Source organism: Alistipes sp. dk3624 (assembly GCF_009557455.1).
Classification (GTDB): Bacteria; Bacteroidota; Bacteroidia; order Bacteroidales; family Rikenellaceae; genus Alistipes_A; species Alistipes_A hominis.
Window position 1 is genome coordinate 1557134 of record NZ_CP045651.1, and the last position, 115343, is coordinate 1672476.

General features: G+C 49.7%; 119 protein-coding genes and 4 tRNA genes (2 of these 123 running past the window's edge). 40 read left to right on the plus strand and 83 right to left on the minus strand.

Annotation, left to right across the window (positions count from 1 at the left end; genetic code table 11):
* Positions 1 to 922 carry the 3' portion of an acyl-CoA dehydrogenase family protein gene (locus GFH31_RS06560; protein ID WP_153497648.1) on the plus strand. It extends 794 nt beyond the left edge of the window, so 922 of the gene's 1716 nt are visible here — the last part of the coding sequence; the start codon falls outside the window, past its left edge; its stop codon occupies positions 920 to 922.
* A gap of 82 nt (positions 923 to 1004) precedes the next feature.
* Here the strand turns inward: GFH31_RS06560 and GFH31_RS06565 are convergent, their stop codons facing one another.
* From GFH31_RS06565 to GFH31_RS06595, 7 genes are all read right to left on the minus strand, one after another.
* The gene (locus GFH31_RS06565) at positions 1005 to 1913 is read right to left on the minus strand and encodes a hypothetical protein (RefSeq protein ID WP_153497649.1); all 909 of its coding nucleotides are present in this window, start codon (positions 1911 to 1913) and stop codon (positions 1005 to 1007) included.
* Positions 1914 to 2911: 998 nt separating this feature from the next.
* A tRNA-Gln gene (locus GFH31_RS06570) sits at positions 2912 to 2982 on the minus strand.
* Positions 2983 to 3031: 49 nt separating this feature from the next.
* Complete coding sequence (locus GFH31_RS06575) at positions 3032 to 4261, minus strand: 3-deoxy-D-manno-octulosonic acid transferase (RefSeq protein WP_101573497.1); 1230 nt, start codon at positions 4259 to 4261, stop codon at positions 3032 to 3034.
* Between the two features lie 6 nt (positions 4262 to 4267).
* The gene (locus GFH31_RS06580) at positions 4268 to 4930 is read right to left on the minus strand and encodes a Crp/Fnr family transcriptional regulator (protein WP_101573499.1); all 663 of its coding nucleotides are present in this window, start codon (positions 4928 to 4930) and stop codon (positions 4268 to 4270) included.
* An 88-nt stretch (positions 4931 to 5018) separates the two neighbouring features.
* A complete protein-coding gene (locus tag GFH31_RS06585) occupies positions 5019 to 5381 on the minus strand; it encodes a YraN family protein (RefSeq protein WP_055203118.1) in 363 nt (120 codons plus the stop codon).
* A gap of 9 nt (positions 5382 to 5390) precedes the next feature.
* Positions 5391 to 6092 (minus strand): dipeptidase PepE, encoded by a 702-nt coding sequence (pepE, locus tag GFH31_RS06590; protein ID WP_101573501.1) that lies wholly within the window; start codon positions 6090 to 6092, stop codon positions 5391 to 5393.
* A 26-nt stretch (positions 6093 to 6118) separates the two neighbouring features.
* Entirely contained in the window at positions 6119 to 6688 is a 570-nt protein-coding gene (locus GFH31_RS06595) for a phosphoribosylglycinamide formyltransferase (protein WP_101573503.1), read from the minus strand.
* 159 nt (positions 6689 to 6847) lie between these two features.
* Here GFH31_RS06595 and GFH31_RS06600 point away from each other — a divergent pair, with 159 nt between their 5' ends.
* From GFH31_RS06600 to GFH31_RS06625, 6 genes are all read left to right on the plus strand, one after another.
* Positions 6848 to 7081, plus strand: a complete 234-nt coding sequence (locus GFH31_RS06600) for an acyl carrier protein (RefSeq protein WP_055203124.1) — start codon at positions 6848 to 6850, stop codon at positions 7079 to 7081.
* A 49-nt stretch (positions 7082 to 7130) separates the two neighbouring features.
* The gene (gene fabF, locus GFH31_RS06605) at positions 7131 to 8378 is read left to right on the plus strand and encodes a beta-ketoacyl-ACP synthase II (protein ID WP_055203586.1); all 1248 of its coding nucleotides are present in this window, start codon (positions 7131 to 7133) and stop codon (positions 8376 to 8378) included.
* Positions 8378 to 9154 (plus strand): ribonuclease III, encoded by a 777-nt coding sequence (rnc, locus tag GFH31_RS06610; RefSeq protein WP_055203126.1) that lies wholly within the window; start codon positions 8378 to 8380, stop codon positions 9152 to 9154. The genes fabF and rnc overlap by 1 nt, the downstream gene beginning before the upstream one ends.
* 13 nt (positions 9155 to 9167) lie before the next feature.
* A complete protein-coding gene (radC, locus tag GFH31_RS06615; RefSeq protein ID WP_310648306.1) occupies positions 9168 to 9866 on the plus strand; it encodes a RadC family protein in 699 nt (232 codons plus the stop codon).
* Positions 9867 to 9958: 92 nt separating this feature from the next.
* On the plus strand, positions 9959 to 10672 hold the full coding sequence (tsaB, locus tag GFH31_RS06620) for a tRNA (adenosine(37)-N6)-threonylcarbamoyltransferase complex dimerization subunit type 1 TsaB (RefSeq protein ID WP_118457903.1): 714 nt from the start codon (positions 9959 to 9961) through the stop codon (positions 10670 to 10672).
* A 27-nt stretch (positions 10673 to 10699) separates the two neighbouring features.
* A tRNA-Gln gene (locus tag GFH31_RS06625) sits at positions 10700 to 10770 on the plus strand.
* A gap of 149 nt (positions 10771 to 10919) precedes the next feature.
* Here GFH31_RS06625 and GFH31_RS06630 read toward each other — a convergent pair.
* Complete coding sequence (locus GFH31_RS06630) at positions 10920 to 13118, minus strand: glycosyl hydrolase (RefSeq protein ID WP_055203129.1); 2199 nt, start codon at positions 13116 to 13118, stop codon at positions 10920 to 10922.
* A gap of 482 nt (positions 13119 to 13600) precedes the next feature.
* Between GFH31_RS06630 and GFH31_RS06635 the strand changes: the two genes are divergently transcribed.
* From GFH31_RS06635 to GFH31_RS06655, 5 genes are all read left to right on the plus strand, one after another.
* Positions 13601 to 15334 carry a hypothetical protein gene (locus GFH31_RS06635; protein WP_153497650.1) on the plus strand — a complete coding sequence of 578 codons (1734 nt, stop codon included), beginning with the start codon at positions 13601 to 13603 and terminating at the stop codon, positions 15332 to 15334.
* A 52-nt stretch (positions 15335 to 15386) separates the two neighbouring features.
* Complete coding sequence (locus GFH31_RS06640) at positions 15387 to 16970, plus strand: hypothetical protein (protein WP_145996572.1); 1584 nt, start codon at positions 15387 to 15389, stop codon at positions 16968 to 16970.
* Between the two features lie 115 nt (positions 16971 to 17085).
* Positions 17086 to 18975 (plus strand): BACON domain-containing protein, encoded by a 1890-nt coding sequence (locus GFH31_RS06645; protein WP_153497651.1) that lies wholly within the window; start codon positions 17086 to 17088, stop codon positions 18973 to 18975.
* Positions 18976 to 19183: 208 nt separating this feature from the next.
* Positions 19184 to 21199 carry a BACON domain-containing protein gene (locus tag GFH31_RS06650; protein ID WP_153497652.1) on the plus strand — a complete coding sequence of 672 codons (2016 nt, stop codon included), beginning with the start codon at positions 19184 to 19186 and terminating at the stop codon, positions 21197 to 21199.
* A 125-nt stretch (positions 21200 to 21324) separates the two neighbouring features.
* Positions 21325 to 21396, plus strand: a tRNA-Glu gene (locus GFH31_RS06655).
* A 78-nt stretch (positions 21397 to 21474) separates the two neighbouring features.
* Here GFH31_RS06655 and GFH31_RS06660 read toward each other — a convergent pair.
* From GFH31_RS06660 to GFH31_RS06680, 5 genes are read right to left on the minus strand one after another with little or no spacing between them, the layout of a single operon-like run.
* A complete protein-coding gene (locus tag GFH31_RS06660) occupies positions 21475 to 21969 on the minus strand; it encodes a hypothetical protein (RefSeq protein WP_153497653.1) in 495 nt (164 codons plus the stop codon).
* A complete protein-coding gene (locus GFH31_RS06665) occupies positions 21966 to 22490 on the minus strand; it encodes a glycoside hydrolase family 108 protein (protein ID WP_153497654.1) in 525 nt (174 codons plus the stop codon). The genes GFH31_RS06660 and GFH31_RS06665 overlap by 4 nt, the downstream gene beginning before the upstream one ends.
* A gap of 17 nt (positions 22491 to 22507) precedes the next feature.
* Positions 22508 to 22975, minus strand: a complete 468-nt coding sequence (locus tag GFH31_RS06670) for a phage holin family protein (protein WP_153497655.1) — start codon at positions 22973 to 22975, stop codon at positions 22508 to 22510.
* A gap of 11 nt (positions 22976 to 22986) precedes the next feature.
* Complete coding sequence (locus tag GFH31_RS06675) at positions 22987 to 23247, minus strand: hypothetical protein (protein WP_153497656.1); 261 nt, start codon at positions 23245 to 23247, stop codon at positions 22987 to 22989.
* Positions 23248 to 23251: 4 nt separating this feature from the next.
* Entirely contained in the window at positions 23252 to 29890 is a 6639-nt protein-coding gene (locus tag GFH31_RS06680) for a hypothetical protein (RefSeq protein WP_153497657.1), read from the minus strand.
* Positions 29891 to 30128: 238 nt separating this feature from the next.
* On the opposite strand from GFH31_RS06680, the gene GFH31_RS06685 reads away from it, so the two are divergent.
* Positions 30129 to 30350, plus strand: coding sequence for a DUF4160 domain-containing protein (locus GFH31_RS06685; protein WP_228385824.1), 222 nt, complete (start codon positions 30129 to 30131; stop codon positions 30348 to 30350).
* 2 nt (positions 30351 to 30352) lie between these two features.
* Positions 30353 to 30754 carry a DUF2442 domain-containing protein gene (locus tag GFH31_RS06690; RefSeq protein ID WP_153497658.1) on the plus strand — a complete coding sequence of 134 codons (402 nt, stop codon included), beginning with the start codon at positions 30353 to 30355 and terminating at the stop codon, positions 30752 to 30754.
* Between the two features lie 128 nt (positions 30755 to 30882).
* Here the strand turns inward: GFH31_RS06690 and GFH31_RS06695 are convergent, their stop codons facing one another.
* From GFH31_RS06695 to GFH31_RS06740, 10 genes are all read right to left on the minus strand, one after another.
* The gene (locus GFH31_RS06695) at positions 30883 to 31299 is read right to left on the minus strand and encodes a hypothetical protein (RefSeq protein WP_153497659.1); all 417 of its coding nucleotides are present in this window, start codon (positions 31297 to 31299) and stop codon (positions 30883 to 30885) included.
* 1 nt (position 31300) lies between these two features.
* Entirely contained in the window at positions 31301 to 35830 is a 4530-nt protein-coding gene (locus tag GFH31_RS06700; protein WP_153497660.1) for a tape measure protein, read from the minus strand.
* Between the two features lie 235 nt (positions 35831 to 36065).
* Complete coding sequence (locus GFH31_RS06705) at positions 36066 to 36575, minus strand: hypothetical protein (RefSeq protein ID WP_153497661.1); 510 nt, start codon at positions 36573 to 36575, stop codon at positions 36066 to 36068.
* A gap of 73 nt (positions 36576 to 36648) precedes the next feature.
* Positions 36649 to 37170: a hypothetical protein gene (locus GFH31_RS06710; protein ID WP_153497662.1), complete on the minus strand. Its 522-nt coding sequence runs from the start codon at positions 37168 to 37170 to the stop codon at positions 36649 to 36651.
* Between the two features lie 4 nt (positions 37171 to 37174).
* Positions 37175 to 37579, minus strand: a complete 405-nt coding sequence (locus GFH31_RS06715) for a hypothetical protein (RefSeq protein ID WP_153497663.1) — start codon at positions 37577 to 37579, stop codon at positions 37175 to 37177.
* Positions 37579 to 38031 carry a hypothetical protein gene (locus tag GFH31_RS06720; protein WP_153497664.1) on the minus strand — a complete coding sequence of 151 codons (453 nt, stop codon included), beginning with the start codon at positions 38029 to 38031 and terminating at the stop codon, positions 37579 to 37581. The genes GFH31_RS06715 and GFH31_RS06720 overlap by 1 nt, the downstream gene beginning before the upstream one ends.
* Before the next feature lie 361 nt (positions 38032 to 38392).
* Positions 38393 to 38713, minus strand: a complete 321-nt coding sequence (locus GFH31_RS06725) for a DUF6706 family protein (RefSeq protein WP_153497665.1) — start codon at positions 38711 to 38713, stop codon at positions 38393 to 38395.
* A gap of 11 nt (positions 38714 to 38724) precedes the next feature.
* Positions 38725 to 39804: a hypothetical protein gene (locus GFH31_RS06730; RefSeq protein WP_153497666.1), complete on the minus strand. Its 1080-nt coding sequence runs from the start codon at positions 39802 to 39804 to the stop codon at positions 38725 to 38727.
* A 12-nt stretch (positions 39805 to 39816) separates the two neighbouring features.
* On the minus strand, positions 39817 to 40395 hold the full coding sequence (locus GFH31_RS06735; RefSeq protein WP_153497667.1) for a head fiber protein: 579 nt from the start codon (positions 40393 to 40395) through the stop codon (positions 39817 to 39819).
* Positions 40396 to 40398: 3 nt separating this feature from the next.
* A complete protein-coding gene (locus tag GFH31_RS06740) occupies positions 40399 to 41022 on the minus strand; it encodes a hypothetical protein (protein WP_153497668.1) in 624 nt (207 codons plus the stop codon).
* A 330-nt stretch (positions 41023 to 41352) separates the two neighbouring features.
* Here GFH31_RS06740 and GFH31_RS06745 point away from each other — a divergent pair, with 330 nt between their 5' ends.
* The 5 genes from GFH31_RS06745 (at position 41353) to GFH31_RS06765 (ending at position 45120) form a co-directional block, all read left to right on the plus strand.
* Positions 41353 to 42102, plus strand: coding sequence for an Ig domain-containing protein (locus GFH31_RS06745; RefSeq protein WP_153497669.1), 750 nt, complete (start codon positions 41353 to 41355; stop codon positions 42100 to 42102).
* A gap of 3 nt (positions 42103 to 42105) precedes the next feature.
* Positions 42106 to 42642 carry a hypothetical protein gene (locus GFH31_RS06750; protein WP_153497670.1) on the plus strand — a complete coding sequence of 179 codons (537 nt, stop codon included), beginning with the start codon at positions 42106 to 42108 and terminating at the stop codon, positions 42640 to 42642.
* A gap of 8 nt (positions 42643 to 42650) precedes the next feature.
* Positions 42651 to 43013: a hypothetical protein gene (locus GFH31_RS06755; protein WP_153497671.1), complete on the plus strand. Its 363-nt coding sequence runs from the start codon at positions 42651 to 42653 to the stop codon at positions 43011 to 43013.
* A gap of 1007 nt (positions 43014 to 44020) precedes the next feature.
* Positions 44021 to 44341, plus strand: a complete 321-nt coding sequence (locus GFH31_RS06760; RefSeq protein WP_153497672.1) for an SH3 beta-barrel fold-containing protein — start codon at positions 44021 to 44023, stop codon at positions 44339 to 44341.
* A 2-nt stretch (positions 44342 to 44343) separates the two neighbouring features.
* Positions 44344 to 45120 carry a phage antirepressor KilAC domain-containing protein gene (locus GFH31_RS06765; protein WP_172970717.1) on the plus strand — a complete coding sequence of 259 codons (777 nt, stop codon included), beginning with the start codon at positions 44344 to 44346 and terminating at the stop codon, positions 45118 to 45120.
* 157 nt (positions 45121 to 45277) lie between these two features.
* On the opposite strand, the gene GFH31_RS06770 is transcribed toward GFH31_RS06765, so the two are convergent.
* The 14 genes from GFH31_RS06770 to GFH31_RS06830 all read right to left on the minus strand — a co-directional run bounded on the left by GFH31_RS06770 (position 45278) and on the right by GFH31_RS06830 (position 55217).
* Entirely contained in the window at positions 45278 to 46366 is a 1089-nt protein-coding gene (locus tag GFH31_RS06770) for a hypothetical protein (protein ID WP_153497674.1), read from the minus strand.
* 10 nt (positions 46367 to 46376) lie between these two features.
* Complete coding sequence (locus GFH31_RS06775; RefSeq protein WP_153497675.1) at positions 46377 to 47849, minus strand: phage portal protein; 1473 nt, start codon at positions 47847 to 47849, stop codon at positions 46377 to 46379.
* Positions 47850 to 47898: 49 nt separating this feature from the next.
* Positions 47899 to 49317: a phage terminase large subunit gene (gene terL, locus GFH31_RS06780; RefSeq protein WP_153497676.1), complete on the minus strand. Its 1419-nt coding sequence runs from the start codon at positions 49315 to 49317 to the stop codon at positions 47899 to 47901.
* Positions 49310 to 49885 carry a terminase small subunit gene (locus GFH31_RS06785; protein ID WP_118655653.1) on the minus strand — a complete coding sequence of 192 codons (576 nt, stop codon included), beginning with the start codon at positions 49883 to 49885 and terminating at the stop codon, positions 49310 to 49312. Before GFH31_RS06785 ends, terL begins: the two co-directional genes overlap by 8 nt.
* A complete protein-coding gene (locus GFH31_RS06790; RefSeq protein ID WP_118655655.1) occupies positions 49886 to 50314 on the minus strand; it encodes a hypothetical protein in 429 nt (142 codons plus the stop codon).
* Positions 50315 to 50541: 227 nt separating this feature from the next.
* The gene (locus GFH31_RS06795; RefSeq protein ID WP_153497677.1) at positions 50542 to 50688 is read right to left on the minus strand and encodes a hypothetical protein; all 147 of its coding nucleotides are present in this window, start codon (positions 50686 to 50688) and stop codon (positions 50542 to 50544) included.
* A gap of 1 nt (position 50689) precedes the next feature.
* Positions 50690 to 51094, minus strand: coding sequence for a hypothetical protein (locus tag GFH31_RS06800; RefSeq protein WP_153497678.1), 405 nt, complete (start codon positions 51092 to 51094; stop codon positions 50690 to 50692).
* Positions 51095 to 51263: 169 nt separating this feature from the next.
* Entirely contained in the window at positions 51264 to 51500 is a 237-nt protein-coding gene (locus GFH31_RS06805) for a hypothetical protein (protein WP_153497679.1), read from the minus strand.
* A gap of 63 nt (positions 51501 to 51563) precedes the next feature.
* Complete coding sequence (locus GFH31_RS06810) at positions 51564 to 51968, minus strand: hypothetical protein (protein ID WP_153497680.1); 405 nt, start codon at positions 51966 to 51968, stop codon at positions 51564 to 51566.
* Between the two features lie 269 nt (positions 51969 to 52237).
* Positions 52238 to 52738, minus strand: a complete 501-nt coding sequence (locus GFH31_RS06815) for a hypothetical protein (RefSeq protein ID WP_147387360.1) — start codon at positions 52736 to 52738, stop codon at positions 52238 to 52240.
* A 68-nt stretch (positions 52739 to 52806) separates the two neighbouring features.
* Entirely contained in the window at positions 52807 to 53277 is a 471-nt protein-coding gene (locus tag GFH31_RS06820; protein WP_153497682.1) for a hypothetical protein, read from the minus strand.
* A gap of 17 nt (positions 53278 to 53294) precedes the next feature.
* Positions 53295 to 54173, minus strand: a complete 879-nt coding sequence (locus tag GFH31_RS06825) for a hypothetical protein (RefSeq protein WP_182424199.1) — start codon at positions 54171 to 54173, stop codon at positions 53295 to 53297.
* Between the two features lie 149 nt (positions 54174 to 54322).
* Positions 54323 to 54457 carry a hypothetical protein gene (locus GFH31_RS12920; protein WP_259336707.1) on the minus strand — a complete coding sequence of 45 codons (135 nt, stop codon included), beginning with the start codon at positions 54455 to 54457 and terminating at the stop codon, positions 54323 to 54325.
* On the minus strand, positions 54444 to 55217 hold the full coding sequence (locus GFH31_RS06830; protein WP_153497683.1) for a BRO family protein: 774 nt from the start codon (positions 55215 to 55217) through the stop codon (positions 54444 to 54446). Before GFH31_RS06830 ends, GFH31_RS12920 begins: the two co-directional genes overlap by 14 nt.
* A 588-nt stretch (positions 55218 to 55805) precedes the next feature.
* On the opposite strand from GFH31_RS06830, the gene GFH31_RS06835 reads away from it, so the two are divergent.
* Together GFH31_RS06835 and GFH31_RS06840 are read left to right on the plus strand one after the other, a co-directional pair.
* Positions 55806 to 56102, plus strand: coding sequence for a hypothetical protein (locus tag GFH31_RS06835; protein ID WP_118655677.1), 297 nt, complete (start codon positions 55806 to 55808; stop codon positions 56100 to 56102).
* Complete coding sequence (locus GFH31_RS06840; RefSeq protein ID WP_118655679.1) at positions 56084 to 56359, plus strand: Txe/YoeB family addiction module toxin; 276 nt, start codon at positions 56084 to 56086, stop codon at positions 56357 to 56359. Before GFH31_RS06835 ends, GFH31_RS06840 begins: the two co-directional genes overlap by 19 nt.
* Here the strand turns inward: GFH31_RS06840 and GFH31_RS06845 are convergent, their stop codons facing one another.
* The 29 genes from GFH31_RS06845 to GFH31_RS07000 all read right to left on the minus strand — a co-directional run bounded on the left by GFH31_RS06845 (position 56360) and on the right by GFH31_RS07000 (position 73993).
* Complete coding sequence (locus GFH31_RS06845) at positions 56360 to 56629, minus strand: hypothetical protein (protein ID WP_118655681.1); 270 nt, start codon at positions 56627 to 56629, stop codon at positions 56360 to 56362. It lies immediately after the preceding gene.
* Between the two features lie 666 nt (positions 56630 to 57295).
* Positions 57296 to 57778: a hypothetical protein gene (locus GFH31_RS06855; protein ID WP_153497685.1), complete on the minus strand. Its 483-nt coding sequence runs from the start codon at positions 57776 to 57778 to the stop codon at positions 57296 to 57298.
* A 1-nt stretch (position 57779) separates the two neighbouring features.
* Positions 57780 to 58022 (minus strand): hypothetical protein, encoded by a 243-nt coding sequence (locus GFH31_RS06860; protein ID WP_153497686.1) that lies wholly within the window; start codon positions 58020 to 58022, stop codon positions 57780 to 57782.
* Between the two features lie 20 nt (positions 58023 to 58042).
* A complete protein-coding gene (locus GFH31_RS06865) occupies positions 58043 to 58345 on the minus strand; it encodes a hypothetical protein (RefSeq protein ID WP_153497687.1) in 303 nt (100 codons plus the stop codon).
* 16 nt (positions 58346 to 58361) lie between these two features.
* The gene (locus tag GFH31_RS06870; protein WP_153497688.1) at positions 58362 to 58733 is read right to left on the minus strand and encodes a hypothetical protein; all 372 of its coding nucleotides are present in this window, start codon (positions 58731 to 58733) and stop codon (positions 58362 to 58364) included.
* Positions 58734 to 59115: 382 nt separating this feature from the next.
* On the minus strand, positions 59116 to 59628 hold the full coding sequence (locus GFH31_RS06875; protein ID WP_153497689.1) for an MmcB family DNA repair protein: 513 nt from the start codon (positions 59626 to 59628) through the stop codon (positions 59116 to 59118).
* 201 nt (positions 59629 to 59829) lie between these two features.
* Complete coding sequence (locus GFH31_RS06880) at positions 59830 to 60543, minus strand: DUF551 domain-containing protein (RefSeq protein WP_153497690.1); 714 nt, start codon at positions 60541 to 60543, stop codon at positions 59830 to 59832.
* Entirely contained in the window at positions 60543 to 61139 is a 597-nt protein-coding gene (locus GFH31_RS06885) for a hypothetical protein (protein ID WP_153497691.1), read from the minus strand. The genes GFH31_RS06880 and GFH31_RS06885 overlap by 1 nt, the downstream gene beginning before the upstream one ends.
* Before the next feature lie 4 nt (positions 61140 to 61143).
* The gene (locus tag GFH31_RS06890; RefSeq protein ID WP_153497692.1) at positions 61144 to 61638 is read right to left on the minus strand and encodes a hypothetical protein; all 495 of its coding nucleotides are present in this window, start codon (positions 61636 to 61638) and stop codon (positions 61144 to 61146) included.
* Positions 61639 to 61665: 27 nt separating this feature from the next.
* Entirely contained in the window at positions 61666 to 62694 is a 1029-nt protein-coding gene (gene dcm / locus GFH31_RS06895) for a DNA (cytosine-5-)-methyltransferase (RefSeq protein WP_153497693.1), read from the minus strand.
* 277 nt (positions 62695 to 62971) lie between these two features.
* Positions 62972 to 63319 (minus strand): hypothetical protein, encoded by a 348-nt coding sequence (locus GFH31_RS06900; protein ID WP_228385728.1) that lies wholly within the window; start codon positions 63317 to 63319, stop codon positions 62972 to 62974.
* A gap of 84 nt (positions 63320 to 63403) precedes the next feature.
* A complete protein-coding gene (locus tag GFH31_RS06905) occupies positions 63404 to 65164 on the minus strand; it encodes a toprim domain-containing protein (RefSeq protein ID WP_153497694.1) in 1761 nt (586 codons plus the stop codon).
* Between the two features lie 2 nt (positions 65165 to 65166).
* Positions 65167 to 65850, minus strand: coding sequence for a hypothetical protein (locus GFH31_RS06910; protein ID WP_153497695.1), 684 nt, complete (start codon positions 65848 to 65850; stop codon positions 65167 to 65169).
* Positions 65851 to 65855: 5 nt separating this feature from the next.
* Complete coding sequence (locus GFH31_RS06915) at positions 65856 to 66032, minus strand: hypothetical protein (RefSeq protein ID WP_153497696.1); 177 nt, start codon at positions 66030 to 66032, stop codon at positions 65856 to 65858.
* A gap of 219 nt (positions 66033 to 66251) precedes the next feature.
* Complete coding sequence (locus GFH31_RS06925) at positions 66252 to 66689, minus strand: hypothetical protein (RefSeq protein ID WP_118657228.1); 438 nt, start codon at positions 66687 to 66689, stop codon at positions 66252 to 66254.
* Between the two features lie 3 nt (positions 66690 to 66692).
* Entirely contained in the window at positions 66693 to 66989 is a 297-nt protein-coding gene (locus GFH31_RS06930) for a hypothetical protein (RefSeq protein WP_118657227.1), read from the minus strand.
* 4 nt (positions 66990 to 66993) lie between these two features.
* Positions 66994 to 67452, minus strand: coding sequence for a hypothetical protein (locus GFH31_RS06935; protein ID WP_118657226.1), 459 nt, complete (start codon positions 67450 to 67452; stop codon positions 66994 to 66996).
* A gap of 2 nt (positions 67453 to 67454) precedes the next feature.
* The gene (locus tag GFH31_RS06940; protein WP_153497697.1) at positions 67455 to 68093 is read right to left on the minus strand and encodes an ERF family protein; all 639 of its coding nucleotides are present in this window, start codon (positions 68091 to 68093) and stop codon (positions 67455 to 67457) included.
* Between the two features lie 25 nt (positions 68094 to 68118).
* Entirely contained in the window at positions 68119 to 68481 is a 363-nt protein-coding gene (locus GFH31_RS06945; RefSeq protein ID WP_118657224.1) for a hypothetical protein, read from the minus strand.
* Positions 68482 to 68484: 3 nt separating this feature from the next.
* The gene (locus GFH31_RS12880; RefSeq protein WP_228385729.1) at positions 68485 to 69978 is read right to left on the minus strand and encodes a DUF6745 domain-containing protein; all 1494 of its coding nucleotides are present in this window, start codon (positions 69976 to 69978) and stop codon (positions 68485 to 68487) included.
* A gap of 122 nt (positions 69979 to 70100) precedes the next feature.
* Positions 70101 to 70367 (minus strand): hypothetical protein, encoded by a 267-nt coding sequence (locus tag GFH31_RS06960; protein ID WP_118657222.1) that lies wholly within the window; start codon positions 70365 to 70367, stop codon positions 70101 to 70103.
* Between the two features lie 2 nt (positions 70368 to 70369).
* Complete coding sequence (locus tag GFH31_RS06965; protein ID WP_118657221.1) at positions 70370 to 70645, minus strand: hypothetical protein; 276 nt, start codon at positions 70643 to 70645, stop codon at positions 70370 to 70372.
* A complete protein-coding gene (locus tag GFH31_RS06970; protein ID WP_118657220.1) occupies positions 70642 to 70956 on the minus strand; it encodes a hypothetical protein in 315 nt (104 codons plus the stop codon). Before GFH31_RS06970 ends, GFH31_RS06965 begins: the two co-directional genes overlap by 4 nt.
* Before the next feature lie 431 nt (positions 70957 to 71387).
* Positions 71388 to 72155: a phage antirepressor gene (locus tag GFH31_RS06975; protein WP_118657219.1), complete on the minus strand. Its 768-nt coding sequence runs from the start codon at positions 72153 to 72155 to the stop codon at positions 71388 to 71390.
* A 55-nt stretch (positions 72156 to 72210) separates the two neighbouring features.
* Positions 72211 to 72332 (minus strand) — tRNA-OTHER (locus GFH31_RS06980).
* A gap of 7 nt (positions 72333 to 72339) precedes the next feature.
* Entirely contained in the window at positions 72340 to 72879 is a 540-nt protein-coding gene (locus GFH31_RS06985) for a hypothetical protein (protein WP_118657218.1), read from the minus strand.
* A 31-nt stretch (positions 72880 to 72910) separates the two neighbouring features.
* Complete coding sequence (locus GFH31_RS06990) at positions 72911 to 73120, minus strand: hypothetical protein (RefSeq protein ID WP_153497700.1); 210 nt, start codon at positions 73118 to 73120, stop codon at positions 72911 to 72913.
* 241 nt (positions 73121 to 73361) lie between these two features.
* Positions 73362 to 73742, minus strand: a complete 381-nt coding sequence (locus GFH31_RS06995; RefSeq protein WP_153497701.1) for a response regulator transcription factor — start codon at positions 73740 to 73742, stop codon at positions 73362 to 73364.
* A gap of 11 nt (positions 73743 to 73753) precedes the next feature.
* Positions 73754 to 73993, minus strand: a complete 240-nt coding sequence (locus GFH31_RS07000; protein WP_153497702.1) for a hypothetical protein — start codon at positions 73991 to 73993, stop codon at positions 73754 to 73756.
* Between the two features lie 144 nt (positions 73994 to 74137).
* Here GFH31_RS07000 and GFH31_RS07005 point away from each other — a divergent pair, with 144 nt between their 5' ends.
* From GFH31_RS07005 to GFH31_RS07040, 8 genes are all read left to right on the plus strand, one after another.
* Positions 74138 to 74761 (plus strand): helix-turn-helix domain-containing protein, encoded by a 624-nt coding sequence (locus GFH31_RS07005; RefSeq protein ID WP_172970718.1) that lies wholly within the window; start codon positions 74138 to 74140, stop codon positions 74759 to 74761.
* 566 nt (positions 74762 to 75327) lie between these two features.
* A complete protein-coding gene (locus GFH31_RS07010) occupies positions 75328 to 75573 on the plus strand; it encodes a DUF5678 domain-containing protein (protein ID WP_118655645.1) in 246 nt (81 codons plus the stop codon).
* 1 nt (position 75574) lies between these two features.
* Positions 75575 to 76078 (plus strand): aspartyl protease family protein, encoded by a 504-nt coding sequence (locus tag GFH31_RS07015; RefSeq protein ID WP_172970719.1) that lies wholly within the window; start codon positions 75575 to 75577, stop codon positions 76076 to 76078.
* Between the two features lie 24 nt (positions 76079 to 76102).
* Positions 76103 to 77434 (plus strand): site-specific integrase, encoded by a 1332-nt coding sequence (locus GFH31_RS07020; protein WP_153497704.1) that lies wholly within the window; start codon positions 76103 to 76105, stop codon positions 77432 to 77434.
* A gap of 408 nt (positions 77435 to 77842) precedes the next feature.
* Positions 77843 to 78151 (plus strand): hypothetical protein, encoded by a 309-nt coding sequence (locus tag GFH31_RS07025; RefSeq protein ID WP_147387358.1) that lies wholly within the window; start codon positions 77843 to 77845, stop codon positions 78149 to 78151.
* 69 nt (positions 78152 to 78220) lie between these two features.
* On the plus strand, positions 78221 to 79393 hold the full coding sequence (locus GFH31_RS07030; protein WP_055203139.1) for a 6-bladed beta-propeller: 1173 nt from the start codon (positions 78221 to 78223) through the stop codon (positions 79391 to 79393).
* A gap of 47 nt (positions 79394 to 79440) precedes the next feature.
* A complete protein-coding gene (locus GFH31_RS07035; RefSeq protein WP_147386983.1) occupies positions 79441 to 79755 on the plus strand; it encodes an NVEALA domain-containing protein in 315 nt (104 codons plus the stop codon).
* Between the two features lie 29 nt (positions 79756 to 79784).
* The gene (locus GFH31_RS07040) at positions 79785 to 80456 is read left to right on the plus strand and encodes a hypothetical protein (RefSeq protein WP_153497705.1); all 672 of its coding nucleotides are present in this window, start codon (positions 79785 to 79787) and stop codon (positions 80454 to 80456) included.
* A gap of 46 nt (positions 80457 to 80502) precedes the next feature.
* Here GFH31_RS07040 and GFH31_RS07045 read toward each other — a convergent pair whose 3' ends face one another.
* Together GFH31_RS07045 and GFH31_RS07050 are read right to left on the minus strand one after the other, a co-directional pair.
* Positions 80503 to 81081: an RNA polymerase sigma factor gene (locus GFH31_RS07045; RefSeq protein WP_055203143.1), complete on the minus strand. Its 579-nt coding sequence runs from the start codon at positions 81079 to 81081 to the stop codon at positions 80503 to 80505.
* The gene (locus GFH31_RS07050; RefSeq protein ID WP_153518046.1) at positions 81072 to 82250 is read right to left on the minus strand and encodes a glycosyltransferase; all 1179 of its coding nucleotides are present in this window, start codon (positions 82248 to 82250) and stop codon (positions 81072 to 81074) included. Before GFH31_RS07050 ends, GFH31_RS07045 begins: the two co-directional genes overlap by 10 nt.
* Before the next feature lie 180 nt (positions 82251 to 82430).
* On the opposite strand from GFH31_RS07050, the gene tgt reads away from it, so the two are divergent.
* Entirely contained in the window at positions 82431 to 83561 is a 1131-nt protein-coding gene (tgt, locus tag GFH31_RS07055; RefSeq protein ID WP_101573540.1) for a tRNA guanosine(34) transglycosylase Tgt, read from the plus strand.
* 90 nt (positions 83562 to 83651) lie between these two features.
* Complete coding sequence (locus GFH31_RS07060) at positions 83652 to 84746, plus strand: LptF/LptG family permease (RefSeq protein WP_055203148.1); 1095 nt, start codon at positions 83652 to 83654, stop codon at positions 84744 to 84746.
* 89 nt (positions 84747 to 84835) lie between these two features.
* Here GFH31_RS07060 and aroB read toward each other — a convergent pair whose 3' ends face one another.
* A complete protein-coding gene (gene aroB / locus GFH31_RS07065; RefSeq protein WP_055203149.1) occupies positions 84836 to 85879 on the minus strand; it encodes a 3-dehydroquinate synthase in 1044 nt (347 codons plus the stop codon).
* Between the two features lie 115 nt (positions 85880 to 85994).
* On the opposite strand from aroB, the gene typA reads away from it, so the two are divergent.
* Positions 85995 to 87794, plus strand: coding sequence for a translational GTPase TypA (gene typA / locus GFH31_RS07070; protein WP_101573542.1), 1800 nt, complete (start codon positions 85995 to 85997; stop codon positions 87792 to 87794).
* Positions 87795 to 87860: 66 nt separating this feature from the next.
* On the opposite strand, the gene GFH31_RS07075 is transcribed toward typA, so the two are convergent.
* Complete coding sequence (locus tag GFH31_RS07075) at positions 87861 to 88769, minus strand: EamA family transporter (RefSeq protein WP_101573543.1); 909 nt, start codon at positions 88767 to 88769, stop codon at positions 87861 to 87863.
* A 169-nt stretch (positions 88770 to 88938) separates the two neighbouring features.
* Between GFH31_RS07075 and GFH31_RS07080 the strand changes: the two genes are divergently transcribed.
* Positions 88939 to 90090: an aldose epimerase family protein gene (locus tag GFH31_RS07080; RefSeq protein ID WP_153497706.1), complete on the plus strand. Its 1152-nt coding sequence runs from the start codon at positions 88939 to 88941 to the stop codon at positions 90088 to 90090.
* A 151-nt stretch (positions 90091 to 90241) separates the two neighbouring features.
* On the opposite strand, the gene GFH31_RS07085 is transcribed toward GFH31_RS07080, so the two are convergent.
* The 4 genes from GFH31_RS07085 to GFH31_RS07100 form a co-directional block, all read right to left on the minus strand.
* Positions 90242 to 90511, minus strand: coding sequence for a type B 50S ribosomal protein L31 (locus GFH31_RS07085; protein WP_055203156.1), 270 nt, complete (start codon positions 90509 to 90511; stop codon positions 90242 to 90244).
* A gap of 178 nt (positions 90512 to 90689) precedes the next feature.
* Complete coding sequence (locus tag GFH31_RS07090; RefSeq protein WP_228385730.1) at positions 90690 to 91565, minus strand: hypothetical protein; 876 nt, start codon at positions 91563 to 91565, stop codon at positions 90690 to 90692.
* A 58-nt stretch (positions 91566 to 91623) separates the two neighbouring features.
* Positions 91624 to 92070 carry a hypothetical protein gene (locus tag GFH31_RS07095; RefSeq protein WP_055203593.1) on the minus strand — a complete coding sequence of 149 codons (447 nt, stop codon included), beginning with the start codon at positions 92068 to 92070 and terminating at the stop codon, positions 91624 to 91626.
* 189 nt (positions 92071 to 92259) lie between these two features.
* Entirely contained in the window at positions 92260 to 92856 is a 597-nt protein-coding gene (locus GFH31_RS07100; protein WP_101573548.1) for a DNA-3-methyladenine glycosylase I, read from the minus strand.
* A 703-nt stretch (positions 92857 to 93559) separates the two neighbouring features.
* On the opposite strand from GFH31_RS07100, the gene GFH31_RS07105 reads away from it, so the two are divergent.
* Both GFH31_RS07105 and GFH31_RS07110 read left to right on the plus strand, forming a co-directional pair.
* A complete protein-coding gene (locus tag GFH31_RS07105; RefSeq protein WP_153497707.1) occupies positions 93560 to 94792 on the plus strand; it encodes a YeiH family protein in 1233 nt (410 codons plus the stop codon).
* Between the two features lie 239 nt (positions 94793 to 95031).
* Positions 95032 to 97467, plus strand: a complete 2436-nt coding sequence (locus tag GFH31_RS07110; RefSeq protein ID WP_153497708.1) for a sugar-binding domain-containing protein — start codon at positions 95032 to 95034, stop codon at positions 97465 to 97467.
* A 401-nt stretch (positions 97468 to 97868) separates the two neighbouring features.
* Here GFH31_RS07110 and GFH31_RS07115 read toward each other — a convergent pair whose 3' ends face one another.
* The 9 genes from GFH31_RS07115 to GFH31_RS07155 all read right to left on the minus strand — a co-directional run bounded on the left by GFH31_RS07115 (position 97869) and on the right by GFH31_RS07155 (position 109502).
* Positions 97869 to 99455, minus strand: a complete 1587-nt coding sequence (locus tag GFH31_RS07115) for a tetratricopeptide repeat protein (protein ID WP_228385731.1) — start codon at positions 99453 to 99455, stop codon at positions 97869 to 97871.
* A gap of 264 nt (positions 99456 to 99719) precedes the next feature.
* Positions 99720 to 101849, minus strand: a complete 2130-nt coding sequence (gene pnp, locus GFH31_RS07120; RefSeq protein WP_101573554.1) for a polyribonucleotide nucleotidyltransferase — start codon at positions 101847 to 101849, stop codon at positions 99720 to 99722.
* A 132-nt stretch (positions 101850 to 101981) separates the two neighbouring features.
* Complete coding sequence (gene rpsO / locus GFH31_RS07125; RefSeq protein WP_055203075.1) at positions 101982 to 102254, minus strand: 30S ribosomal protein S15; 273 nt, start codon at positions 102252 to 102254, stop codon at positions 101982 to 101984.
* A 174-nt stretch (positions 102255 to 102428) separates the two neighbouring features.
* Entirely contained in the window at positions 102429 to 103868 is a 1440-nt protein-coding gene (locus tag GFH31_RS07130) for an NfeD family protein (RefSeq protein WP_228385732.1), read from the minus strand.
* Positions 103869 to 103899: 31 nt separating this feature from the next.
* Positions 103900 to 104850, minus strand: coding sequence for a CorA family divalent cation transporter (locus GFH31_RS07135; RefSeq protein ID WP_055203071.1), 951 nt, complete (start codon positions 104848 to 104850; stop codon positions 103900 to 103902).
* Positions 104851 to 104920: 70 nt separating this feature from the next.
* Positions 104921 to 105691, minus strand: coding sequence for a menaquinone biosynthetic enzyme MqnA/MqnD family protein (locus tag GFH31_RS07140; protein ID WP_118457920.1), 771 nt, complete (start codon positions 105689 to 105691; stop codon positions 104921 to 104923).
* A 207-nt stretch (positions 105692 to 105898) separates the two neighbouring features.
* Positions 105899 to 106900, minus strand: a complete 1002-nt coding sequence (locus GFH31_RS07145; RefSeq protein WP_055203068.1) for a class II fructose-bisphosphate aldolase — start codon at positions 106898 to 106900, stop codon at positions 105899 to 105901.
* A 218-nt stretch (positions 106901 to 107118) separates the two neighbouring features.
* A complete protein-coding gene (locus GFH31_RS07150) occupies positions 107119 to 108462 on the minus strand; it encodes a glucose-6-phosphate isomerase (RefSeq protein WP_101573560.1) in 1344 nt (447 codons plus the stop codon).
* 32 nt (positions 108463 to 108494) lie between these two features.
* Positions 108495 to 109502, minus strand: coding sequence for an NAD(P)H-dependent glycerol-3-phosphate dehydrogenase (locus GFH31_RS07155; RefSeq protein WP_055203583.1), 1008 nt, complete (start codon positions 109500 to 109502; stop codon positions 108495 to 108497).
* Between the two features lie 277 nt (positions 109503 to 109779).
* Between GFH31_RS07155 and purH the strand changes: the two genes are divergently transcribed.
* The 5 genes in view from purH to mrdA are tightly spaced (at most 34 nt apart) and all read left to right on the plus strand, a layout consistent with a single transcriptional unit that may run on beyond the window.
* Positions 109780 to 111300: a bifunctional phosphoribosylaminoimidazolecarboxamide formyltransferase/IMP cyclohydrolase gene (purH, locus tag GFH31_RS07160; RefSeq protein ID WP_055203582.1), complete on the plus strand. Its 1521-nt coding sequence runs from the start codon at positions 109780 to 109782 to the stop codon at positions 111298 to 111300.
* Positions 111301 to 111331: 31 nt separating this feature from the next.
* Positions 111332 to 112351 (plus strand): rod shape-determining protein, encoded by a 1020-nt coding sequence (locus GFH31_RS07165; protein ID WP_055203064.1) that lies wholly within the window; start codon positions 111332 to 111334, stop codon positions 112349 to 112351.
* 27 nt (positions 112352 to 112378) lie between these two features.
* Positions 112379 to 113242: a rod shape-determining protein MreC gene (gene mreC, locus GFH31_RS07170; protein ID WP_101573561.1), complete on the plus strand. Its 864-nt coding sequence runs from the start codon at positions 112379 to 112381 to the stop codon at positions 113240 to 113242.
* 34 nt (positions 113243 to 113276) lie between these two features.
* Positions 113277 to 113792 carry a hypothetical protein gene (locus GFH31_RS07175; protein ID WP_055203060.1) on the plus strand — a complete coding sequence of 172 codons (516 nt, stop codon included), beginning with the start codon at positions 113277 to 113279 and terminating at the stop codon, positions 113790 to 113792.
* 4 nt (positions 113793 to 113796) lie between these two features.
* Positions 113797 to 115343, plus strand: partial view of a penicillin-binding protein 2 gene (gene mrdA / locus GFH31_RS07180; protein ID WP_055203058.1) — the 5' portion only. Its footprint extends 277 nt past the window's final position; 1547 of the gene's 1824 nt are visible here — the first part of the coding sequence; it begins with the start codon at positions 113797 to 113799; its stop codon lies beyond the right edge, outside the window.

Genomic DNA, 115343 nt, shown 5'->3' on the forward strand with positions numbered 1-115343 from the left:
CTTCACGAACGCCCCGGCCGAACTGGTCGGCGACCGGAAGATGGGGCTGATCAAATACGTGATGTCGCTGATGAACGCAGCCCGTCTGGGCATCGGCGCGCAATCGACCGGCCTGTCGGAAGCCGCTTACCGCGAAGCGTTGAAATACGCCCGCGAACGCCAGCAGTTCGGCAAGGCGATCATCGAATTCCCGGCAATCCGCGAACTGCTGGCGAACATGAAGGCCAAACTGCAGGGATCGCGCGCGATGCTGTACGAGACGACCCGTTTCGTAGAGATCTACAAAGACCTCACCCACATCAGCCACGACCGCAAGCTCACGCCGGAAGAACGCGCCGAGATGAAAGCCTACACCCGGCTTGCGGACGCCTTCACGCCGATGCTGAAGCTGATGAGCAGCGAATACTGCAACTCGCTGGCCTACGATGCGATCCAGATTTTCGGCGGCTCGGGCTACATGAAAGACTACCCGATCGAGCGCATTTACCGCGACGCGCGTATCACGAACATTTACGAGGGCACTTCGCAGTTGCAGGTCGTTGCGGCGATCCGCCACGTCACCACGGGCACCTACCTCGCCCAGATCAAGGAATACGAGGCCCAGACCTACGAACAGAAACACCTGCACGAAAAGCTGGTCGCCCTGCGCGAACAGTACGAACAGAGCGTCCAAAAGGTCGTTTCGGCCGAGAACAACGAGTTTATCGACTTCCATGCCCGCCGCATGGTGGAGATGGCCGCGCACATCATCATCAGCTACCTGCTGATGCGCCAGGCCGGCGAAGTGGAAGACTACCGCAACTCCGCGGAACTCTACGTGAAATACGCAGAGGCTCAGAACAGCGCGGCGGCACGCTACATCGAAAGTTCGACGCTGGCCGATCTGGATCTGATCTCCGCCGTCAAGGAAGAGGAGCTCTGATTTCCATATCCCGTTTAACGGGCGGGGCCTCCGGGAATCGTGAAGATTTCCCGGAGGCCCCGCTTCTATTCAAACTTCACGGTCAGCGGCGTTCATTGTAAAGCGCGAGACGCGCTTTACACAGCCGTTCGATCAGTTCCTTCATTTTCTGCGTCCGTTCGACGTATCCGCCGATCTCGGCCCGGCACGGGCCGCACCGGAACAGGAAAAGCGCATCCCTGCGGTATACGTCCAGCCGGCTCAGCATCCGGCTGTTGGAGGTCTGTTCGGGATCGAGCAGCAGGTACAACTCGGGCGAGATCGTCCGCATACGCAGCAGCAGCGTCGTCAGCGTGTGCAGGTCGGTATCTGCGGCGTAATAAACGCCGTAGAGCGCATGCAGCAGCATTTCGGCAGCGCAGGCGGTCAGGAACGCCGTCTGCCGGAAATCCCCGGCTGCAAGGCTCCGCCCGGCGGCCGCAAGGAATCCCCCGGCCTGCCCCGAAAACAACTCGTAACGGTCGAGCGCCGCGAAATAAAATTTCTCGTAATTGCAGGGATTCCGGACGACCGTTTCCCGGCTGTACAGCACCTTCCCTTCGGACAACGCCATGCGGTAAAACCATTTCATTTTGCCGGCGGCCTCGGCTGCCGAATACAGGTGCAGGTTGATGAAAGAGATCGCCCGACTCCTGGTAGGATATTTAAATTTGAGGTAACCGTGCAGGTCGAGCCATTCCATCGTGGGATGCATCGGGGTAACGACCAGCAGGTCGTAAGCCGCCATTTCGCTGAACGGCATCGCACCGGCCAGCGAGCCGAACAGAACGACCCGTTCGGGATCGACCGCCTGCCGGATCGTCCGGACGATCCGGCCGAGCTCGCCGGGATCGTAACTCGCAGCGACCGCAGGTTGTCCGACCGCTTGTTCGGCGGATTGTTCGTCCGCATCCCGGAATAAATTTTCCTGCAAAAAATCCTGTTTCTGTAAAAAATTCGGTATCGTTTCCATTTTTATCAATTTTAAAAGTTTAGGGAATAAAGGTTCCGGCCTTGCCGCGCACGGACTGCGGCGAAGCGAATCAAGTATTGACCGACAGGCATTTGTCAGATCAACAGATAAAAACGGAAACGGGATAACCTGTCACGGGGCGGATGCCCGGAGTTGGCCTTGCGGCTGGTCGGTACCGGAGTACAGACGGATAATGTTGTTCGCATAAATAAAAAATATGCGCAGCTGCGAACAACATTATCCCCATTTTCAGGTTCCAAAGTGTGCCATTCGCGGGTCGCTGAACCCCAACGGCTCTGCGCATACTTTGTTTAAGTATGTTGCACTCTGAAACCATTTCGTGAAAATGATTTTATATAATGTTGTTCGCAAGAGCAAAGGTACGAAATTTTAATTTCCGAGTATACAAACCGGCAGATAAAAACAGAATATGGGATAACCTGTCGCGGGGCGGATGCCCAGAGTTGGCCTTGCGGCTGGTCGGTACCGGAGTACGGACGGGATACATGGTTCGCATAAAATAAAAAATGCGCAGTTGCGAACCATATATCCCCTTGTTACAGGCTCAATAAAGTGCCATTCGCGGGTCGCTAAACCCCAACAGCTCTGCGCATACCTTTTTAAATTGGTTGCTTTATCGAGCACCATAGTAACAATTAATAAATATATGATTCGCAAGAGCAAAGATACAAAATTTTAATTCCCGAGTATACAAACCGGCAGATAAAAACAGAATATGGGATAACCTGTCGCGGGGCGGATGCCCGAAGTTGACCTTGCGGCCGGTCGGTACCGGAGTACGGACGGGACACATGGTTCGCATAAAATAGTAGGCAGAAGTTATGAAACTAATTCTATATATTTATAAACATATTCGGTTGATATACATATAAATATCTTTAAAAAGACGCAAAAATGCAATGTTTTACCTATGTTGTACCCGTTAAAAGAATAAACGCTCAACTCGTTAAAAGTTAAGCGTTTACGATGTAGTCTTGTTGACCCACCAGGATTCGAACCTGGAACGACAGAACCAAAATCTGCTGTGTTACCATTACACCATGGGTCAAACTTATTTCAGAACCGGATTTGAGCGACAAATATAGTGCAAGAAATTTTTATCTGCAAATTTCGTCCATGATCCGGGCGGTAGCTCCTTTGTGCTGCAATACATACTCCTTGCAAATCGTTCCGCTGCGTCCCGTGGCGTCCGGATCGTCGTGCAGGCCTGCGAACCATCGTTCCAGTTCTTCCGCCGAGGCGATACTCGCCGCACCGCGCAGCGTCACCAGATCGCGTGCCTCCCTGAATTTCCCGTAACGGGGTCCGAAAGCCAGCGGCAGTCCAAAGGTGGCCGCTTCCAGCGTATTGTGTATCCCGGCGCCGAAACCTCCGCCGATGTATCCCCAGCGGCCGTAGCGGTAGACGGACGACAGGATCCCGATCGTATCGACGAACAGGACGCCCGCTGCGGCGAGGTCGCTTTGCGGAGTCAGCTGCGTGTAGCGCAGCGCCGGGCGGGAAATACGCTCGCAGAACTTTTCGATCCGTGCGGGATCGATTTCGTGCGGCGCGACGATGAATTTCACGTCCGGATACCGTTCGATCAATCCCACTAACAATTCTTCGTCGGGCGGCCATGTGCTGCCAGCGATAAATACCGGAGCGTCTGCCGCGAACCGTTCGATTTCGGGTAGCCGTTTCGCTTGCTGCGCGATTTCGTATACCCGGTCGAAGCGGGTGTCGCCCGCCACACTGACCTGCTCGATGCCGATGCTTTTCAGCAAATTTCGCGAAGAGTCGTTTTGGACGAAGATATGCCGGAAAGCTCTCAGCGCGCTGCGGAAAAGTCCGCCGTAAGGACGGAAGAAAATCTGTCCGTCGCGGAATATCGACGAGATCAAGTAGAGTTTCGTGCCCGCCCGTTTCATCGCCAGCAGGTAGTTGACCCAGAATTCGTATTTGACGAAAACGGCGATTTTAGGCCGCACGATCGCCATGAAACGGCGCACGTTGCGCGGGGTGTCGGGCGGCAGGTAAAAGATGTAGTCGGCTCCGGGGTAGTTTTTGCGGATCTCGTAGCCGGACGGAGAAAAGAAGGTGACCAGTATCTTGTAACCCGGACACGCTTTGCGGAACGCTTCGATCACCGGCCGTCCCTGTTCGAATTCGCCGAGCGAAGCGGCATGGAACCATGCGATGTCGGCTCCGGAGTCCACCGTCCGGGCCAGTTTGTCGAAAATGCCCTTCCGTCCCCGCACCCAGAGTCGCGCTTTGGGGTTGAACAGGGCGGCAAGCCGTATCGCGGCGTTTGTCAAATAGATGCCAGAGTTGTAGAGCAGCCGCATCGGTCGTTATTTGAGAATATCCCGCAGCCCTTTGCGGTTCAGTACGGCAATCGACGACGCTTCGGATCGGATCAGGTGTTTCTTTTCCAGTTCCATGAGTACGGTTTGCAGCGCGCTGCGCGTGGCGTCGAAATATTCGGCGATTTCGCGGATGTCGGGCACCGGTACCGAGCCGGATTCTTCGGAAGTGTGTTCCAGCAGGTAAGTGGCGACTTTCTCTTTCAGCGACCGGAACGACAGGAAAAAGATTTTTTTCGACCAGACGTTGGCGCGGTTCGAAATGATGTCGATAAAGTTCGACATAATCAGCACGTTGGCCTGCATCAATTCGAAAATATAGCCCCGGTGCAGCGTCATGATCGTTACGTCGCCGTCGGCGATCACGTCGATCGGCAGTTTGTTGTAACCGCCGAACAGGAAAGCGGGGGCGATCAACTGCGGAGCCTCGATCGGGTCTACCACGATCGTTTTGCCGCCCGAAACCATCTCTCCGTGCACCCGTCCTTTCAGGATGATCATCAGGCCCGAATAGGCGGTATCCCGGTGGGCGATGCAGTCTTTATCCTTGTATTCGGTCAGGGAGAATTCGCCCCTTTCACCGATCGTTTCCCCGATCTGTTCCGCCGTCAGACCTCTGAACAGCGGGCACTGAGCCAATATCGCATACATATCCTTCACAGATTTAAAAGGTTCTCTAATAATGCGTGAAGTTACTACTTTTTCTTCATTCCGCCAAGCGGTTTCGGCAGATCGGCGGTTACCAGCGCGGAACCATCGCGTTCGGAATGTAGCGCAGCCGGTGCGTGGAATCGGGCAGCAGGTCGACGGCGATTAAGTCGAACTGCGTATCCGCGTCGATCCGGTACAGGGCGACGTATTGCTGTGCGGCCCGGAACAGCGCGTTGAATTTTTTCCGGGTCATGGCCTCTTCGGGCGCGGTCAGTCCGTCCGCCTTCCGGGATTTCACTTCCACGATGTGCAACACGCCCTCTTTACGGGCGACAATGTCCAGCTCGTAACGGCCGCTGCGCCAGTTGCGGTGCAGCAGGTCGAAACCTTCCGAAAGGAGAAAGCGGGCGGCGATCTCCTCGCCGCGTTGTCCGATACGTATCGACGACATGCCGCGAAGTTACATCAGAAAACTCAGGTCTTCGTCCGGATGCACCTCGAACGGCTGCGTCCCGCAACGGAAGATCCGCATCGGGCGGTTGCCGATCAACGACAGCCGGTCGCCTTCGACCCGCAACATGCACCCTTCGCGCAGTCCGGCGACGTAAGTTTCCGGATTCGCAGCGATGTATTCCAGAATGCGCTGTTCGCGGGTTTCGCCGGCATGACCGTCGGGATGGGCGTCCGTATAATGCGGATTGATCTGGAATTTGACCAGTCCGGCGGCGATGAACGACGCCGGTTCGACGATCGGCATGTCGTTCGTGGTGCAGATTGTCGGACAGGCCACGTTGCTGCCGGCGCTCCATCCGATATAGGGCATACCGTCGAAGGCCCGTTCGCGGATTGCCTGCACGAGGCCCTGTTGCTGCATGGCCCGGATCAGCGCGAACGTGTTACCGCCGCCGACGACGACCGCTTCGGCCGCACGCACGGCGCGGGCCGGGTTGCTTTCGCGGTGTACGGAACGCACCTCGACGCCCAGTTCCGAAAATCGTGCCTGTACTTTGCTCTGGTAGTCGTCGTAAGAGAACGTAACGGCGGCGTAAGGGATGAACAGCACTTCCCGGACAGGGCCCAGGAACTCCCGGATCTGTCCGACCGGATATTCGAGAAACCCTTCGCCGGCATTGGTCGAATTACTGATAAGCAGTAGACGCATGATATACTGTGTTTTACGAGACGCCTTTACAATCGGGCGATCTCTTTTTCTATTTCTGCCGGAAAGTGCTCGTATTCCAGCGCGTGGACTTTGGCCGCTACCGTCTCCGGCGTATCGGTTTCGGTTACCGGCACGCGGTACTGAGCCAGGATGTCGCCGCTGTCGTAGCGCTCGTTGACGCGGTGGATCGTGATTCCTGTTTCCCGGTCTCCGGCCTCCACGACCGCGCGGTGCACCCGGTCTCCGTACATACCCTTGCCGCCGTGGCGCGGCAGCAGGGCCGGATGGATGTTCACGATCCGGTTCGGGTAAGCGGTCAGCAGGTTTTCGGGTACCAGCCACAAGAATCCGGCCAATACGACGTAATCGATCTGCCGCCGGCGCATCAGCACGACGATCCGGTCGCTATTATAGAAGGTGTCCCGGTCGAATACGACCGATTCGATCTGCAGTTTCTCGGCGCGGCGGAGCACTTTGGCATCCGGTCTGTTGGTCAATATCAGTTCGACGCGGGCCGTATTTCCGGCGGCGAAGTAGCCGGCGATGTTTTCCGCGTTGGAACCCGACCCGGATGCGAAAATGGCTATTTTCTTCATTTTTAGATTTTTATGCGATAGTTAACGTGTCGTATCCGTAAAAAAAAGAAAGAATTATCAAAAATAATCGAAAAAGTGTTACTTTTGCAAAAATTTGGCTTTGAAATATAAAGTTATTTTTGGAATAAACACAATTGTTAAACTTAAACTAATTTGATTATGTCAGACGTTTCATCAAAAGTGGTTGAGATCATCGTTGACAAGCTCGGCGTTGATGCTGCTGAAGTTGTTCCCGCCGCAAGCTTTACCAATGACCTGGGCGCGGATTCGCTGGACACCGTGGAATTGATCATGGAATTCGAAAAGGAATTCGAGATTTCGATTCCGGACGAAGATGCTGAAAAGATCACCACCGTAGGTGATGCTATTAACTACATTTCTGCCAAGAAATAATTAAGAGCCTTTGAGACAGGGCGTTTGTCAAACGAATTTGTTGTATTTTATGAAACAGAGAAGAGTTGTGATTACGGGGATAGGTACCATTAACCCCTTAGGTAACAGCATTGAGGAGTACTTCACTAATCTTGAAAAAGGTGTAAGCGGAGCAGGACCTATTACTCATTTTGACCCTTCTAACTTCAAGACAAAATTTGCCTGCGAACTCAAAGGTTACGAACCGAATAACTTCTTCGATCGCAAGGAGGTGCGTAAATACGACCTCTATTCGCAGTATGCGTTGATCGCCGCCGAACAGGCGGTGCAGGACTCGGGGATCGAGCCCGAAAAGCTCGACCTCGAACGCGTGGGAGTTATCTGGGGATCGGGTATAGGTGGATTGGAAACATTCTACCAAGAGGTAAAGAGCTATGTCGAGGGAGGTTTCATTCCGCGATATAGCCCTTTCTTCATACCTAAGATGATTGCGGATCTGGCTGCCGGCCACATTTCGATGAAATACGGTTTCCGGGGCCCGAACTATTGTACGGTTTCGGCCTGCGCTTCGTCGAACCATGCGATGATCGATTCGTTGAATTACATTCGCTGGGGCAAGGCGGACATGATTCTCACGGGAGGTTCCGAGGCCGCGATCAACCCTCCGGGAGTCGGAGGTTTCAATTCGATGCAGGCCCTCTCGACCCGCAACGACGACCCGCAGAAAGCTTCGCGGCCGTTCGATGCCGATCGCGACGGGTTCGTGATCGGAGAAGGCGCCGGAGCGTTGCTGCTCGAAGAGTACGAGCATGCCGTTGCCCGCGGGGCCAAAATCTATGCCGAGGTAGCCGGCGGCGGCATGAGCGCCGATGCTTACCACCTGACCGCTCCCGATCCGGAAGGGAAAGGCGCGAAAAAGTCCATGCTCGACGCCGTTGCGGATGCGGGGCTGAAAGTTGAGGACATCGATTACGTGAATGTGCACGGAACGTCCACTCCGGTAGGCGACATAGCCGAGATCAAAGGATTGTTCGCCGCGTTCGGAGACCACATTTACAACCTGAACATCAGCTCCACGAAGTCGATGACCGGGCACCTGCTGGGCGCCGCCGGTTCGATCGAAGCGCTGGCTTGCGTGATGGCCCTGACCAAAGGGATCGTGCCTCCGACGATCAACAACGAAAACCTCGATCCGAATATCGATCCGAAGCTCAACCTGACGCTCAACGTCGCCCAGAAACGCGATGTGAAGTGCGCGCTGAGCAACACGTTCGGTTTCGGCGGACACAACTCGACGGTCGTACTCAAAAAGATGTAATGTTTGGAACGATACAGTCTTATTTCAGGCTGCGTTACGGCAGGGATAAGGCATATTATCGAATGCTGAAAACTATTTTCGGGCTTCGTCCGAATAATATAGAACTCTATAAGCTGGCCTTGATTCACAGGTCAGCTTCCTTGTTTCTGGACGACGGGGCCCCGATCAATAACGAACGGCTTGAATTCCTCGGCGACGCGGTGATCGAGTCGATCGTATCGGATTTCCTGTTCATCGAGTTTCCCGAGGCGGACGAGGGATTTCTGTCTCGGTTGCGTTCGCGAATCGTCCGGCGTTCGTCGCTGAACCGGCTGGCGATCGAGATCGGGCTCGACCGGTACGTGATCGCCCAGGGCGGCAACGGCTTTGCCCAGAAACACCTGTACGGGGATACGCTCGAAGCAATGATGGGAGCGGTTTACCTCGACAAGGGATACGATTTTTCGAACCGGCTTTTTATCAACGGGATTCTGCGGAAATACGTCGATCTGGACGATATGTCCGAGCAGGAGACCGATTTTAAGAGCCGTTTGATCGAATGGAGTCAGAAAAACCGGAAACGCTTGCAGTTCGATTCGGCGCCCAGCGCGTCGTATACGGCCAAATCGCCTCATTTTCGGACGACCGTTTTGGTGGACGGCCGACCGTCCGGCGACGGGGAGGGAGACAGTAAAAAGGAGTCTGAACAGCGGGCGTGTCAGGAGGCGATCCGTCGGCTGGAACGGCTGGGGGAATCGGTGCTTTCCGAGGCAGCCGGAGGTTCGGACGGCGAATGACGTTATAAACGGAATGATGCGGGATATTTCATCGGTTACGGACAAACAGGTGCGCGAAAAACTGGTTGCGCAAGGACCGTCTGCGCTGTCGGATGCCGAATTGCTGAGCATTCTGCTTCGGGACGGCGATGCCGGGGATTCGGCCGTCGGGCTGGCGGAGCGATTGCTGGCGCACTTCGGCGGAAGCCTTGCCCGGATGGAACGTTGCGATTTGCCGGCCCTGCGCATGGTGGGAGGGCTCGGTATCCGCAGAGCCGCCACGGTTGCCGCCGCGCTGGAACTGGGGCGCAGGCTTCGGATCGAAGAGGGACAACAGATCGATTCGGTGCGTACCGATCAGGATATCGTCGCGATGTTCCAGCCGCAGCTCGGCGCGTTGCCTTACGAAGAGTTCTGGGCGGTTTATCTCAATGCTTCGAACCGGGTGATCGACCGGATGCGGGTCAGCCAGGGGGGCGTTTCTGCTACCGTCGTGGATCACCGGCTGATCGTCAAGCGGGCCGTCGAAAAACTGGCGAATGCGCTGGTACTGGTGCACAATCATCCGTCGGGAAACGAACTGCCGAGCGACGAAGACAAAGCCCTGACCGGTCGGGTCGATCTGGCGGCTTCGCTGTTCGACATTACGCTGCTCGATCATATCATCGTTACGGCGGGGCCTTGTTACAGTTTCCGCAGTCACGGCTTTTTCGATAAACGGCCGAATCCGTAGGAGTCCGGTGCGCAACGCATGTTTTTATTTACGGAAGAGCGGTGCGCTTTTGATCGAAATTCATTTACTTTGCATTTCCAAACGGCAGAAAAATGGCACTTATTTTATGTATAGAAGCGGGGACGGACGTAGGTTCGGTGGCGCTGGCCAAAAACGGCGAATTGCTTTCGCTGCTTGAGAATCTCGAAGGAAGACAGCATGCGCAGAACCTGGCCGTTTACGTGCAGGAAGTATTGCAGGAACATGACCTGGATGCGGGAGATCTGGATGCGGTGGCGGTCGGCAAGGGGCCGGGTTCGTATACGGGGCTGCGGATCGCCGTCTCGCTGGCTAAGGGAATCTGTTACGGCGCCGGGATTCCGCTGATCGCCGTGAACAGCCTCGAGGCGCTGGTTCACGTTGCTCTGGAAGATTTCGATGCGGGGATTCTCGGCGTGGACGATATGCGGAACATGAAGTTGCTGCCGATGATCGACGCCCGCCGGATGGAGGTATACTGCCAGTTGTTCGATGCGGCGGCGAAGCCGCTCTCGGAAGTGACGGCGCATATCGTCACGCCCGAAAGTTTTCTGGAACAACGTACCGAAAAGGGCGGATTGCTGGTGTTCGGGAATGGCGCGGCGAAGAGCCGGGAGCTGTTTACCGAGCCGGGCGTACATTTTGCGGAGGTCACTCCTTCGGCTCGCGGACTGGTCAAACCGGCTTTCAAGGCCTTTGCGGCGAAGAAATTCGAAGATACGGCCTACTTCGAACCATTTTATCTGAAAAATTTTGTCGTAAATTGTTCGTCAAAAAAAATATTTTGATTACATTTGCACCGTAAAAATAATCATTGACCCATGGTGTAATGGTAACACTGCAGATTCTGGTTCTGCCTTTCTTGGTTCGAATCCAGGTGGGTCAACAGAAAGGAAGCTCTTTTCAGGGCTTCCTTTTTTTGTACCTGGGTGGAATCAGGATTTTTCTCGTGTCCGTAAAAGGCCGCAGGGATCGCTGTAAACGATCCCTGCGGTTCCCCGAAAAAGGTTAAGTTTGGGTTAAGTGAAGTTGGGTTTATTTCGTTTCGACCAGGAATACCGATTGCGAAGGCTCCACGCGGAGTCTTACCAGGCTGACCCGGTCTTTTCCTTTTTTGGCGTATTCCGGCTGTAAAGCGGTGACTTCGCCGGTATGCGGATTCCAGAGTTCGTAGCGTTTTTTGCCGCGCAGCGCGACGGCGGAATCGAACGCTTTCCCGTTGAGGTTCGCAAAATAATAAATGTCTTTTCCGGCGCGCTCTTTATGGATGTAGCGCATCGGTACGATGCCTTCGGGAAATTCCACGTCGAACGTTTCCGACGGACGGGCCAGCGCGTTGCGCAATGCATCGGCACCGGGCTTGGCGAGGAAAACGACGCGGCCTCCCGCCGGATTCGTATGGGGCTCGCCGCTGCTGCGCAGCTTTTCCGGCAGCAGTTTGTCCATCAGGGCTACGACCTGCGCGTCTGCATTCGGCTCGGTCGACTTGACCGGCAATTGCGTTGTGAAGATCACCTGGCCGCCGGCTTCGAAGAAGGTCAATATTTTGGCTAGATTCGCGACGCTGATCGTCTTCGACGACGGAACGATCAGCGTGCGGAACGTGTTGTATTGTTTCGTGTTGGCCAGTGTCAGACCGTTCTTGTCGACTCGGCAGGCGTCCTGCAGCACTTCCGGGTGCAGAAACTGGAAATCGCGGCCGAGTTCGTTGGTCAGCCGCTGGCTGATCTGCACGTAATCCATGTCGGGGATCTTCACGCCTCCCGCGTAAGCTCCCAGCGGTCCGTCGAAGTAGTGCTCCCCCTGCATCGTTTCGATCGGATACAGCATCGCGACGTCGGTGACGAAGCGGTCGTCGTTGCGCAGCAGCATGTTCAGCCGCGCCAGGAAAGTGTTGAATTCGTACAGTCCCTGGTTGTACAGCCTGTTTCGGTGGGACAGCTCGGGCTCGAACGTAACGTCCCGGTCGTTGAACCATACCGCGTGCGGGATCAGCATGTTGATCCCCTTTGAGTATTGATCCATCGCTACGTTGTAGAGGGTGTCCCACGGGATGTTACCCATCGCTCCGTAGGTTTCCGACATGACCAGCGAATGATCCCAGTTGTAGGCCGCCGAGCTGACTATTTTGTAGAATTTCTCGGCCGGCCGGTCGCCTCCGATTTTGTCGATTCCCGGAACATCCTGGTATTTGAAGCATTTCATCAGGTCGGCGGAAGTTCCGACCGGGTTTTCGATCTCTTCGTTATCCTGATGTCCGGTCGCAACGATGCCGTGCGCTTTGCTCCACTCGCTGACCGCTTTCGGATAAGCCGCTGCGTAAAGCTCGGCCCGCAGACCGAACAGGGCGTTCCGCGCGGCCTGCGTTTCCGGGCCGATGTCGTACCAGAGTGCCGGATAGTACAGCGCCGGGCTGGAGCCGTATTTTTTTATGTAGGTCTCGTTGAATGTCGGCGTCCAGCAACGGGCCTGCGCGCGGTACAGCGTCGGTTCGTCGAAAAAGGTCGAAGTGATCGTCTTTCCGAAATATTCGGGCATCCGTTTGTAGTAAGCCTCGTGCGTCATCGAAATGTAGGCTTTGGCCGCCTCTTCGCTCAGATAATCCATGTTCGGATCGTCGTCCGCGACGCAGACGAACTGCATGATTTTCCAGTTCCCTTCGGGTACTTTCCAGACGATGGTTTCCTCGGTGATGTTGCCTGACAGGTCGATCCGTTCTTTCGTGTCGGCGTTCATGGCCACGGCGGCCATCAGTTGACCCGTTTTACTGACCGGGCTGACGTAGGTGGCCCCGCCCCGGGTTTCTTCTTCGATTTTGTCGAGCCGCTTCATCGTGAGGTTCGGGAAGCGGTTCCGAAACCGGGGAACTCCGTCCGCGTTGATCGCTCCGCCGCTGCCGCTCGGGAATCCGTATTCGTCGTACAGCGAGAGAGTCAGCCCCAGTTCGGCGGCCTTTTCGACGGCGTATTTATAACGTTCGAAATACTCTTCGGTCAGGTACTTGGGCGTCAGATTGGGGCCGAACGGCAAAATCGCCAATCCTCCGTAGCCGCATTTTTCCAGAAAGCCGGGCATTTGGGCGTCGATACCTTCTTTGGTAATGTCGGTATTGTTCCAGAACCATAGCGGATCGGGACGGAATTTCGTAGGGGGAGTTTTGAATTCGGACGGCTCCTGCGCCACGGCCGTAACGCAAAAAAACAGGCACAATAGGCTCAGACGAAAGGTTCTCATAAGATCGTATTTTTAGGATAATGCAAAATAAACGGATAAAAACGGGTCGAAGGTGCTATTTTTGACATTATAAGTCGATTTTTTGTTTTCGAAAAAGCAAACTTTCAATCGCGCGCGGTGTCAAAACTATCGTTTTTTAACGGGACTGGTAAAATGGTCGTGAAAAATAATGTTTGAAATTGTAAAAATAAACTCGGAAAAAATTTTTTATTTATGACTGAATTATTATCTTTGTTACGTATCTACACGCGTTTTACAGCCAGTTATCTATAAATTAAGGTGTAGAGGACTGGAAAATAGGATGGGTGAAGTGCGTCTTCCGGTGAAGAAGAGGCGATGGAGAAAGCGGGGCGGAGACGAATATTTTCCTTGGCGATTTTGGAAACCCGTGGGATTACGTGTTGGCCGCGAGGGATATGCGGCATTTGGTGAACGGAACGGAATAACCGGAAAACTATTGACTTAACGATTAACGCGACTCTATGAATAAACCTCGACCTTGGCTGTATTGGGCGGTATTGTCGGTTTTGTGTCTGCTGGGCGTGTCCTGCTGTAAACAACAGCAAAAGGACCCGTTTCGGTACAAGGTCGCGATCATCGGCAATCCGTCGAATCCTGATATCCGGTACGACGAGTCCCAGATGCAGGCCATCAAGGATCTGGGGTATAATACGTTGCAGTTGAACATCGCCTGGGGAGCCCGTCCGGCCGACGAACCGCTGAATCTGGAGGATATCCTTTATGTCGACGGAATCGGCAGCCGGGAAAAAGCCGATCAGCGTTTGCAGGCTATCAAAGAACGGGCTCGGATCGCCAAAAAATGGGGATTCCGGACGTTGTTCCATTTCGGCGCCCCGAGAGTCGATTCGCTGTATAAGATCCTGACGCCGGATCTGATCGACATCGCCACCGAAAAAAACAGCATTCAGAAAAAAGAGATCGTCGACAAATACGTTTCGTTGTTGAAAAGGCTGAAGCAAGAGGTTCCCGAGCTGGACGATATCGAAGTTTATACGTTCGATCAAGACGCATGGGTCGCCAACGAGTTCGGAAACGGCCCGACCGACCGGGATATCCCGTTGCACGAACGTATTCCCGCCTTTCTACAAGCTTTGACCGGAGCCTGGGCCGAAGTGAGTCCGGACGGGATGGTCTGGTGGGAACCGTGGGAAATTTCCGCGGGACAGATCTATGCCTGCATTCCGTCGCTTCCGACTCGGAACTTCGGGATGTTTCTGCATTCCAACATAGCGGAAGTACAACTGAGCCGGCCGGTGGATGTCTGGTTTAAAAATACGGTGCAGCTTTGCGCCGAACGCGGCATTCCGGTAGTCGGTGAAATTTTTATGGCCAGCGCTAACGAGGAGTTGCAGCCGCTGACGCATATCGCCGCGCCGCGTCTGGTCGCCGAAGAGTTGGATGCCGTGGGAAATGTCCCGAATATCCAGGGCGTAAAAGAGTATTTCGGACTTACTCCCGACCGTTACGATCCGAATCAGTTGATGGCCGGGATCAAACTGCATGACCTGGCTGTGCCGAACGAACAGGCGTTGGCGGAGTTGGCCGAGCCGTTCGGAACGGCTGCCGCGGATGTGCTTTCCGCTTGGGAAGCCAGCGCGACGGGACTTGCCGTGTTCCCGTGGGACGCTACATGGCGTTTCCGGTTGTTGACCGAGAATCCGGCCGGGATCGAAGTGTACCATCGCTGGGACGTCGCCCATATCGAAGGGGCCGTAGCTCCTTCTCCGAGTTGGAAATCGACGCGCCGGAGTTTGTTTATGACCACCGAGAGCGAATCGCTCGACCCGTGGTTCTTCGAAGATATCGAACTGCGCTGTGAGACGAGTTCCGAAAAATTGCTGGCGGCGGCCGATCTTTACCGGAAAGCGCAACAGCAGGTGAACGACGAACCTTACGCCGCTTATTTGGCGGAAAATATAAAGGATATCGAAGTGCTCGAACAGATGATTACCGCTATCCGGTGCTACTGCCGCGAAGCGAATCTGGCTCACTTGATGCGCAAGCATGTCGTCGAAGGGAATCCTATTCCGCAGGCTTTGATCGATCGTTTCGAGGCGATTATGCAGGTGGATATCGCCAATCAGGCGAAAGGGTTCGCCGAAAACCGGTCGGGCAATACGCCGGCCGCGGAAATGCTCAAGCTTTTCCGGAAAGATCCGGCCGGATGGGTTACGGCTTACTTACATTACCGATAACGAAAACGAAAACGAATACTAAAATTTAAATGTTCATTAATCAGTTTTAATTATGAAAAAGTTAACTTACATTGCACAGTTGTCGGCGGTTGCGCTGCTGCTGGTACAGATGAGTAGCTGTGATAGTATGCCCGATCCGAGTCCGATCTCGGATAAGTATGCCCGCCCGGAAGAGGTGGTCGAAACGGGGATACCTGTCATTACCGATGGCGGGGCGGTAATCTACTCTCCTACGAACGACAATTTCCGTTATGCGGCTTCGATGATCGCAAATTCGGACGGTACGATGAGCGCATGGTATTCCACTCCGGGGGGACTGAACGGAAGTATGCCGGCGCGTACGAAACTGAACGGCAGCGGCGACGGCGGCGGCGCCAAGGGCTGGCATGGCGAAGGGGGCAACGGAGCGATTTACTATATGTTCGATCAATCGTTTTACGGTTGGGCGGTACACTGTCCGAACTGGGATAATCCGAATTCGTCGATGCGTTTCTCTCTTTACAACTGGGATACGAATTACCAGACGACCCTGACCGGTACGCCGATCGCAACCTACGAATTCGTGCATTACGACCAGGCCGGCGAAGCCGGTTGGCTGGAACTCAACGCCGATAACGGAGGTTATACCGAAGCGACCGGAAGTCTTAAATTCCCGATGGGGGCTTATCTGCTGTATATGGAGAGAACCGAAGGTACTCCGGGCGCCTGGGGCGGAGCCACGGCTAATGGCATGATCTGCTGGGTGAACGGAAGCGAAACATCCGGTATAACAGGGCACGAGAACTCCGTTCAATATACGGCTCCCGGCGACGTCGGATACTCGTCTCAGATTCGTTATTACAGCGCACCTACCGCTTCGATCAATGCCGTATGGTCTGAGGACGAAGTGATTGCGGTAGCTCCGACCAAGGATAAGGCGGATAAATATTATGCCAAGGATCCGTCGGTCGTGAAAGTCGGGGATTACTATTACATGGCCTATACCGGGTCGGCTACGCTGGACGAAAGCCTGGACAACAACGTGTTTGTTGCCCGGAGTGCGACGATCAACGGAAAAGACTGGGAAAAATGGAACGGTTCGTCGTGGGGAGGAGATCCGGCTCCTGCGGTCGATGCCGAGCTTTCGGCAACCGAAACGTTCTTCGGAGCCGGAGAACCGAGCCTGGTCGTGAAGGGAGATCAGATCTATCTGTACTACACGTACAGCGACAATGAACAGAAAATTTACAACGTTCGGCTGATGACGGCTGCCGCCAGCGATCCGAACTGGCCGGCATCTATGACCGATCAGGGCGAAGTAATCGACCGCACGGCCTTCAAAGGGCTGAACATCGATGGTTGCAGCGTAAGATATATCGAAGATCAGGATTGTTTTCAAGCCGTACACGGCGTGAATATCGCGGATGTGAACAGTTATTCGGTCGTATGGGTTTCGAAAGACGGCGTCTCGGGATGGGAACAGAAAGGCGTGCTTTCGAACAATATCCGCGTACGCGCCAAATATGCCCGTTTCATCTGCAACGAGCAGAGCCATATTACGTCGACGACTCCCCGCCTGATGATTTATCAGAACGGCGGACAGTATTCCAAGACGGCATGGCCGACCAGGATGGTGCCTTATTCTTTCGTGGAATAAAACCTGACGGTATTATAGCGGGGAGCAATTAATGGAGTGCACCGGTTGCTCCCCGCTTTTCAAAGGAAATTTGAATTTTTAACAAATAACTGTTTTATTATAATACCTAAAAACTATGAGAAAATTGTTCTATTTGATAGCTTGTCTATCACTTACCGGTCTCTTGGGTGCATGCAACGATGACAAGGAGAATGGTGACGACGGCGAGCTTTCTTTCAAGTTTCCTCTGACTGAGTACGAATCAGCGAAAATCGGAGGGAAGAAAGTAATCGGTTTTTCGACCGTGGGAGATTGGACTGCTGAAGTGAAATACAAAGTGGCTCCTGCAACCGTGGACGACGAATGGCTGGAGATTTCTCCGAAAAGCGGGAATGCGGGCCATTGGTTCCTGACGCTCAACCTTGACGAGAATACGGATTACGACGACCGCGAAGCCGAGGTAGTTATCACTTCGGGAGGAGAAACCAAAACGTTGAAAGTTACCCAGTTTTCTACGTCGGCGATGTTCTTGCCGCAAACCACTTATAATGTGGGCGAAAGCGGCGGACCGGTGGCTCTTACCGTACAAACAAACCGCCCGTTCAGCGTTGAGGCGGACGACGCTTGCAAGGATTGGATCATTGTGCCGGATTCCAAGGCGGTGATGAAAGATTCGGTCTTTAACGTAACTGTTCTGTCCAATCCTGCGTTGGATGCCCGTACGGGTTATGTTTATGTGACGGAAATCGTTGCCGATGAGAAGGAAGAGACCCTAACTCGCCGGATCGAAATCGTGCAGAGAGGCGATTTCGGTTATTTCATTATGCGTGGATCGAGCTCGGATCTGACGGCTCCGAGTGTCGTGCAGACGGGCGAAAATGCATTCAATGCATTCTACCTGTTTAAGCAATACAGCGCTAACAGGGAAGAAATGCATGTGTGGAACGGAGATGCTCAAGGCCCTATTGATTTGTCTGCAAATGGAGAATTCGGGGTACGTTTCGTAGCTGCCGGACCATTTACCGACATGCAGGTGTCTTGTTGTACTTGGTCGCAACAGCATGGAGACGGAGTAATGACCGCTTCTTTGTATGTTTGGGATACGGATTATGCTACTACTGTTAAACGCAACCCCGTGAATCAGAAAAAAGATCTTTCATACGGGGATAATAGTTGGCCTAATTTGTTGAATGCGGATCAAGGTAATACTTATCCTGCAGGAGAATATCTGGTTGTAATGCAATCGACGAAGCAAAGTTCGGGAGTTTGGTCTGCTTCCGCAGGAGCTAAAGACGGTTTCCAGGGATTCTTGGCAGGCCAAGCCGTATCGTCCAATTGCCCGAAGGTACGCATCTATTATGTCAGCGGCAGTAAGACAGGTGCGGCTTACCGTGAAACTAAGGATGGCGGTGTTACCTGGAGAGATCAGAGTTATGTGTTCTCTTTGAATGAAAGTTGGCTCGAAAAATGTTCTCCGACGGATTTGCGTGTGGTAAAATGTGACGGTTACTATTATGCGGCTTTTGCGGATGGTGGCAACGTTAAGTTAGCACGTACTGCGAATATTAAAGACTCTTGGGCTAAATGGGACGGCTCTGCTTGGGGAGATGGAGATTACGCTTCCGTGGTTGCGAGCGAGGTTCCTGTATCTGTGGTTGAGAATAACGGTCAGATTTATTTGTATACCATGAAGGGGAATAAGTTGGTCGTTCGTACGGCTGCCTCCGAAGACAACTGGCCCGCTGCGTTGAGCGCAAGCGCCGATGCCTGGACATTCGACAGCAATACGGATGTGGACGTGAAGTTTGTCAATGGGCAGTTCACGGCAACCTATGTCAAGAGCAATCAAACCTGTGTACTGCTGTCGGACGACGGTACGACCTTTACCGATGGCGGAGTAGCTTATGCAAGAATGTTCGACGGTAGTAAATCCGCACGCTACGCATCGGGTGTTACCGGCGAGACGCAGTACATGTCTTATGTATGTACTCAGGGATGGTACTTTAAGATTATCAGCAATGATTAATCGAAAAGTCATTTAGGTTAGTAGTTTTTTGGCGAAGCCGGATCAAATGATCCGGCTTCGCTTTTTTATTACGGTATTTTACGGTCGGTTCCGGATTTTTCGAAAGGAGCGTCAGGGATGGATCGGAATCGTTTCATCCTGTCGGATTCGGATAATCGAGGTAAAACTCCGAAAATATTTGTTATTTTTGTAATATAAATTTAATAAAATGAAAAAAAATTTAATTGCTTTTTTGATCGTGTTCGTTTCCGTCGCCTGTTGGCAATGCGGCGACAAAGGAGAAGACGATCCTGCGCCGGATCCGAAAATCGAAATTACCGGTTCCCCGGAGGTGAATTTACCGGCGGCCGGAGGGAACGGGGTTATCTCTTTTACCACCAATGTGGCATGGAGCGCGAAAGTAAACGACACGAAAGCTTCCTCCTGGTGCAGTATATCGCCCGAGTCGGGGAAAGCAGGCGATGTGAAAATAACCGTTACGGCAAAAAAAGATTATGAATTGTACGACGACTTTTCAGCGGAAGTCGTCATTACGGCGGGAACCGCGAGCGAGACCGTTACGGTGACGCGCGGACAGAAAGATGCGCTGATTCTGACGCAGGATTTTTATACGGTTCCGTCTGCCGGCGAAACGATCGACGTGGAACTTCAACAGAACGTCGATTACGAAGTGCAGATCCCCGATACCGTTCAATGGATCACCCAGGTCGGATCGAAAGGCCTGTCGACCGACGTGCTGCATCTGAAAGTCGATCCTTTCGACAAGACCGACGCCATTCGGTACGCTTTCGTCCTCGTCAAAGACAAAAATAGCGATCTGAGCGCGAAAATTACCGTAAAGCAAGGAGCGAAATATATTCCCACCATTTCCGACGGATGGGATATTTATAAGGCCGGCACTTACCGTTACGGGCCGTCGATCATGATTCATGACGACGGTTCGATCGATGCGTGGTTTGCCGCATCCGGCGGTCAGTACGGCGATTGGAATTACCTGTTCAATCAGAGCGGAACGCATGAGGCGCAAGGTATTACCGGCAATAATACGGTCGGACAGAAGTTTACCGCAAAAACTCCGTTCTGGAGTATCAGCGTAACCAGCCCGAATTGGAACGGGCAGCCCTGCGGTTTTACTTTTAATTTGTACAAGTGGGACGATGCGAGCATGAGTTACAGCCAGGTCGTTCAACAGACGCCGGTAGCGACTGCGACGTTCAAAGATTATAAAGACGGGGAAAAGATCGGGGTGACCAACGACGATAAGTTTCCGGCCGGGACTTATTTGTGGGAGCTGTCCAAAGGGCTGACCGAGCAATCGGGCGTTTGGCTGGCTACCGGAAGCGTTTCGGGCGTTACCAGTTACAAAAACGGGCAGGTCGTGAGCGGCCGGAACTGGCAGGCGCAGTACAGCGTGGACAAAACGAGCGGTTATAATTTTTGGGATCAGGCTTCTTACCAGCATTCGGACGACGGAGGCAAGACATGGACGAAGGAAGAGATGGTACTGTTGCCGACCGAATTTTCGTCCGATCATTTTTCCGTATGCGATCCGGGAGTTGCACGGTGGGGCGGTTATTACTATATCGGATATACCTCCACCGAAAATGAAGCGATGGTCGAAAACCATGTTTACGTAGCCCGCTCCAAATTCCCGAACGGGCCGTGGGAGAAATGGAACGGTTCCGGCTGGACAACCGGAACGGACGTACAACCGGTAATCCGTTACGACGGCAATCCCGTGAATTTCGGAGCCGGAGAACCGTCGATAGTCGTTCTCGACAATACGGTTTATTTCTATTATTCGTGGGACGACCAGAGCGTTACCACGCGTGTAGCGACTGCGTCGGCCGACGATCCGAACTGGCCCGGTCACCTCGTGTTCCATGGAACGGCGATGGATAAAGGCGCTATCGGCGGGGCGGATCACAGCGATGTAAAATACCGGGAGGATATCGGGAAATTCCAGGCCGTGCATACGGCGGCCCGAATGTCTGCCAATAGTTACATCGTGCTGTGGCAGTCCGACGACGGGATCAAGTTTGAGAAGATCGCCGAAATCAGGGAAGGATTGCAGCCGGGCGCGCATAACTGCGGTTGGAGCGGAGACGAGCAGGGGCACATAAAACTCGGTGTTCAGCAATATATCAGTTATGCCTATACGCTCGATTTTGGTCCGGAGTCATGGGGTAAATGGAATACCCGCTGGGCGAAACTGAACTGGTAAGCCGTAGGAGAGAATCGTATCCGTTTGTCCGGAGACTTCGTTTGGGAGTCTCCGGACTTTTTATGTAAAAATGCATTTCGTTTTTTTGCAAAAATATTTTTTTAGTTATCTTTGCATCGAATAATGCTGTATTCGTCTAACGGTTAGGACGGTAGATTCTCAGTCTACAAATAAGGGTTCGATTCCCTTATACAGTACGAATTGCATTGATTATCAGCGCTGTTCTTGTTTGTGGGTATCAAATGCAGTACCTTTTGATTCAAAAAGGGTATTTTTTAACGATTCCGTATCTTCCTTGTTAATCCCCAAATTTTCCATCCCACCCATGTGATTAATACCAATAAAGCAAGCCGTCCGGCCCATATCGAAAATTTTTGCCATTTCGTCAAATCTGCCGGGACGGGAATCTCTTTGTACCGGTCACGATAAACGATACTATCCCGAATTATTGTTTTCTCGGCATCTTTGACGGGAACGGCAACGGGATATGTGTGCGGCTTGTTCCGTAGGTCATGGTACAATATTCCATCTGTACCGATCCGTGCGTTCGATTCTGCGAAGTCCGTTTCCAAGTGTGATGAACTATCGCGGGTCTGTGTCTGCGCCGACTGTGCGGGGACAGGAACCCTTACCGTATCGATCCGTATCTTCTCCGCGTATTCGGTCTTGTACTCGACGCGAACGCTGTCTTTCGACTCCGAGCGGATCGGCATTGCCTGGCGGCAGCACGATACGGCAAGCACTCCCAATATAACTACCAGTTTTTTCATGGCTCGAACTTGATTTCGTTAATGCGGTATTTCCATCCGTTGATAAACCGCTTCTGAGACGGTTTCTTTCGAACGATATTGTCCACGAAATTTAACCGGGCCTGTTTGATCTGAGCGAACAGTTCGCGGGGGTCGCGGGCGTTCAGTGCGGCAATGGTTTTAGGGCCTACGATACCGTCCACTGCAACGCCGAGTATCTGTTGCGGAATCTTGATGCCGTTGGCTCCCGATGCCCAGACCCAATCGACCAGGATGTTAGCCAGCGATTGATTGCGGATCTCGTCGGCTTTCCACCGATCCCAATAGTGCGGTTTCAATACACGGGAGACGACTTCGTCCCATGTAAGCATTTTAAGGTCGTCTACATCGATATCTCCGTCGCCATCCTTGTCATAACCTATCTGTCGCCATGTAGCGATTGTCACACCCATATTTGTCGCGCCTCCCTGATCGTAAGGGTCGTCCACGAAGCCGCCTTCCCATTTCCGGATAAAGGGAGCCAATTTGCTGATATTTGCCATAATTTTTATTGTTAAATTTATTGTCGATTTTTATCCTCGTCTATAGCCTTTGTTACATCTTCGTCAAATTCATGTACTTTATTAATTGTGTAGCGTTTTATTATCCGGAATATCTTGGCTTCGGAAATATCTCCGGCGTTTTCCAGAAAACTCCAAAATTCAACACCGCAGATAAAACCAGTGCATAGATTCGGCAATAATTCCGATTTGGGAATGAATCCTATTACATGCCTTGACAGCACGAAAGCCAGCATGACCGTACCCAGGGAGAAGAATAGTTTCTCCACCGTCCGCCATGCAGCATAAGAGCTGAAGTACCATTCTCTATGCTGTCTCTTGGATCGTCTGTAACTCGCCCAGCAGCCCGTCACGAAATCAATAGCTATGAAAACAAGAATACACAGCAATAAAGGTCCTATGGGGGTAAAATACCCTACGATACTAAGCATCAATCCACACACTCTGCGTCCAGCATCTAATTTCATCGTTTACGGTTTTAGGTTAATTGCTCCATGATCGCATCATATACGGCGGGAGTGCAAGCCTCGGCCACCTTTTGGAGGAGTTCAGCCTCTCTATCCGAAAGCTGAATTGGCCCTTTGTTATCGTAAATTTTATGTACTAATGCGTGATATTCCATGCCGGGACACCCCGTATAGATTGCGTCGGCAATAGATACCCGGTAATCCCTGACTTCGGATTTCGTCCTGGCAAAATCCAAATAAACCCGCAGATTCGTTAAATCGATGTTCTTCATAATTTTAGTTATTGTAGTTTGCGTAATTCCAAAATTTTGTAGAGTTGATAAATGTAAACTTACATTCGCTATTCCAATTGATCGTAACATCCTTCACGGGGCCTGATCCCATTCGGATATAATGGGTGGCATTATAAGCGTGAACTATTACGTTACCAGAGCCCGATTTTTTAATCCAAATTACTTTACCATCGTTGTTAGTCGAAGGCAGATAAATGTGAGTTGTTCCCGACCCGTTGTATTCTATATAATCGTCCTCTCTTGTTAGATATGTGCTGCCTGCGGAAAAAAGATATTTGGTCGATGTTGCTATCCCTCGTATTTTAGCGTCGGCATTGAGGCGAAAGTCTCCATTCCATATATCTATGGCAATATTATCAGTACCGCCCCATGCGCCTACACTTATAGCCCGGACAAGCCCGGACGACGCTTTCGCACTGATAGTCAAATTGCCATAATTATTATTATACGAACTTTCATTCCCAAGTTGAACATAGGATTCCCCATAGGTAAACTTAATATTGCCGCTATTCTTTGTATTAAGAAGGTTTCCGCTGTCGATAACGAAATCGCCTACTTTCCCGGAACTCGCCGTTATGGTGCCTGTAAATTCTCCTGCTGAAGCATGAACTATCCCCGTGAATTCGCCTGAAGTTGCTACCACTTTCCCTGTGAACTCTCCGCCCGAAGCGTACACTTTGCCCCGAAATTCCCCGGAGCTCGCATATATAGCCCCTCTGACAGTAAGAGAAGAATTTGCAGGCTCGAATACCAGCCGGTCGCCTCCTAATGCAAAATACCCATCCGAATAAAACCGAAACTTAGCTTCGTTGGCCGCTTTTGCAGAAGTGGCGCCGCCGAACAGTATCGGGTATCGGGATAGATCGGAATACGGGTTAATACCCGATAATCCCGCAACGATATTCGATGCGGAATCGCGGACGCCGACAAACCCTGTAAGCAACAAACCGTCCGATATCTCCGTAGTCATATCCGAAAATGCCGATTTCAGAAATTCCAATTCCGCAACTCTTGCGGCTGCGGCATCGGCAGCATCCTGGGCGGCATCGGAATAGGATTTCAATTCGTTCTGAATAGCCTGATTTGCATCTTCTATGGCTCTCGTGAAATCTTTGTATGCAGCATTGAATTCCGTGTATTGTGCATTCACGTTCCTTACTTCGGCTTCTGATGCTTTGCCGTCCGCAATTGCCGCTGAAATGGCATTCAGAAGACTTACTTTAGCTGCGTCAAACGCACTCTTCTTTGTGGCAAGATCCGTTTTCGCCGAACCTCCCAGATAGGGATTGTTATACAGCTTGCCATAGGCGGCATCGGCTGCGGAGCCCGTTTCGTTGACCGTATTGGTATACTTTTCGATGGATGCCGCTTCCGCGCGATCCACAATCCCGTCGGCAAAGGCTTCGTCGGTGAAGTCTTTCATGCTGGCGACGGTGGTGTTCAACGATGCCGCCGCATCTTTAGCCTCTTGGGCTGTTTTTTGCGCTGCATCGAGATTCACGACCGGCGTTTCTATCGACGTCCGGGTGGGAAGATCGCCGGACGAACTTCCGGAAGTCCAATGATAACCGGAAGGATGCAATTCAATGAAAGGGACGCCGGAGGTACGCACCGTGTACCTGCCGCCGCCGCGAACGTATATGTATTCCATCGATATCTCTATCACCTGTCCGATGCTGCCGACGGGCGTACTCTCTGCAAAGCTGTAAGCAAAGGAATGGATATACCTTTTGACGGGTAGCGTGCCCCAACGGTTCCCGTTCGACTCCCAGGCGCAATTGCATGAGAATCCCTGCGCATGAGTGGCCCAGGGAGGCTTCCCGCTCGTGCCTAATACGGTTCCGATATTAAAAGTCGCTTTATAATCTGTAGCATTGTATAAAGTGAATGTTACCGGATAATAAGTATCCGGATCGAGCGCCGTAGCGTCGATCGTAGTGATCAGGAACTGCCCGGACGAATAGTACTGAATATTTTTCAGCAACGTCGTCTTCGCATCGTAGTACGTTTTGAATCTCGCATTGAAAACCGACCCGGTGATCGTCGAGGTCGTCGTCATATCCGCCAGCAGCGGCGTAATGTATGCGCTCAGGGCATTGTAGACGTTCAGATAATCGGCGGTGCTCAGTTGGATCGTATCGGCCTGGGCTGTGAGGATCGGTTTCTCGCCCTGGATGATCTCCCATTCCCGTTTGGCGTCCTGTTTCTCATTAGGGGTCAGCTTGTCGTCGCTGGCGATATCGGCCAAGGCGTCCAGGGCTTTGTCCGAGTACTCCTTCTGGTCATTGTCGGATATGGAGTACGCCGTAGCCTTATTGCCCTGCTCCAGCTTGGCTCCACACAAATACACTTCATTGTTTCCTGAATGAACTCTAAATAACACTCTGTTATCTCCGCTCGGACTGACAGTTCCCAAAGTTAGGAATGTTACGAAAAAACGCTTCCATTCCGAAGTCAGAACATACCTCATACGAGTATCGACAGCGGAACCGACGGAGGCATCTCCGTTGGTAGCTATAATTCTTTGACTAATTACAGGATGGCAGTAGGTGTGGACATAGCCCTCCCCTTTGGCCCAAAAACTAAGAGTATATTCTTCCGATGGCGTGAACGGTACATTCACCTGCTGGCGAACTTCTGCATAATCGGCGGAAGTCGGAACTTTACAGTATACGACGTTTAGACCTAAATATTGTTCAGACAGAATTTGCCCTTCTCCGCTCCAATGATCGGAAAAATTTTTTGTGCCGTTCAGAATATTCACTCCGCCGATCTGTACGGCATCCACCGCGGCGTCAGCCGCATTTTTTGCCATTGCATCCGCGATGAGATTGGCGAACCGGCTCACTTCCGCGTCATAGTTAGCGAAATAAGTATTGTAACTTGACCGTTGCGCATCGGTCAGGGTCGTATCGGAATCTATATTGACCGCAACCGTCCCGGACAGGAAGTTTTTCAAGGCATTATAGGCGGCGGATAAATCGGCAATCGATACGCTGTATGTCGTCGCATCGTCCTGGTAGGATGCGTATTCTTTATCGATCTGGGCGACCTTATTACGTAGCGTGGCCTTTTCTTCTTTGGATATTACGCTATCCGAGGCCATCTGACGCAGCCTGAGTTGGGCGTCATTCACACTTTGCCAGTCGGATTCGGAAGCGGTAGAACCATCGGCTTTATTAGCGTTACTGACATAGATGACTCCCGATGTTTTAATCCATATATCATTTACGCTATACGGAACGGCGGGGGTGCTGTCTCCATAAAACAGCTTAGCTTTCGTTCCGGCCAGTCCCAATGCTTCGCGGGCTTCTGATAGAGCTTGCGCCGCACCGCTATCGGCAACTCGTAGCCATTGGTATGTATTGTTTTGATATGAAAATTTATACCGCTCCGTAACATTTTCCCCGTCAATGACTACAAATCTGTCGTAATAATCCCCGATATGGCGATTCTTTTCTTCGGTGCTCGTCCATTCGTTTGCAGGGGCATTGTTGAGCGTAGGCATTTCCGTCCCTTCGTAAGACGTAATCGATCCGTCGATCTGGCTTTGCAAATCCGGGATGATCGTATCGTTAAGCACGTTTACCGCCGTTTGCAATTCCTGCGACAGTTGATACGCCCCCTGTGCAGTAGTGTTGATTGCCGTCTGGATGTATTTATTCGCTTCTTCTAATCGGGTGTTAAATGTGCCGTAAGCCGTGTTGAAGATGTCGTATTTAGAATCCACGTCAGATTTCTCCGTGGGAGTGGCTACGCCGTCCGCCGATGCTGATTGGATCGATGTCAATAGGTTTGCGACAGCCGTGTCGAAAGCGGTTTTCGCCGCGGCAAGATTCGTCTTGGCCGTGCCGGTCAGCAGCGTATTATTATATACGGTGCTGTATGACGTATCGACGCTTTCTTTGGTTTCGTTGACCGTATTGGTATACTTTTCGATGGATGCCGCTTCCGCGCGATCCACAATCCCGTCGGCAAAGGCTTCGTCGGTGAAGTCTTTCATGCTGGCAACGGTGGTGTTCAGCGCTGCTGCCGCATCTTTAGCGTCTTGGGCTGTATCTTTTGCCGTATCGATATCCTGTTTCACCTCCGGCCACTCCGAAAGATTCTTCAGTCCCGAACTGTTTTTACCGATTATTACGTCGGTATTCATTCTCATTCTCGGTTTGGTATCGCCGGGGGCCTGCTGGAAGGTGATGTAAGTCGCTTCGGGATCATCCAGGTTTCTATCCCCGCAGAACATATCCCCGTATACATACTGATACGCGCGGCCCGTTACGGGATTTACCCCGATCCCGATATAGTTTTTATCCGTCAGGTCGAAAGAGTCTATTTTAGCCAATACCTGTATGGAGCCGCCGTCCCTTGCATCTATTACGATTGCCGATTGGCGGGCGACGTCGGTTCTGTTACCGAACTGCACGATATTGTCCCCTTCTGCGGGAATGCCGCTGCCGTCTTTATCTGTTTTGGAGATATCCACATAATCGTCTCCCACGCCGGTAACGAGCGCCCAAAAATATTTAATGATGCTTTTGTTATCGGCGGAGTAACGTTGGCATCTTGCCTGATCGCCTACGACAATACCGCTATATCTCGTACCGTTCTTGTTGTCATAATAACAGCGATAATAAGTGCTTTCCTCTTGTGCGGACGTGCATTCGAAGCCTCCGTTCGAATGTACCGTTTCTCCGAGCCTGAAAGACATCTGATTTATGATAAGCTCGTTGAATACCGCTTCTTTGCGAATGATTAGCTTGTCCGCTTCCACGACACTGCTGCCCGTGCTATCCTGATATACGCCCGCACCGGCTCCGCTGATATTTCCCTTGCGGAAATTGGCCGTAGCGAACTTGCCTTTCGCAATAACATCCGCGTCAGATTCGACGTTGCCTTGCGCCGTAACGCTTCCTTTCGCATCTACGTTTCCCCCAGCGGATATATCTCCCCCTGATTCAATATTTCCTCCTACTTGCGCATCCCCGCCAGCGGTCATATCCTGGGCGGCATTTATGTTGCCCGCATTGAAATCAAGGGATTTCCTGCCACCTTTGGGGTGGAAGTCCTCCATACTCCGAAGCGCAGAAAAAACGTTGTAATCGGTGGGGGCCGTGTTGTCGTATCTACTGATAACATAGATGCCTACGCCGGATACAACACCGATTCTTTCCGCATACTGGTTTTCCTTTATGTTGGTTTCGATGCTGCCCAAGCGGGAATAAACCGTATTATCGCCGACGGTGTAGGTGGCGATATACTCATTGTACAGCTTCTTTTCAAATCCCTGAATCCGCGACTGACGACCATCAACACCAAAATTGCTGCCTACAAGAAGCACCTTTTGTCCGGCTTCGTAGTTTTTATCGTTTAGCTGGCAATACACGGGATTAGTAGGACAATCATACACGTTGGTATCGCTGCTATTTTTTATCGCCCAAGATTTACCCACTTTCAAAAGATCCTGTTCGGCTTCAGCAATTCTTTCTTTGGGTAATTCTATTCCGGTTAATACCATTGTGTCGCCCACCTCCGGATGCAAGTCTTTGTTGGGAATAATCAAGACATTCCCATCCCCGGAGTTTTCTGTCTTGGCGATGACTTCAAATTTTTTGTTAAATCCGTCTTCAGGTTTCCATTTTTCAGGGTCTATGACGTTATTATCGTTGTCGATAAGGGCTATTTCAAATTCTTGGTCTTTAAGGCTTCCGCTTGTAAATACGCAACGCAGGGTTTCGCCTACGATGGTGTCGGATGGTAAAAACGGCGTATTAGCGCATGTCATTACGTAAGCGTCGAAAGTATCGCTGCTTTCCGATCCTTCCAACTTTCTCTTAATGGTAGTAATATCGGTAATCGTATCGGTGTTTTTAGGATACACATCCTCGAAATACACCACTTTCTCCACAACATCGCCAGAGGCTATATTCTCCCATGCATCAATGTACTGCATCCCATTCGGAAGATGCAGCCGTTTTTCTGAAACGTGATTAGTTACCCCTCCCTGCTGAGTATTACCATAGTCGTTAGGTATGTTTCGAGTCGATCCGAAAACAAAAAACCGAGTTCCGTAATTCGAATCATCCCCTTTTTTGGCCGGGATGGAAGAAACGACTTCTCCGCGCTCGAATCGTTCAGGAGAACCTAATTCCAACTTCCCGAAATAGATCCAAACTTCCGCGCCGTTTTCAATCGTCCACCATTCGACTTCGAAAACTTTAGCGATATTTGCGAGCCCATCCCAGCACGAATCGCCTGCGAATGACACAAGTTTGGTCATTTTATCAAGATCGGCGGGTACGGCTCCCACTTTCCAGTTCGTCCCGCCGAGAAACCGGTTCATATTGTCGGCGATCAGATTCCCAAAGGACGCGAGATCGGTCGTATCGCTAAATGTCGTTTCCGAAACTTCTCCGGCCAACCACTGAACACAACAACGTTTCATGTGATTTTGCTGCGCCCAGAAATTAAGCGTGTATTTATACCCACCCGTATTATTGTCAAATTCGGGTGTCACGTTCGACATGATTTCGAACTTGCGGCCCTTATAGATTATGTATGAACCGCGAGGAAAACTCGTTTGATTTTTTAATGAAAAGGGAAGTTGAATGTAATAATCGCCCATTAGGACGAATTTTATGTTCGCGTTCTTACTGACGCGAACATCTATAATTTTTATTCCGGAAGGATTATATATAGTCATTTCGTCGTAAAACTTCGTAGCCTGCATCATCACAAGCACACAACAAAGATCAATACGTTCGGCACATTATGCAAGAAACTTTAAATAACATTTGTGGGTAATAAAAATATTACCTATTTTTGCATTATAAATGAAAATAGATATGCCGACGATATTTATTATGTTTGGGTTTCGTTTTTTGTTTTACTCAAATGACCATGATCCGATACATATCCATGTAGTCAAGGATAACATTAGTGCAAAGTTCAATATATTTCCGGTAGCTTTAGTGGAGAATAATGGGCTGAAACCCGCCGAATTAAAGATGGTAGAAGCTATTATCGAGGAGAACCAGGAAGTAATAGCCGAACATTGGAATAAGTTCTTTAATAAAAGTAGGTAGTTATGATAAAGGTCGAAAAAATATGGATTACGAATAGCGCCGTATGGATTCGCACGGATGATGGAAGGGAAGCATCTGAGCGATTCGTCGAGTATCCGCGTTTGAAGTGTGCAACAAAGGAGCAGCGCGAAAACTATAAGGCTAATGCGTTCGGAATTTATTGGCCAGATATTGACGAAGATTTAAGTTATGAGGGATTTTTCAGAAAAAACAATAAAACCCCATTGTTTGAGCTGTTTATGTCGCATCCCGAATTAAATGCTTCTGCCGTAGCCCGCCGGATGGGAATAGCCCAAAGTCTTTTGGCGCAATACATAAGCGGAAATAAGTGTCCGTCGCCGGATCGAATGGAAATGATAAAAGAGGAAATACGTCGCATAGGCGCAGAACTTCAGCAAGTGTAGGTTGCATGATTACTATTCAGAATATCGATCCCCAAATAATTGCAAATAACCTTGAACCCGCCTATCCGACTCATCCATGCGAAAATTTGAAGCCGCATTATAGTTTCATATTTTGTATTGGATTTAACTTATTCTGCCGTCCTTCTTGTCGGATCTGGCTCACGAAATTTAATCGCTAATTTACAGGCGCGAAGGTAGTAATTCTCAAATTGCGTGGCATTCCTATAAATTAGGTGGTAATATTCTCCAAGATCGGGAATATACAATACTACCATTCCTTTGTGAAGCTCAGACTTGAATCCATTAAGATTCGACAAGAAGGATGCTTTATCGGCCCCGGCAACCAGGAAGGTAAGCGTTAAATCCCGTTCGTCCGAAACAGGGTCTTCAACAATAACCTCTACGCCCGGTTTTAAAGGATCATCGTTTTCAACAAAATCTTTCAGCGGTTCAAACGTAAGAAATTCTTTGTAGCTTCCCGCAACCAATGTTACCCCCAATGATGAAAGGGTAATTCCATTTATCGTGATATCCGAAGTTGCCATATTACAAATTGTCGAGTTTTCTGTTCATGGACGTTAGTGTTTCGTTCATAGTCGGCAACACCCTTGTATAAGACCTGATGTCTGCGACATTGCCGTTAAGCTGAATCATAATATCCCTGATGTCGGTGGTTCTGTTTAGCTGTTCTGCGCTCAGACTTTTCACAAATTCGACCGCAGCAAGGATATTGCCGGTTTTAGCCTGAACGTCCGATAATCTGCCATTCATTTCTTCTCCCTCGTCCTGGGACATGACCTGATATCCTCTTGTTGATGCGGTCTGGGCGGATAGACTCGAAGACTCCCCGATAACATCGCGAATACCTTCCGTTTGCTCCTTGCTCCAATCGATGATATCCTTCCATTCCTCTCTTAACTTGCTTATTTCGTCAGCAGTAAGGTCAAGTTTGTTATCCTGATCCGTATCCGCATACTGAGCGTATTTTTTATAAAATTCTTGCAACCGAGGCCGCAACTGTTCTATTTTGAATGATTCCAAAAGAGCGTCCCGCATTGCGTCTTCGAGATATTCGCTTGCTTCATCCGATCCGTCTTTTACGTTTTTAAGCCAGGAAATAACGGCGTCCTCCATATCGGAAGTCGTGGTCTGAAAAAGGTCTTTATTGATGTCTTCCTGTGTTTTCTTTAGCTGATCGTCATAATCGATCAATTTATTAATCAGATCCTGCATCCATTTAGGTAATAATTTAAAAAGGTCCTCATTATCTTTTAACGCGATAATAGCATCTTTATCACCTGATTGAAGTACCTCATATACCTGCTTCAATGTCTCGTAATCCTCTTTGCTGACTCCTAACAAGGATGTATTTATATCTCTCCCGCCTGCAAAAGAAATAACCTTGAGTATGCCAGTGATTTTATCTACCTCCCCTGTGGGAAAATCAGTCAGTGACTTGATCGTCAGGTCAATGCCTTTTTGTATAGAGCTTAAAGCTTTCTCCGCATTTTCGAAATATTCCGATCCTCCGGCTGTTTCCAATAAGTCGATGTATCTTTCAACCTGATAGTTGATAGAATCCCACGTCCCCTCAAGTTGCCGATTTTTCTCTGCCTGGATTTCCGCCTGTCGTGCGCTATCATCAAATAATCCGATAATCGTGGTAATAATACCTGTAACCCCTGAAAGCCCTTTAATAATATCTTCAGTAGATTTTTTCCCTTTTTTGCCAAATCCCTCGAAGGCATTCATTGCATTACCAACAATAGAGTCTATTTTATTAAATCCATCTACGACATCAGAGTCAAGTGCCCCCCCCAGATCAGAAACAATTTCTATCATTTCTGAAAAGGTTTTTTTTACGCGCTGGGTAGCCGTTTGAACGTCGGCCCACGCTGATGCAATATCATCTTTGTTTCCTGACTTCACAGCTTTGCGATACCGGTCGTAAGCATCTTTTAAAGCTTTGAACGGATTTCGCGTCGTTAATTTCTTATAGGCATTCTCAATAGACCCCAGTAAAGCCTGTGTATCCTGAATGCTAAGATTTGTCGAATTAGCAATTAATTGCCGGGCCTGGTTGATCGCTTCTTGCAATTGGTCTGTCGTCATTCTGTCGAGATCGCCCAATAACTGCTTCCATAGGTCGCTTTGTTCAATAACGGACGCTTCGATGGCGGATATCTGGTCTTTTTCCCATTGTGTTATCTTGGTAATAAGATCAGAACGTCCGCTTTCCGTAGCTACCTGTCGCGCCTTTTCCGCTTTCTCGTGTATTTCTGTTATTTTATCTTCCGCAGTACCATATTCATCTACGACGGCTTTTAAAGCTTCTGTTGTCTCCGCCTGATTTATCTTTATTTCAAGCCCCTCTGCCTGGTCAGATGTAATGTTGCCTCCCGCCTTAGCGGTTTCGACCCACTTACGAAACTCTGCGTATTTATCTTTAATACCCTGGTATTTACGCTCTTCTTCCGATAAGGCGCTATCCGTAATCTGTTTCGATATTTTGTTGTACTCTTTAGCATATTTCAGATTAATCGCCGCCTTTGCGTCTACAAGTTTCTGTTCGATATTTATTTGGCGTTCTTTGAATTTTATATCCTCAGAATAATAGGCTTCTTGTAGCTGATGGAGTATTTCCCCAGCAGACCCATCTGAAGAGACACCTGTGGCGATAACGATCTTTTTCGTGTCGGACTTGAGAATATCCGAAGCTCCTTGCAGTTGTCGATAAATATAATCCTCCAATTCCTGAGGCGACAATACGTCACCATTAGGAAGTATAGGTGTAACAAGTAGTTCTATCTCTTTGCCTTCGGCATCTAATATGCCATACTGAGAGCTAAACACGGTTGCGATACCGTCCCCTGCGTCTTCCCATCCCTTTTTAACAAGTTCCGCAGCATCAATGAGCGGACGTGCCAGGAGGCCTGCATTTCCTTTGAATTCGGATGTCATTCGTTGTGCTGCCTCGTTTCGTGCGGAAGATGGGTCTTTATCATATGCTTCGTTCAATAGCTTTCTTTCTTTTTCAATAACTTGCAGTTTTTCCGTAATTTGCATGTCGAGCTCTGCCAATTCTTTTTCTCGACCATCCTTCATAATATCGAGGCGCGACTGCTCAAGAGCGCGGTCGTTTGCGAAGATCAGCTCTGCAAGTTTTTTTTGAGCATCAGAAACGGATTTTACAGTTTTATCAGATGTATTGAATTGCTTTATTTTAGCATCGTATTCAACAATTTGAGCTTCAAGTTTTTTCCATTCTGCGGTACCTTTGAGCGATATATCCATCGCATCGATAGCTCCTTGTGCTTCTTTTTTTAGATTTTCCCAATAAGCTTTATTATGGACGGCGGCCACTTTATTTTGTACTTCGTTTTTAGGGGATTCATTCTCGTTTTGTTTTTGAGGCGTATTTATTCCGAATCGTCTGCGTGCCTGCGCATCCGTTTCATCCGCGAGCTTTTGTGCTTCCCGGATATTTTTAATCCAAGAATCAATGCGGGAATCTGCGATAATAGTACCTTTATTTTGAATACGATCCAAAACCGCAATTATATCGTCATCAAGTTCCTGACCGCTAATAATAGAATCTCGTATTTTTGCATATAGCTCCGCACCTTTCTCGTCCCCCACTTCTTTAAGAAGACGATTATACAACTTATCAAGGTTCTTAGTTATCGTTTCTTCTAATTGTTTCGATTGCGATGCAGAAAATTGTTCATATTGACGAGCATTATACGAATCCATAATAGCCTGACTCAAGCTACTGTATTTCTCAGTTAGTGTTTGCACCGATAATGCCTCTTGCTTCAACGAGGAATCGTATTGCCCGAATTTGTCAATGATTTTCTTTTTGGTTTCTTCATATTCTTTTGTCCCCTCCGTACACCCCTCCAGCTCTCCTTTTAGCCGGGCAAGCTCTCGCTGTTCTGCGATAGCACCGGCAGACGCATTGGCAATTGATTCGTTCAAATCTTTTTGCGCTTTAGCAGCATTATATCCCCCATCGGAAAACTGATATATAAGCGTAACAAGACCTACGAGTGCACTTGCGGCTAATACATACGGATTTGCTTTTACGGCCTTATTAAATAATATCTGTGCCTGCGTTGCTCTGGTGAGCATCTTCGTTTGTTCAAGAATTGCCTTTGTCGCCGTAATGGTAGCCTGTACTTTTTCGATAGCAGCGGTCGCTATCAAAGCCGCCCTGTACGTCCCATAAGTAGCAACTAACGGGACAAGGATGTCGAGTACTTTCTGATAATTCTCAACGAGCGAAATAGTGCCTTGCAACACACCGGCAATAACTCCTTCCTGCGACTTTCCGATATCATTAAACATGGTATCAAGAGCATCGCCGAGGTTGGAAATAAGTCCTGTAATTGTTTTGGATTGTTCTTGCATGAGGTTGTAAAACTGTCCGCCTTCATTGGTCATTCCTTCAATGACCTTCTTTACATCCTCAAAACCGATCTTTCCGGCAGAAACCATTTCGTTAATTTCTTCGGTGGTTTTGCCGTACATTTTAGCCATTTCTTGAAGGACGGGAATACCCGAGCTTGTGAATTGAAGCATATCACGAGCATACAAGCGTCCTTGTACCGCGGTCGTACCGTATAAATAGGTTAATCGCTCCAGCGGCAATCCTAAGCCGGCCGCTACATTACCTAATCGCGTCAACGTTCCGGTGATATCTTCGGCGGCGAACCCATACGCGAGTAATTGACGAGCGCCATCGGCCACTCCTTTCAGGTCAAAGGGTGTTTTTGCCGCCAAATCGACCATTTCGGCCATAAGCGCATCGGCCTTCTCTTTGTTTTGAAGTAATGTTGTAAAGGCAACTTCTAATTGCTGAAATTCACCGCGAGTAGTAGCTATTTGCCTAACCAACCCGGCAAGTGAAACGCCTACCCCGATCTTTCCAAGTGTAGCGGCAAAACGCTGCATCGCATAGTCCATGCGGTCTGCATCTGTTACAACGCTTGTCGTTGCGTTTCTCGCTATATTCCGAAGTTCTCTGAATTTACGAATCGCTTCTTCATTGTCGATGACTGCTGTCAGGTCTATCATAGTATTTCCGTTCTATTTTATTTGCCTCCGGCCATCCGAAGGAATAAATTCATTGATTGCGGGTCGTTTACATCTATCACATCAGGGATGGATGAATTATTATTTTGACCAGGATTATCCGTCTTGCTTTTATAATCCGTTTTAAGGGAATCCTTCATCATCAATTGGGCATTAGCCCAAGATATTTCCCATAAAATGTAGTCGAACGTCCATCCGTATCGGCTTGCGAGTGCGTCTATTTGTCCCCAGATACTTTGCCCTCCGTAGTGGCTATCCGCTTCGCTGCCGTATTCTGGGAAATCGTTACCCGCAGCGTTCTTACCAAGCGAATAGCGTCCGTAAAATCCTCATAATAGGACATGAAAACAATTGCGTAAAGAAGATTGACGCAAGCCTGTGATGTCATAGTAGGAGAATCGAGCAATAGTTGTGTGCGGGCCTCAAACTGCTCGTCGATTTCTTTTCGGGTTCGAAGCGTTGCGATAGCGATGATCTCGGCGACTTCTCGCGGTCTTTCGGCGCACAGCTTCCACATTTGCTCGACCGGATCTTCGGCGTTATCGTCCAATAGAATATCAAGGTCGAGAAGACGACGAGTAATCATAGCCAATCGCCCAAGTTGGAGCGGGAATAGACAAAGCGTCACTTCGTTCCCATCCATATCCTCGATACCGAAGGACTCGTTATTACTTGTCAGAACGTTAATCGCTCGCTTATCCGTTACTGATTCTTTAATGTCTGTCATTTCGATAAAGATTTGATCCCGCCCCGGTCTCGCTCCGTGATGCAAGTCGTTAACTTTCCAGCGGGAAAAAGGATTAGACACCCGGAGTTGTCGTATATTCCGGGATCGGGATGGGCCACCATGCCACGCCGCCCTGTTCGGGGGCGAGCACTTCGGCCGATACGGCGATCTGCAAAGGATCGCTCACATTCAACCCACCCGTAAGGGATGCCGTGTATTTAAGGCGGGCAAAAGCTATTGAATATCCCGCCTTTGTGTCGAAAACAAACCCCTTTTCTCCTTCGTACAGTTCGCCCTTTGCAGGCTCATCCGTGCCAAAGTAGAACTCCAGAGTATCGTCGTCGAAATCGACGATATTCCATGTGAGTTCTTGCGTCCCTGACGACGGGTCCCTTATCACAAAGAAAGGGCTTGACTGTCCTTCCCTGTAAAACTTATTACTCGTGGGAACCGAAAAGTTTGTACTAACACCGCCATTGTATGGCTGCGTAATAAGTGTATAAGCTTTAATGAGGTTGGTGGCTCCTTCATCTTGCACGCCTTTCGGAAGCGGGGCTCCCGAATGAACTGATGCCAGTCCTACTAATTGACTCATAATTTTAGTATTTTTTAAATTGAACTTTAATGCTTGAAAAAGTGTAGGAGACATTCTCCTCACTGATGATAGATTCGTCGCTCACATCAAAGAACCAGCGTTTATCAAAGGGATAATTACCTATGGATTCAAAGGCAATCCGCGTTAGTTCATCCAGACGATTGCGATTCGGGAAGCGCTGTTCTTCACGGTTAATTGTGGGAGTGTCGTCAGGAACGTAAATATTTACGATTACCGTCGCCACTTGGGAATCGCCGATAACGTTCGTCAACGAAGTCATTACCACAAATTCACCGGAAGGATTATTAGGGTAATGATCGGCGTACATCGTTGGAATGGCTTTCCCTAACGACGAGTCACGAATGCGATCCCAAACGAGTTTGAATATTTCCGTAGAAGTCAGATTCATTACCTTTTTGATTTTAAGAATCGTGCGAACTCCGCTTTGAGCTTTTCTGCGGTGGCCTCCACCCAATCCCCGGAACCTTGCAATACATCGAAACCTTTTGCTTCTACATACCTGGCGTATTCCATACCGGCAACCCATACGAGATAGGTTTTGTTGGCAGGAAGTTCGCGCGCGACTTGAAGAGCATAAGAACGGGCTTTCTGCTGGGCTTCGGCATAACCGTTACCATTGCTAAAATCATCCATTACGACATTACCGTACTGAACTATTACATAGCCAATAGAGTGGCGTAGGTTGGATGTCCGATCGGTATAGCTACCGTGTTCGATGGCGTATTTTACCACTCGTTCGCCGAGTGCTGAAAGCCACTCGACCGCTTTCCGGTCATACTCTTTCTTAGCTCGGACAAATTCAAGTTCTACCTCGCGCCAATTGGTACACTTTATAGCCATAATCTCGTGTCTTCGTAACGTTGTCCGCTTTTGTAAAACCCCTGCACCGGATACGACTTTCCCTTACCGTCCTCGGTTCTGTGTGCATGATCGAAAATGTTGATTCCTCGACTGTCGAAAATGCACACCTGCGTTCCGAGTTTGATGGGCGGCGTATTTGCCGGCATCGTAACCTCGAATGAGTATAGGAAGGCCTGTCCGTTTTCGCCTCGTACTTCGCGGGCCTGTCCGTTTTGGCGGGCATTGCAACGTCCGAGAACTCGCCATTCTCCTTTCCCTTCGATCCATCCAGGCGAACCGTCAGGATTAGGTACAGCGTCTTCCTCGTACCATATTTCGAGTGTGTAGGGATATCGGATCATCAGTATGGTAAAAACTCGATTGTTGGAGTTGCATTGAACTCGTCCGCAATATCGGTTAGGCCATTATCCTTTGCTATGTCGTGGATTCGACGGCGTAATTCATCGGTATCATAACCGAGCGAATAGCCGCCATTACTTTCAGAAGAAAGGACGATAAGCTGTTTCAGAACATCAATCGATGCTTTTGCGACAGACACCTTATTGCCGGTTGCATATTCATCTTCTGTCTTCAGTTCTGCGTCTAAACATGCGACAGCGATCAGGTTATCGTCCACGTTGTAAGGATAGAGCCTTGCCGATATTGCTTCGAAGTTCGTCATCGTCGGATTGTTTAACCGTTCATCGTAGAGAGATCGAAAATGGCGATCTTGTTAGGCGCTGTGAAATTCGGAATCCATTCGGCCCCGTATTCCATGAAGCGCCCTTCGTCGGTGCGCCAGTTCGAAGTCCACATACCGCCTTCAAGTCGCGTATACGTCTTATTCGGCACTGGATCGGAGATTTCGTAAGGCTCGTGCCACATCATTTTGCCGATCTTATCCTGCGGAAGCAGCGTAATACGGTCGTCTTTGAACGTCAGCATGTCAGTCCCGTCAGGCATCGCTACCGTATCGTCGATGATACGAATATTTGGCAACCCGATGCCCGAAAAAACCTGGTTCGCCATCGCTTCAGTGATGAGTCCGCCAGCCATAGCCATTTGCGCGCCGCTCATAATCATTTTATAAGTATTGGCAAACTCTTTGGCTCCGACAATGTTTTTGTTGAACGTCGAGCGGGTCATTTCCATCACAGAGAACCGTCCCATAGTCGGACGCATTGCTTCGATCTGGGTTTTCAGGTAGGTGATGAAATTGTCCTTATCTCCGGCAGCGGGGGTGATCTTCTTGACCGGCAGCTCTATGTCGAGCAAAGTGATTCCCTGCGGATTGTCTGCGAGCGTCACGGATGCTTTGCCATCAGAACGGAGATCTCCGACTACGATATCCATACGCTTATGCGGGGCAAGCCGGATCTGGCGTACATCATCAACGATATAGTCGATAATCGCATTCATGGCGGCCACCTGATCCGCGGGCTTCGCTGCATTGAATTTGTCGATAAGCGACTTAATCATATCCAGACGGTCGTTATCCATCTGATAACGGTCGCCCAGATAAGCCACTTCCCCATAACCGCTACCCAGCGATTTGCGTTCGCGCAGAGGCTTGTTGGAATTGCGGTCGATTATCGATCCGGCTGTTACGCCCGTAACTGTACCGAGATAGGTTTTGAATACTCGGGATTTGGTTTCTTCGAAATCGAGATAACGCTTCCAGAAGATTTCATCCTGTTGTGTCGCCATTGTGCGGTCAATAACCGCTTTGACGACATCGGCATTATTGAAAAGAATTTCAAGTGTCAGTTTCATTGTCGTCATGGTTTAGATGGTGAAAAGGAATCGAGACGTAAGGGTCTCTTTGTCTTTGTCGGAGATCGGGACGTATAACTTCGACTCCCGCACCTCATAGGCCTGTCCGATGGCCGTAACCGTTGCGCCGGGTTCCACCTTCGTTACGGCATAATTGAGGAAATTGGCGGTGGCTTTCGGGGCTGTGCCGTCTGCGGTCGCTGCCTCGAAAAGAACCGTACCTGCTTCTGCGGCGAGAGCCGCGCTCATCGTCAGTTCATCGTAGTTCGCGTTGGTAGTACTGATACTTGAAACGGTTGCGCCGTTCGTCCCATCGCCGAGATGCATACCCTTGTAAGCAAGGGAGCCCTTTGCGATTTTTATTTTCGTACCCGTAGTCACCTTCTCGACCACTTTGACATTTTTTACCGCGGAAGCCTTGCGCGTCGTTAGGTTGACGTACAAAGGGGTCAGCGGCATTAGCAGTGTCCCTTCGGGAATATTCGCATCCTCGAAGTTGAAACCGCCCGAAAGACGATAAACTGTATCGAACCGACACAATTCCTTCAGCACGTCTCCCGGGGTTAAATCATACTTAAATCCTGCTGGCATTTTTTACTTGTTTTGAGATTTAACAATTTGCTCTGTGCCCGTGTTAATCAGTTTGGCGATGTCATTCCCGTTATCGGTCATGCCTCCACCCTGCGCGGGCGGCTCGGAAAACTCGAAACCTGCGTCGACCATGTCCTGCTTTACATCTTTGAAATACTCGTCGAGATTTGCATCCTGAGCGATGTTCAGTTTTGCGGCGAATTTTTCGGGGATTCCGAATTCTTTTGCTTTCGTTGCAATCATGGCGCTTCTCTGCGCTGCCAACTGAGCCTGTTGCAGTGCAGTGCGAGTTTCCTCCCTGAGCTTTTCCAAGAGTTCATCTCTGAGCGCCTCGATATCGAAAGGCTGATTGATGGGTTCGGTTTTGGCCTGTTCGCCCCCGGTAACAGGTGCCGCCTTTTTCAATTCCTCTAACTGCAATTGCAGCGCGGATTTCTCCGTGCGAACTTTGTCGATGTCAGATTGGAATGCTTTCAGCAGCGGTTCGACCCCGCTAATAGCGGTTTCTATTTGTGCTTCGTCGGTGATGGTTTTTTCCAGATAAAGGGCAACCCCGTCAAAAGCCCTTTGCCCGAAGCCCAAGTTGGAATACTTGTTCTTCAAGTTTTCGAGAATCTTCTCTTTCATGTTCTTCCGTTCTATATGGTTTAGGATAAATCATCATATCCGCAACAAAAAAAATGGGCCGCCGACTTTCGCCAGCAGGCCCAATTCCCACACGTAAATAAGTCCTTCCGTTAGTGCCTGTGGCTTATATCATCATAAGCACTTCAAAGGTCTGCACGTTCGGCACATTATCCAATAGGTAGAGCGAAAAAAGATAAAAAAAATCATCTCATAAGCAAAACTTATGGCTATATAATTATTATAATATTTATTAATTTGCGGGGGGGGGGGGGGGGGATTTTTATCATTATATTTGTATTTCAATTTCTTAAACCTATTAAAATTTACGTTATGAAAAAGATGTTACTTTTATTTGCGGCAGGTTGTACACTGTTATTCACCGGATGTTCTAAAGATGATAAGGATGGTGGGGCTAACTTATCATTAAATGAGACTAACATATCTTTACATCACGAGCAAACAAAACAATTAAAAGCTTCTGAAGCAGTTACATGGAGTTCAGAAAGCAATTTTGTTGCTACCGTGAATGCAAGCGGTCTTGTTGAAGGGAATCACGTTGGCAAAACCCATATCGTTGCCACAAAAAATTCGGATAATGTAAAATGCGTGGTAGAGGTAACGCCGATGTACAGCACTTTCACCGAACCCCTTTTCGATTTTGGAGCAAGTGTAGACCAAATAAAATCAAAAGAAAAGAGATCATTCCAATATGCAAAAGATAACGGTATTTTGTTCAAAGGCGGCAAGAGTTCTGAAGTTGCTGTAATGTACTTATTTGAAAACAGTAAGATGGTTTGTTCGGCAATATCAATATCGTATTTATATGCAGAGGAAGCCATAAAATTTATAGCAGAGAGATATCAGCCTATTGTGAAAGAGGGATATGATTATTATTTTGTCAATAATGATCTGGATAAAAGTACTATGCTTATTGCAATAAGCTTGGATAGCTTGGATGATTCCATGCTTATCATGTACACAGAAGCGTCTGCAAAAGGCAAGGCGCTATCGGATGGGGGCGAAATGCAGTATGAAAATTACTTTAGAGAGATAATGAATAGTCAAATGTCGGATAATTAATAAATGAAAAAACTTTTACTTTTGACGATTATTTCAGTTGTCAATTCATTATCGGCCCAGAGAATAGCAGTCAACGAAATTGATAAATTTACAGGTGCCAAAATTGTTGAAACCAGCACTTTATTAACCAAAGCTCCAGATGTGACGTTTAAATTGCGGAGAGTTAACGATTCGCTGTCAATGCGCATCTTTATTGAAAAGATTAAAAGAGTTGAAATAAAGGATTCGTCTGCATCTATAATATTGCTTGTAAAAGACGGGGATAAGATCGGCTTACAGGGTAAGATCGAATACTTATCTTCCAAAGAACGCAATCATTCTATTCATTGGGGAGCAGGCATTTCAACAGGAGGGGCTATAAAGGTATCAAGTGTGACAATTGATGTTTATATACCTGATGATGTATTCGCAACATTATGCGACAATGACCTTACAGACATACGGATAACGGTCAACGGGGCAAACATTGACCGTTCATTAGTATCATATTCATATTCGAAGAAGCTTCGAAAGATGTTTAATCTTATGAATTACAACTAAATTCATTTATGAAAAAGATTTTACTATTTATTGTTGTTTTAGTTGGGGTATGGGCATGTTCCAACACTCAATCTCTCAATGGGACTAAATGGCTTTCAATTGACACAATGGGGGAAGACACAATAATGGGGAAAGAGGTGGAATTTGGGATTGAAACATATGTATTAACGATTATTAACTATGCTTCTTTGAGTTCGGATATAGACACAACTTATGTGACAGGGAAATACGTATATAATCCGCCTGATGTGATATTTTATTATGATAGCATTTCTGGCCGTCATGACAGGGCGGTCGTAAATGATAGTTTGTTGCTTTTGTCTGGGGAAGTTGATACTAAGAATGAAGCTTTGATCTTCAAAAAGAAATAACCATTGCTTTACACACATCATATGCTGATGACCAAATGCGGGATGAGTCTCTCGTAAGCGGACGGCATCGTTAAACAAAGTAAAACTAAACTCGAATAACAAATATTGAATTTTACTCCTGATAGCATTTGTGGCTATTTTTGTCAGTTGTTCAAATACAAATAAATTACCAGCTATAGGAGAAAAGGTTGATTTGACAAAAGAATGTTTATCTGCAATTTCGGAATCTTATTATGACAAATTGAATGAGGTTTGTAATAACAAAGATGAAGATGCGCTTACTTCAATGATTTCTGCGCAAACAGTGTATGTACTAAACCCATATATCAATTCCTATACAATGAAAGAGAAAAAATTCGGCAAATTGTAAGATCGAAGTTAATACAGGGGATGGAAAATTTGAAGTTTGGGTTGCATCTAAGTTTATTGAACCTGTAAAATAGGCACTTTTTATAGCCCCGAAAATTTCGGGGCTTTTTTTTGTTTTTTCAAAAATTTTTACTATGTTTGCAATGCTAACAGTTCGATGTGCTTAATCATCTCGCAGGGCAAGCGGTCAGATTGCTCAATATGTTGGGCTTTTTTTATGCCCATATAGAAACGGCGGTTGCCTTTACGTAAGTTATTGAATGCTCTTCGGGGTGGTTCATCGACTGTTAGCAGCGTAAACGGCAGCCGCTTTTTATTTTGCCTATATTTTTTAACTTTTAAATGCTAACAGTCATGTCTAACAACACAACCTACACCAGCCGTCACACGGACTGCGGCTTCGCGATGGAGGTCATTTCCGACTCCTTATCTATCTACAAAGTCTCTAAGCGAGGCAATGAATCCCTTCTCTGTATCAAGAACAGTCATGACGAAATCACCGTTACCCTTCGCCATGCAAAATTACTTCTCGAATCCCTTTCCCGTCTCATCGAAGACCGCACTATCACCGGCCCGCAACCGGTCTACAACTTCAAAGAATGCGTTAACGCTGGTAGAATCGTTAAAAGGGGATAGCCATGAAAACATCTGATTTGCGGGACATTATGCGTATAGCTTGGCAACTTGTACGTAAAAATGGCTTCACAATGTCCGAAGCCCTGAAAACTGCTTGGCTTAATTTCAAGCTCAAAATGAAAATGAGATACGGAATCGTCAAGTTCTACTACCAGAAAATATCCGGTGAGATTCGTGAGGCATACGGCACTTTGCGCGCCGATCTTATGCCTCAGACAAAAGGCGCGGATCGCAAGTCCAATCCTACTGTTCAGGTCTATTATGATTCGGAATGCGAGGGATACCGATGTTTCAAGATTGCCAACCTTGTAAAAATCGCGTAGCCATGAACACACAGATATTTCAGTATAACAATAATCCAGTGACCTTCCGGATGGATAACGGCCTTACCTATGTATCGGCCACTGAAATGGCAAAACCATTCGGCAAGCAACCTTATGAGTATTTACGCTTACCATCTACAAATGAATTAGTTAAGGCCGTTACGGGAAAATCCCGTATCGTTGAGAATCAGGTTGTTATAAAAGAGCGCGGCGGACTTGGGGGCGGAGGAACCACCTGGCTCCACGAAGACGTAGCCCTTGATTTTGCACAATGGTTGAGTGTAGATTTTCGTCTTTGGTGTCTTGACAGGCTCAAAGAACTGCTGAAGTACGGCATCACAGCCACACAGCCGACCATAGAGACTATTATTGACGATCCGGATAATGCGATCAAGCTGCTTACGGCGTTGAAGCAAGAGCGGGCCGAGCGTCAACGCCTGGCCGAGCAGAACGAACTACATAGACAACAGCTTGAAATGGCGGCTCCTAAAGTTCAGTATTACGATACCGTCCTGATGAGTGAAAGCACGTACAACACTAATAATATTGCGAAGGAGTTCGGCATGTCCGCAAGGACTCTGAATAGCATATTGCAGTCGAAAGGCGTGCAATACCGACAGGGCGGTCAGTGGTTGTTGTATCACAAGTACCAGAACCGAGGATTCACTAAGACGCATACGTATGCTTTTACCCGCCTGGACGGATCTACCGGGACATCCATTCAGACAGTGTGGACTGAGGCTGGGCGAAAGTTCATTCACGAACTGTTAGGGAGTTAACAAGATGGGGGATTATAACTTCACTGTCGCCGACGTGCTTAAAAGGCTGTCGGAAGATCAACAGTTCAGGGAGCAATTTCTATTGCTGATCGACGAATTGATAAGACTATTGAGGCTACCCGCAGATAATGCGAATTGAATAATGACAGGGAGGAATTTAGCCTCCCTGTTTTTGTAAAACATTCACATATTTTTTGTTCTCTTTTATCCAATACGGAAGTTTACCCCGTTTTGCCGCATCAAGAATACGATCCTCATTTTCATTAAGCCAATCATTGTAACCTGATGGCGTATCTTTGACCTCGTTTTCGGGCTTCTCCCACCAATCTTTATTTGTCCCCTCGTTAGCAAGGATGGGTACGGCATAACAACGGCAGTTCGGATGCCATCCGATGAACTTAAATGTTTTCGGATACCTTCCTTCCATCCGGTCGCAAATCTCCAAAGGCGCACGTCCTTTTTTAAAGCGCGGATACCAGTATTTTGCCAACCATGTGGCATGTGATTTGGATGTTTTAATATCAATGCCTACGACAAAATCAAACTGCTGCCACCGGATGTAATCGGATTCCCTGTATGCCGTATTTATGACCGTGCGGGTCATTCTAATTGCGTTCTGGTACGACGACCGGTAAACCCCTTGCCCGGGATGATACGCCTTCGCATTTTTCGACAATACGAGATTCCCGAATTTATCGCGCACCCGGCGAAACAGTCGATCTGGTTCGTTCAAATATTGGCGAACGTCTTGACTCATACGTGCCGCGCTACGGCCTTCGCTCAAACCTACCGACAGAGTTAGTTCGATCTGCTCTTTGAATTGAGTTGTGTATTTCCAGACCCTATCCGACAAGGTGTGCCCGTAAAACTTTTGCCTTCTGAAAGCCGCTAAAGCCTGTTGGTTGTGCTGGAGATAAGCCTTTTTAGGGGAGTCTGTAAGAGATAGAACCCATTCGTCATTCTTGGTGTTTGCGAACGCCCATTCGGAAGCAATGCCCCCTGTGATGATTCCGTACAACTGCGATTTAAAGTTCGTCAGAATAGCATTCGCATTTTTGCTCGACTGTTTTGACGACGAGAAGGAGAATAATTTCCCTTGTTCCGGATTGTAATCGTATTTTGCGCCTAATTGCAATAATTCGACCGCCGCAATACCATAGAGAGCGTCGATATTGCCAACATATTCAGCAATATGATCCTTGTGCTCTTTTTCCCACTTTTGATGGTCGAATTTATCGCGTGTCAAATCTTAAAGTTTAAAATGATGGCTCTATAATGTTGTTCATGGATTTAGCCGCCCGTTCTTCCTCTATCTGCCTTACTTCATCGTCAACATTGTCAACAAGCCCCACCAACGCAACCCCCGTTTTAAGTGATGCGACAGGCATCCCACAGGCATCGGTCGCATTCTTGATTTTCTCAGCCATGTCATCAATAGTGAAAGGCTGTATCTCTGTTTCGATGTCAATAGTCTGTGAGGCTTGCATATATTCCGCATTGAGCGAGCCGATAGCGGATACAAGGAAGTTGTATCGCCGCTGGATATGCTCGCCGATAACCTCTGCGTGATTGTCAATTGCAAGGTTTGTACCCATAAAAAGAAACTGGAAAGCACGGCCGGACGGGACATCACCCAGCCCCTTTAAGGCTTCAAGGGAAAGTTGCGGCGTGTTAGTAAGTTGATAGGCCTTATTCCATAAACCGTCCAGTTCCAGGCGCACAGCGTCGCTTGCTTGATCCCAGTTCAAATAATACACTTTACCCCCATTGGTGATTTTTATGAGACGATTTTTGCCTGACTGTTGCGGAGTGCCATGTATTTCGCCTTCGAGTATTAAATATGGGAAAAAACAACGATCAATGCAGTCCGCGAAGTTCGACATAAGTCGTTCTAATCGTTCCCGAATGGGCTTAATGTTATGACAAAGCGGTTTTGAACGCCACGAGTAAATTGTAGGATTTTTATCGAACCCATGTCTAAATTCACTAACCTTTACCCAATCTGCATCCATGCGCCATTTATACACTTTATCATCGGTTACGGTCATAAAAAACAGGGTTTCCGTGCCGTCAATATCTTTCACCGAGTATTCACGGCTCAATGCAAGATAGTCGCCGGTGTCATCGAAAAACGGGTATAATTTATCTCCTTTGAATGGCGACCATATGGTACATCTAAGTTTGAATTTGGGAATTACGGTTCCTCCGAAGGTCTTTTTGACTTGTTCGAGTATTTTCCGCCAAAATCCTTCGTCCTTGACCACATACCAATATTCCACAGCCTCAGTCTCGGAAAACCATGAACGGACAAGACGCTTGTTTACATAGCGCATTTTATTCTTCCGGGTGACGCTGTTTACAATAGATAAAAGAGCCTTTTCTTGGTCGTTGTTCGGCTTACAGTTAATTTTAGGATCATTGCCTACGAGCCAAGCCGTATGGATGTTCGTAATATCCTGCTCCAACGGTAGCGTGATGCGGTTTGTGGGGTTAATGTCGTCTTTTTTGTAAGTAGGGGGGATTGTTTTACCCGTTTTAGGATCTTGTCGTGATTCTTCTACGATTACCTTGTTGTCGGGACGAATGTTTTCGTCCATGACTTCATGTTTGTCAGGGTCCCAATCATTATAAAGAGCCTGCACATCAGGCAAAGGCGTGCGGCGATACTTGAGATAATTAATTTTTTCAGCCTCCGAAGGGAGGGCGAGTATTTCCTCCAATGTTTTCATGTCGTTTCGTCGGTTTTGGGGTCCTGCATCTACGCAGGATTATCAGTAATTAAAAATATCCTTCGTAACTTTTGGGAGCCTTATAATTTTCCCTGAATTCCGCAGTGCCGGTCAGCGCATCCGGCGCATCGTCGTGAGCATTCTTCCCTTCTTTCGTGTATCCTGTTATGGCTCGATAAAATTCCGGCCACCTTCGATCCCATCCGGAGGGGAAATAGGTGATATTATTCACATCAGCCGACTTCGTGAATATCCGTACTTGTTTATTCTCAGTCTGAGCGAACCACGAAATACGGGTCTTACTATTCCCCATCAGGCGACATTGTCTTTCTACATTCCGGGCAAAGCCACGTCCCCCGTTATTACTTTCAATATTAGCTACTTCTATCCGATGTTTAGAAAGCATTTCGGCGGTCGCGGGTTCCGTGTACTCCATAGGTTTTTTTGTATAAAGCACGTCGATCACATAGTTCCCTTCAGGCTGCTCTACATAACAAATGGCACACAGGTAATCGTCGCCGGTATCTGCTGTATCCACATAGGCTTTACGCATAGAGTCACTCGCATAAGGTATTATTTCATATGTTTTGAACTCCCGATACATCAGACCTTCGGCTGGCTTGGGGTCTTGCATGTATTGCGTGTTGAAAGTAAATTCATCCGCATCCCGATATACCTTCAATTCTTTTAAGGGGAAGCGGGATTCCCATAACGCGTGTTCAGTAGGCAATCCCTCGTCTACGATGGCCGAGAATCTCACAACATCCCATACTCCCCCTTCTTCGATTGTTCCCTCTGTATCCAACAGATATCCGCAGAAGTCGTCCGGAGCAAGCCTCTGTGCTGTCACGATAACCGGCGTACGTGTATCGTTAAGGCGATTCTTGAACGTAGATGTCCACAGCCCTCCAATACGGGACTTAATCGTGGTCGAAAAGGCATCTTGAGCCTTCATAGGATCATCTATATTCATCGAACCGCTAAACACCTCCGCTCCGAGCTTACCGCATCCAAACCCCGTAATTTGACCCATAAAAGGCGCTGCATAGAACACTCCGCCAGCAGAAGTGGATATACTCCCTTTTGCGTTATTCGATAGATCTACATGGGGGAAAAAAGCCCGATAGTTGGGATTTTCCATGATTCTGCGAATATTCGTCGCGTTGCGGGTCGTAAGCTCATCGCTACTGGACAGGTGCATGAATTCTGAATGTGGATTGATAGCGAACCCCATCGCAGTGAAGGATACCACAGCTAACTCCGTTTTTGAGTGGCGCGGCGGGATATTCAATATTAGTCGATTAGTGGGATGTTCACCCCGGAGTATTTGATCCAGTTTCCGACAGATTTCCCGATGATGCTGAGATATCAGAAAGGGACTCCTGTTCACCGCCTCAAACATTGCAGCGGCGAATGTTAGAGATCCCTCTTTGAGCAGCAGGTCGCCCACCTTCGAATAATCATCCATCCGTCTTTCCTTCTTTTATCAACTGGAGCAATCTGTCTGTACTTAACGTAGGTTGCGGAATGTCGTTCCCTTTGCTGTCCGTATTAGCTATTTTTGAAGGTGCATTATAACCAAGCATATTCACGATACTATCGAGCGATTTCTGTTTGTCATAACAAACGATTTTTACTTGTTCGTCAATAATGATCTCCCCCTCATCAGTAACCCGCTTGGTTTGTTTAGTCTCAACCGACTTGATACACGCTTTTTCATCTTCCGTAAGGACTTCAAACTCCTTGAGCGACATCCATCCACTTCGAATACGGGTAGCATCGGAGAATGCGATCTTTTGGTGTTCGCGAACAATCTGGAGAGCTGAAATGCCGGCGGCCTCGGCAAGGTGGCTCTTGAGATAATCTATCCGCCCCGTTACTGCCCCGTTATGAAGTAATTCTCCTGACCTTTTCCAAATCGTTTCTTCGCTCATGTTCGAGCAGTCATAGGCAAAGCGATACGCCTCGGACGCGTTACCGCATTCGAGGTATTTGTTACAGAACTTCTCCTGTTTTATCGTCAATCCCTTCGCCATTTAACTATCCGTTTTTATCCTATCGTTATGCCACTCCATGAGCCGAATAAATACCGACTCCACCTGTTTGCGGAAATGCCGATATTGAGAATACCAGAATGCCGCACTTGCCCCGATATTGCTGATCGCTGTAGGGGATTTGTATCGAAATAACTTCTGAAGTTCATTACGAACACCTGTACGTATTTTACCGCCGGCAAGCGTTGCAGGAGAGTACAGGTATAGGATAATGAATACGAATTGTTTCTTCAGGCGACCGGACTGTTTAGACTGACTTTTATCATCGGCGACAATTCGCCTGAACTCGTCATAAAGTAGGGGTATCAACGACATATCCGAAAATTTAGGCTTGCTCAACAGAGCCTCTTTTTCGATGGCGTCCCGCTTTACGAACTTCACGTATTTAAGTTCCGATATCTCCTGAAACATAGGTGTAAAACCTTATATTGCAAAGGTCAGTACGTCCGGCGCATTATGCAATAGTTTCGAAAAAAAATAGCACCTTTAGGGAAAGAATAACACGGGGAAAGTATGCGCTTAATTTAGCTCTTTCATCCTATTGCAAATGCCATACAATCGATGGCAGAGAAAACGCGCATCTCCGAACTTATCACACATTTGGAGAGAAGGGTTGCGGGGGTATTTTACCCCCGCAATTACCCCTCTAAAACCTGAAGCAGTTCCTCTTTTATCTGTTCGAATTTAGGCTGGGATAATTCTGATTCCAAGTCTTTGAGTAACTCTTTTATTTTACTGTCCCGATCCTGCGCTTCATAAGCGCAAATATCTCCTTCGTTGTTCATATCAATAGTCTTTACATTTACAACAAACAAAAGGGTGTATATATTCCCATAGCAGGGAATTTAGATTGCCGGTCAGGTAAGCAACATCTTCGCCGCCTATCTCAAGCCCTTCGGCAGCGGCGATGTGATCGGTCAAATGCCTTAATTCGTGCTCGAACGAGTTTAAGAATTGCGCCGGCGACGAACTCCGGGCTACGACCATAACCGACCGGTGCGAATTTGAATAAGTCAACCCCGTATCCAGTGCACATTGGGTCATATTGTTGTAGGCCCTGTTCATAATATCGGGCGGGCATCCGATCCGGGATAGGGAGTCCATAATCTCGTCCGTATAGTAGCAAGTAACGGCAAGATATATTCTTATCTTCCAATCGTATTTGCGTATGCGTACCTCTGCGGTAATCATTCTTCGATATATTTTTTTATACGCTTACACATCTTCCGACGTACGAACCTGGGTAGGAAAGTAGCTTCCTTGTCGACATACTCCAATAACCGCTGATGATCGCTGGGGGACATGCTGCCGATGACCGACCGGAGGCTTTCACCGGCTAATAATCTTTGGGCATACTCGTTCATTTCTTCGTCTTTTTAGGTTGTTCGTCTTCCTGATCGTCCTTGCCCAAAAGGACATCGACGTTCAGGTACAAAATCAGCCAAAGCCACTGCACGAGCGTACAATTTTTGCACTTATCTTCTTTCCCTTCAATGAAGTCGGACACACGTCCGGCTATTTCAAGCACATCGTCATCGCCTTTAGCTATGGATTTGGAATAATCCAGGATATACTGTTTCAATTCTACTTCTTCCATGATCTTTATATTTAATTTGAATAAAATAAGGGCACTCCGAATCATGTCGGAGTGCCCCGCCGGTTACAGAAATTCTTCCCAGGCAAGAGGTTCCCCCTTTCCTATGCAATCCGCATAGTACCGGGTGAGTGCGATGCCGTCATAGCCGTCCGGATCATCGATGTAAGCCTTCACATACTGCAAAATGGCAGCTTCCGAGGCTAAAGGTTTCGGATAAAAGTCCGAATAGGCCATATTAGCGACGTACATACAGTCGTATCCCTTCGCTTTCTCAATTGTAATTCCATTACGTTCGAGGGCCTGTTTTACCTGCTCGTGATCCCAATGATGACTTGTGCCGTCGGCATTCTTCATCCTCTGGGGGTTGGTTGCATACTCGGCCAGCTTTTTACTGAAATGCCAGCCGTGATTGGAGAGGTATTCTCTCATACCTTCCGGCAATGCTTCGTAAACATCAAGCCGTCCCATAACCTAATACCTTCTACGCCTGTATTCACCGGCATACGGCCCGGTACCCTTGACTCCGCGGCGATCTCCGTAGCCCTCCCCATCCATGCGGCGCATTTCATAGTCCCCGCGCGGATAGTCTGAACGATCTCCATATCTACCGCCGTCCATCATTTCTCGACGCATATCCTCGCGGCCTTTTTCATAGGCCTCATCGAGCATATAATCCACGTCTTCTCGTTCGCTGCCTCCGTGAGCGCGTCCGATTACCATACCATTCCAACTCATAATCATTTAGCTGTTTTTGGTGTTCCTTGTTTGTCGAAAAGGCCCTTTATATCCTCCAGGCTCGGAACCGAACGAATGATACTCTTTATTTCGCTCAATTCGTTATTCAGACGCTTGATCTCTTCGTCCTGAGCCTTCGCTTTCGCATAGGAAGGATCGAGATCCTTTAAAATCTGATCGTAGGCTGCCAGGTTCGCTTTGTGACGTTCGAACGAATTGATGATATCCGAACTCTCTTTCTGCGCCGCCGTGATAGCTGGCATCAGACCTTCGCGCGTCATGGAGACGGTAAGCCCATCCTTCGATACGACATCCAGATTAACCGGCACTCCCCAGGGTTCGTTGTTCTCAATAGTGATATTGATGTACTGCTGCTGGAAGGGCGTTAGTTGTCCGGGCGTCGGCTGCGGATAGTACGGCACGCCGACCTCCTTGACTGCCGCCGTATAGAATTTCGGAGTTTCCCGTGTGTCGAGCACATAAACAGATGATCCTTTTCTCAAATTTTGGAACATGATTTTTAATTTTTAGGAAAGCCCAGGGGGATTGCCCTCCCTGCGCTTTCGTTTTTTTACTTTGAATTTTTACTTGCTGCAGGTTCAGCGGATGCAGTCGGCGCGGGGGCCGCACTTGCCGTAAATTCCAGAAAACGGATTATGCCGTTTCGCTTATCGATATAGGCAAGGCGTTCGGTGCTCCCCGTAACATCGGCTCCCGTGACATTACTGTTCTTGCTATCTACTACCGGAATTTTCGTTGTTCCCGTGGTAGTGTCGGCACTGGAAACCGTAGACTGGCCGTTGTTCGGCACTGCGATTGTTACCGGAAGGGACTCGCCTCCCGCCGGCGCATCTGCATGTACACTGAGCAAGACCACGCTTTTGCATGGCAAAGCATTGTAACAGATAGGGGAAATCCCGTAGTCCACCGAAGCATCGGTAATCTGTACTGCGTTAGTCCGGAGTTCATAAATCCCGCCTACATCCACTCTGGGGATAAACGATCCCGGAAAAACAACTCTAAAGTCTGCTCTTGGATACATAATCACCTCCTTTTTGCTTAGATTACGGCATTTGCAGCGCATCCGCAAAACGGAGACGAAGCAACGGCCACCGTAGGCGTGTAGCAACAATTCGGATTCTGAACCATGTAAGCCGGAACCGGCGCCGGGGCTTTGAGTTGGCTGACGATATTCGCAGTCTGGTACTGCAAGCTGGCTGCCGTAGCAAGCTGTGAGTTCTCGCGGCTGAGTTCGTCGATACGATCCTGCAAACGGGCTTTTTCCAGCCAGCAGAACTTGTCGTTGATGATCTGCGTCTGTGCGTCGATCTTCGCTCCGATGATGTTGAACTGCGTGTTGGCCGTAGATTGCAGCGCATTGGTCTGGTTAATCGTCGCGAGCTGATTCTCGTAGCCCATTTTCACGATGTCCTGGCGGACGTTGCAGCAACATTCGGCAATCTGGTTGCCGATCTGACAGCCCATAGACTGAATGGAGTTGATAATCTGCTGTCCGCTCATTCCGATCTGACCGCCGATTTTATCCACCGATCCCTGAAGGCTGCAAATCGCGCCCTGAAGCTGCGTTGTCGAACAGTTCAGCGAGGCGGCCAGTTGGTTGATCGCTGCGCCGTTGCCCTGAATTGCATTCATCAGCAATTCACGACCCGCATCGTTGTTAAGCTGTGCCGGAAGACCGTTAGCGCCATTGTTGCCAAAACCGTTGCCGCCGAAGCCGCCCCAGCAGAAGAACAGCAGGATAATCCAGATCCACCAGCATCCGTCCCCGCCGAAACCATTCCGGTTGTTGTTACCGTTCATCAGGGCCGCAACGAGGTTCGGGTCCATACCCTTGTTCTGCATCAGCGCCGGAATCATCGCCATGATGTCAGATCCCTTAGACCCGCCGTCGCCGAACATAAAAATATCTTTGTCCATAGTTATTGATTGATTATTAATTTTCGGCCCGCTTACGTGGGGCCGTTACCGATAGCGCTATGGAACAAAAATAGAAAGGGGCGGCACAGCGCACCACCCCTTTGCAAAATAGTATAAAATGCCTGGGTTACAGTTGTATAAATGTAAAATTAATTCGATTTTTCACATGCGTTTTTCAACATGCAAAGCAGCTCGTTTATCAGCAGCAACAATTCCCGGCGGAATACTTCGTCTTCGCCCATACGTTTGATTACGTCCAGGGCCGTATATTCATACTCGGTCATCGTGAAACAGGTTGTAGATGAATTCGCGGCCCTTTTCCGTCCAGTATAGATGCTGTTTGGTAAACTGTTGGCCGGTCGTGCTGCTGATGTAAGTATGCGTTCTATAACCTTCGTATCCCTGGCCCCGGTATTTCGCATACAGTACGTAGGTGTCGCTTTGCCGGTATATAATACCGCGCTTCACCAGCATGTCGTTTAGCCGCCTTGCGCTAACGCCTAATTGATCGGCTATCACGTTTGTCGTAATCAAGCTGTCCGATTGCAATACTTTATTGTAATATTGCACCATCGGCGCGGCCTTTTCGATTTGCTCGTTTGCCAGTCTGTTTTCTTCGGCAAGGCGCTCCTTCTCGGCCCGCTCTTGCTTCAACTGCGTTGCGAGCTTTATGATCGTATCCGGATCGGATAACACTTCCTCTACTTTCCGGTCGGTTAGGTAGGCCCCGTGTTTGCGAACGGATGGCAGAACTTCGGTCGTCACCCACCGTTTGAACTGTTTTGCGGTAGGTAACTTAGACCCGAAAACAAGGGAGTAGACTCCGGATTCGTTGATAGCTGTCATTTCTCTATTTTGGCTGCCGTCGTGAATCACGACACCAGTTTTATCCTCACTGTCAACGTGCCTATTAATAGCGTCTCTTGGATTAGAATATCCGAGAGCGCAACATACGTCATTAGCTACAAAATATGGCACTGTTTTAACATCGACAACCCGAACACGTCCGAATTGCTGATTATTGAAAATTTGCATGGTGTTCATGTCTACCCCCTTTTAACGATTCTACCAGCGTTAACGCATTCTCTGAAGTTGTAGACCGGTTGCGGGCCGGTGATAGTGCGGTCTTCGATGAGGCGGGATAGGGATTCGAGAAGTAATTTTGCATGGCGAAGGGTAACTACAATCTGATCGTTGCCCTGCTGAATGTTGAAAAGGGATTCGTTGCCCTCTTTAGAAACCTTGTAGACGGTTAGCGATCCCGTCGGTCTTTCGATAACGCAGCCGCATGAAGCATAGCGGGCCGCGTAGGTTGTGTTGTTGGACATGGTGTTTAAGCATTTTGTTTAGGCACAATAAAACGGTCGTGCCTTTCCCGCTGCTTAAACACCTATTAGGGCGAATCGCTAAGGCATTACACCTTTCGCACGGGGGTACACGACCGAAGTCTTATTTAATATCAAAACAGGCAATAAAAAACCACCTGCTAAGGTGGGCGCACAGCCCTAATAAATGTTTAAGCATTACAAATATAGTCACAATTTTTAAATTGTCAAATAAACCCACACAAATTTGCATTGCTCAATAAAAGGCACTATATTTGTACAATAAAACGTACAAAAGTGCGTACAAATGAAAAAGATTATGGATGCAATTACTATTAGCCCTTCGGAGTTTCGGAACAATCAAAAAAAATACTTTGACATGGCCGAACATACTCGCGTATTTGTGAAGCGCGGGCGTAAACTTATTGAATTAGTGGTTAGCGACGGTATCAGTCTTAATCCATCCCCTTCAGGCGATCCCTGGTTCGACGATCCGCGAAATATCGCCGAACTATCCCGCCGTATCAAGGAATATGAAGCAGGCAAAGCCGGAGAAGGAATTATTTATGATCCAAGCAAGTCACTATGGGACAATATAAAATAATCGTAAAAGATAAGGCCCGCAAAGATCTGCAAAAGCATCATAAGAGCGGCAATAGAGCGATTACCAGGCGTATCGAACAAATATTTATCGAACTTGAAGATCATCCCCAAACGGGAATAGGCAACCCTGAACAACTCAAACATGAATATAGCGGCTTTTGGTCTCGGCGGCTAAGTTCGGAACACAGGTTGATATATCGGATAAACGAGGAAACGGTTGAAGTGCTTGTCGTATCCGCTCTGGGGCACTACCAATAGTCAAACCTCTTTATTTTTAATCTTAACCATATCGCTGTACCTGTACAACCGCTCCTTGCAAACCGGTATTCCGGATCGTGATATTTTAGCGTTGAAAGCCGAATCGGACTTGCCGGTGATTCGTTTCGCCTGCTCATAATCAACTTTGACATCCCGAAATGCCATAATCACCCTTTTCGCCCTGTCGAGATCATCCTCGGTTATGTTTTTGAAGAATCCCGCATCGAGCATGTCGGCGATCTCCCGTAGTAAATCAGACGTTCCAGCCATAGAATAATCTGTTTTCGCAAAGGTCAATAGGACCGGGACATTATGCAAGTTTATTGGTAATATAAAATAGCAAAAACCTGTTTGTGATAAAGATTTACTTCCCCGTAATTCCCGTCAAATATCAAGATGAATACAATCCACTTTCAGAAATAAACAATAGCGTTCCACCGCGCTCTAACGATTCGTTATACCGCTCGTCATTATCAATTTACAAAATTACTTTTCATTCCTGCGTTCTTTGATTCGATCCCGCCGGTCTACCACCTTGCAATAGAACTCCACCCGCCGAAGTTCGTCTATCAGTTCTTTCCTTGTGAAGTTAATGTGAACCGTTGAGTCGTCGCGTCTGCCGCCTCGTCTTCTTTTTATTGAAGGTGTCGTCATGTTTTTCAATATAAAATTTATATCTTTGAGGATGTCTGGGCGGACGTTGGCAGGGACGAACTTTCGGGGGAGTCCTTGCTTTTTTATGCTATCTTGTGAGTCTGGCAGTATTCATAGTCTATCTTCCATTTATCCCATAGTTCGGGGCGTTTTTGCAGGTAGTCATATACCTCCGATTCATCGACCAAAATATCAGTTCCTTTCTTCGTGGTCTTGATAATCCGCTGCCGAATCAAAAACCAGATGCGGATTTCGGCAATTTCCAGCTTCTTTGCGAGCGATTTAATAGTTATCATGTTTGAGTTGCTTGTATTTGTTCATTACTTTGTCTGAATATTCTTCCCCACCGTTGGGGTTATGGAGTTTTAAGGCCCTTTCGAATGATTTCCCAGGATTGTGGTATTCCTGTATCGTTTCCCATATTTCGATGGATTTTAGGCGGTCGAAACGGTCGGAATCGGCGAATTTGTCGAACCCCATGATACGGTTGGCTTCCTTTACGGCGATGGGCCGTATTTGCAGTACTCCGCCATCGTCGTTTTTACCTACGGCCCGTTCGTCTCCTTTGCTTTCGACGTAGATCAGGGCTTCGATGAATAAATCCCAATCCGAACGGATAATCGGTGTAGTCGTTTTAATTTCCGGCGGCGGATCGACTATAATGGAATCAAACCGTATTTCTGGAATCCTGTCCGCTATGTGCTCTACCCGAATCAGGATGATAACGAGTAGGGTGGTGGTGATTGTGGAGAAAAGAACTTTCATATTAAACTGTTATTTTATGAACTATGCGCAACTCCCCTTCATATCCGCGAGCACGGAGTTCTGCAATTAATTCACGCGGGCTGAAGTCTCGAAGTGCGTTATTGCTATCATGCATAATTTTGTCTCTTTTGGCTTTAATACATGCCTTACAATAAGGCTGAAGCCCGTCTTTTGCTGCCGCATTTTTATGAAATTGGCTAATAGGCAATTCGTTGCCGCATGATGAACATTTTTTTGTTTCCATAGTTTAATATTGTTAAACGGTTATTTATGTTCAACCAGTCGCCATTCGATATAAAAATTATCAACAGCATAAGGCTTGATGCGTTCATGTAATTGCCATCCGGTAATAAGATCCAACCTTCCGTCCGGTTCTTTTGCTAAAATCATATCGCATCCATTAGGTAAATATTCTTCTATGCTAATCCAGCGATTGGCCCATTCGACGCCTGCGAGGAACATGCGTATCATATCATCCACGTATAATTCATCTTCCTCTGTTGAATCCATTACTAAACTTTGTGAGGCACGGGCACACCGTCGGGCCTTTTCTTCTATTGATTCCATTTTTTTTGTTTTTTTTTTATTTCAAATACTCTAAATTCCCGATTTCCTCCGAGTACCATAGCCCGATCCAGAAGCTATCACAGTGAGCTCGGTGTGCATTGATAACCCTGTTATTTACATGGATATCGTGAATGACATATACCCGATCCATCGGATTCATTTCATTCCTATGGCTTTCCAAAAGCATTTCAAGAGCATGATAATCCATGATATTTTTCTTAAATCCGCTTTGTGCCAAAGCAATAGTTAGACATTCGATAATTAAGATTGCTCCTGAAATTACCGTGGTAATGATAGCTCCACCCGAAGGATCAGACCATCTCCCGGTTACAATCCACCAGATAACTCCGGTGATAAACAAAATCCCTGTAATGATTAAAAGTCCCATGAGTTTATTATTATGCCTCTCGGCGGTTAAACATCATCTTACTGGTTCTGGCTTCTCAAATCCAGTAATATCCCCACACTCAGGACAGCCTACATACCAAAGGTCAACATGCTCCAATGGGTCGAAATAGACTTTTAGTACATCTTGCCGCTCGTATTCGAACTGGCAGCCGCAAGCGCAGCATTTACGTAAAAATACGGCATTAGCGTATCGGTCTCCGTGTCTAATTATCTTCTTCATAGTCTCTAATTTTCCATTTTCTTTTCAGTCTTTGAAAGTTTCTGAGCTCCCGAAAGCCCCGTCGATGGCTTCCCCGATCTCCGTGGGATTTGGCTGTTCTATATTTGCTCCGCGTCTCCATTTCTGGTAGTAGATGAGATAGTTAACAATGTCTTTGATTTTCATGTATTTTCGCTTTTTGTTTTAAAAGTTTCTCTTTCAGATTCCAAACCCGCATACACCCAAGCCGGGCGGCAGTAAGTTGTTCTTCAATAAACAGCTTGCGACCGCCCCGGTGAGGGGTACCGCCGCCGTAACGCCTGATGCTCCCTGTCTCTGACACACCAAGTACCGATGGACATATTGCACCGTACTTTTCACGTAGAAAATCTACGACCCTGTCTAAAATTGATTCCGGCACGGAGTAATGAAAATTATAAACTCGCGGATCATCATGTTTATGGTTTTTCTTGAAATCAGCTTTGAAATCTTCCCACGACCGTTTGATCTCTACTTCGGTCAGGTATCCCGATTTGGTTATTATCACCAAATCTGCTTCGTAGTCAAGCAGACCCCACGAAAGATTCGGGATGAATATATCCTGCCGCTTATTCCAAATGCCACTATTCCGAAGTGCGATCTGAATTTCGTCAACTGTTAACTTTGTATCCATCATTTAATACATTTGTTTGTTATTCGGGATTCCGGAAGTCCTTGTATCTCGTAGGTTTCACCCGTCATGTCGTATCGCCATATATTTCCATCGGCGTATACTCTTGTGATTGTCATTACGAATATATCGAAGTGACGATCTTTACTTATCCTCGCTGAAAAATATACAGTGTCGCCCTTGTTGTACTTCGGAATCTTCATCTTCTTATTTCTTTACTGGTTCGATTAGCCGCCAGTGAGTCGGTTTATCTATGTACTCCAATTGCCATTCACATCCATTCCACACCGCTAATTCATACCCTTTTATGTTTGCTTTTGCGGTTTCGTCGGTGTTAGGGGATATAGATTCCTCTTTCACCAACACCTTCCGTCCTTCTTCCGGAAGTTGCTCGCTCACCGGAATCCATCGCCAGGCATCGGCAAAACCCTTGCGATAACCAAACTTTTTGCCGGCCAGGAACATGCGTGTCATACGGATAAAATACTCTTTCGGTCTCATCTTCTTACTTCTTTTTACTCGTTCGATGGGCCGCCAGTGGGTATAACCACTTTTGATGTATGGGAAACCCCAATTTTTGGCTCGCTCCCCCGATACAACAAAATATCCTTTGGTATGTATCGGCTCTCTTTCATCCTTCATAATCACGAAATCGTATTTTTCTGGATTTCCTTCACTTATTGGAAGCCACTGGAAGGATTCGATTATGCCCCTGCGATAACCAAACTCTTCGCCTGCGAGGAAATCTCGCTCAGAACGAGATTTGCAGGCATCACGGCTGACCTCCCATTCAAGGGTGGATTCTCTATTCCATAATGTTTCGGCGTACTCTCTGGCCGCTTCTTTTGCTGTTCTCATTTTCTCAAATTCTTCATTCAGTCCCATTGCCAATGCCCGGCAGATGGGCGGTAGAGTCGTCATTATTTCACCAGTTTAAATTCTATTCTCCAAACAAAGGGGTTTTTATTCCAGGTTCCGCGTCCGCTGATCTTGTCGATGAGCGAAGCAAAGGCTTCGCGGGGATCGCTTTCTATTAATCCGACATATACAGGATTACGATACATGGGTTTCGGCATTTTACTCCATAGTTTTTCATAAACCAACATCAATTCAATTCCCTCCCTCAAACAATCCTCTTTGGTTATATCCTGCAACCGTTCGGCACGAACATCGAGTATTCGTATTTGGTGTGGCATCATACCGGCGCGGACAAACATTTTATTGTTCCAACCTGCATACATTTCAGCATCATCTGTGACAAACTCTCTAACAAATCCACAATTCTTATAGCTCTGTGCTATGGCCACAATTTCATCCTTTCGGTAAGGTTCAACAAGGTACTCCCAACCATTATCGTTGTATCCATATAATCCGTCGGGCATTTCTATGGCTGGCTGCCATACCCGTAACTCTGAATATTTCCCCGAAACATCGACTACTCGTCTCGTTACGGTCTTTCGACCCTCAATTACCGCTTGTGTCAGGCCGTATCGGTCGTTAAACATGATCTTTTTCATTGCTTTACATTAATTCAATCGTGATATCGACGTTCTTTTTCAGCACATCGGCTATACCATTGCTAACCGCGAGGTAGTACCCGGCTTCATCCTTGCTGGGCATGAAATAGAAATACTGACTTTCTTTATGAAGAGGTAAACCCAACTTTTCCAGACCGTCGGAGGTGATGTAATTGTAGAATCTCTTGAATTTATCCGACGCTTCCCGGCCTTTTTGGGTGGTTATAAGTATTTTGTACACTTTATGCTCACGGGTCGATTCTTCCGTATTTTCCGACATCAATTTGGGATCGGGAACAAAACCGTCTTTAAATGCGACCGTGTACGGATCCCATGCACAGGTGAAACCCCAGCCCCATAGGTATCCGAATCCTTCCGGTCGCTCGCCGACCAACTCTTCGATAATGTCGCATGCCTCTTTGTACGTGGCTTCGCGCACATCGTACATCCGCTTTAATTCGGCATGAAGCGCGGAACCTTCTCTAAATCTTAAAATCATAGCTTATAATGTTATGCCCGGAGGCGGTTAAACTATTTTGAAAATTTGCTCGGCATGGTAATTTTCATATTCATTAATCGTTTCGAATATCCGATACGCCACCTGCGGCACTATCGCATTGCCGTAGGCTTTGATCGATTCTTTTCGCCATTTCGGGAAGGTAATTCCGTCCAGTCCGTAGGAAAGCCCATCATTTCGGCTACAAACCGGGGATTGAGTAGGGAAGTCTTGCCAGGTCTTAATTGGCAATGCTCCCCGAGTATCGTAGGAATATTGCTCAATTTGTCGTTTCGAATGCATCCGTTTTTTCTCGTCATAGCGCGGGGCGAGACGGGCGGCTTGTGATCGCTTGTGCGTGGTGTCGGAAGTAATCCCACTGGATAAAACTGTGTTTTGCCATTTCCGTTGCACATCTTCAAGCCTTGCGTCTGAACGGTGGGCAACATTCCCTTCCATTGCTTCCCACTCGCGGGGAATCCTAATTGCGCTTGTGCCGACAGTTGCGGTTCTCCCCGGCTGTTGACGTAAAAATTCCTGTCCGCAGCATCCGAGGCTACCGGAGTTTTCCATAAACCTTGCGACAAACCATGTTCTATACCGCCGGTGCGGGGCATTGACGCCACAAGCTGGTATAACGAACGGTTGCACCTCGTATCCTTCCGCTTCCAGGTCAGAACACACCTGTTCGAAAACCAATCCTTTCGACCAATTAACAATTCCGAGAACGTTCTCCCCCACGACCCAACGGGGTCGAACAGATCGAATAACTCCGAGCATTTCGGGCCAGAGGTAGCGGTCGTCTTCCGTGCCTTTTCTTTTCCCCGCCTGGCTGAACGGTTGACAGGGGAATCCGCCCGACAGCACATCGATTCGATCTCGCCAAACGGCAAAGTCTGTTGTTTTGATGTCTCCATATTGCTCTGCATCCGGAAAATGATATTTCAAAACGGTTCTACAAAAAAGGTCTATTTCACAGTTGAACAGATTATCCCATCCGGCCCAACGAGCCGCAAGGTCGAAACCTCCTATGCCTGAAAACAAAGATCCGTGCGTCATGTTGTTTAGATTTGGGTTTAAATTTGATTTACTCTCGATAACTTATAAACCCACAGATCATTCCTAATCCTTTTGCCCCCCCCCTGATTCGCAGATGACTTCGATGGTTTTTCTTTTAGCGACAACGGAGTCAGAAGGCCTCTCTGGGATTCTGTAAACGACTCTGTTCTGAGGTTTATCCATCCAGTTCCTCAAGGCGAACCTATCCCCAGGCGATAATTGTTTTACTTGTACAGCCTCCATAATTCTTTAAAGTTTTTAACGTTTTTTAATGTTTTTACCGACCATACACCATGCAAGCCGCATCCCGTGCGTGTTCCGATACGGCTTTCCGCCATCCGGTAAGCCGTTTGAACGACTCGCTGTTCATTTTCGTTTTATTGTTTTTCGGAGCGACCATCAGGCAATCGATTTCATGCTCCCGACACCAGTCCTGCCAGATATGCGCGTCTCTTTTAACCGATCCTGCTCCCTGTAATTTTTCCCGCCCGGTATTGCCGAACCACTTGCGTAGACGAGCATCTTCGATATACAATCTGATTTCGCTTCCGGTAGTAAGGCCGAAATTCCGGTAAATAAGTACTTTCTCCATTGCCTGTGTGATCGTTAGCGTAACGATCTCCATAAAATGTCTTTTTTCGGAGTCCCATGAGGCGAATCCTGTTTTAACGCCGGTGTCTATGCCGATATGAATCATTTTGAAATAATTTTAAAAGGGTACATCACTGTCGATAGTCCATGTATTGTCATTCTGGAAACCGTCTTGTCGCGGTTGCAGCCAGTTGGAATTGTCCAGCAGATTGATGTCTCCCGGCGGAACCTGATACCTTCCGTTACGGGGATTGTACTGCAATACGATACCTTCTGAGCTCGGATGCCCGAAATTCTTGAAACGTACTTTCGTCGGTATCAGCTTTGTTCGATGATTCACGAAATCACGATATACTGTCAAACCATAATCGGCTTTGTTATAAAAATTAGCGGATCCGCTGATGTCGTAGAGTGTCGGCGGAGGATATATTCCGCCTTGCATCTTTTCCAGCTTCGTGGGATGTGCGACCAAATGTCCCAGAATACCGTAACGTTTCGTAAATCGGGAACATTCATCGAGAAAGCGACCAACGTATTCGGATCCCGTTTCGCTTCTGTCCCTCTTGTGTTCCATACAGTTGAACGGATCCATTACGACCTGCTTGATTCCTTTGCGCTGTATGAATTGTTTTGCTCGGCTCAGAACGTTCTCAAGCGTCGGATCCTCATAAGGATCGAGCCAAAAGAAGTGGCTCTCAATGTAGTCAAACACCGTATCGAACTCATCGCGGCTCATGTCCGACTCTTTGAACGGCTTGCCGATTAACTTTTCAGCAATCTTCGCATAATGATTTTCGACAGGATAATTCTCCGGTGAGAAGAACAGCGTTTTCCAGTCGTGCATCACAGCCAGACGAACCGCTATGTAATCGAGCATTTCCGATTTCCCGTGCGAAGGTATGCCCGTCCAAATGGCAAGCTGCGATACTTCCCACCGGATCGTCTCGTCGATTTCTGCAATGCCGATACGATTCCCTTCCGGAAGCCCATGTTGGTACATGGCGAAAATATCATCATATCGATCAGACAGATGGATGTATCCCTGAATCGGAATCTCCTGAGCGTTTTTGATTACCTCCCGGATAGCCAGGCCACCTTCGGCAATCAACAACTCATTGGCGTCTTTACGTCCCTTGTAGGTGACGATCAAGCATCTTTCGGAGCCCAGCCTACGTACCAACTCGTTGCGTAACTTCAATCCTGCATCGTCAAAATCCGTCGCGATATAGAATCGCTCGATGTGTCCGAGACTGTCGATGTAATTGTCGAGATAGGGTAAATCCGTAGCCCCGGCCCCATTCGGTACAGAAACAACATTTTTAAACCCAGCCTCGATAAAACTGAGTGCATCCATTTCACCTTCGCAAATAATCAAATCTTTGGCTTCGGAAGTGCAGTTGAAGTTGTAAAACGTCAGCTCTGCATCTTTTACCATCCGAAATGACTTTTTAGGCCCGCGGTACTTGATGTTGACTAATTTGCCTTCGATGAAGTACGGGAAACAAATGACCTTTACCTCCTTACCGAACTGCGGCATCCACTCTCTGTCCGAATAAATCCGCATATCCCGAATCGTAGCTTGCGAGATCATCCGGCCTTCAAACCATTTTACTGCTTCATCCGATAGTTCAGTTTTGTTTTTCCATACCGGAATGACATAATCCTTTGGTTGCCGGGATTTAAGCGACATATGTGCCGAAAAAGTGGCATTACAGTGACAACAGTGACCGACCTGCTTGTCTACATTCCACACGAAGCACTTTTCCCGCTTCTTTTTGCGGGTCTCCGAGCATACCGGGCAAGTCATGTAATTCTCGCCATGCGGCCTCGCCGGATTAATTTCGTATAATTTCTGCGTTTTGGTTTCGATGATAAACATAGCTACAAAGGCATTTTAAAAAACTGATTTTCTGGCTTAAACCAAACCTGAATGCATTTCTGCTTCCAGTTTTTTACTGCATTCCCCTTGCTGTCAACCCAATCTCCGGCGGTGTAGTAGAGATACGCTTTTTTAGCTGCATCACGAGTGTATCCATTCTGCTCAAAGTATTCCTCCATGTCCGAAAGAGACGGCGGCACGAAATCTTTTTTTACTCTCTCTCTAGAGAGAGTTTTTTTATATATTACTTCTTTATCTTTCTTATTATTCGTACTGGTCGGTGTTCGGGCAGTGTACGGGGTAGTGTCTGACATAGTGTCTGAGGTAGTGTTCGGCAGAGTGCCTTCCATCGGATTGTAATACTCGTAATTACAGAGACTTATAATGCTTTCTCCGTGTTCGGTTCGGCGTTCGATTTCGTGTTTTTTAATATGCTTATTGATGTATCGCTGCGTCTTTTCGACACTCCAGCCCCAACGATCGGATAAGAATCGCAAACCCGCGTGTATTTCGCCTCGTTTAATAGTTATCAAGCGACCGTTAGGTAGTTCTTTCGTTGCTGGTTCCGCGTCAAATCGTGCCATCTGAATCAAATCGAGCCACGCTTCCGACAGACTAAAGGTGCGTTGCTGCGACCAATAAACATTCGTGAAGAACTTTCTATTTAATCGAATAAAGCTGTCCATTCGGATTATAACATTCCAATGTTTAATATCTTGCCAATTTTGGCCCTGCGAGCCTGAATACGGCTCAGTTCTTTTAGTTTCCCGGTGCATAGCCCTGTACGTCCGAGTTGACGTATCAGTCTTTTTTCCTCGTTCAGCAACCGGTAAAATTCACCTTGGGGGTCGTCTTTATTCTTTTCCATCCGTATTAATTTTAAAGTAAAAGTCATTTATCGTTCTGCCGTATGTGAGCCTTCCGGATCGCGTCAGACTGCGTAGCGCCTTTCGTACTTCCTCGCTGTCGGCATCCTTCATCAGAGAGAATATCTCCCCCATAGTCGCAGTGGTCGGAATTAGTTTGGAAAGTGCCTTCCCTGCGGAAATATGGGCCACTGTATTGAACGTTTTCTGCTCGATCTCATTCATAAATAATTCTTGTGTCTTTCAAGCTCCATTTCAATGCTTTGCAGGAATGCTTCTTCATCGGGGGATGGAAGGTATATCCCGCATTCGGATGAACTCCAATTCCTAAACCGTTCTATCGCTTGTGTCATTTCGACGGTTGTCAGCCCTGCGGAACTGCGGTAGTCGTACACATCTCCGATATATTTATCATGTTTCGGAATCAGAAACAGCGAAGGATTGCACAGTTTTTTGAAATATTCCCGTTTCACATATTCGATAGTATTTCCCGTTTCCATCGCATAGTATCCGAGCAGGTAATGCAGGTAGCTATTTTGCGACAGGGTTCTTTTGCGTTTTTTCTCGGTCAGTTCGACGACCGCTTTCTTCTTGTACAGATCGTTCGAACGACGTTTAAAACGCTCTTTATCGAGTATGTTATTCAGGTCGTAGATCATGGTTTAAAAAGGCAGATCGTCCGTGTCTGATGCTACTGGCATTTGGTCTACGCTTTCCGGAGTCGTTGCAGCCGGTGTAAAATCGAATCCTTTTCCACTGCCAATGTAAATGCGTCCCGTTCCCGCTTCCCGTTCTTCTTTGGTTTGACTCATAAATACTGTATGTGTATTCTCATACTTATCAGGTTCGCGCCGTGTCGCAATGGTGATATTCATGTACTTTTTGCCGTTTTCGGCAAGTTTGATCTTGGATTTCGGTATGTCGGTCACACAAATCGACGCATTGATTAAATCGCTCATTTCGTTATTTTTTAAAAGTTGTTTTGATTGTCGTTTTCGATGTCCTTATGGGATGCCGCAAAATTTCACCCGTATCGGCATCCGCCAACGTCGCATTCTCGGGAATACCGCGTAGCATACTTTCACGATCTTTGATGTCCATATTGACCGCGTTACGCATTTTATATAGTTCATCCAGCGTACCGTCTCCGCACACAGTATAATCGTATTTCACGCCAGCCTCGAATTGCTCCAGTTTACAATCGGATACCTGATGCTCCTTCCCGTATTTGGAAAGTTCTCGCAGGGCATAATCCTTAATTTCCGCATCCTCCTGCAACGCCTCAATCATCTTTTTAAACCGGGACATATTAGCCCACACTTTCAGTGGGTCAATCTCTCCACTCAGTATAAATTCTTTTGCCTGACTTATTGCAATAGGGAGGGATACTTCTGATTCAATGATTTCGACTGCTGTTTTCATCGCTATACGTTTTGATTTGATTTGATTCCGTTCGTTGCGCGATTCACCAGCCAAGTGTAATCTTCAGGGGTAAATCCCCGCAAGGATGTTTCGAACTGCGCCATCGTCCATTTTTCTTTTTTAGTGTTCTTACCGCACAAATTCTGACCTGTTACCAAATCACATAAACAATTGACCAGGTTCTCATCACTTCGACAAAACATTTTTTTATCGTTAGTAGCGGGTTTCTGCCCTAATGATTTGTTAGCGGTCGTTTTATTTCCACTTGCGCCATTCCCATCATCGTCATCGTCAATATTCAACCCTAAAACAGCGCCGATGGCATACCTTCTTTGATAGGTGATAGAACTGCCTATTCCCTGCGGATCATTCTTTACGGGCTTCATCTGGTAAGTCTCCATAATAAATTCTCCTGATTCGTGCATCAGAATCGTCGTGAGCCCGGTTTCGCCAACGGGCAACTGACTTACAGCAAGCCCATTTTCAGATAATGGTTTGCTAATTACGTCGAGTATATTAGCAAGGGTCGCATATTTGGATTTGAAAAATGGATTTGTAGCTTCTTTTTTTACTTTGGCTACCGAACCTTGAAACTTACACAAAGCAATTGCAAGGCTCTTTATTGATTCTGACCGTTCCATATTATTCTTGTATTAAACTCCGTTTTTAATCCTTCACATCCTCCATCAATCGAGTGTAAGGATTGTATGTCTGCTGTATCCAGAACTCGTATATGCCAGGGGACAATCTGATCGGCTTATGATCTTCCCATTTCCGATCTATCGGCGACCGATAAGACTCATCGTCCATAGATAACAATGATACATGCTGAAGTATCGATTCCTCGTTGACTTTATAAATGACCCTTTTGTCAACCTCGTAACGTTCTACATTACCGGTCAACACGTGCGCATGCTTCGTGCGGTCGCTGATTGCTAAAGGACGGTTTTTAACCATGATTGCGGATGCCGGGATCGCATCTATCGAAGCCCCGATCACATCGCCCTGATGAAATCTGATGTTTTCCATAATTTATGCTCTGAAATTGAATGAATAATCTTTAGCGTTAAATGGCGAAAGGGATGCAATGGCTTCTATCGCGTTCGTATGGTGCGGTTCTACACCTTGCAGATAATGAGTGCCCGTACTCGGACAGCACATCGAGACCCATGCGAAAGGCTGGTTATCGATTTCTTTAAACAAATCATTCGTTTTAAGAAGTTCGACAACCTCCCTATCTCCGTTAGCATGGACGATTTCCCGCCGATCAACTACTTTCGCTCCGAGTAGATCCAGCATACCTTGCTGTCCAATGGATTCGTAAATAGCCCCTTTAATATCGGCATCCGTTTCCTTCATAAACTGCTCTTTCGTGATGGAACTTTTGTCATTGACAATCCATGCCGGAATAGAACGACCGTTGATGAAATAATATTCCGATCCATCCCTGAACTGGACGGCAGCCTGTGTTGTGGAATGAAGCCTTCCGGCTAAATTAGTCTCTATATACACTGGAGGCTGAATTGCGAATACGTAATTTTCATATTCATAAGCATTGAAAACATTAGATCTGATAAGCTTTTTATATTGCTTGAAATTGAAATTATCCAACAGATTTATCTTTTCGAAAAAGTCATAAAAGGAGGCCCATCCATAATTCGATAAATCAATATAAGATGAATATTCATTGACCGAAGCCCCGACCGAAGCCCAGACCGAATCCCAGACCGAAGCCCCGACCGAATCCTTGACCGAAGCCTCGACCGAAGCCCCGACCGAAGCCTCGACCGAAGCCCAGACCGAAGCCCAGACCGAAGCCTCGACCGAAGCCCAGACCGAAGCCCAGACCGAATCCCCGACCGAATCCTTGACCGAATCCTTGACCGAATCCTTGACCGAAGCCTTGACCGAAGCCCAGACCGAAGCCCAGACCGAATCCCCGACCGAATCCTTGACCGAATCCTTGACCGAATCCTTGACCGAAGCCTTGACCGAATCCTTGACCGAAGCCCAGACCGAAGCCCCGACCGAAGCCCCGACCGAATCCCCGACCGGAGCCCCGACCGAATCCCCGACCGAAGCCCAGACCGAAGCCTTGACCGAATCCCAGACCGAAGCCCAGACCGAAGCCCCGACCGAAGCCCCGACCGAATCCCCGACCGGAGCCCCGACCGAATCCCCGACCGAAGCCCCGACCGAATCCCCGACCGGAGCCCCGACCGAATCCCCGACCGAAGCCCAGACCGAAGCCTTGACCGAATCCCCGACCGGAGCCCCGACCGAAGCCCCGACCGAAGCCCCGACCGAAGCCCATGATTTTTTAATCAGGTTTTTATTCTTTAAAATCGCGATGGTTAATAAACAGCTCAGCCACCCATCACAATAAATAATCTTCGGAGTAGGCTTTTTCAGCAAATCGTTGTAAAGCCATTTGATCCCTTCTTCGAAAGCAGGCTTGTCTATACCTCGTTTATTCCTGACATTATCAAAGAATAGATTAATCCATTCATCACGCGTTTCAAGCATGATCCTTTTTTGATCCGATGTTAATTCTGTTAGCATAATATTTACGTGTTTGAATTTTCAAATAACCTGCGCGGGCCTCGCGGATGGCGCAGGGCGAATCATTAACCTTAACTTACAAAAACCTAATGAACCAAATTGTACTGCAATCTGTTTTTGTCGAAGTCATTATTTATTGTGCCTTCTGGAATAGAGGTTGTTAATTGTGCATACGTAATAAATAGCCTTGTTTCTCCGTCATGGTCGTAAGACATTGCATGAACCTGAAGATCGGAGTTGAACCGGTCGGTGTCATACTCTATCGTAGTTTCGAAATCACTGCTGAAATCGTATGACTTGTCTTCAACCAAGAAAGCCATACGGCGATAATCTTCGGCTGTTAGCTTTATCATGGCTACAATTCGTTTAAGTAGTTGATAATTTCCTTGCGACCGTCTTCGCTCATTTCTCCCGAAACGGCCAGCTTCGAAAGTGCAATCCGGGGCGTATTCAGATCCGGATCGTTACTTTTGTCCGATACTTTGAAATCTTCGTTCATGGTCGTGTGTTTTTTGTGGTTAAAAAGAACTACAAGCAATGCCATCAATCCGATGCCGATCAGGTTCACCCAGATGTCGCGCGACTCGTTCGCCGCAAGCAATATGGCTGTAATAAATAGTACCGCTTTCATCGTTTCTCCGCTTTAGCTTTTTTGAATGCGAGAACCGAATCAAGTCTTATCTTCAGTGCTTTGTCCGTACTGTCGGGGTGCAATCTGAGCAATCCACTGGTTATGTATGATCGGATCGAGTTCGCATGGCGAGCGAGTATATCGCACGCAGTATTGACCGATACCGGCACGTCGGCCACCAATTCAAGATTAAAGTAGTGGCGCATCTTATTGTTCTCAGCGCTAAGCACCCGGTTAGATGCCTCTAATTCACTAATATAATCCATCACCTGACCAAAGGTTACTGTTTGTTCGGTGTTCTTCTGCGGCATGGCTTTCTCGCGTTAAAACGACATACATAAGTACACGAAGCAGCGGGGCGAGCTTTTCAAGATCGTCCAAAGAGAGTGATTGTAAACGGATTGCGATCTCCCTGTTTGAGAGATTGAGGATGTCCTGTAATTCGGATACAGGTGCAGTAAGGGTACTATTATTCGCCTTAGTGCTTTTAACTTCGGTTCGCATTTGTCAGTTAAAAGTTTTAATATATGGCAACAAAAAAGGCGTTGCCCTGTCAAGTTTTGCGAACCGACACGACTACCGTAGTAGAAGTGGACAAAGGGCAACGCTTTATTATCAGCGTTATTATGTTTTTGTGATACGATATTCGTATCGGTTCGCAATAACAAATGTACGCAAAACTTTTGATTTCGCAAACATTTTTCTGAAATATTTACACTAACCGCTGACATCTCTTTGTGTGTTAAGCCGTACAACGAGAGAGAAATTTGTTTACGAAATAGACCTGCCCCCTACCGGACACTTTCGTGGTACACGTTACCAACACCGAGCCGTCGGGCTTGGTTATAGATGTCTTTTTTATCTCGAACAATCCCATATCCATTGAGCGCTGAGTCGGTTGGTTGTAGTACTCGCCTTTCGAACATAAGTAGCCGTTATGACGCAGCCATTCAAAAAGACGGTTCTGTCCAATTTCAACCCCGTTTTGACGAAGTATCTTTGCAAGTTCGGCTATAAGGATAGACCGGTCGCTTGTGGCAACGGCATCCGCAAAGAGTGCTTTAGGTTCCAACTCCTTACTATGCGCCTCGGCTTCAATACGCTTGGCACGCTCATTTTTTAACTGTGTGGCTAACTGAATAAGAGTATCGGGATTAAGCAATGCTTCTTCCACTTTCTCCGGAGTTAAATAACCGCCGTGCTTGCGGATCGAAGGGAGAACATCTCCGCATACCCAGTCTTGGAACTGCTCGGCTTGTGGCAGACGACTCTTCATGATAAGACGGAAAACATCCGCCTCAGGGATGAATTTCATTGACTGAATACCGCTTTCAGTAGGGGTGAACGATTCGTTCACCCCCTTGCAGTGGTCACGTATGGCCTTTTGGGGATTGGAGTAACCCAAAGTCCGCGCAATATCGGTCGCAGCGAACATCGGTTCGCCGTTTTCGTTCGTGGCTACTCTGATTTGCCCGAATTGATTGTTTTGGAAGATTTGAATACCGTTCATGCCTATTTCTGTTTGTATATTTTCATATCCATGAGGCGTTACTTGAACATTTTTAGGAGTGAGGCGGGATTCGAACCCGCATGGATGCTTTCCGAGGAGCGTCCTCCGGCAACTGTGTTGCCCCGACCACTATCAGCCCTCCTGTTTAAGTGCGTCTGCCATTTCCGCCACTCACTCGCCGTTATTATTCTTTCTTGATTCTCAACTGATCTTTCGAAATGCCCCATTTTTCGGCAATCTCGTCCATTGAAATTTCAACGGTTTTTTCTTCTTCAGAAAGGGGTTCGACATCGAGGCGATAGCCTCGCTTGTAAAGCTCGTTGCATGTAAACACGTAGGGGGCACGGTCATTGAATTTTGGTACAACCAATTCTCCGCTTCTGAAAATAATTTCGCCATGTAGTGAGAAGGGAGAAATGACGATACCTTCCTTGCAACACACCTTATCTCCCACCTGCCAATCCTTGTAGGATTCGATTTCATCGGGGGTAGAAGGGGTAAGGATGAAGTCGGAAATATGGTTTAATGCAAGAGATTCCTTTGATCCTGATGAAACGCTCCAGCTATATTTATAACCGAACTTGTTATCTGCTTCGGCCCCATCCATCTCATTTTGGCATAAATACACATTGTTATCTTCTACCCGGATTCTGCCTTCGGCGGGAGTCTCATTGATTTTGCACCGAAAACGGCGTCCATCACATTGCAATAAATTTTCCATCATATTTTAATTTAGTGTATTGTAATACAATTGTTTAGCGTTTATTGTTATGAATTAAGAGCATACAGAAAAGGATACGGAGCACCGGAGCGAGATCGCGGATCTCACTCTCTGAAAGAGATTTGAAACGATGGATGATTTCCTCGTCAGAAAGATTAAAGATAGATTGAGCGACTTTCGCACGCTCTTGCGTTGAAGCGGACGCACCTGGTGCGCCTGCGCTAATTTCATTAGTTCTTGGCATGGAATGAAATTTTGCGTTATGTCTAATACGGAAAGGGCGAGCCTTCCTTGTAATTCCGCCAAGAACTCACTACCCGTAAGAGAAGTGCCACAAGAAAGACTCGCTTTATTGCAAGACTTTTGAAATATGTTTTTGCTTACTACGATGTAGTGAGCTCTTGGCACAGCAAATATGGGTAAAGTTTTTGACTGTACCAAATATTTGTCGTATTTTTTTATGCTTGCTTTCATTTTTTGCTTTATTATGCAGCCGACATTTGAGGCATAAATTCCGGTTCGTAATCTTTTTCTACCAGTTCGATAACCCGCCCGTTACGGGAAAAGCGCCGCTGTGTGTCGTGAATGAAAATCTCGTGAGGAAGAACCATCAGAAAGAATACCCCCGCGATAATCTGCTTTGCCGTTTCTGAAATGTCAATCGAAAAGTTCACGCAAAACCACCACGACACCAGGGCATTGGTTGACCGGCGGATACCTGTTTTGTCGTAAATGTTCTGAAAGTGGTTCACGACAGTACGGTAAGAGGTATTAAGCTTATCGGCGATCTCTTTCCCGATATACCCCTTGACGCATAACTCGGCTACCTGGGCCTCTCTTTTGGTTAGTATCGAATCGGTTTTCATGGTATCAAACTTTATTCACCCCATACATTACGTGGTCGGATACCGTGTTTTGCGAATGCCTGTTCTATTTTTCTCGCAGCAATAATATCATGCTTCACCTTGCCGTTCCTGCGCTTCCCGAATCCCTGTTTTGTGGTAATATTCAAAGCAAGCATGATGTCCTTTTGGCATTCTGCTTTCTGGTAATCATTCAAAAGACGAAAGCCCTTATTAAAAGAAAGCGAGATTTCAGTTTGGTTTTGTGATTTCATTTGTATACTTTTACTATTTACATTTAGAAACAAGCTGAATAATTTTGCATCTCAGGTTATTTCTTAATGCAAATATCAGTAATAAATTCTAATAATGCAATATTTATTAGAAATAAATTTGCGTGCAGTTGTAATATTTTATGTATGTTATTTGATTTAAAGCGCTTTAGGATAGAAAAAAAAATCAGTCAAAAACAATTGGCCGATAAATTAGGCGTAGGACAATCTTTTATTTCTCAAATTGAGAATGGCAAGAATCCAATACCTGATTTATTGCTTTCTAAACTAAAAGATATATATGCGCTTGATATAAGAGACTACCAAGCAGATTCATCTTTAGGCGGGTGTATTCCAGTATCCGCAGGAGAACGGCTTGAGAAAATTATAAAGGAGCATTATAAAATGTCTCCATACGCTTTCTCTCAAAAATATAATGATAGGGGAGGGGTTAAAACCTCGCAGGTTATAAGAGGTAGAAATGGATTGTCAAGCAGATTGCTTAATTTAATTATACAGGCATATCCAGAAATAAATCGTGTGTGGCTCCTTACCGGCGAAGGCCCCATGTTGAAAACCGAACCTAAATCCCCAATTAGCGATAAAGAATCTATCAACCTAAAAAATGACGATGAAATGACAAACAACATGCTCGTAACCATGCTTTATGACGCTAACCAAAGAATCAAGCGACTAGAAGCCGAAATTGAAGAATTAAAGCAACAACAAGGGGATGCGACGGACTCCCCAAAAAAGAGATGTGCGATATAGTCTAAAAAGCCGTATTGATAAATCGTGTACGCATAGCGATCTTTCTATTTTTGATACGGCACTATCTAATGATTTGCGTAAAATGAAATCCAATACCGATGTTGATCCTGAAAATGGCTTTTAACGGCAATAATTGAAACGTTTTTAGTAATTATCTTTGCCTTTCATCCATATAAGGCAGTTATTTAACGGTTTTGCACCCCCGCTCGGTGCATTAATGTGCCCGACACACCTTGGGTGGTGATGCAGCGGGACAGGCAAAACCGTTTCTTTTTGCCTTTTGCATAACCGTTCTCCTATGCAATCAGACTTCACAGTCTCCGACGTACTGGAGCGCCTTAAAACGGACAAGGTCTTTTTTAGGGAATTTATGGAAGCAATAGTCGAACTGATCGACTTGCTCAAAGATCGAAAAACCGCACGACGGTAGAAAGAAAGTCTCGGAATTTCCGGGGCTTTTAATGGTTGTATAATAAACGATCTATATCAGGCGTTAAATTTGATAGTGAAAATTTGCACAAAGAGAAAAATTAATTTTATTTTGCAATCATAATAATGACGGTTTTATGGCTGACTTAAAAGCATTATTTCAATATTACCTTGACCATCAAACGGAATTCGTAGGTAAGTACAACGGGAAATATCTGGTCATAAAGGATAATTCCGTCGTAGGGGTTTATGATAATGAATCAGAAGCTTATTTTGAGTCAGAAGCTAAGTATGGATTAGGGAATTTTATCATTCAACTTTGCACACCGGGCGATGAAGCGTATGCACAGCATTTCATGTCCCGCGTGGCTTTTGTGCGCTAATATGGATCCGACTGCTTTTACAGTACGAGAAGAGAAAATCAGATTAAATAAACTCATCACCAGATGTGGGATTTGTAAGGTATATGATCCGGTGCGAGGCGGGGAACATCCCCCGGTTAAGACATTTCAAGCATTATGGGATACCGGCGCAACCAACTCTGTGATTACAAAAGTGGTCGTCGATAAGTTGGGTTTAAGCCCTATTGGTATGGGGCGTGTGTATACTCCCCAAGGAGAAGCCATAACTAATATGTATTTAGTCAACTTGTTGTTGCCTAATAATATCGGAATACCTTCGCTAAGGGTATCAGAAGGAATACTGAAAGGGTTTGATGTCCTTATAGGAATGGATATCATTAGCCTGGGGGATTTTGCGATCACACATAAAAATGACGGTACTGTATTTTCATTCCAACTTCCTTCCACACACGAATATGACTTTGTAAAACAAATAAATAATTCTAAGCAATCCATAAAAGCAAAGAAAGGTAGGAGAAGGCATTAATTTTCCCATATATTTATTCTACATATGATAACCTTCATCCTAACCAATAAAGCCCGCGACAGATCACCGATTGCGCTTCTTGTTTCTTTTAAAGGAAAGAAATACAAGAAAAGTACCGGCGTTTCCTGCCTTGTCAGGATGTGGAATCAGAACAAAAAGCGCATAAAGGTCACTACGTCGAATCCCGAAGCCAACGAGGATAACGACACTTTGGATAAGTGGGAGATCGCAGCCAAAGAAACGTTGTCAGAGTTCAAAACTTGCAGAAAAGCCCCCGATCCGAAGGAATTTATATCCAAGATTCAGTACAGGTTTTACGGCGAACAAAACAATGATGACGATGAAGAAGACGCTAAAATAGGCTTCTTCGATGCGTTCGACGATTATTTGCTGACGCACAAAATGTCGGATGTTACTATTACTAATCATAAGGTGATTTACCGGGCCCTAAAACGGTATGAACTGTACAGCAGGAATAAATTAACATTAGATGATGTAACGCCTAAAATACTTTCGGATTTCGAAGATTTTCTGGTCAAAGAACATACATTTTTCACGCACAACGAATCGGGCGGGGTGATCTGCATCCAGGCGTACAAACACGTATACGAAGCCTGCCCCGAAACCAGAACTCCGAAGCAAAGGGGGAGGAATACCATTGCTTCGATCCACAACAAATTACGTACATTCTTCCACTGGTGCAAAACGAAGCGATACACAAATAATTACCCCTATGAGAATTTCGAAATGAAGAACGCGTCATATGGAACCCCCTTTTATTTGACTATCGAGGAACGGAATGCGCTATATCATTTTGATTTTTCATTTAGGCCCAGCCTTGCCCGACAGCGGGATATTTTCGTGTTTCAATGTTTGATCGGGTGTAGGATATCCGATCTGATGGCATTAACTAAATCCAATGTAATAAACGGAGCGATAGAGTACATCCCCCGCAAAACCATAGAAGACAGGGCGAAAGTGATCCGCGTGCCTCTTAATTCTATTGCCAAGGAGATACTTGATAAGTATGATGATAATGATGAGGATAAGCTATTTCCCTACATATCATCCCAGAAATACAATGATGCAATTAAAGAAATGCTGTCTATCGCCGGTATAAATAGATTAGTCACCATTTTGGATACGGTTACGCAGGAGCAGAAGCAAGTACCGATATGCGATGTAGCATCTTCTCACATGGCCCGGCGCACGTTTATCGGGAACCTTTACAAAAAAGTGAAAGACCCCAATCTGGTGGGATCTCTTTCCGGGCATAAGGAAGGAAGTCGCGCATTCAGCCGGTACCGCGAGATCGACGAGGAAATAAAAATAGATCTTGTAAAATCAATCGAATAGTTGACGTTGTCCGAAGAAAGAACTATCTTTGAATACGGGCATTGAGAATGCAGTACCAGAATGCAGTATCAAATTATTGTGACAAGATGGTATTTTTCATCACAACTATGCAGCATTATTATCGTTAACGCGTTTATTTTGTGACCAAATAGCGATTTACGTAACAATATCCGCACTCCCTTATACAGTACGAAATTTCTTTCGCCATTCTTCGACAATATTTTTAGCCGATTATTTTGTGTAAAATTTTGTTTTAGAGTATTTTTTCTTTTTTTGTTATTATATTTGTATAATTATACGATTTAATTTATTCTTTGCCATTCAATCGGAAGGGAATTTTGTGGGTGGTAGTAATGATTATTACATTTTTTATTTTAAATATTTTTTATTCTCACATTTATAATAGCTATGAAAAAAGTTTTTCTTTTATTAACAGCTACTGCGATAATGCTGGCAGTAGGAGTGTATTCGTTAGTCGATACGAAAAATGTTGTTGGCCTTATGACATTGTCGGAAGTTGAGGCATTGGCTAGAAGCGAAGGCGAAAGCGGCGGCAGGGCCCCAAGAGAAATCAAAGTGCAATGTTGTGTCGAATGGGAGTATGATTATACGGATGCGCAAGGAGTAGACCATTTAAGATGTAAAAGAATGGAGGAGAAGTCTGGTTATGATTGTACAGGAGGTAGCTCTACCTGTACTCCGAGTTGGCCTTGCTAATTTGATTATCAGTGGATTAAATGTGATAAACGGAGAAGCATCTAGTCGCTTCTGTCTTGTATTGTGATTATGAAGAAACTGATCGTAATTGTCTTTTGCTGCTTTTTTCTTTGTTGCCGGGATTCGTCAGACAAGGAAAACGGTACGGGGGAAAATTTGACAACGGTAACGATTGTACCGCAGGAACCTTTTCCGGTCGCCAAATTCATCGAGGATATCCGCGTTTTGCCGTTGGAGTCGGATGGAAAACATCTGATCGGGGCGGTGGATAACTTATTGTTTACGCGGGAGCGGATTGTCGTGTCGGATCAGAGGCTTTCGAAATGCGTTTATATATTCGATTATGACGGAAAAATCAAAGCGGTTATCGACAGGCAGGGCCGGGGGCCGGGAGAGTATATTTCACCGACTTACACGACTTTGACTCCGGATTCGAGCCGGATAGCCATCTATGATAATTTGGGGAGTAAAGTGTTGTTTTTCGATCTGGAAGGCAGATTCCTGGAACATAAAGAGGTAAGTTTCTGGTTTAGCGAGTTTGAGTATATAGACAAGGATCATGTCGTTTGTACTACTTACGGAGCGGATGATCCGGGGCTTAAAAAAGCGGATATGCAGGGGAATCTTATGATTTTTACCGACGGCGATTTCCGGATCGAGACGGGAGGCCTGCGAAATATGTATGGGGAGCATCCGAATTTTCCGTTTCGTCCTGAATTGAAGAAGATAAACGGAGACGTTTTTTTAACGCCGGCTTTCAGCGATACGGTTTACAAAGTCGGTACCGGTTCGCTTGAACCGTATTATCACGTGGATATATCGGCCATAGGCGGAGTTACCCATATGGATGCGGGAATAAGTCGGGATGAGTATGAGGATCTGGTAGATCATAATAATTTTTTTTCCGGAAGGTTTCTGGAGAACGACTCGTTCGCTTTGTTTATATTCACGGAGAACCGGGAGATCAAGGAGCGTATTTTCGACAAACGGACACAAAAAGTATATTCTTTGACGCGGGACAGCAAAGTCAATAATCCGTTTAGGATCAGTTGGTTCGATGTGGATCTGTTGCAGAGTAAAAGTATTTGCGATAACCGGTTTGTCGCTGTCGTACCGGCGTATTATCTGTTAATGGGATATTCGAATTGTGCGGATGACTATCCTCAGTTGGCAGGTTTGAAGGAAGAAAGTAATCCAGTATTGGTGTTTTACAAACTTAAGGATCCGGATAAGACGGACTAATGGTTTTGATTATGTTATATATGATTAAATTTTAAATGATTAAAATTATGAAAAAAAATTATCTTTTATTAGCTGTTACTGCGATTATGATGTCTGTCGGGGCGTATTCGTTGGTCGATACGAAAGAAGCATCTGTTCTTATGTCTTTGAAAGAAGTCGAAGCTTTGGCAGATCAAGAATCGGACGGCGGGGAAGGTCGTTATAGTCCGTATTATATCTCTGTGGATTGTTGTACGAAATGGGAATTCGATTATACGGATTCGCAAGGAGCTAGTCATTATCGTTGTGTCAGCTGGATTCAAAAGACTTCGGTTGTGTGCGTAGCCGGAAATGAGTCTTGTACTGCATATTCTCCTTGTTAGATTGAGCTAAGGTTAAGACAATTCTTTCTTTGGGTACGAAACCGAACATTCGTCAATTTTTTGTTTTGAAAAAAATATATCTTATAGCGGCCGGTTTAGCCGTCGTTTTTCTTATTGTAACGAACCTTATTCTTGTTAAACGCGTTTCGGATGCGGAAACAGCGGTCGAATTGAGAGATTCGATTATTCGGGAGGCAGGTTCACGATCTTCTTCTCTGGAAGTGAAATACCTTAAAAGTTGTTTCAGTGGCTTGCTTTTGAATGAAGACATAAAAGCGTTTAATGCAGAATTGGTAGCGGCGGATCAGAGAAAGTATACGTTGGATCAGGCGCTGGGAAAAGGGCCTGTGCTTATATTGAGATACAGTGAACTGAACTGCGCGGATTGTGTGGTTTTTGCATTACGGAAAATTGCGGAAATTGCGGAAAAATATAAAGTGACTCCTGTCATTATTTCGGAATATTCTGATATGCATTCATTTAAAGATGCAGTTGCCAATTTTGGCAGAGATCGTTTTCTTTTCTACAATGTTGAAAAATTTTCCGATGTCGACCGGAAGGGGGTTCCTTATTATTGCTTATTGATGCCGGATCGTACGGTACATGCTGTCTTCATTCCCGATAAGTTACATCCGCAAATCACGGACTTTTATTTCGAGAACGTTGTGAAACGTTTTTTTAGTAATACGGATAATGATTGAGAGGCCGCGTTAATCAAAATCATGGGGCTTATTGAATCTCCGAAAGTTATTCTTTATTTTCGGTGATGAATCGGCACAACTGTTCGCGGGCCCGGTGTATCTGGGTTTTGACCGTTCCCATCGGGAGCGAGAGTTTTGCGGCGATCTCTTCGTAAGAGAATTCACGGAAGAAACGGAGTTCGATCAATTCGCGGTAGCGCGGCGACATTTTCGCCAGCAATCCTTCCAACTGAACCTGGCTCTGGTGCGTGATCAGGTGCTCCTCGGGGGTCGGGCCTCCGAGGGAGCCGGATACGCCGATCCCTTCGCCGACATAGTCGATCGACACCGTATCGTCGCGCCGGCGCCGCGTGTAGTCGATGAACGTATTCCGTGCGATCGTATAGACCCATTGGCCGAACGTGAAACGGCTGCTGTAACGCTGCAGATTCAGGTATACTTTGACGAACGTCTCCTGCAGTAGGTCGTTGGTGTCGTCCACGTTACCCCCGGTGCGCTGCATGTAGAGTTGGTAGATCGAGTCGCGGTAACGGTTGAACAGGTGTTCGAAAGCGGTCGAATCCCCGTCCTGCACCCGCCCGATCAGTTCCTGATCGGTGGCAATTATGTAATCTTCTATCGCCATATCGCTTTGTTAGGCCGTATCCGGCGGCTCAACGTCATCAAAAAGCCGCCCAGCGGGGCCCAGAAATCATACAGGATGTAAGTTCCCCCAAATTTTTTTTCGCCGAGCCGCCGTCCGATCCGGCGCATTTTCAGTTCGACGATCAGCAGCCTCAGCAGAGCGGGCAGCAATGGAACCGCGATCCATCGGACAGGCAGCAACGCCGCCGCTGCCGCCGTTGTCGCGAAAAACAGGAACCGACTGGAGAGTTCGTTGCGGACTGCCCTTCGGGCCTTTGCCGGATAGTAACGAAAAGCGTGCCCGAAATATTTGCTGACGCCGTACCACCAGCCGAGGCCTCCGTACTGGATCTGGCGTACGGTCGCATTCGGATTCATCACGACGCTGACGTTGTCCGTGCGGACGATTTTCTGGATAAACAGGTCGTCGACGCCGATATTCATATTCAAGTGGTTGAACCCCCTGCTGTCGAAATAGAGGCTTTTCGTGTAACCGATGTTGTGCTCGGTGCCGCGGAAGGTTTTCCCCCGCGTCGCGGCGGACAGGTAGCGCACCGAGGTCATCAGGCGACTGCAACGCATCCACCGGTTGGCCATGCCCTTTTTGGGTTCGATGCCGCAGTAACCGATGACCACGTCCCCGCAAATAAATCCTTTGGCCATCAGCGACAGCCATTTCTCGGAAACGGGGTAACTGTCCTGCGTCGTGAATATCAGGTGCTCGTAACGCGCCGCTTTGATCCCGACCGTCAGGGCCAGCTTGATGCTGTGTTCGTGATGGCTCTGCTGCCGGATGCAGGTTACGTGCAGGTTCGGCACGACAAGGCTTTTTTCCCGCAGGATCTCCCCGATCTCGTCGTCGTAGCTGCAATCGACCAGGACGACTTCGAATTCGTCGTATTGCTGTCCCAGCAACAATGGCAAGGTATGCTCGATGAAGTAGAAGGAGTTGCCGCGTACCACGACCACGACCGAAACCGGCGGCGAGGGAATGTCCTGACGGATGCCCCGGTTGTTGCGGAACCGCGGCAGCCGGCCGTAGCGCCCCAGGTAGTAATGCAGTTGGATGAAGAAAAAAACGAGCGCGGCCCCTATCAGTCCCACGACCCAGTAAGGATGGACGATACCCTTTGCCGTCAGGTCGTTATACAGGAGATCCAAGTATTCCACGATGCGATCGGTTTAAACGTATTTCGTTGATTCTGTCCCGGTTGCCAGAACGTCGTTTGTCGGACGGTTTTCACTCGGCGGTCGTCGCCGGCCCGGAAAACGGTTTACAAATGTACGGGATTTTGGGGGAATACCCAAACGGTTTCCCGATCCGCGAAAAAATATTTACCTTTGCCCTTCATGAATTTTGAACTCGTACATACCGATCCGCACAGTGCAGCGCGCGCCGGGGTAATCACGACCGGTCACGGGACGATCGAAACGCCGATTTTTATGCCCGTAGGAACGGTCGGAAGCGTCAAGGGCGTTTTCCACCGCGACTTGCAGCAGGAGGTGGGCGCGCAGATCATTTTGGGGAATACCTATCACCTGTACCTGCGGCCGGGCACCGAAATCCTCGAACGGGCCGGCGGCCTGCACCGTTTCTGCGGGTGGGAGCGGCCGATACTGACCGATAGCGGCGGTTTTCAGGTCTTTTCGCTGGCCGAGTGCCGCAAAATCACCGAGGAAGGGTGCCGTTTCAGTTCGCACATCGACGGGTCGAAACACCTGTTTACGCCGGAGAGCGTGATGGACGTGCAGCGGAGTATCGGGGCCGATATCATGATGGCGTTCGATGAATGTCCTCCCGGGGACGCTCCGTACGATTATGCGGCCAAATCGCTGAATCTGACCTGCCGGTGGCTCGAACGTTGTTTCGAGCGGTATGCCGCGACGCGGCCGAAGTACGGTTACCGCCAGTCGCTTTTTCCGATCGTGCAGGGATGTACCTATCCGGATCTGCGGACGCGTTCCGCCGAATTCGTGCAGCAGTTCGACGCCGACGGGTATGCGATCGGGGGACTGGCCGTCGGCGAGCCTGCGCCGGTAATGTACGAAATGATCGAACTGGTGAACGGAATCCTGCCGATCGACCGGCCGCGTTACCTGATGGGAGTCGGAACGCCGGTAAACCTGCTCGAAGCGATCGAGCGCGGCGTGGATATGTTCGATTGCGTGATGCCGACGCGCAACGGACGCAACGGGATGCTGTTTACCAGCGAGGGGATCATCAATATCCGCAACCAGAAGTGGCGCGACGATTTTTCGCCGATCGATCCGGCGGGCAACTGCTTCGCCGATACGGCGTACACGAAGGCTTACCTGCGCCACCTGACCGTCGCCGGCGAAATGCTGGCCGCGCAGATCGCGAGCCTGCACAACCTCGCCTTCTACCTGTGGCTGGTGAACGAAGCGCGCCGGCGCATCCTCGACGGAACTTTTTCGGCGTGGAAACCCGGAATGGTCGTTAAACTGTCGCAGCGATTGTAAATTTAGGCGGGAACCGGCCCCGAAATACCGGATTTTCGTTAACTTTGACCGCAGTTTGAAACGCATAGCAACAGCGCACGAATCACGAATATGAAATTCCCCGGAATCAAAATCATAGACCGTTACATCATCCGCAAGTTCCTGGGGACCTATTTTTTCGCCATTGCGCTGATCATCGTCGTGGTCGTGATCTTCGACGCGGCCGAAAAGATCGACGACTTCATCGAACTGAAGGCCCCGCTGTCGAAAATCGTCCTTCAGTATTATCTGAATTTCATACCGTTCTTTATCAATCAGTTCAGTGGGCTGTTCACGTTTATCGCGGTTATTTTCTTCACGTCGAAATTGGCTTATCAGACCGAGATCATCGCGATCTTGTCGGCCGGGATCAGTTTCCGGCGGCTGATGTGGCCTTATATCCTCAGCGCCGGGGCGATCACGCTGCTGAGCCTGGTGCTGAACCTGGTGGTGATTCCCGCGGCGAACGGCGAGCGACTGAAGTTCGAATTGAACTACATCAAGAATATCAAGGGGGCGAAGTACGATCCGCATATTTACCGGCAGATCGAGCCGGGCACGTTCGCTTATATCCGAGACTATACCGAGCAGACCCGGACTGCGGCGTTCTTCGTGCTCGAAACTTACGAGAACGGGACGATCGTATCTTCGCTCGAGGCTGCGAATGCGAAGTTCGATCCCGAAACGGGACGTTGGAGCGCTCCGAAAAGCGTCTACCGGAAATTTGAGGACGACAAGGAGATTTTTAATAACACGCAGGCGCTCGATACGCTTATAAACCTGAATACAAGCGAACTGGGGCGTGTGGAAGAACTGGTCAAGACAATGGATATCGTAACGCTCGGCCATTTTATCCAGCAGCAAAGGGCCAAGGGGTCGGATATGATCGCCCGCTTCGAGGTGGAACGGCACAACCGGTTCGCCTTTCCGGCCTCGACATTTATCCTGACGATCATCGGCGTGTCGCTGTCGTCGCGCAAAGTGCGCGGAGGAACCGGGCTTCACATCGGCATCGGCATCGTGCTGGCGTTCTCGTTCATCTTGTTCAGCAAGTTCGGCGAAGAGTTTGCTAAGGGCGGATTGCTGCCGCCCGGAATCGCCGTCTGGATCCCGAACATCATCTATTCGTTCATCGCATTCTACCTTTACAAGAAGGCTCCGAAATAGCGGACTATCCCGAACGGGGGTATTGAGAAACGAAAGCCTCCGGCACGTATCTGTGCCGGAGGCTTTCGTTTCGGGACTTTTCGTCGATATTATTCGGCCGCCGGATCCGGCAGCCGGTCGATCTCGTCGAACGTGAACCGGCGGATTTCGCAGTCGCCGATGCCGCGCAGTAAAACGAAGCTGACCGAGTCGGCCTCTTTTTTCTTGTCGTGCTTCAACGCTTTGACGAGCCGTTTGAAGTCGATCTCCGTACGAATCGGCAGGCCCATCCGTTCGAATACCCGCCGCACGCGGTCGGCTTCGTCCTGCGTCGCGGTTCCCAAGTGGGCCGACAAGCGGGCGATCATGACCGTGCCGATCGCGACCGCTTCGCCGTGCAGGAATTCGTTGCCGCACTTTTCGATGGCGTGGGCAAACGTATGTCCGAGGTTCAGCTTGCGTCGTTCGCCGCTTTCGCGTTCGTCGCGTTCGACGACGTCGGCTTTGACGCGGATGGCCCGCGTGATGGCTTCGTTCAGCAGCGATTGGTCGTTGCGGAATGCGTCGATCGGATGGTTTTCGAACAGTTCGAACAGGCCCCGGTCGGCGATCAGGCCCGCTTTGATGATCTCGGCCAGCCCGGCCCGGAACTCGCGGTCGGGCAGCGTTTGCAGCATCGACAGGTCGCACAGTACGAAATCGGGCTGATTGAACGTGCCGACCATATTTTTGTATCCTTCGTAGTTGACTCCGTTTTTGCCCCCGACGCTGGCGTCCACCTGGGCCAGCAGCGTCGTAGCGACGAATCCGAACCGTAGTCCGCGCATGTAGGTCGACGCGACGAACCCGGTGATATCGGTAACGATGCCGCCGCCGATGCCGACGATGAACGTCGTCCGGTCGGCTCCCCGTTCGAGCAATTCGGCGTAGAGTTTGTTGACCGTCGTCATGGTCTTAATCGTTTCCCCCAGGCCGATCAGACAATAGTCGTACCGGTTGATGATCTCCTTGTAACGGCGGTGTACATTCCCGTCGGTGATGATAATAACCCGTTTGCCTTCGGGCAGGTAATTGTCGAGCGAGTTGATCACGTCGCCTACGACCACCTGCGAAGGCTTCCCTTCCCTGCGTTTAACCTCGATCACTTGTTTCATGTTCTGTGGATTTGTCCTGCGCCGCCCCGGCGTTTTCCGCCTGCGGCGTATCTCGGAATTATAATACAAAGATAAATTTTATTTCGTACCTTTGCTCCCGACAAAAATCCATTCTATGCAAAATTTACGCAATATTGCGATTATTGCCCACGTCGACCACGGCAAAACCACGCTCGTCGATAAAATGATCCTGCAGGGCAACCTTTTCCGTGACAATGAAAAAACCGGCGAACTGATCCTCGATAATAACGACCTCGAACGCGAGCGGGGGATTACGATCCTGTCGAAGAACGTGTCGGTGAATTATAAGGGAATAAAAATCAACATTATCGATACCCCGGGCCACTCGGATTTCGGCGGCGAGGTGGAGCGGGTGCTGAACATGGCCGACGGCGTGCTGCTGCTGGTGGACGCTTTCGAAGGGACGATGCCGCAGACGCGCTTCGTGTTGCAGAAGGCGCTGTCGCTCGGTAAAAAGCCGATCGTCGTGGTTAATAAGGTGGACAAGCCGAACTGCCGTCCCGAAGAGGTGTACGAGCAGGTGTTCGACCTGATGTTCACGCTGAACGCGACCGAAGATCAGCTCGATTTCGTGACGATCTACGGTAGTGCGAAACAGGGTTGGATGTCGCACGTATGGAAAGAACGCACCGGGGACATCACCCCGTTGCTCGATGCGATTATCGACAACATTCCGGCGCCGCAGCAAAAGGAGGGTACGCCGCAGTTACTGATCACGTCGCTGGAGTATTCGCCTTACGTCGGCCGGATCGCCGTCGGCAAGTTGACGCGCGGGACGCTGAAGTCGGGGATGCCGATCACGCTGGCCAAACGCGACGGTAAAACGATGGTCAAGACCCGAATCAAGGATCTGATGGTATTCGACGGATTGAGCAAAACCAAAGTCGAGCGGGTCGAATGCGGCGAGATTTGCGCGCTGGTCGGCATCGAAGGGTTCGAGATCGGCGATACGATCTGCGATTTCGAAAATCCGGAGCCGCTGGAACCGATCGCAATCGACGAACCGACGATGAGCATGTTGTTTACGATCAACGACTCGCCGTTCTTCGGCAAGGAGGGAAAATACGTGACGTCGCGCCACATCAAGGAGCGTCTCGACCGCGAACTCGAAAAGAACCTGGCGTTGCGCGTGGTGCCGGGCGCTTCGTCCGATAGTTTTATCGTGTACGGGCGCGGCGTGCTGCACCTGTCGGTGCTGATCGAAACGATGCGCCGCGAAGGATACGAATTGCAGGTCGGTCAGCCGAAAGTGATTATCAAGGAGATCGACGGGAAAAAGTGCGAACCGGTCGAAGAACTGACGATCGACATTCCGGAAGCGTATTCGGGCAAGGCGATCGAGCTGGTAACCAAACGCAAAGGGACGCTGCTCGACATGACTTCGATTTACGACCGCCAGCGGATCGTATTCGAAATTCCGTCGCGCGGAATCATCGGGCTGCGCAGCAACCTGCTGACCGCTACGGCCGGCGAAGCCGTCATGTCGCATCGGCTGAAAGGGTTCGAACCGTATAAAGGGGATATGGAGATGCGCCAAAACGGTTCGCTGATCGCGATGGAGACCGGTACGGCTTATGCCTATGCGATCAACAAGCTACAGGATCGCGGCACGTTTTTCGTATCGCCGCAGGACGAGATTTACGCCGGACAGGTAGTGGGCGAAAGCACGCGTCAGGAAGATATCGTAATCAACCTGACCAAGTCGAAAAAACTGACCAATATGCGCGCCAGCGGTTCGGACGACAAGGTGTCGATCGCGCCGCCGGTGATCTTCTCGCTGGAGGAAGCGCTCGAATACATCAAAGAAGACGAATATGTCGAAGTGACGCCGAAGTCGATCCGGCTGCGCAAGATTGTCCTGAACGAGACCGAACGCAAACGTCAGGCGAAATAAACGGTCGAAAACAAGATAACGAAAAGGCGGATCGTCGATCCGCCTTTTCGTATTTTCGGGAAAGGTTTATCCGAAATAGAGCAGCATGGTGCCAGCCAGTACGACGGCGAGAATCGCCGCTTTCACCTTGATCTGCCGTTCGTGGAACAGGATCGCTCCGACGACGAACGTGAATACGACGCCCGACCGGCGGATCGGCGAGAGTACCGACAACAGCGCCTCGGGATCGCTCAACGCATAGAAGTACAAAAAATCCGATACGGTCAGCAGGAATCCGGTCAGAAAGATCGTCCACCGCCACTGCAACGGCGTGGTTTGTTTTCGTTTCGGATACCACATCAGCAGCACGATCACGATCATCATCAGCGACTGGTAGTAACAGGTGTAGGCCTGTATGGCCAGCCGGTCGTAACGGACGATCAGGAATTTGTCCCACAGCGCGCTCGCCGCGCCCAGCAACGTCGAGGCGATCAGGAAATAGACCCACAGCATTTTTCGGCGCGGCGGTTCGCGGTCGTCCCGGCCGTCGCGTTTGTCGAGGTTCGACAAAACGACCAGCGCCGTCAGCACGACGATCACGCCGACCCACTGGCTGAAATTGAGCCGCTCGCCGAAAATCAGGATCGCCCCGAGTACGACGAAAACCGGGCGGCTCGCCTTGACCGACGACGAGATCGTCAGCGGCAGGTGCTTGGTCGCAAAGAAACCGAATATCCACGATCCGAGTACGATTGCCGCTTTCAGCAGAATCCCCCAGTGCGCGTCGGCGGATACGGGGGGAATGTAGAAGGCGGTGTCCAACAGCGTATCCGGTGAGAAAACGCTCACCAATTGCAACGGCAGGAACAGGGCGGCGCTCAGCAGAATGCTGAGCGCCAGCACCGGAATAACGGCGTTGTCTTTCAGCGCGCTTTTCTTCGCCACCTCGTCGAGACCGAGAAAAAGCGATGAAAAAAATGCCAGTGTCAGCCACATAACCGTTTCGTTTGAATTTTTATGCGGCAAAGATAGCTATTCCGTTCGAAAACGGGTGCGAAACGGAGATTCGGGATATAAAAGCTTTCGGCGCGAATTGCTTTTTTCCAGGTTTTTTTACCTTTGTATAAAGGTTTTCGGATCGAAGGAATCATAAAATATAGGAATTATGAAAAAAATCCAGTTCTTGTTTATCGCGGCGTTCGGCGCTTTTTTTGCCTGCACAAGCGGGCAGCATACCGGGACGGCTCCGGCGCTGGTTCAGGTTTCGGCATTCGATACGGTGTTGGACGGCTCGGACGTGTCGCTCTACACGCTGCGAAACGACAGCGGCATGGTCGTCCAGGTCACCAATTACGGCGCGCGCGTGGTGTCGTTGTGGGTGCCCGATGCGAAAGGGGATTTCCAGGACGTCGTCTGGGGATACGAGTCGATCCACGACTACCTGGACTCTCCCGACCGGTTTTGCGGCCCGGTGGTCGGCCGTTACGGCAACCGGATCGGTAAGGGACGGTTTACCCTGGATGGGAAATCGTACCAGTTGACGCTGAACGATGGGGAGAACCACCTGCACGGCGGCGCCGACGGTTTCTGGAACAAGGTATGGATCGCGCGGCCGTTCGAGAACGAACAGGGGGAACAGGCCGTCGAAATGAGCTACCGGTCTCCCGACGGCGAAGAGGGGTATCCGGGTAATCTGTCGATTGCCGTCACTTATACGTTGCAGAAAAACAATGCCTTGAAGATCGAATACCAGGCAATGACCGATGCGCCGACGATCCTCAACCCGACGAGTCACAACTATTTCAATCTGCATGGAAACACGGCTTCCAGTACCGATTCGCATGTGCTAACGATCCATGCCGACCGGTTTACGCCGACCGATGCGGGATTGATTCCGACCGGCGCGCTCGATTCGGTAGCCGGAACGCCGCTTGACTTCCGGGTGGCGCAGCCGATCGGCAGTCGGATCGACGCCGATTTCGAACCGATGAAGCTGGCTCGCGGATACGATCACAACTGGGTGCTGAACAAACAGGGGAACGAAATGAGCGTGGCCGCCGAAGTGTACGAACCCGCAACGGGGATCGTGATGAAGGTCGAAACCGATCAGCCCGGCCTGCAGTTTTACAGCGGGAATTTTATGGACGGGACGGAGATCGGCAAACGAGGCGACCGGCATAATTTCCGCACGGGGATAGCCCTCGAGACCCAGAATTTTCCCGATGCGCCGAATCACGAGAATTTTCCGTCCGCCGTGTTGCGCCCGGGCGAGACTTATACGCAGACCTGCGTCTATGCTTTCAGCGTGAAAAAATAGATCCGCCGACGGATTACAATGTCGTTCCGGAATCGTCCGGAACGGCTTTTTTGTTCTTCGGGGGCGCGGAACTTCGGGAACGCGAATCGCGCCAAAAGAAAACGGGCGCTTCGAAAAGTGCCCGTTTCGGTTGTTGAGATCAAAGCGCCTGCTATTTGTTGGCGGCTTTTTTATCGTAATGTTTTTGATAGCGGCTCATAAACTTATCGACGCGTCCTGCGGTGTCAACCAACTTCATCTTACCGGTGTAGAACGGGTGCGACGTGTTGGAAATTTCCATCTTATACACGGGATAGGTTTCGCCATTCACTTCGATGGTTTCTTTTGTCTGAACGGCGGACCTGCACAAAAACACATGATCATTCGACATATCCTTGAATGCCACCAAACGATAATTCTCAGGATGAATCCCCTTTTTCATGATGTTTTTTGTTTAAAAATAGTTAAAAATCAGTAAATTTCTACGATTGAGGATGCAAAGTTAGTAAATCAATCCGGTTTTCCAAAACAATGCATCCGTTTTTCCCCGAAAAACCGACCGCCGTTCCCGAAATCGCTTCCGAAGACGGCGCATTCGAAAGCATCGCCGTTGCGATCAACTACTTATAGCTGATGACCAGTACTTTGGAATACTCCCAGAATTTGCTTTTGTCCTTGATGACCAGCGATTCGAACACGCCGCTGTCGTTCATCACGAATTCGTACGACCCGGCCGGATGCGAACTGACGAGCGTCGCTTTCTTGTGTCCGATTTTCACGTCGTCGAAATTCCGGATATCGACCTGGGTGAAGCTGTCAAGGCTTCTGTTTTCGTTGATCTTCAGTGTTCTGCCGATGAATCCGCTCTTGTAGACGATCTCTTTCGAGAGCAGTTCCTTTTCCGATCCCACGATGTAATATCCGGTATTCAGGATGTTGTTCTGGGTTTTTACCTCCCCTTCGAGCGAGGTCTTTTCGGCGGTCAGTCCGCTGACCTGCGTATTGAGTCCCGAAACCTGCTCGGTCAGTTCGGCGACCTGGACGTGCATGTTTTCGAGATTTTGTTTCAGAATTTTGATTTCCTGGTCTTTCGATTCGATCTGGGCGTTCAGCTGCGCGATCAGCTTCTCGAAACTGCCGATTTTGACGTTCGCTTTTTTAAGCTGGTCGGCCGACTGTTGCAACCGGGCGATCGTCTGCCGGTTGGCGATCAGCAGTTGGTTGATCGCTTCGATGTCCTCGTTGATCTGCGTGGTGGTTCCCTTCGGGATTTCGCCTTTGTCGATATTTTCGTTGATGATGTTTTCCCGGGATTTGATTGCGTTCAGATTCTCGGTAACGATGCTCAGCGACGAGAAAACTTCGTTGAGTACGGAATCTTTCTGGGCGACGACTACGGCCAGCGAATCGTTTTGGCTGGTCAGTCGCTCGGTTTTTTGTCCGCCCGTGCAGGACGCGAGCAGCAACAGCGCGAAGAGATATAAAATTTTTTTCATTACCCTGATGGATTAAGGTTTATTGGTTTTGATGTCGTATCCGGGCGTTACGGCCCGATCAGAAGGTGACTTTGATGCCCAACCCGAAATCGGCGGCGTGGAATCCGGTTTTTCCGATCACGTTCAGGTTCGGTTTATAATCCAAAGAGAATGCCAGAGGAATCGAAGCGACTTTGTATTCGAGTCCGACGATCCCGTTGATCCCGAACGTGAATTTGCCTTCGTGATGGTCCCACGACCCGATGTTGACGCCGGCGCCGTAATAGAAGTTGAATCCGCTGGCGATTACCGGCACGTTCCGTTCGTAGAGGGCGTACACGTTGAATCCCTGTGCGAAGTCGAGCATACCTTCGATCGAGTTGACCGGGTCGAAATTGTGCCGTACGGTGATGCCGGAGGCGGTTACGCCGCCGCGGACGCCGATTGCCCAGTTATAGTTCTGGGCGCTGAGCCCCGTAACGGCGGTCAGCGACAAGATCGTTAGCAGAACAGCTATCTTTTTCATAAAACACAGATGAACGGTTAGTACCGGCAAAATTAATAATTTTAGTCATATAATCTCCCGGAAGGGATAAAAAGGAGGTCGCGAGGGACGGGATCGTGCGGATTGCTTCCGTCTTCCGCTTCCGGGAGGAGCATGGAGACCCGGGAAATCCGCGCGCCCTGTTTCCCGCCCGGCTTGTTTTTCATGCGGTTATACGGTTACGTGCCGGAATTTCGGATCTTTTCGGCAAATGCAGTCCTCCAGGTGATCGTTGATAAACCCCGAAGCCTGCAAGTGGGCGTAACAAATCGTAGTCCCGAAGAATTTGAATCCTCGTTTTTTCATGTCCTTGCTCATGGCGTCGGATTCGGGAGAAGATGCCGGAATCTCGCTCAACGACCGGAAGGTGTTGACAATCGGTTTTCTGTCGGGGAAGAACGACAGGGTGTATTCGTAAAAACTGCCGAACTCCTTTTGTATGGCGAGCAGCAGCCTTGCATTGGTGATCGCCGCTTTGATTTTCAGACGGTTTCTCACAATGCCGTCGAATCGCATCAGCCGTTCGACGTCTTCATCGGTCATTTGCGCCACCCGCTCGGCATCGAAATCGCAAAAGGCTTTGCGATACCCCTCGCGCTTCCTGAGAATAGTTATCCAGCTCAATCCGGCTTGGGCGCTCTCCAGCACGAGAAACTCGAACAGCGTCTTGTCGTCGGTCACCAATTTTCCCCACTCCCGATCATGGTATTTCACATACAGCTCGTCGGTTCCGCACCAGCCGCAGCGTCCGTTTATGATGTCTTGCATAATCACAATGTTTGAATACGGCGAAGATAGCGGATTCGCAGCGTCGTGCCAAATTTCAACGGACGATTCTGTTAATTTACAAACAACGAATTTTCCTCCCGATCGCCCGGCTTCGGAGGGTGATCGTCCCCCTGCAAAACTCGGCTCCGGGACACTTGCAGCCTTGCCAGCGCTCCGATATCGGGTGTCGCAAAACCGTTTCCGTTTTTATTTGCCGTTTCGTATACTTAGGTAACAGAGTTATGAATCTTTTGGAATTATTGCCGTCGAATCGGCGGGATTCCATTGTAGGGCAGGTATTTGACAGTTAGACCCGCCGGGAATATGCGGTGCGAATACGGCATTTTTTACGGTTTACCGATACGCACGGACTGAGAGGAAGCCGCGATACATATACTGTCTGGCGGGTAACTGGAACACCAACCCGCGAAGCAAGCAAAGTATTCGTCCGATCTGAAAACAAGTCGGACGTTTTTATAGAAACATGATGAGAAGACAGGCGAAAATCCATCACAGTATCGGCTTTCCAAAGATTGCGTGCGGCACACGCTCCGTCCGCGACCGGTCGGAACGTTTCGGCCGGAATCCGGCGTCACGCACACCCGCCCGTGCGCAAAACCGCGCAATACGGAATAAGTATTTGCACCTATTGAACTTACCGGCGCATCGGCGTATCTTTGCCCGGAATCGCAAACCGAACTTTATGAAACGAAATTTCTGGGGTAGTTTTCGCAACGAAGACTGGATGGCAACGATCATGGGCCTGTTGCTGGTGGTCGCCGTAATAACAGTGCCCGGCTGGATTCCCGCATTTCCCAAAACATTGTCTACCGCCGGTTCCTGGCTATCGGTCGCCGGCATGTTCTTAATCGCAGCCCTGTTTTCCGCGCTCGGTATCAAACTGATGGGCGACCGGCTGCGGGGTTTCATCCCCTCTTTCGCCGCCATATTCGTCCTCTCGGCCCTTTGTCAATACGTTTCGATGCTTCCGCCCATCAAAACGGCGGGACTCGAATCCGTCTTTTTCTCGGTGATTCTGGGACTACTGATCCGCAATACCATCGGATTACCCAAATGGCTTTCCCCAGCCGTCAGAAGCGAATACTACATTAAAATCGGCCTGATCCTGCTCGGCACGTCCGTTCTGTTCGGAGAAATTCTGAAAGCCGGAGCTTTAGGTATGCTCCAGGCCGTCGTCGTCGTCTTTACCGTCTGGTATTTCACTTTCTGGCTCGCCAGAAAGCTAAAGCTGGACAGCGAAATGGGCATTATGCTGGCGAGCGCCGTATCGATCTGCGGCGTATCGGCGGCGATAGCGACCTGCGGAGCCATCAAAGGCGACAGCAAAAAGCTGTCTTTCGTGGTTTCCATCGTCCTGGTCGTGGCCATCCCGATGATGTACCTGATGCCGCTTCTGGCAAAATGGATGGGACTTACGCCGGAAGTGGCGGGAGCATGGCTCGGGGGTACCATCGACACGACGGGAGCCGTAGTCGCCGCCGGCAAATTCCTGGGAGAAACGGCCGAGACGTACAGCGTCATCATCAAATCGTCCCAAAACGTACTGCTGGGAATCGCCGCATTCGCCATCTCGATCTACTGGTCGCTGCGCGGAACCAATCGCACCGAACGCCCCACCGCGAAAGTGATCTGGGATCGGTTTCCCAAGTTTGTCGTGGGTTTCGTAATCGCTTCGCTGGTCTTCAGTTTCTGTATGCCGCTGCAGGAGGCCAAAGCGCTCGGGGGATTGGCCAAAGGACTGCGCGAGGTCATGTTCTCGCTGGCTTTCGTGTGCATCGGGCTTGAGACCGATTTCCGGTTCATCTTCAAAAAAGAAAACAAAAGCAACATCGCCACTTTCTTCGTCGCCCAGGGATTCAATATCGTGGTCACGCTGGTAATGGCTTACCTGCTGTTCGGGTTGTGGGCCGGCTGATCGCCGACACAACGATTATGCTGCAACCCTTTGTAACGACGGTTCTCCAGAATCATTCGGTGAACCGTCGGTTTCGTACGATTCATTTTGTGCCGTGTCAGACCCGACGGGCGCGATCCGTCCAGCCGTAAAATTTCGGCGCGATCCTCCTTTTGCAAATCCCGGTGAAGCATCGGCTTTGGTAATTTATCTTCGAATCGTTAACTTGCATCGATTTTAAACAACCCAAAACCGACACGATGAAACGAATTTACCGATCGATCCTGCTGCTGGCCGCCGCGCTGCCTGCGGCGTTTCCCGCAGAAGCCCGTGAAATCATCGATATCAACCGTAACTGGCGTTTTACGCTGGACGACGACCGGACGTACGGCGAACCGGCCTTCGACGACAGCGGTTGGCAACGGCTCGACCTGCCGCACGACTGGAGCATCGCAGGCGCTTACGACAAACGGAATCCGAGCGGGCCGCAAGGCGGCTTCATGCCGTGCGGAACCGGCTGGTACAGGCATTCCTTCGAAGCCCCTGCCGGTTCCGAAGGAAACCGCGTTTTCGTCCGTTTCGACGGCGTCTACATGAAATCCCAGGTATGGATCAACGGCCGCATGGTCGGCGAATACCCGAACGGGTACAATTCGTTCGAATACGACATCACCCCTTTCGTCCGCCGCGATACGCTGAACGTGCTCGCCGTCCGCGTCGACAATTCGTTGCAACCCGGGTCGCGCTGGTACACCGGATCGGGCATCTACCGGAACGTTCACCTGATCGTCACGTCGCAGATGCACTTTACCGACGGAGGCGTTTTCATCACGACTCCGGAAGTTTCGGCGGAACGGGCCCGAATCGAAATCAACTACCACGTCATCAACCACAACTACCCCGAGACACGGTTTACCTGGACCGACAATAAGTCGCTGTACGTCTGGCTGCGCGACGGCAACGCCGACGCCGCACCGAAAACCGACGCCAACAACCGGGTGCAGAAAGAATGCACGCTCACTTCGATCCTCTACGACGCAGACGGCCAGGAAGTAAAACGGGTTTCAACCAAACATCGGATCGGGGATTACAGCGAAGCCGATCTAAGGCAACAAATCGAAATCGACCGCCCGCATCTGTGGTCGGACCAGACCCCTTACCTTTATAAACTGGTCGGTACGATCTCCTACGACGGCCGCGAGGCCGACCGGGTAAGCTATCCGGTCGGAGTGCGTACGATCCGGTTTTCGCTCGAACGGGGTATGGAAGTCAACGGCCGGCAGGTCAAACTACAGGGGGTATGCCTGCACCAGAACGTAGGCTGTTTCGGCAGCGCCGTACCGCTCGGGGTATGGCAGGAAAGGCTCGAAACGCTGAAAGCGATGGGCTGTAATGCTGTTCGGCTCAGCCATTACCCGTTCGCGCCCGAATTCTACGATCTGTGCGACTCGCTCGGTTTTTACGTGTCGAACGAAATTTTCGACGAATGGAACCGCGGGCAGGAATGGGGCTATTCGGAAAGTTCGTACGGAAAAATGCCCTATACCTACCACCTCTATTTCGATCAGTGGGGCGAAACCGACCTGCGCAGAATGATCCGCCGCGACCGGAACCACCCGTGCGTCGCGCTGTACGTGCTCGGCAACGAAATTCCGAACCAGCGCATCCAGGGAATCGAAATCGCACAAAAGCTGAAAGCCATCACCCGTGAGGAAGACCCCACGCGGCCGGTAACCGCCGCCTGCGACTTCTTCGTCGGAGCCAATATTTACGGCTTTATGGATCAGTTCGACATCGCGGGTTACAACTACATCGACCGCATCCATCCGGACAGCCTGTACGCCGCCGAACACGCCCGTTACCCGAACCGCATCCTGCTCGGCACGGAGACTTATCATAAAACCCGCAACCACGTATCGATACGCGACAACGCCGGCGCGATCGGCGAATTCGTCTGGGTGGGCTACGACTACCTCGGCGAAATCGTGTGGCCGGATTACCGCGGCTGGGACGAAGGAATGCTCGATATCGCCGGCTTCCCGAAACCGGAATACTACCTGCGCAAAAGCTACTGGTCGGACGAACCCGTCGTCCATATCGGCGTCCGCCAGGGCCCCGACCGCGATTTCGATTGGAGTCCGCGCAACGTAGCCGACCACTGGAACTGGCAGGGGCGGGATCAGGACACCCTGGAAGTTTACGCCTACTCGAACTGCGACGAAGTCGAGCTCCGAATCGGCCGGCGCAGCCTGGGCCGGAAGCCGGTCGGGCGGAACGACTATTACGCTCTGTGGAATGTCCCCTTCAAAGCCGGCACGATTTCGGCAACCGGTTACAGGCAAGGGAAAAAGGTTGCCGAACACCGGCTCCTCACGGCCGGGAAGCCATATGCGGTCGAAGTATCGCGCATTTTTCGCTACGACGACGTTATCCGAGTAGAACTCTGCGTCGTCGACAAGGAAGGAATCCGTATCCCCGATTCCGAGGCGGAGATTACCCCTGGAAACATCCCGTCCGAACGCCTGCTCGGATTCGATAACGGCAATCAATACGACCCGCAGGGCCTCAAATACGCGTCCGCAGAACGGGGACGCTGCTCGGGCGGACGCATGGTCGTCTACTTAAAACCGGATTCCGCCGCCGTGAAAGCGACCTTCGATTCCCCGGGACTGATTTCAGCCGAAGCCGAGATCTAAATCTGCCGGACGAACATTCTCCCGGCAAATGTTCTTTCGAGTAAAAGAGAAGGCTGCGATTGCAAATCGCAGCCTTCTCTTCGAAACGTCTTTCCGAAACATTGCCCATATACAGATCCGTCCGAAAACACACGACGCTTCTCCGCACCGTCGTCGCAAACCGCCCGTTTGCTCTCGCCGGAACGGAAACCGGATCGTCGGAATACCCCCGACAAGCCCCAAACGACGCTTAACCGAGACCATACGCAAAACATCCGCATCCCCCGCCAGATCCATCGGCACGCCCCTCTCGGAACTTCTTCGTCCCTTTATTCCCGGATACTCACATAGACATTCACGGATAAAAAACGAAGGCCTCCCCGACAGCGGGGAGGCCTTCGTTTTTTATCCGTAAGTTTCTCTTACAAAGCGAGGAACTCGGTCGTTCCGAACAGTTTCGAGAACTCGACGTCCTTGGTAGCCTGAGCCTTCATAGCGGGATCTTTGGCGATAGCGCTCTTCAGGTTGGCAACAGCGGAAGAAGAGTTACCTTCGCGCATAGCGATAACTGCTTTCAGGTAGTCGGCTTCAGCCGATTTTTCGTTCGACAGCAGCGATTTTGCTTTCGACAGGTTGCCGTTGAGAACTTCAGCGACTGCGAGGTTGTAACCGCTCAGCGCTTTGGCAGCCTCGGCATAGTTTCCTTCTGCCAGGTTAACCAGACCCATGTTGGCTTTCGAATCGGCCGTATTCAGAGCAGCGAAATATTTCTGAGCCGCAGCAGCGTCACCGCTCATCAGGGCTACGACGCCCAGGTTGTTGGTGATAGCGGCATCTTTGCTCATACCTGCAGCCTTTTCGAACAGGGCTTTAGCCTGAGAAACTTTACCGGCACGCGCATAAACCACACCTGCGTTGTTGTAACCGCGAACGCTGTTGTATTTGGTAGCGGCAGCCTGGTAAGCTTTCAGTTGGGCAGCGGCATCGTCGGTCAACGTAGCGGCATACAGCATCTCTTCTTCGCTCAGTACGTCGATGTTCGAAGCGGCAGCTTCTTTGATCTCGGCATCGGTGCGGCCTTCGATATCCACATCGGCGATCAGCTTCGTACGACGCAACTGCGGCAGGATTTCCTTAGCCAGCACATCGAATACGGAAGTCATGTTCTTGATCTCTTCGTCGCGTTTCACCGGATTGTCGTACATGGCCAGAACCTGCAGAATCAGGTCTTTGTCTTTGATGTCCGAAGCAGAAACCAGTTCTTTGAAACCTTCCCAGTCTTCACCGTAAGCGGCGATATCGTATTTCGGGTTTACGCTTTCGAGCGTTTTGCTGATGGCTTTCTGACCGCTTTCGCTACGAGCCTTCGACAGTTCGTCGTTGAACTTAACCGGGCCGTCGGGAGAAGCGTAACCTTTTGCATATACGTTACCCAGCGTAGCGCGATCCTTGTCCGAGTACTCTTTTACGAAAGCTTCGAACATCTTCACCTGATCCTTGGTCAACTCGCCCGGACGAACGTTCGATTTGTTGATCAGGTACATGATTTCGGCATTCTGAGAAATGGTGGTCACTCTCTTGAAGTTGTCGGGCATGATCGACAGGTAAGCGGCATTGTCAGCCAGAGCCTGGATGGTGCTTACGCCTTCGGCAACCGGGATGGCTGCAAACGGAGTAAATTCCTTGCGTTTTTTGCAGCCTTTTGAGCACTTCGACTCGATACGCAGTTCGAGGGTCGAAAGTTTAGCGCGTTCGTCGTACGGGAACGACACGGCCTGCGTATAGGAACCGCCGGTCTTGTAAGGAATAACGGTGTAGTTATCCTTTACTTTTTCACCCTGGATGAATTTGGGAGTACCTACCAACTCTCCGCCTTCGAATACCAGAACCGGAGTAACCTTCAGTACGGCTTTCTTGTTGAAGTACTTAGCAGGGAAATCAACACGTACGTCCGTAACGACGTTGCTACCCTTCAGGGTCAGCACGGCAGGCGTTGCAGACACACTCACTCTGTCCACTTTTTTCAACATCTTGTTGTAGCAATTACAGCTGGCTAGCAGTATTGCTAAAGAAGCGAGCATGAAACTTTTTACTAAACTTTTCATAATCAGTGCTTTAAAAATTAATTAATTGTTTATCTCTGGTTTTAATCTATTAATCCTCAACGCCATAGTTGATATCCGCAAAAATAAGAATATATTTTAAATAACAATTAAAAAATCGACTTATTTTTGAACCCGATACCTCCCCTGGGTAGGATATCAGTCATCAAACTATTGTTTATCAGACTTTAAAAGAGCTTTTTTCGAAAGTTTCAGCTTGCCATTTTTAGGATCAACACCGATCAGTTTGACTTCGATCATATCGCCCTCCTTCAGGCCGGTTTCTTCCATCGTTTCGAAACGTTTGTTGGCGATTTCGGAGATGTGCAGCAGACCGTCTTTGCCCGGCATGATCTCCACAAATGCGCCGAAAGCGACGATCGAACGAATCTTTCCCCGGTAAATTTCGCCGACTTCCGGAATCGCCACGATCCCTTTGATACGGGCCATAGCCGCTTCGAGAGCCTCCTTGTTTTCGCCGAAAATGTCCACGTATCCCTTTTCGTCCTTTTCGGTGATCGTAATCGTCGTGCCGGTCGTCTTCTGAATCTCCTGAATCACTTTGCCTCCCGGGCCGATCACCGCACCGATAAATTCCTGCGGGATCACGATCTGCTCGATCCGCGGAACGAACGGTTTGAGTTCGGCGCGCGGTTCGGATATCGTTTCAAGTATCTTGCCAAGAATGTGCATACGGCCCTGTTTGGCCTGTTCGAGCGCATTGGCCAGCACTTCGTACGAAAGACCGTCCACCTTGATGTCCATCTGAGTAGCGGTAATACCGTCTTTGGTACCGGTCACCTTGAAGTCCATGTCGCCGAGGTGGTCTTCATCGCCCAAGATATCGGACAGCACGGCGTATTTTCCGGTTTTGGCGTCGGTAATCAGCCCCATGGCGATCCCGGAAACCGGTTTCTTGATCTTCACCCCGGCATCCATCAGCGCCAGCGTTCCGGCACACACGGTAGCCATCGAGGACGAACCGTTGGATTCCAGAATATCGGATACGACGCGAACGGCGTACGGATTCTCTTCGCCCACCGGTACCATCGGCTTCAGCGCGCGCCATGCCAGGTTGCCATGGCCGATCTCGCGACGCGACAGGCCGCGTGCGGGACGCGCTTCGCCGGTCGAGAACGGCGGGAAGTTATAATGCAGCACGAACTGTTCGGTGCCTTTCACGAGCACGTCGTCGATCTGCTTCTCATCGAGTTTCGTCCCGAGCGTTACAGTCGTCAGCGACTGGGTTTCGCCGCGCGTGAAAACAGCCGAACCGTGCGCCGCGGGCAGGTAATCCACCTCGCACCAGATCGGACGGATCTCGGTGGTCTTACGGCCGTCCAGACGTATCCCCTCGTCGAGAATCATGTTGCGCATCGCTTTTTTCAGCACGTCATCGTGGAAATAACGCTTGATCAATGCGCCTTTTTCCGCCAGGAATTCTTCGCTGAATTGCGCTTCGAATTCGGCTTCCAGCGCATCGAATTTCTCCGAACGCTCGTGTTTCGCAGTCATCGACTTCGCGATCTCGTAAGCTTTGTCGTACGTGGCGGCGATCACCTGTTGGCGCAATTCCTCGTCGTTGCTTTCGTGGCAGTAGGTGCGTTTCACGTCCTTACCCAACTCTTTTGAAAGTTCGATCTGCGCGGCACAGTGCTTTTTGATCTCTTCATGAGCGAATTTGATGGCGTCGAGCATGACCGCTTCGGACACCTCTTTCATCTCGCCTTCGACCATCAGGATGTTGTCGATCGTAGCGCCCACCATGATGTCCAGATCGGCGTCGGCGTTCTGCGAGAACGTCGGATTGATCACGAACTCCCCGTTGATCCGCGACACGCGCACCTCGGAAATCGGGCCGCCGAACGGAACGTCCGAAACGGCCAGCGCAGCCGACGCGGCCAGCCCGGCCAGCGCATCGGGCATGATATCTTTATCGGCGGAAATCAAGTTGACGGTAACGAATACTTCCGCATGGAAATCGGAAGGGAACAGCGGCCGCAGCGCGCGGTCGATCAAACGCGATACGAGAATTTCGTAATCCGACGCACGGCCTTCCCGTTTCAGGAACCCGCCGGGGAAACGACCGCAGGATGCGTATTTTTCCTTGTATTCGACCGACAGCGGCATAAAATCGCAGTCGTCCTTAGCCTCTTTGGCTGCCGTCACCGTGGCGAGCAACATGGTGTTGCCCTGTTTGACAACAACCGAACCGTCGGCTTGTTTTGCTAATTTTCCGGTTTCGATGATTATCTCGCGACCTCCGCTCAATGAAATCACCTTTTGTGTTGCATTATACATGTTTTTATCCTTCTAAGTGTCTATGAAAAACTAAATTCAACGGGCAATCCGCACTCTCCGAAAAAGAACCGTTTTAATGAGAATAAAGCTGCCCTACAAGAGGGCAGCCTATTCCGTCGGTAACCCGGAAAATTACTTCCTGAGTTCCAGAGCTTTTACTACGGCTCTATATCTTTCAATATCAACCTTTTTCAAATAATCAAGAAGCTGACGGCGTTTTCCGACCAGACGCAGCAGCGAGCGCTGCGTACCGAAGTCTTTCTTGTTTTTTTTGAGGTGCTCGGTGAGGTGGTTGATACGGTAAGAAAATAACGCTACCTGGCTCTCGGGAGAACCGGTGTCGGTATTAGACTTTCCGTAGGTTGCAAAAAGCTCCTGCTTTTTGTCTGCATTTAAATAACCCATTGTTTTGAATTTAAAAGGTTTGTATTCCGCCTTGGCTACCCTCCTTCCTCAAAAGAGAGTCTTCTCAAAGCGACTGCAAATCTAACGTTTTTTTACGAAGCAACCAACTAATAATCAAAGAAAGATCGCATTTTTTACAGAAAATCCGTTTTCGGCGACCGAGGGGAGATCGTTTCAGGATTCCGAAGGGTCTGAAAAGTCCTGTTTGCAATAGAGTTGCCCGTTCCCGACGCGTACGACCCGCACTTTTTCGCCCCGTCCGATAAAAAGTCCGTTTTCGGCGACCGCATCGTAATAAATCCCGTCGAGCACGATCTTTCCGGACGGACGCAGAACGGCGGTGACCGTCCCGGTGCGGCCGACCAGGCCGTCCTGCGGCAACCGGTGGCCGACATAACCCTGTTCGGGAGTCAGGTCGGTCGTCAGCACGATCCGGCTGCGCAACCGCGAATCGCCCGTCAAAAAACGGCGGCCGAAATAAAGCGCGGCGACGAATGCCGCGACGGAACCGACGATAACGACCAGAAACGGCCGGACGATCCGCCCGGCGGACAGTTCTCCGGAAAAGACGTGCCGCAAAACATCGTTGTCAATCGCGGCGAACGCAAGCCCCGTCACAACCGCCACGATCCCGGCGATCCCCGCAATGCCGAACCCCGGCAGCACGAAAATCTCGACGGCGATCAGCAGCAGCCCGACGACAAAAAGGATCGGTTCCCAATTCTGCACCATCCCCTCGAGGTAAAGCGGCGAAAAATAAAGCACGGCTCCGAGCACGGCGGCAACCAGCGGGAAACCCACTCCGGGGGTCTGCAACTCGAAGTAGATCCCGCCGACGATCAGCATGATGAAAATTCCCTGCGCGAACGGGTTCATCAACCAGCCGAGCACGCGGTCGAGCGTCGTCGGATTGTATTCATGAAGCGTATAATCGACGACTCCGGCATTCGACAGCACCTCGGCGACCGAAACGGCCTTGCCTTCGCTGTAATGCCGGGCGAGGGCCTCGTCGGCCGTCAGCGTCAGGACGCCGACCGTCGTACTGTCCCCGGCGGTCGTCCCGACCATCGCTTCGGCGATCGCCGGATCGCGCCGCCAGCGCCAGACGGTATCCGTTCCGTCTACCCGCTCCACGACCTTGCCGTGGGCTTCGGCCGTCGACCGCATTGTCGCGCGCATGAAACTCTGGTACTTGTCCGGCATCGGCCGCCCCTGCTGATCGACCACCGACGCGGCGCCGATATTGCCGCCCGGACGAATGTAAATGCGATCGGCCGCCAGCGCGATCAACGCGCCGGCCGAAGCGGCCTGGTTGTCGATCCACACCCATACCGGAATCCGGGAATTGAGCAGCATCGTGCGGATCGAATCGGCCGCCGCGACGACTCCGCCGTACGTATTCATTTGGATAACCACCAGGTCGGCTCCCATCTCGTCCGCCTGCGCGAGGCATTTCCCGGTCAGCCGTTCGACCGACGGCATGATGTCTTCGCGGATCGGGAAGGTATAGACCAACTTCCGCCCCGTAGAATCGGCCGCGCGCCCGGAAAACGTCCCGAGCAACAGCGCCAAAACGATCCCGACGTATTTCATCCGGTTTGTTCTCATAGGCATGAAGACTGTAAAGTTCATATTTCGGACACTCCTAAAGCCATTTCTTCCACCGGAAAAACAGGTACGTAAGCGCAGACACGAGCACCATCAGCCCCAGCGCGAACTCATAGCCGTACTGCCAGCGCAACTCCTGGATGCTCTCGAAATTCATTCCGTAGATGCTGGCGATCATCGTCGGAGGCATGAAAAACAGCGCGGCGACGGTAAAGATCTTGGTCACGTTACTCTGTTCGATATTAATCAGACCGAGCGCGGTATCCTGCATGTAGTCGAGCCGTTCGGAACTGAAATCGGCATGATTGATCAGCGAATTGACGTCCTTGATCATCAGTTGCAGCTTCGGATAGATGTCGTTCGGGAAACGTTCGCTGCGCAGGATGCCCGACAGGATACGCTGCCGGTCGAAGATGTTTTCGCGGATCAACATCGTATTCTCCTGCATGTGGCTGATCTGCTTGAGGGTTTCCTTGTCGATATGTTCGCTGAGGTTCATGTTTTTGCTCAGCGTGGCGATGTTTTTGGCCAGGGCTTCGACCAGGTCGGCATCGAAATCGATCCGCACCTCGAGGATCGAGATCAGCAGGTGGTAGCCGGTCGAGTAGGCCCGGTAGTTCATCTGCAGCCGTTTCGCGCTTTCGGTAAACGTCCTGAATTCGCTGGTGCGCACCGACACCAACACGCCTTCGGTAATGATGAACGAAACGGGCTCGATACTGAACGCCTCGGGATTCGGAATGAAAAAGTTCGAATTGCAGATGATCGCATTCTCGGTTTCCGAATATTTGGACGAACTCTCGATCTCCTCGACCTGCTGACGCGTCTGTAGGTTGATCTCCAAAAAGTTCTCCACGGCTTTCTGCTCTTTGATCGTCGGAGAAAGCAGGTCGATCCACAAAATATCGTCGTAACCGAGATCGTCGAAAAGCCTGACGTCCGCGTTGCGAACGATTTTGTTATATTGCTTCAGGTAAATAGTAATCATTGTTCTTGAGCTTTAGAGGGTGAATAGTCGGGTCGCTTCCGTCCCCTCCGGGGGCGCGTCAACCGGAAGTTCATCCGGGATTGATCGGAGGGTCGATCTTCCTGCCCTCCTGCCAGTAAAGCGCCGTCGCACGGCGCTTCTGCTCATCAAAAACAAAATCGATATTCCGCGTCAGGTAATCGTAAGCATAACTTCTGTCGCCGTAACCGTAACAAGCGATCGCTTCGGGAATGTGCCGGACGCCGTAATCGAGCGCCTCGGCGAGCCGTTCGACGGTCCGGTCGTCCACGCCGGAACGCGCCACCCACGCCGCGAAAGCGAAAGGAAGCCCCGTCATTTCACGCCATGCGTCGGCCAGATCGTAACGATACCGGAACTTTTCCTCATGGTCGAACACCTTGTCGCCGATGATCAGATACCCCGTCCGCGGCTGCGGAGCGTTCAGTGCAGAGAAATCTTTCAGTTCTTTCCATTCGGGACGGATCCCCCACAACTTCGACGCGAGGATGCGCACCAATCTCACCGAAGTCAGCGAATGGCTGTCGAGATAAATCGTATCGAGCCGATCCAGCGGAGAATCAGCCGCCAACACCACCGTGCGAACCGAACGGCTCGCACCGATGCAGAACGGCGTAACGATGCGGATATCGGGAATCGACGGGACGGCCGCTACGGGAATCAGCGCGATTTCCGCGCCGCCGTCGCGCAACAGGGAAGCGCATCCCCGGGGCGGGGAGAGCAAAAGATCGGCATACAGGTCAATTCCCGCATGCTCGATACCATATATAAAAGGTATGGTATTGAGGTAAGATACCGCAACTATTCGGTTCCGCATCATCATCCATACAGCTTCAAAATTCGTTGAACAATATCCGCACCGCCTTCAAACGGATGCGGGTCAGGCTGTTGGCAGAGTGCTTTCTCGGTGACAAACCACTTTCCCGTGACGCGAAGGTAACCAAAAAACGGCAATGTACAAGGCGCGGCGACAAAAAAAAGAGACGCCGTCCGCAATGGACGGCGTCTCGGGGTCGAAACGGACGGACGGTTAGCATTGAACTTTGCCGGCCGATCCCAGTACATTAATCAGTTTGTGTTCGTACAATTTTTTCAGGCTTTCGCGGGCCGGGCCCAGGTATTTGCGCGGGTCAAACTCGGCCGGCTTGGTAGCCAGCACTTCACGAACGGCAGCGGTCATCGCCAGACGGCCGTCGGAGTCGATGTTGATCTTGCAAACGGCGCTTTCGGCAGCCTTGCGGAGCTGTTCTTCGGGAATACCGATCGCATCTTTCAGCGCGCCGCCGTATTTGTTGATAACGGCGACCAGATCCTGCGGAACCGACGAAGATCCGTGCAACACGATCGGGAAGCCAGGAATGCGCTTTTCGATCTCCTGAAGAATATCGAAACGCAACGGGGGCGGAACCAGAACGCCGTTGGCGTCGCGGGTGCACTGCTCCGGCGTAAATTTATTGGCGCCGTGCGACGTTCCGATCGAGATAGCCAGCGAATCGACGCCGGTACGCGATACGAAATCGACTACCTGGTCGGGTTCGGTGTAGGTGTGGTGTTCGGCCTTCACGTCGTCCTCGATACCGGCCAGTACGCCGAGCTCGCCTTCGACGGTCACGTCGAACTGGTGCGCGTAGTCGACCACTTTCTTGGTCAGCGCGATATTCTCTTCGTAGGGCAGGTGCGAACCGTCGATCATCACCGACGAGAAACCCATGTCGATGCACGACTTGCAGAGTTCGAACGAATCGCCGTGGTCGAGGTGCAGCACGATCTGCGGATGAGCGCAACCCAGTTCCTTGGCATATTCCACCGCACCCTGAGCCATATAACGAAGCAGGGTCTGATTGGCATACTTACGGGCACCGCTCGACACCTGCAGGATCACCGGCGATTTTGTTTCGACGGTAGCCTGAATAATGGCCTGCATCTGCTCCATGTTGTTGAAGTTGAATGCAGCGATGGCGTATTTGCCCTCGATGGCCTTTTTAAACATCTCTCTCGTGTTCACAAGACCCAAATCTTTGTAATTTACCATGACAACTTATTTTTAGGTTAACAAATTCGGAAATTCTCCGTTTACGGCGGCCGCCTCGCAACGTCGTTGCGCCGACCGTCCGTCCGGCGCAATCGCATCCGGACGCTTTCCCGGTCGATTCCGTCCGATCCGGGTTTCAAATTTAATCATTTTCCGGCGCAATCCGACGAGTTTCGTAAAAAAATTTAAAATTCCCGTTCGTCGAATCCGCAGCGGACTTACAACCGGGCACGCAGCAATTTGCCCTCGTCCTCGTAACCCGGCTTGCCGAGCAGCGCGAACATATTCTTCTTGTACGCCTCCACGCCCGGCTGATCGAACGGATTGACGCCCAACGTATAACCGCTGATACCGCATGATTTTTCGAAGAAGTAGAGCAGGGCGCCGAGGTAGTACTCGTTCAACTCGGGAATTTCGATCCGGATATTCGGCACACCGCCGTCCACGTGGGCCAGCATCGTCCCCATCTCGGCCATCAGATTCACTTCGCCGATCCGTTTGCCGGCCAGGTAGTTCAGTCCGTCCAGGTTATCCGGATCGGAATCGATCTTCAGACTGTGCCGCGGCTTTTCGACGCTGATAACCGTCTCTATCAGCGTGCGTTCGCCCTGTTGGATATACTGTCCCATCGAGTGCAGGTCGGCGGTCAGCGTCACGCTGGCCGGGAAGATACCTTTGCCTTCTTTCCCTTCGCTCTCCCCGTAAAGCTGCTTCCACCATTCGGACACGTACTGGAGCCTCGGATCGTAGCTGGCCAGTATCTCGATCTTATACCCCTTTTTGTACAACGCGTTCCGCGCAGCCGCATACTGAACGGCCGGATTTTCGTCGAACGGAACGTCGGCAGCCGTCATTTTCGCCATATCCTGCGCGCCGCGCACCAATTCGCCGATGTTGATTCCGGCAACGGCCAGCGGCAGCAAGCCGACCGGCGTCAGCACCGAATAGCGTCCGCCGATGTCGTCCGGAATCACGAACGTAGCGTAGCCCTCCTGCGTGGCCAGCGTCCGCAGTGCGCCGCGTTTGGCATCGGTCACGGCAACGATCCGTTTGGCGGCTTCCGCCTTGCCATAACGGGTCTCGATCTCCTCTTTGACGATCCGGAAAGCAACGGCCGGCTCGGTCGTCGTCCCGGACTTAGAGATCACGATGGCAGCCAGCTTGTACGGCTTCGTAGCGGCCAGCAGCTCATACAGGTAGTCCTCGCTGAGATTCTGCCCGGCGAACAGCACGATCGGCTTATCCTGTTTCTTGTGCAACAGTTGGAACGGATCGCTCATGGCTTCCAGCACGGCTTTCGCCCCGAGGTAAGAGCCCCCGATCCCGATCACCACGATCACTTCGGCCAGCGAAGCCAGCGATTTCGCGCAATCGTTAACGGCGTCCAGTTGGGCGGGGGTAATCTGCTCGGGCAGGTCCACCCACCCCAGAAAATCGTTCCCGTCGCCGCTGCCGTCGGACAACATGCGGTTCGACACTTCGACCCGTTCTTTTATCAATTCGAGATCCACGGGTTCGAGAATCCCGTAGATTTTGTCGATAGAAACTTTAATAATACTCATGATAATTATGTTTTGATGGATTTTACATGCCTTTACAGCAGCCGTCCGGTCAACCGGCCGACCGAGACCGACGGCGAAGCGCCGTCATAGAGAACGTCGTACACCATCCGCGCAATCGGCATATCCACGCCGCGCTGCCGGTTGATTTTCATAATGCATTCGGCCGCGTAATACCCTTCGGCCACCATGCTCATCTCCATCTGCGCCGAATGCACCGAATAGCCCTTGCCGATCATCAGTCCGAACCGACGGTTGCGACTGAACTGCGAATAGGAAGTAACCAACAGGTCGCCCAGATAAGCCGATGCGAACGTATTCCGGTTGCTGGGATAAGTCTGCGACATGAAACGCGACATCTCCATCGCCCCGTTCGAAATCAGCACGGCCAGAAAATTATCCCCGTAACCGAGGCCGACCGCGATCCCGACCGCAATCGCATAAATATTTTTCAGCACGGAAGCATATTCTATGCCGTATATGTCGGTCGAATGACCGACGTTTATATAATCGGTCCGAATTTTATCGCCCAGGATGCGCGAGTTTTCGAGCGTCTTGCAAACGACCGTCAGGTAGGAGAGCCGTTCGAGCGCCACCTCTTCGGCATGGCACGGGCCGGACACGATCCCGATCTGATCGAACGGAACGTCGTACCGGCGGTTGACGTACTCGGCCACCGTGATCAGATCGTCGGGAACGATGCCTTTGATCGCAGAGACGATGAATTTATCGCCGAGCGGTTCGGTCAGGGGTTCGAGCGTCGTTTTCAGGTAAACGGACGGAGCTGCCAGCACGACGATCTCCGCATCGCGCGCCACCTCGTCGAGACTGTCCGACAGGTGCAGGCTCCCCGGATCGAAACGGACGTCCCGCAGGTAGCGCGGGTTGGTCCCGTGCTTACGCACATGCTCCAGGACATCCCGGTTGCGGATGTACCAGCCGACGTTCCGTTCGTTTTCGAGAAGTATCTTGACCAGAGCCGTAGCCCAACTGCCGTGACCGACCACCGCACACCGCGCGTTCCGATCGATGTTGTACGCCATGATTTTATTCGCTTTCAGACCACAAATTTACAAATTATTTAAAATTTTCGCTATTCCGGAGCCGTTTTATCCGGAAACAGCCGCATAAATCGCACCCGGAACCGCAACGCCACCGCCCGGCGACCAAAAACTTCATTTTACGGACCGTCCGCCGCACCGGCAAAACGGCCGGAAGCAAAAAAAAGAGACACAATCCATTTTTTGAAGTATAAACTCAAGCTGTAAACTCTTTTTTTGTATCTTTGTACGATTGATAAATACTAAACCATACAAGACGGTGAAAAAGATAAAAGGAGCACTTATTTCGGTCTACTACAAAGACGGCCTGGAACAGATTGTCAGAAAATTAGCGGAGGACGGCGTAACGATCTATTCGACCGGCGGAACCCTTTCGTTCATCGAGGGACTCGGTCTGAAAGCCGTGTCGGTCGAGAGCCTGACGGGGTATCCGTCGATCCTCGGCGGACGCGTGAAAACGCTCCATCCGAAAGTTTTCGGAGGGATCCTCTCCCGCCGCGACAATCCGCAGGACGCCGAACAGACCGCTCAATACGAGATCCCGGAAATCGACGCGGTGATCGTCGACCTCTATCCCTTCGAACAAACCGTCGCTTCGGGGGCCGAAGAGCAGGCCGTGATCGAAAAAATCGACATCGGGGGCATCTCGCTGATCCGCGCCGCAGCGAAAAACTTCAAGGACGTGGTGATCGTACCGTCGGTCGACCAATACGCCGAATTCTACGAAATCATTACCGCCCAACAATGCGCTACGACGCTCGAACAGCGCCGTCGTTTCGCAGCCTATGCGTTCGACGTCAGCTCGCACTACGATTCGGCCATCTTCAACTATTTCAACCGCCAAGAACAGATCGGCTCGTTCAAGCTGAGTTTCAACGGCGGAACGCCGCTGCGCTACGGGGAGAATCCCCACCAGTCGGCCGTCTTCTACGGCGACCTCGAACGACTGTTCGACAAACTGCACGGCAAGGACATCTCGTACAACAACATGCTCGACATCGACGCGGCGATCAACCTGATCGAAGAGTTCGACGAACCGACCTTCGTAATCATGAAACACAACAACGCCTGCGGCGTGGCGACGCGCCCGACGCTGTCCGAAGCGTGGAAAGACGCGCTGGCCGGCGACCCGGTTTCGGCTTTCGGCGGCGTGCTGATCTGTAACCGCGAAGTGGATGCGACGACCGCCGAAGAGATCAACAAGCTTTTCTTCGAAGTGATCCTGGCGCCCTCGTACACCGACGAGGCGCTCGCCGTCCTGGAATGCAAGAAAAACCGCATCATTCTGCGGCTGAAAGATACGACGCGCTGTCCGAAACAGTTCCGTTCGCTGCTGAACGGCGTAGCGGTGCAGGATCGCGACCTGAAAGTCGGAGGCGTAGACGGCGAACCGCGCTACGCGACCGAGAAACAGGCCGCGCCCGAACAGCTCAAAGACTTGATCTTCGCGAACAAGATCGTAAAACATTCCAAGAGCAACGCGATCGTACTGGCCAAGGCCGGTATGCTGATCGCCAGCGGCATCGGCCAAACCTCGCGCGTGGATGCGCTGAAACAGGCCATCGCGAAAGCCAAAAGTTTCGGGTTCGACCTGACGGGGGCCGTGATGGCGTCGGATGCGTTCTTCCCGTTCGGCGACTGCGTCGAAATCGCCCACAAGGAGGGCATCGACGCCGTGATTCAGCCGGGCGGCTCGGTACGCGACCAGGAGAGCATCGACTACTGCAACGCGAACGGCATGGCAATGTTGTTCACCGGTCTCAGACATTTCAAGCACTAACAAACCCTCTCACTATAAAGACCTAACGATTATGGGCTTATTTTCATTGACACAGGAGTTGGCCATCGACCTCGGCACGGCCAACACGATCATAATCAGCAACGGGAAAATCGTCGTGGACGAGCCGTCGATCGTGGCGCTCGACCAGCATACCGGCAAGGCGATGGCGATCGGCAAAAAAGCGCGCCAGATGCACGGCAAAACCCATCAGAATATCAAGACGGTACGCCCGTTGAAAGACGGCGTGATCGCCGATTTCAACGCCGCGGAGATCATGCTGCGCGGTCTGATCAAAATGGTCAAGAGCAACGGACGGCTGTTCAGTCCGTCGCTGAAAATGGTGATCTGCATCCCGTCCGGCTCGACCAACGTGGAGATCCGGGCCGTGCGCGATTCGGCCGAACACGCCGGCGGCCGCGAAGTGTATATGATCTACGAACCGATGGCCGCCGCGCTCGGCGCCGGACTCGACGTCGAAGCCCCCGAAGGCAACATGGTAGTCGACATCGGAGGCGGTACGACCGAAATCGCTTGCATCTCGCTCGGAGGAATCGTCTGCAGCGAGAGTATCAACGTTGCCGGAGACGTCTTTACAGAAGACATACAGACCTATATCCGTCAGCAGCACAACATGCGCATCGGCGAGCGGACGGCCGAGGATATCAAGATCGCCGTCGGAGCCGCGCTGTCGGAATTGGAGGAAGAGCCTGAAGACTTCGAAGTGACGGGGCCGAACATCCTGACGTCGTTGCCGTCGGTACTGAGCGTCTCGTACAGCGAAATGGCCTACGCGCTCGAAAAATCGCTCGTCAAAATCGACGCGGCAATTATGAAGGTACTCGAAATGGTTCCGCCCGAATTGTATGCCGACATCGCCCGAAACGGGATTTACCTCGCCGGCGGCGGAGCGTTGCTCAAAGGGCTCGACCGGAGGCTGTCCGAGAAAACCAATATCCCGTTCCACATCGCCGAAGACCCGCTGCGCGCCGTAGCGCGGGGCACGGGCATTGCGCTGAAGAACATCGGACGTTTTTCGTTCCTGATGCGATAACCCTTTAACACGAACCGCCGCAAGAGAATGATCAAGTTTTTCCTGTTCATCAAGAAGATCCATTTCGTATTGATCTTCATCATTCTCGAAGCGTTTGCGATACACTATTACGCAAACAGCACCAGCTACACGAAAGCGAAGCTGATTACCGCCTCCAACTATGTTGTAGGCGGTATCTATTCGCAGATATCGGGACTGAACAGCTACCTGCACCTGAAAAAGGAGAATGCAGCGCTGACTGCCCGGGTAGCGCTGCTGGAAAACGAACTCGACGGTTTGCGGCGCGACGGCAGCGACCCGGCCGTACCGCCGGACTCGCTGCTTTTCACCGAAGATTCTGTCGCCGGCCGACGGCAGTTCGCTTACTTCCCGGCTCGGGTCATCAACAACTCGATCATCCGGCAGGAGAACTACATCACGCTGAACCGCGGCGTCGAAGACGGCTTGCAGCCCGATATGGCGGTCGTGGCCGACAGGGGCATCGCGGGTTACGTAATGAACTGTTCGGATCATTTCGCCGTGTGTATGTCGGTGCTGAACCGCGGCTTCAAAACGAGCGGAAAGATCAAAGGAACCGACTATTTCGGATCGGTTTCGTGGGACGGCGCGAGTTACGAATACGTCATGCTGACCGAAATCGCAAAATACGCGCAGATCCATGTCGGCGACACGATCGTGACGACCTCGCACTCGTCACGGTTTCCGCCGGGGCTCATGATCGGCACGGTGGCGGACTTCGAACTGAACAACGCGACCTATTACGACGTCCGGGTAAAACTGCATACCGACATCGCCGCACTGAACAACGTAGTGGTGATCAAATACCTGGACGCCGAAGAGCGCGAAACGCTGGAAAACGACGTTTCGATGACTTCGGCCGCTGTGCAATAAAGCGGCCAAACACACTGCAAACGACGAAGAAACGATGTACAGAACGCTGGAATATACGATCCTATTCGTGGTAATGGCCCTGTTGCAGGTTTTCCTGTTCAGCCGGATCGGGGTCAGCGTCTACATTCATCCGCTGGCCTACGTCGCCTTTATCATCCTGCTGCCGATGGAGATCGCGCCGCTGCTGTTGCTGACGCTCGGACTGTTGATGGGCGTCACGATGGACGTTTTCATGGGAACGGCCGGAATCAACACGATCGCCACGCTGTTCGTCGCATTCTGCCGCCCGACGCTGCTGAACCTGCTGGCCGGCAAAGACGAGGTGAAGGACGGCGGAATTCCGAACGTCAACCGGCTCGGGATCAAAAAATTCATCAAATACGCCTCCTTCATGGTGCTGCTGCACAGCACGGTATTCTTTATTTTCGAAACGCTGTCGCTGCACTTCTTCTACCTTACGCTGCTGCGGATCCTCCTGAGTTCGGCGGTTACGCTGCTGCTGGTGTATTTCTGCCAACGCCTGTTCTCGGTCAACCGTCAAAAACCGTAACGCCGTGGATACCCCCCGCCGAATCAAAACCTTACAGGGAGTCGTCATCGTCATCGCGGCGATCGTCCTGCTGCGGCTGTTCTATATCCAGGTGCTCGACGGCAGCTACAAGACGAATGCAGACAACAACGTCCTGCGCTACATGGTGCAGTACCCGCCCCGGGGCGAAGTTTACGACCGAAACGGACGCTTCCTGGTACAGAGCAAAGAGGCTTACGACCTGATGGCGACCCCGCGCGAAGTGCGGCCGTTCGACACCGCGCTGATGAGCCGCATCCTGGGCGTACCGGTCGAACAGATCCGCAAGGAGCTGATCAAAGCGTCCAATTTCTCGCGCCGTAGGGCGTCGGTCATCGTCAAACAGTTGCCCAAAGAGACCAAACTGCGCCTCGAAGAGCACCAATTCCCCGGATTCTTCACCGTTTACCGCACCGTCCGGTCGTACCCGACTAAAATGGCGGGCAACCTGCTGGGATACGTCGGCGAAGTGGACGACCGGATCCTGGAACGCGACCCGTACTACCGCAGCGGCGACTACATCGGGCGCAGCGGCATCGAACAGGCCTACGAAGAAGTGCTGCGCGGAGAGAAAGGAGTGAAAATCGAAATGGTGGACGTGCACGGTATCCCGAAAGGCTCCTATGCGAACGGTATTTACGACACGCTGCCGTCTCCGGGCGTGGCGATCACCTGTACGATCGACGCGCGGCTGCAAGCGCTGGCCGAAGAACTGATGGAAGGCAAAGTGGGCAGCGTCGTCGCGATCGAGCCGGAAACGGGCGAAATCCTCGTGATGGCCAACAGTCCGACCTACGACCCGGACGAACTGGTGGGCCGCGATCGCGGCAACAACTACATGAAACTGCTCAACGACCCGCGGCGGCCGCTTTACAACCGCGCGGTCATGTCGTTCTACCCCCCCGGTTCAACGTTCAAAGTGATCCAGGGACTCATTGGAATGCAGGAGGGCGTGCTGTCGCCGTCGCAAACCTATCCCTGTCACGGAGGATACCCGTACGGGCGCGGCGTCAAATGCCACGCGCACGGATCGCCGCTCGACCTGGAGGCAGCCATCGCGAACTCCTGCAACGCCTACTTCTGCTACGTTTTCCGGAATATCATCGAAAACAAAAAATACAAAAACATCGAGGAAGGTTTCGGCGTGTGGGCGGACTATGTTCGCAGTTTCGGGTACGGCCGCAAACTCGGAACGGACTTTACCGGCGAACTGAACGGGAACGTCCCCTCCTCCGAATTTTACGACAAGGCCTACCGGGGCCGATGGAACGGACTGACCGTAATCTCGCTGTCGATCGGGCAGGGCGAGCTGGGCTGCACCCCGTTGCAGATGGCCAACATGGTGGCTACGGTCGCCAACCGGGGCCATTACCGCACTCCGCACGTGGTCAAGCGGATACACGACCGCGACTCGATCGACGCGCGGTTCTACGTCAACCACACCACCCGGGTGGACGCCCGCTGGTTCGAACCGATCGTCGAAGGGATGTACCAAGCGGTCAACGGCGGCGGAACGGGCCGGATCGCGATGGT

Coding starts and splice junctions, on each gene's coding strand:
- pnp (WP_101573554.1), bottom strand. CDS start 101,849: ATGTATAATGCAACACAAAAGGTGATTTCATTGAGCGGAGGTCGCGAG.
- GFH31_RS07090 (WP_228385730.1), bottom strand. CDS start 91,565: ATGAAAAAAATTTTATATCTCTTCGCGCTGTTGCTGCTCGCGTCCTGC.
- GFH31_RS06990 (WP_153497700.1), bottom strand. CDS start 73,120: ATGCCAAGAACTAATGAAATTAGCGCAGGCGCACCAGGTGCGTCCGCT.
- GFH31_RS06730 (WP_153497666.1), bottom strand. CDS start 39,804: ATGAAACTGACACTTGAAATTCTTTTCAATAATGCCGATGTCGTCAAA.
- GFH31_RS06685 (WP_228385824.1), top strand. CDS start 30,129: ATGTTTGGGTTTCGTTTTTTGTTTTACTCAAATGACCATGATCCGATA.
- aroB (WP_055203149.1), bottom strand. CDS start 85,879: ATGAAACAAGTGATCGAGGTTAAACGCAGGGAAGGGAAGCCTTCGCAG.
- GFH31_RS06860 (WP_153497686.1), bottom strand. CDS start 58,022: ATGGAAACAAAAAAATGTTCATCATGCGGCAACGAATTGCCTATTAGC.
- GFH31_RS06820 (WP_153497682.1), bottom strand. CDS start 53,277: ATGTATCCAAGAGCAGACTTTAGAGTTGTTTTTCCGGGATCGTTTATC.
- GFH31_RS06665 (WP_153497654.1), bottom strand. CDS start 22,490: ATGGCAAATATCAGCAAATTGGCTCCCTTTATCCGGAAATGGGAAGGC.
- GFH31_RS06875 (WP_153497689.1), bottom strand. CDS start 59,628: ATGATGGATACAAAGTTAACAGTTGACGAAATTCAGATCGCACTTCGG.
- GFH31_RS06910 (WP_153497695.1), bottom strand. CDS start 65,850: ATGGACAGCTTTATTCGATTAAATAGAAAGTTCTTCACGAATGTTTAT.
- GFH31_RS06690 (WP_153497658.1), top strand. CDS start 30,353: ATGATAAAGGTCGAAAAAATATGGATTACGAATAGCGCCGTATGGATT.
- GFH31_RS12880 (WP_228385729.1), bottom strand. CDS start 69,978: ATGCTTGAAACGCGTGATGAATGGATTAATCTATTCTTTGATAATGTC.
- GFH31_RS06805 (WP_153497679.1), bottom strand. CDS start 51,500: ATGGAAGAAGTAGAATTGAAACAGTATATCCTGGATTATTCCAAATCC.
- GFH31_RS07075 (WP_101573543.1), bottom strand. CDS start 88,769: ATGTGGCTGACACTGGCATTTTTTTCATCGCTTTTTCTCGGTCTCGAC.
- GFH31_RS07165 (WP_055203064.1), top strand. CDS start 111,332: ATGGGCTTATTTTCATTGACACAGGAGTTGGCCATCGACCTCGGCACG.
- GFH31_RS06600 (WP_055203124.1), top strand. CDS start 6,848: ATGTCAGACGTTTCATCAAAAGTGGTTGAGATCATCGTTGACAAGCTC.
- GFH31_RS07110 (WP_153497708.1), top strand. CDS start 95,032: ATGAAACGAATTTACCGATCGATCCTGCTGCTGGCCGCCGCGCTGCCT.
- GFH31_RS07135 (WP_055203071.1), bottom strand. CDS start 104,850: ATGATTACTATTTACCTGAAGCAATATAACAAAATCGTTCGCAACGCG.
- GFH31_RS06750 (WP_153497670.1), top strand. CDS start 42,106: ATGAAAAAACTTTTACTTTTGACGATTATTTCAGTTGTCAATTCATTA.
- GFH31_RS06945 (WP_118657224.1), bottom strand. CDS start 68,481: ATGGAAAACATCAGATTTCATCAGGGCGATGTGATCGGGGCTTCGATA.
- GFH31_RS06900 (WP_228385728.1), bottom strand. CDS start 63,319: ATGGAGATCGTTACGCTAACGATCACACAGGCAATGGAGAAAGTACTT.
- GFH31_RS06880 (WP_153497690.1), bottom strand. CDS start 60,543: ATGACGACTCTACCGCCCATCTGCCGGGCATTGGCAATGGGACTGAAT.
- GFH31_RS07140 (WP_118457920.1), bottom strand. CDS start 105,691: ATGATGATGCGGAACCGAATAGTTGCGGTATCTTACCTCAATACCATA.
- GFH31_RS06915 (WP_153497696.1), bottom strand. CDS start 66,032: ATGGAAAAGAATAAAGACGACCCCCAAGGTGAATTTTACCGGTTGCTG.
- GFH31_RS06975 (WP_118657219.1), bottom strand. CDS start 72,155: ATGAACGGTATTCAAATCTTCCAAAACAATCAATTCGGGCAAATCAGA.
- GFH31_RS07020 (WP_153497704.1), top strand. CDS start 76,103: ATGATAACCTTCATCCTAACCAATAAAGCCCGCGACAGATCACCGATT.
- GFH31_RS06720 (WP_153497664.1), bottom strand. CDS start 38,031: ATGGCTATAAAGTGTACCAATTGGCGCGAGGTAGAACTTGAATTTGTC.
- terL (WP_153497676.1), bottom strand. CDS start 49,317: ATGGATGATTATTCGAAGGTGGGCGACCTGCTGCTCAAAGAGGGATCT.
- GFH31_RS06800 (WP_153497678.1), bottom strand. CDS start 51,094: ATGATTACCGCAGAGGTACGCATACGCAAATACGATTGGAAGATAAGA.
- GFH31_RS06765 (WP_172970717.1), top strand. CDS start 44,344: ATGAACACACAGATATTTCAGTATAACAATAATCCAGTGACCTTCCGG.
- GFH31_RS06865 (WP_153497687.1), bottom strand. CDS start 58,345: ATGGAATCAATAGAAGAAAAGGCCCGACGGTGTGCCCGTGCCTCACAA.
- GFH31_RS07000 (WP_153497702.1), bottom strand. CDS start 73,993: ATGAAATCACAAAACCAAACTGAAATCTCGCTTTCTTTTAATAAGGGC.
- GFH31_RS06705 (WP_153497661.1), bottom strand. CDS start 36,575: ATGACAGACATTAAAGAATCAGTAACGGATAAGCGAGCGATTAACGTT.
- GFH31_RS07025 (WP_147387358.1), top strand. CDS start 77,843: ATGAAAAAAGTTTTTCTTTTATTAACAGCTACTGCGATAATGCTGGCA.
- GFH31_RS06575 (WP_101573497.1), bottom strand. CDS start 4,261: ATGCGGCTGCTCTACAACTCTGGCATCTATTTGACAAACGCCGCGATA.
- GFH31_RS06965 (WP_118657221.1), bottom strand. CDS start 70,645: ATGAAAGCGGTACTATTTATTACAGCCATATTGCTTGCGGCGAACGAG.
- GFH31_RS06960 (WP_118657222.1), bottom strand. CDS start 70,367: ATGATAAAGCTAACAGCCGAAGATTATCGCCGTATGGCTTTCTTGGTT.
- GFH31_RS06585 (WP_055203118.1), bottom strand. CDS start 5,381: ATGTCGTCGATACGTATCGGACAACGCGGCGAGGAGATCGCCGCCCGC.
- radC (WP_310648306.1), top strand. CDS start 9,168: ATGATGCGGGATATTTCATCGGTTACGGACAAACAGGTGCGCGAAAAA.
- GFH31_RS06595 (WP_101573503.1), bottom strand. CDS start 6,688: ATGAAGAAAATAGCCATTTTCGCATCCGGGTCGGGTTCCAACGCGGAA.
- GFH31_RS07130 (WP_228385732.1), bottom strand. CDS start 103,868: ATGCCTATGAGAACAAACCGGATGAAATACGTCGGGATCGTTTTGGCG.
- GFH31_RS06785 (WP_118655653.1), bottom strand. CDS start 49,885: ATGGCGAAGGGATTGACGATAAAACAGGAGAAGTTCTGTAACAAATAC.
- GFH31_RS06680 (WP_153497657.1), bottom strand. CDS start 29,890: ATGGGCGATTATTACATTCAACTTCCCTTTTCATTAAAAAATCAAACG.
- tsaB (WP_118457903.1), top strand. CDS start 9,959: ATGGCACTTATTTTATGTATAGAAGCGGGGACGGACGTAGGTTCGGTG.
- GFH31_RS06760 (WP_153497672.1), top strand. CDS start 44,021: ATGAAAACATCTGATTTGCGGGACATTATGCGTATAGCTTGGCAACTT.
- GFH31_RS06580 (WP_101573499.1), bottom strand. CDS start 4,930: ATGTATGCGATATTGGCTCAGTGCCCGCTGTTCAGAGGTCTGACGGCG.
- GFH31_RS06810 (WP_153497680.1), bottom strand. CDS start 51,968: ATGGGACGGCTTGATGTTTACGAAGCATTGCCGGAAGGTATGAGAGAA.
- GFH31_RS06930 (WP_118657227.1), bottom strand. CDS start 66,989: ATGAGCGATTTAATCAATGCGTCGATTTGTGTGACCGACATACCGAAA.
- GFH31_RS06775 (WP_153497675.1), bottom strand. CDS start 47,849: ATGAAAACATTGGAGGAAATACTCGCCCTCCCTTCGGAGGCTGAAAAA.
- GFH31_RS06645 (WP_153497651.1), top strand. CDS start 17,086: ATGAGAAAATTGTTCTATTTGATAGCTTGTCTATCACTTACCGGTCTC.
- GFH31_RS06885 (WP_153497691.1), bottom strand. CDS start 61,139: ATGAAAAAGATCATGTTTAACGACCGATACGGCCTGACACAAGCGGTA.
- GFH31_RS06700 (WP_153497660.1), bottom strand. CDS start 35,830: ATGATAGACCTGACAGCAGTCATCGACAATGAAGAAGCGATTCGTAAA.
- GFH31_RS06565 (WP_153497649.1), bottom strand. CDS start 1,913: ATGGAAACGATACCGAATTTTTTACAGAAACAGGATTTTTTGCAGGAA.
- GFH31_RS06650 (WP_153497652.1), top strand. CDS start 19,184: ATGAAAAAAAATTTAATTGCTTTTTTGATCGTGTTCGTTTCCGTCGCC.
- GFH31_RS06890 (WP_153497692.1), bottom strand. CDS start 61,638: ATGATTTTAAGATTTAGAGAAGGTTCCGCGCTTCATGCCGAATTAAAG.
- rnc (WP_055203126.1), top strand. CDS start 8,378: ATGTTTGGAACGATACAGTCTTATTTCAGGCTGCGTTACGGCAGGGAT.
- GFH31_RS06640 (WP_145996572.1), top strand. CDS start 15,387: ATGAAAAAGTTAACTTACATTGCACAGTTGTCGGCGGTTGCGCTGCTG.
- rpsO (WP_055203075.1), bottom strand. CDS start 102,254: ATGGGTTATTTAAATGCAGACAAAAAGCAGGAGCTTTTTGCAACCTAC.
- GFH31_RS07045 (WP_055203143.1), bottom strand. CDS start 81,081: ATGGCGATAGAAGATTACATAATTGCCACCGATCAGGAACTGATCGGG.
- fabF (WP_055203586.1), top strand. CDS start 7,131: ATGAAACAGAGAAGAGTTGTGATTACGGGGATAGGTACCATTAACCCC.
- mreC (WP_101573561.1), top strand. CDS start 112,379: ATGATCAAGTTTTTCCTGTTCATCAAGAAGATCCATTTCGTATTGATC.
- GFH31_RS06935 (WP_118657226.1), bottom strand. CDS start 67,452: ATGAAAACAGCAGTCGAAATCATTGAATCAGAAGTATCCCTCCCTATT.
- GFH31_RS06970 (WP_118657220.1), bottom strand. CDS start 70,956: ATGCCGCAGAAGAACACCGAACAAACAGTAACCTTTGGTCAGGTGATG.
- GFH31_RS07155 (WP_055203583.1), bottom strand. CDS start 109,502: ATGGCGTACAACATCGATCGGAACGCGCGGTGTGCGGTGGTCGGTCAC.
- GFH31_RS06740 (WP_153497668.1), bottom strand. CDS start 41,022: ATGAAAGAGAAGATTCTCGAAAACTTGAAGAACAAGTATTCCAACTTG.
- GFH31_RS06790 (WP_118655655.1), bottom strand. CDS start 50,314: ATGTTTCAGGAGATATCGGAACTTAAATACGTGAAGTTCGTAAAGCGG.
- GFH31_RS06660 (WP_153497653.1), bottom strand. CDS start 21,969: ATGAAAAAACTGGTAGTTATATTGGGAGTGCTTGCCGTATCGTGCTGC.
- GFH31_RS06675 (WP_153497656.1), bottom strand. CDS start 23,247: ATGAAGAACATCGATTTAACGAATCTGCGGGTTTATTTGGATTTTGCC.
- GFH31_RS06795 (WP_153497677.1), bottom strand. CDS start 50,688: ATGAACAACGAAGGAGATATTTGCGCTTATGAAGCGCAGGATCGGGAC.
- GFH31_RS12920 (WP_259336707.1), bottom strand. CDS start 54,457: ATGACCGAGTATGAATATACGGCCCTGGACGTAATCAAACGTATGGGC.
- GFH31_RS07005 (WP_172970718.1), top strand. CDS start 74,138: ATGTTATTTGATTTAAAGCGCTTTAGGATAGAAAAAAAAATCAGTCAA.
- GFH31_RS07100 (WP_101573548.1), bottom strand. CDS start 92,856: ATGCAAGACATCATAAACGGACGCTGCGGCTGGTGCGGAACCGACGAG.
- GFH31_RS07015 (WP_172970719.1), top strand. CDS start 75,575: ATGGATCCGACTGCTTTTACAGTACGAGAAGAGAAAATCAGATTAAAT.
- GFH31_RS06845 (WP_118655681.1), bottom strand. CDS start 56,629: ATGGCTGGAACGTCTGATTTACTACGGGAGATCGCCGACATGCTCGAT.
- GFH31_RS06925 (WP_118657228.1), bottom strand. CDS start 66,689: ATGATCTACGACCTGAATAACATACTCGATAAAGAGCGTTTTAAACGT.
- GFH31_RS06725 (WP_153497665.1), bottom strand. CDS start 38,713: ATGACGAACTTCGAAGCAATATCGGCAAGGCTCTATCCTTACAACGTG.
- GFH31_RS06695 (WP_153497659.1), bottom strand. CDS start 31,299: ATGGCAACTTCGGATATCACGATAAATGGAATTACCCTTTCATCATTG.
- GFH31_RS06670 (WP_153497655.1), bottom strand. CDS start 22,975: ATGAAATTAGATGCTGGACGCAGAGTGTGTGGATTGATGCTTAGTATC.
- GFH31_RS07010 (WP_118655645.1), top strand. CDS start 75,328: ATGGCTGACTTAAAAGCATTATTTCAATATTACCTTGACCATCAAACG.
- GFH31_RS07030 (WP_055203139.1), top strand. CDS start 78,221: ATGAAGAAACTGATCGTAATTGTCTTTTGCTGCTTTTTTCTTTGTTGC.
- tgt (WP_101573540.1), top strand. CDS start 82,431: ATGAATTTTGAACTCGTACATACCGATCCGCACAGTGCAGCGCGCGCC.
- GFH31_RS07150 (WP_101573560.1), bottom strand. CDS start 108,462: ATGAGTATTATTAAAGTTTCTATCGACAAAATCTACGGGATTCTCGAA.
- GFH31_RS06840 (WP_118655679.1), top strand. CDS start 56,084: ATGGGACAATATAAAATAATCGTAAAAGATAAGGCCCGCAAAGATCTG.
- GFH31_RS06940 (WP_153497697.1), bottom strand. CDS start 68,093: ATGGAACGGTCAGAATCAATAAAGAGCCTTGCAATTGCTTTGTGTAAG.
- pepE (WP_101573501.1), bottom strand. CDS start 6,092: ATGCGTCTACTGCTTATCAGTAATTCGACCAATGCCGGCGAAGGGTTT.
- GFH31_RS07080 (WP_153497706.1), top strand. CDS start 88,939: ATGAAAAAAATCCAGTTCTTGTTTATCGCGGCGTTCGGCGCTTTTTTT.
- GFH31_RS06710 (WP_153497662.1), bottom strand. CDS start 37,170: ATGAGTCAATTAGTAGGACTGGCATCAGTTCATTCGGGAGCCCCGCTT.
- GFH31_RS06735 (WP_153497667.1), bottom strand. CDS start 40,395: ATGCCAGCAGGATTTAAGTATGATTTAACCCCGGGAGACGTGCTGAAG.
- GFH31_RS07175 (WP_055203060.1), top strand. CDS start 113,277: ATGTACAGAACGCTGGAATATACGATCCTATTCGTGGTAATGGCCCTG.
- dcm (WP_153497693.1), bottom strand. CDS start 62,694: ATGACGCACGGATCTTTGTTTTCAGGCATAGGAGGTTTCGACCTTGCG.
- GFH31_RS07095 (WP_055203593.1), bottom strand. CDS start 92,070: ATGAAAAAGATAGCTGTTCTGCTAACGATCTTGTCGCTGACCGCCGTT.
- GFH31_RS07060 (WP_055203148.1), top strand. CDS start 83,652: ATGAAATTCCCCGGAATCAAAATCATAGACCGTTACATCATCCGCAAG.
- GFH31_RS06995 (WP_153497701.1), bottom strand. CDS start 73,742: ATGAAAACCGATTCGATACTAACCAAAAGAGAGGCCCAGGTAGCCGAG.
- GFH31_RS06905 (WP_153497694.1), bottom strand. CDS start 65,164: ATGTTTATCATCGAAACCAAAACGCAGAAATTATACGAAATTAATCCG.
- GFH31_RS07085 (WP_055203156.1), bottom strand. CDS start 90,511: ATGAAAAAGGGGATTCATCCTGAGAATTATCGTTTGGTGGCATTCAAG.
- GFH31_RS06985 (WP_118657218.1), bottom strand. CDS start 72,879: ATGATGGAAAATTTATTGCAATGTGATGGACGCCGTTTTCGGTGCAAA.
- GFH31_RS07145 (WP_055203068.1), bottom strand. CDS start 106,900: ATGGTAAATTACAAAGATTTGGGTCTTGTGAACACGAGAGAGATGTTT.
- GFH31_RS07035 (WP_147386983.1), top strand. CDS start 79,441: ATGAAAAAAAATTATCTTTTATTAGCTGTTACTGCGATTATGATGTCT.
- GFH31_RS06835 (WP_118655677.1), top strand. CDS start 55,806: ATGAAAAAGATTATGGATGCAATTACTATTAGCCCTTCGGAGTTTCGG.
- GFH31_RS06830 (WP_153497683.1), bottom strand. CDS start 55,217: ATGAACACCATGCAAATTTTCAATAATCAGCAATTCGGACGTGTTCGG.
- GFH31_RS06630 (WP_055203129.1), bottom strand. CDS start 13,118: ATGAGAACCTTTCGTCTGAGCCTATTGTGCCTGTTTTTTTGCGTTACG.
- GFH31_RS06825 (WP_182424199.1), bottom strand. CDS start 54,173: ATGGACAAAGATATTTTTATGTTCGGCGACGGCGGGTCTAAGGGATCT.
- GFH31_RS07105 (WP_153497707.1), top strand. CDS start 93,560: ATGAAACGAAATTTCTGGGGTAGTTTTCGCAACGAAGACTGGATGGCA.
- GFH31_RS06755 (WP_153497671.1), top strand. CDS start 42,651: ATGAAAAAGATTTTACTATTTATTGTTGTTTTAGTTGGGGTATGGGCA.
- GFH31_RS06745 (WP_153497669.1), top strand. CDS start 41,353: ATGAAAAAGATGTTACTTTTATTTGCGGCAGGTTGTACACTGTTATTC.
- GFH31_RS06715 (WP_153497663.1), bottom strand. CDS start 37,579: ATGAATCTGACTTCTACGGAAATATTCAAACTCGTTTGGGATCGCATT.
- GFH31_RS06855 (WP_153497685.1), bottom strand. CDS start 57,778: ATGAAAGTTCTTTTCTCCACAATCACCACCACCCTACTCGTTATCATC.
- GFH31_RS06635 (WP_153497650.1), top strand. CDS start 13,601: ATGAATAAACCTCGACCTTGGCTGTATTGGGCGGTATTGTCGGTTTTG.
- typA (WP_101573542.1), top strand. CDS start 85,995: ATGCAAAATTTACGCAATATTGCGATTATTGCCCACGTCGACCACGGC.
- GFH31_RS06870 (WP_153497688.1), bottom strand. CDS start 58,733: ATGGGACTTTTAATCATTACAGGGATTTTGTTTATCACCGGAGTTATC.